The following is a 106,986-nucleotide window of genomic DNA, read 5'->3' on the forward strand; positions in this document are numbered from 1 at the left end:
CTTCAAAAAAGCATCCACCCAAGAGCTCTTGGTTCTTGAGGATGTTAATTTAAAGCTTTATGAGGGAGAAATCGTGGCCTTACTTGGCAAGTCAGGTTCAGGTAAGTCAACGCTATTACGTATCATTGCAGGATTAGTTCCTCCTTCATCAGGTAAGGTTACCTATCGTGGCCAACCGGTCACAAAACCTGTTGCAGGAATTGCTATGGTCTTTCAATCATTTGCGTTAATGCCATGGCTAACTGTATTAGAAAATGTAGAATTAGGTTTGGAAGCACAAGGTATAGGCCGAGAAGAGCGCCGCCATCGGGCTATTGAAGCGATCGATATTATTGGCCTAGACGGTTTTGAATCGGCCTTTCCTAAAGAGTTATCAGGCGGTATGCGGCAACGAGTAGGTTTTGCTCGCGCATTGGTTATTAACCCAGATGTTTTATTGATGGATGAACCATTTTCAGCATTAGATGTTTTAACAGCTGAGAATTTAAAATCGGATTTATTAAATCTTTGGCAAGAAAAAAAGACCAATACCAATGGTATTTTATTGGTAACGCATAACATTGAAGAAGCAGCCATGCTTGCTGACAGAATTATTATTTTTGGTAGCGATCCTGGGTATATTCGTACGGAATTGCAAGTGGCTATGCCGCAACCTCGTAATCCTGATACTGCTGAGTTTCAAGCCTTAGTTGATGAAATTTATACAGTCATGACCACGAGACTACAGGAAAAAGCAAAACGCTCTCATCGCGAACGACAAATAAGTCTCGGGTATCGGTTACCGGATGTTGATCCTTCTGAGTTATCAGGCTTGATTGAAACAATGACTTCATTTAGTGAGCGTATTGATTTACCTGAGCTTGCTGACGAATTAATGATGAATATTGATGACTTATTCCCCTTACTTGAAACATTGGAAATTCTAGGTTTTGCTCGTGTTTCAGATGGCGATATTCAATTAACGGAATTAGGTAGGCAATTTGCTAGTGCTGATTTACAAACTCGAAAACAGATCTTTACCAAACGTTTATTAGATAAGGTGCCTTTAGCGCGTTATATTCGTCATGTATTGGATGAGAAAGTTGGGCACCGTGTGTCGGAAGAGCGTTTTCTGACTAAGTTAGAAGATTATTTTAGTGAAAAAGAAGCTGAACGTGTACTGCGCACCATGATTGATTGGGGACGTTATGCTGAAATTTTTGCTTATGATTTTAATACAGGTGTTCTAAGTTTAGAAAACCCAGGCATATCTGATCATGTGAAGGATGAATCACCCTATTAACAAGGGTAGCTTTTAACAAGGTATTGCGTTGAAGATTATCTTTACTGGCAAACATTATTTGGATTTAAGATTAGTATGAGAGATACCTACCTTGGGTTAGCAAAATTTGCGCTTGATACGCCGTGTTTAGTACTTGATAAAGCTAAACTACTGCATAATTTACAAGTCATGCAGAACCATGCAAGACTTAATCACGTTAAGATTAGGCCACATGTTAAAACACATAAGTGCTCAACGTTAGCAGCCCTACAGCTTACGTATGGTGCAATTGGTATTAGTGCTGCTAAAGTTGCTGAAGCAGAAGTATTAATTGCAGCCGGTATTCGCAATATTTTAATTACTTCCCCTCTAGTCACTACTCATAAAATAGCAAGGCTTCTCGCTTGTATTAAACAGGCGCCTGAAACCATGGTGGTTGTTGATAATGAAACTAATGCGGTCGCTTTAAATGAGGCAGCTGCGGCGGAGAAGCTAAGTATTAATGTGTTAATTGATATCGATCCTGGAATAGGACGTACTGGCATAAGGCCTGAACAAGCCATTGATTTTGGCAAACAAATACAGTCGTTGCAATCGCTACAGCTAAAAGGTCTGCAGTGTTATGCTGGTAATTTACAGCATATAAGCTGTTATGAAGAACGAAAAAAAGCATCTTTAGCAATCATGCAAATGGCTAGTGACTTGGTTAAGCAGTTTAAGCAAGTTGGTTTACCCTGTTCAATATTAACCGGTACGGGGACTGGAACCTATGACATAGATATTCTTGCATCTGAAGTGACAGAACTTCAGCCTGGTTCTTACACCGTCATGGATGTTGAGTATAAAAGAATAGGCTCAAAAGATGATTTAAATTACTTTCAAACATTTAAACCTGCGATGACATTATTAACAACCGTGATTAGTGCTAATAGGAATGAACACGTTACAGTAGATGCGGGCACAAAATCTATTTATTTTGATGTTAAACACCGTCCTGAAATTATTAAACCTCATGGGTTAGAGTACCAGTGGGGTGGGTTTGGTGATGAGCATGGCAAAGTAACAGCCGCAGCTAATGGCATATTACCTAAACTTGGCGAAGTAATCGAATTAATCGTGCCGCATTGTGACCCGACTATCAACTTATTCGATAAATTTTTTGTTTGTGAAAATGATCAAGTGGTTGATGTTTGGGGTATTGATTTAAGAGGTAAGTCACAGTAGGTTTAGTAAGAGGAACATGGCATTTGCAACAAGTAATTAAAAGAAAATGCCTTATACAAATACTACTGTTGTATCCTTTATGGATACCGTGGTCAAGCCACGGTATTTCGAAGTAGGGTAAAATCGATAAAAAAACAATGAATTACCGCGGCTTGACCGCGGTATCCATGAATGGTACTGCTAACACATTGTACATCACTTAAGACGCTTGTTTCTGTGTCGATTTATTAACTAAATAATCAAGAATTTTTACCAATCGCTCTTCACTTTGTGCCATTTGTAAATCAGTTTTATATTGACCATTAATTATAAAGGATGGAACAACATTAATATGAAAACGTGCCATTTGCGCATTACCTTCATTGATTTTCATATCAACAGTTGTTGAATGGGTAAAAGCGCTCTCAGCCGTGTCTTTATCAATGCCTTGGTTGGTGAAGAAACTAACCATGGCTTGATCGGTATTAAGAGGTGTTTTATCGACTTGAATCGCTTTAAATAATAGAGGATTTAATTTATCACTCATATTTAATAGGTCAGCCGTATAATATGCCTTAGCATAATAAGCCCAATCTTTATTGAAAATAACAGGCACGCGCGAAAACTGAACTTTTTTATCTTGCTGTTTAGCCCATTGGTTTAACGTGGCTTCAATGCGATAACACCACGGGCAACCAAAGCTAAAAAATTCAGTCACCAACACCTTATTTGCTGGGGTATGGGAAGAATTAATGACTTCATAGTCTTTCCCAGCAACAAAATCTTCTGCTCTAGCAAGCATTGGAAATAATAAAAAAAGCACTAACAAACGTTTTAACATAATTTAGTTCTCACTTGAAAGTTTAATAGACCTCTTGCATAACCGCTATCTTTTGCTTTATTGCGGCGTTATAACTGTTTCTGCGGTGCTCCTAATTACTCCATGTAAACTCCGCTCCTCGAAACATTTATGCCTTGCACTAAACCAAAATCTACCGGTTAGGCAAGAGGTCTAATGTAGTCCCTGCATATAATACGCAACTGCTTCCATGTCTTCTGGGTTCATGCGGTTGCTAATGTCACGCATAATTTCATTTAGATCATTGCTCCGTTTACCCTCTTTAAAGGTTTGTAGTTGTTGAATAGTATATTGAGCATGCTGGCCTGATAATACGGGAAAATTAGCTTGCGCATTTCCTGTACCACGCGGGCCATGACAAGCAATACAAGCCGTAATGTGTTTGTTTAAGTCGCCACCACGATAGATGGCTTCGCCACGTTTGACATATTTTTGTGGCGTAGCGCCTTGTGCCAATGGCAATTTAGCATAATAAGCGGCTAATTCTTTAATATCCTGATCACTAAGGGTCGCTGCTATAGTAGTCATCACCGGTACATCGCGCGTCTTGACCTTTTTAAAATCGTATAATTGCTTTTCTAAATAAGAAGCATGCTGACCAGCAATGTTTGGCCAGAGAGGATTAGTACTATTTCCCTGGGGGCCATGGCAAGCAACGCAAGTAGCGGCTTTTGCTGGTGCTACGGTTGTGTTATCAGCGGCTTGCACGGTAAATGTGCTTGCAAGAGCAATAGCAAAGACTATTTTTTTCATGCTGACCTCAGAATTATCCTTCATTTAATGGTACACTGCTTACGTATAAATCCCAAAATGAAAATGTATAATAATGTTAATTAATCCGTATTCAAAGGCCTATTTTTTACAAAGTGCAGCACTTGTTTCGCAATTACCTAAAGATATGGGCTATGAGGTTGCATTTGCAGGGCGTTCTAATGCGGGAAAATCAAGCGCCTTGAATTGCTTAACAAATGTTAAACAATTAGCTCGCACGAGTAAAACCCCAGGCCGTACGCAGTTAATCAATTTATTTGCACTTGATGATGAGCGTCGGTTAGTTGATTTACCTGGCTATGGCTATGCTAAAGTTGCTTTAAATGTTAAGCAGGCTTGGCAACAAAATTTAGCGCACTATTTGGAAGTTAGACAATGTTTACGTGGTTTAATTTTACTAATGGATTGCCGACACCCATTAAAAGATTTAGATCAAATGATGATAGAGTGGGCAATTAGTAGGCAAATTCCAGTACATATTTTGCTCACTAAAGTTGATAAAATTAGCCGCAGTGAAGCTAAAAATACAGCGCTAAAGGTGCGTAAGCATTATGATTTGCTCCCAGAGCTAATCACGGTTCAGCTGTTTTCATCCCTAAAAAAAGAAGGCGTTGATGAATTAATTCAGGTATTGAATAATTGGTATCAGTGGCCTTAAGACTTAAGCTAAAAACAAAAGAATGTCATCATACTCATACTTAAGGCATGCTTGCACCTGAGCTTTTTGTATGATGAGATTTTTCTTTAAATAACTCTTCTATAGCCTGTGGATTAGCAAGGGTTGATAAATCACCCAGCTCCTCTAAGGCGTTAACACTATCACTTGCTATTAAACGAAGTACGCGACGCATAATTTTACCTGATCTTGTTTTAGGCAAATCATGAACCCATTGAATAGTATCAGGCTTAGCTATTGCGCCAATAGCTGCTTTGGTATTTTCAATCAGTGTGTCTTGTAATTTAGCACTGGGCTTACAACCTTCTTGTAAAGACACAAAGGCATAAATTCCTTGACCTTTGATTGCATGCGGAACGCCTACAACTGCAACTTCAGCGACATCAGGATGAGCAATAAGCGCACTTTCAATTTCTGCGGTGCCTAAACGGTGCCCAGAAACATTCAACACATCATCAATTCGACCACTAATCCAATAATCACTTTCTGCATCACGATGTGCGCCATCACCTGTTATATAATAGCCATTGTGAAAATAATTAGCGCGATAACGGGGATGATCACCAGCAATGGTTCGTGCCAACGAGGGCCATGGGTATTTAATAGCTAATATGCCCTCAGCAGCGCCAGCGATTTCATGATAATTTTCATCAAGCAATACCGGGTATATGCCTGGTAAAGGTTGACAAGCGCAACCTGGTTTAACTGTTTGCAATGTTTTATCTTGAGGGCTAAGCATGATACTACCTGTCTCAGTTTGCCACCAAGTATCTACAATAAGACAGCGCTTGGCGCCAACTTTTTCATAATACCAGAGCCACACTTCTGGGCTAATTGGTTCACCGACACTGCCTAGAAGTCGTAATGACTGTCGGCTGGTGTTATCTAACCATTGATCACCTGCGCGTTTTAAAGCACGAATAGCAGTAGGAGCCGTATAAAAGATATTGACCTGATATTTATCAATCATCTTCCAACAGCGTGCAGGATCAGGCCAGGTAGGAACACCACCAAATACTAACGTGGTAATCCCATTACAAAGTGGGCCATAAATTAAGTAGCTATGGCCAGTTATCCAACCTATATCAGCAGTACACCAAAAGACATCATCGGCTTTAGGAGCAAAAATTTGCTGGAAACTATAAGCGACTTGCACTAAATAGCCGCCGGTCGTATGGACTAAACCCTTTGGTTTACCTGTGCTGCCTGATGTGTAAAGAATAAAAAGGGGATCTTCTGCATCCATCATTTCTGGCGTGCAGTTTGCATCGACGGTAGCCTTAATATCGTGCCACCAGTAATTGGTTACCGGATCAAATGATACAGGCGCTTGGCTGTGTTTGATGACAAGCGTCTTTAAATTTAACGATTCGCTGGCCTCATCAGCATGTAATTTTAACGGAAATAGTTTACCACCACGTTGATAGCTATCACTGGTAATTAACAATTTACACTGTGATGCCTCTAATCGCTGTCTTAGTGCCGTGGCCGAGAAGCCTGCGAAAACTACGGTATGGATGGCGCCAATTCGCGTACAGGCAAGCATGGCCATAATTGCTTCAGGAATCATGGGAAGATAAATAGCAACAGTATCGCCTTTTTTTATACCTAATGACTTAAGTCCATTTGCCATTAAACAGACTTCTTGGTGGAGCTCAGCAAAGGTTAGTGATTTTTGTTCATGTTCATTATCACCTTCCCAAAGGATAGCAGTATGGTTCCCTTTAGTTGGTAGATGTTTATCTAAGCAATTAGCGCTAACGTTTAATTTGCCATTAATAAACCACTGTATGTTGCCTGAGGTAAAATCACCGCTACTCACTTTATCCCAAGGTGCCATCCAATCAACATATTGCTTAGCAAGCCCATTCCAAAAGCTATCTCGCTGTTCTTGCGTATCCATCATTTACCTTTTTATTGTTTTAATGATTGCTGAGAAGTCAAGTTGCCCAAAACCATCTTGATTAAACTGTTGATAAATATTTGTTGCTTGTTGGCCTAGCATTGTTTCTACATTAACTTTTTCAGCCGCTTGTTGGCTTAGCAATAAATCTTTCAGCATCATGGCAGCTGTGAAACCTGCTTGATAATCCTGATTGGCAGGTACCTGCGGGAGAATACCTGGCACAGGTACATAATGACTCAGTGCCCAACATTGACCGGACGAGCTATTGACTACTTCAAATAATTTTTCTGCTCTCAAGCCTAGTTTTTCAGCGAGTATAAACGCTTCAGAAATGGCAATCATTGAGATGCCTAAAATCATATTATTGCATATTTTAGCTGCTTGGCCGCTACCGGCCGGGCCGGTATGAAAAATGCGTTTGCCCATGGCTTCTAATAGCGGTTTTGCTTGCTCAAACGCTGTGTCTTGACCGCCTACCATAAATGTTAAGGTAGCGGCTTTAGCGCCAGTGACCCCGCCTGACACGGGCGCATCAATCATCATTAGGTGATATTGTTCTGCTTGTTGATTAAGATAATGACAAGTAGCAACATCAATGGTGGAACAATCAATATGTAAAGTAGACACTCCTGCTGCAGCATAAAGACCTTCTTCGCTAAGACAAACCTCTTTGACCTGCGCGCCTGTTTGCAACATGGTAATTATAATATCTTGTTGCTGGGCTGCTTGCCTTAAATGCGTTGCCGCAATACCACCTGCTGCTGTCAACTGATCTAATGCCGCTTGCTGTAGATCATAGCCTGTTACCTCATGACCTACTTTAATTAAATTCATTGCCATTGGCAGTCCCATATGCCCTAATCCCACGAATCCAATGCGAGCCATTTTTTCTCCAGCTAAATGTTGACAATCATGTGCATGCTAAGCCTTTAATTTAATGCGTGGGCATGATAAAGGCATTATGAGTACTTTTATTAACCGGCCACTTGCTAGTCACTGTTTTAAGCCGAGTATAAAAGTGAATACTCTCCACACCATGCATGTTTGTATCACCAAAAGAAGAATGTTTCCAACCGCCAAACGGGTGGCTTGCAACAGGCACAGGGATTGGAATATTGATACCAACCATCCCTACTTGAATACGTTGGCTATAGGTGCGCGCAGAATAGCCATCGCGAGTAAAAATTGCTGTACCATTACCATACTGGTGGCGATTAACTAATGAAATCGCTTCTTCAAAATCATTAGCTCGTACGATCACTAAAACAGGGCCAAAGATTTCCTGTTGATAAATTGACATTGATTCATCAACCTCATCAAAGAGAGTTGGGCCTAAGAAAAATCCCTGGGGGCAAGTTGGGTGTTTAAAAGAGCGACCATCTACAATTAATTTAGCGCCTTCTTCGACTCCTTTATCAATTGCTTGCAATACACGTTGTCGGTGCTCTTTGCTCACCAACGGGCCCATATCACAGCCTTGTGTGTCACCGGCATCAACTCGAATGGCTTGTATTAAAGGAACTAATTGATCTAATAAGCGATTAGCTGTGTCTTCCCCAACGGTGACAACAACAGAAATTGCCATACAGCGTTCACCCGCTGAGCCATAAGCAGCACCTACTATGGCATGCGCCGCTTGATTAATATCCGCATCAGGCATGACCACACAGTGATTCTTGGCCCCGCCAAACGTATGCGCACGCTTGCCATTAGCCGTCGCCGTTTTGTAAATAAATTCTGCTACGGGTGTCGAGGCAACAGCTGTAAAGGCGCTGATATCGGGGTGCTCTAAAAGGTAGTTCACGGTATTTTTATCACCTTGAACACAGTTAGCTACACCAGCCGGTAAGCCTGCGTCAGTAAGTAGTTCAAGTAAGCGCACGGGCGCAGAAGGGTCTTGTTCTGAGGGTTTAAGGATAAATGTATTGCCACAGGCAATTGCTGGAATCATCATCCAGATAGGCACCATCACTGGAAAATTAAACGGTGAAACGCCTGCACAGACGCCTAGAGGTTGTCTTAACGTATAACAATCAATATCGGTAGAAACATCTGGAGTAAAATAACCTTGTAGTTGAGTAATTAATCCACAATGTAATTCAACAACCTCAATAGCGCGCGCGACTGAACCTAAGGCATCATCAATTGTTTTACCATGTTCTTGTGTTACTAATTTGGCCAAATCTCGTTGATTTTTTTCTAGTAGATCGCGAAACTTAAACAAAATACGTGCGCGTTTTACAGGTGCTGTATTTGCCCAGTCAAGCCAAGCTTTCAGAGCAGTTTCAACGGCAAGGTCACAGATCTTTTTATCGGCTAAATTTACCTCGCCAATTGCTTCACCATTCGCTGGATTATAAAGAGTACGTGGATTTGCCGCATCATTGATTATTGTTTGGCCACCAATATAATGAGGAACTGTGTAAACCATTGTTAAACTCCTTTTAAGATAAGGTAAACTTCTTTCAAAACTGGTTATTGGGTAATTAAAACTTCATCACGTGTTCGCTTAATGTAATTAGGATTTAATAAGTAGTTTTGAAAGAAACCACCATTTATCACTCACAAAACGTTGCTAATGTTACATAATAATGGCGTTTATTATCAGCAAATTGTGAGCTACGTGCCTCAATAACTTCAAAGTGACTATGTTCTTCAGCTTTTTCAAGTGCCTTTGAAATTGCCTCATTAAGACTTTCTTCCGAAAAGCCTGTGTAATCACGTGTTTTGGAAATTATCATCCGTTAACCATCCTTTCGTTAATTGGAGAAATTTAGTTTAGCACGATAAACTTTGAATATCTTGTTATAAATTATTGACAAGAAATTGTGAAGTACCAGTATTTATTCAATAATAAAGAACCAATGCAGGCAAGGAAACGTAGCTATGGAAAAAACAATATTACGTGTTGCAGAGGAGATTGAGCTTACCAATACGCTATTAGATAGCCTAAAAGGTATCTTAGGATCAGATTTTGTAATTAAAAGGTATTCTACTAATGCATCTAGTGCGTCTAATTTAGAAAGTAGTTATTCAGAACGCATTAAAAGCTTATCTCAATCGTTTCAATTCATTGCCAAAGCAGTCCCATCACAAGCTAAAAAAGAGGAATTAAACGCTTACCTTTCATGGTGCTTAAATGCTTGTAATATAGAGTCAGGTAAGACCCTTCATGACTATGAGGATGTACTTGCTCGTTTTACTGCATTTCTTATAGATGGACTACTTGATTATTGGAAAGAATTTGCTTCTTTAGACGAAGCTGAAGCAAAGAAGCTCGCTATAGAAATGCTAAATAGGGCGGAGCAATACATTATTATGCAAGAGGGGCGCCCTAATCTTGCTACATTAAGTATGGAAACAACCTTTGGTGAGTCAAAATGCATATTACAGTGGGATAAGTCATTACCTCCTTATACAGAAGAGACTTTAAATGAGCTGCAGGCAATTAAAGAAAATAGCTTAGGGGTTACGCCTGAGTGGTTTAGAGAGCTTTCGCCTATCTCACAAATTTATATACACGCCAGTGAAGTGCAGCCATCAACAATAAATGCTTTAAAAAGTAACTTAACCATCTTAGAAGCGGCTTGGAAATATGTTAAAGCTAATATGGAACCTGCCCCTTTGCTTAAAGATTTAGAATCAATTGCTGAAGATAAAATTCCTGTCCCTAGTTGGTTTTCCCAACTATCAAATGGCCAGCAGCGAGTTTTTAGAGAATTAGCATCGAGGGCTGTCAAAGAGGGAATAGACTGCATTGATAGCCAATTTACTGAGATTAGAGATTCATTGGTACGGGTTGATTTAATTAATTACAAAGATGTTTGTAACCTACCTTATTGGTTTTTAAGATTACCAGCTTACGAGCAATTATTTTTAAAAAAGATTTTGTCAGAGTCAGAAAAGGTAGAAGATGTTGTCTCTTACTTGCCTAGCCGTTTACGTTCCTTACCTTTATTAGCTAATTTCGGCGAACATGAATTATTATTTTTATACCCTAATGGTAAGGTAAAAAAACTCGGTAAACCTCGGTTGCGATCAAGTCACTTAAGTTCACGAGATTTAGAGCGTGAGCCTGCTAATCTTGGTCAAGAGCATAGCAATCGAAATGTTAAGCAAATTTGTAAGTACCTTGGTGAAAGCCAAGCATTATTTATTCAAACGTTAATAAGCCCTATTGCTTTACCTAGCCAACTATTACCTGACCCTTTGTTAGATAAACACCGAAGGCATGCAACAGAGCGCCTACGTCGAGAGCTAAATGATATAGAGATTTATACAAGTAATCACCCTCTTAATGTTGCGAAATATGTGCTCCAAACAGGTTCTTATAATAAAGAATGCTTAGCGATATTAAATAGGGCACGCGAAGAACTATTAATTCATAATATCAATAAGCAAGTTGATCAATTAGGGATTGATAGTCAATTCACAAATCATATCTTGAGTCTTCTGGCTTTAGCCTATGCATACCCTAAAGCGTTTAACTCAATTAGGCAATTTATAAATAAGCCTAAGATGGCAGAAGAAGTCGGCTCTTTTGCTTATGATGATTTTATCAAGCAGGTTTTTAGCGAAAATGCTATTCCTGAGATTTTTAATTCAGATTTATGGGTTGAGCAGGAGCTTGATAGCAACAAAGTTAAACAGAGTCTTGATTATATAACAACCTTAAAATCTACTAAGCCTTTAGCTTTTAACTTAGCGACCCGGTTAACAGATTTAGCTCAACTTTACGCAGAATATTACAATGTTCTTAACTCAGGATATGGTACTGCAACCATATTTGATTATCGAGGAAGAGAATTATGGTTAAGTTCCCTTGAGAACTTAATCATGATGTATACCAACGGCCTAAGTTATGGCTCATGTGTAAGTGGTAAAGATAGGAAAGCGTTAGAGCTAATTCATACCGATGCCATGTTAATTTATCATGAAATTTATGGCGCCTGGCCAAGTTTTTTCGATGGCAAGGAAGCAAGAGAAAATTTTGAGCGTATTGTCTCCGATTTGTATGTTACTCGCCATGCGCATGTGCATGCAGCGCGTGGTGCTGACGGTGCTGCAGGTATTAAAACCCCATCTAATTATTTGCCCAAAGACATAACAGAGGGTATTAAGAAAAAAGCTGGTAAGCAGGCATTAGAAATTGATGATAGATTAGCAACGAATAATGAGGTAAGACGTATTGTAGGGCTTACCACTCACCTTAAACCTGGTTATGCACGCTGTGTTGTTGCTGCCATGCGTCTATCTGAACAAAACCAAGAGCAAATTTTAGAAAAAATTAAACTACTCATAGGCGAGAAGAGTTATTGGCAGAAACAGCTTAGTTATCGAATATTTGTTAATGCATCGCCTAAAGGAATTGCTAAAATACAACAAGTATTTGATGAAGTGGCAGTGCTAGAAGAATTACCTGCAGGAATTAAAACACGCATGCTTGCTGATATCTATCATACCGTTTTAAACAGACCAAAAGACTCAGAGCTAAGAAATGGCGGGACGAAAGCCTTATATAGCATTATATTAAATTTATACAATTCAACAGGCTCTAACACAGAAGCTAAGGATGCATTACAAAAATTACAGGAGATTAAAGCGAAATCATTTGAAGATAATATAAAAGATATAACGCATACTTTAACCTATTAAAAGGTTATTTTAGACCCAATAATTTTAGGAGGATGGTATGTTAAACCTTAATTATGGCATCATTTGTGACATTTTAATTAAAGCAAGGCAATTTCAAGCAAAAGAAGAAGTAAGTTTTCCTGAAATGACTGATGATATGGATGCCTCTTATGTCTTGGCTGATTATGCGGATGATTTAGTTTATCAAGAAGTAGTTGGTGCTATTAATAATCTAAGGCCTGATCAGCAGGCAACGCTCGTCGCACTCATGTATGTAGGTCGAGGGGATTACACTGTTGAAGAGTGGGGTGAGGCATTTGCTTTTGCCGAAGAAAGATGGACAGAGCAGACTGGAGAGTATTTATTATCAAGACCAACTATGCCAGACGACATAGAAAGAGGATTGGATGCTTTAAGTATAGCATGTGAGTAATAATGGCTTTGCTAAGCGCAACCACTACGTTAATAGGTGCTCAAGACCATAATAAAGTGTTTGCAATTCGCTTACTCGTTGACAGCAAAGAATAATACCGGGCATAAAAGACGCTCTATCAATACTATCGTGCATAAGAGTTAGGGTTTCTCCTGGGGCGCCAAATATAACCTGCTGCCTTGCCATAATACCTGGTAGACGTAGTGAATGAATAGTGATCCCTTGATGAGTTCCTCCACGTGCACCAGTTATTAATTCATGACTTAAGTATTCTGTTTGGGTCATTTTACGTGTGGCTGCAATCATTTCTGCTGTCTTCATTGCTGTACCTGATGGCGCATCAAATTTTTGTGGGTGGTGTGCTTCAATAATTTCTACGTCAGAAAGATAGCGCGCAGCGTAAGCTGCAAATTTCATCATTAATACCGCGCTAATTGAAAAATTAGGTGCAATAATACCGCCTAGTTTTTTTTCACTGCATAAGGATTCTAACTGTTTAATTTGCTTAAGGTTTAAACCTGATGTACCAATCACTGGATGGGCACCACTGTTAATAATAGTTAAAGTATTATCATAGGCACAATCCGCTCGGGTTAAATCAATGACTATCTGTGCTTTCGTGTTGACAATGGCGGTACTTAAATCATCATGACGTGATAAGGCGCCAACTAATTCAAAATCCGGGTGATTTTTGATTGTTTCACAAGCAAGTGAACCCATTTTACCACGCGCGCCATTAACGATAACACGAGTTGCCATAGATAACTCCTAAATCTAATAATTTTGTTAAGCGTGTAGTTTTAAGAAAATTAACGCGGTTTTTTCTTCTGCGCTAGCTGTTGGTTTTCTCGTATAATACGCATAGCCCACATGGTTGCAGGAGGCCAGCCAAATAAGGTAGCTTGCATAAATAATGCGACAATTGCACCACCTGGATTATCATAAATTAATAATACCAACCAAGGAAAAGCGAAAGCAAGAAAGCCCCAAAACAGTTTTCTTAACATTTTTAGGCACCTACCTGTTTAAATTAATGACTACTTTATAGATTACTAGGTAAACTATTTTAAAGTATATTATGTATTTCATAGAAATGAAAAGCTACGATCTTGTTATCGCTAAATTTTAAATGGCTATTATCGAGATTTTGTTTAAATAATTGCAATAACCCGCTAAGTATTGTACTTTAGGCAGGCATTTTTGCTGGTAAATTTAACTTGTCTTTTTACTATAGAACATAATAATTTTGCATTATGTGTTAGTTTAGCTTAACATCGCACAATATTTTCAAACATTGTACTTAAGTTCTTCAATCAAGGTATCAAGCATGAGAAGGCACGAACTTCATCCGCGCACGGCTGCAATTAATAAGGCACAGAAAAATCAATCTAAAAAAGCTAAAAGTGAAGCGTTATCATGGTTAGCCACTACGTTTCCACAGGCCTTTGACAATACAGTGCGTATTCGGCCTTTAAAGGCAGGGATTATGGATGATATTTTACAGCATGCAGATAAAGCAAGTAAATTAGGTATTTCCCGTAGTAAGATTAGAGAAGCTGTTGTTTTATTTACTCGAAGATTAGATTATTTAATTTGTTTAAAAACGAAAGAAATGCGTGTTGACTTAGAAGGAAACCCGGTTGAGCCTGTAACGGATGAGGAAGCTTTGCGTGCTGCAATTAAAATTAAAAAACGTATTGAAAAAAGTGTGCGCAACACGCGTAAACCCACCGATATTAAACCGTCTACTCAAGGTATAAGGCAAGTTAATAAATTACATCATCAGTTTACCCACGCCCCTACATCAAATGATAATCAACCTGATCTACACTATATTGAGCGTCCCCCGCTTTTTAATACCGCCAATAGCTTAAATACCTCGGTTAAGCCTACGGTAATCGTGAAACAAAAAACAACTCGCCAATATGACCCAAGTGCCATAGCTCGTTTAAAAGAAAAATTAGGTCTAGCCCGTAAAACTGAAAAAGAAACGTAAATTAGCAAATTTACTGTCTCCGCAGTTGGTAACAGATAGATGTAATTAACTCTTAGGTTTGCAGTTAAAAAAATGAATATTTGGATTGATGGGGATGCCTGCCCTAAGGCAATTAAACAAATTTTATTTCGAGCAGCTATAAAGCGTTGTGTTTATGTGACCATGGTTGCCAACCATTTTTCGCCTATGCCATCCTCGCCGTTTATTAAACGAATTATCGTTGAAGCAGGTTTTGATAGAGCAGATGACTATATTTTGGCGCATGTAAACGGTCGTGATCTTATAATTACCGCCGACATCATTTTAGCGCATCGCGCTGTTACCAAGCAGGCATTTGCACTTAACCCACGGGGCACGCTTTATTCAGCAAATAATATAAATCAGATTTTAAGTACACGTAATTTAAATGAATCGCTGAGAGAGAATGGCTTAATTCAAGGCGGATTAGATAAGCTTAGTACCAAAGAAATTCAAAATTTTTCTAACCATTTAGACCGACTCATCAGTCAATATGCAAAGCCTAGATAAATTGCCTGTTGCCAGTTGCAGAGATACTGTTTTTCGTGATTTAACTTTTATTTATTAACTTTAAAAAAATTAAAATTCTCATTGATATTACTTGCTTTTTTAAGTTAAATACGCGCAAAAAGCAGTCGCTAAAATCCCGCGCTTCAAGTCGCATGGGATGTGATAGTAATTTTAAATAGTCTAAAGTTGAGCGGTAAATATGATAGAAAATGATCCACAGTTAGATGCGCAAACCACAGTAATTATTTCGACACCTGGTAATGACGATGTACAGCAAGAAAACAGTCATTATGGTTTTGGTTGTTTTGAAACCGCAAATATTCCTCACCGCTCAAGTCAAGAAGATGCGATGGTTTGGCAAGTTATTAAACAAGATATGAGTTATCTTACGCCTGAGGATATAGGTAAGCGTTTGTGGACATCATACAAGTTAGTTGATGAGTCTTATAAAGAATTTGAAAAAAGCAATAAAATCCATAAATGTGGCTCAACAGCTACAACCACCGTTTTTGATGGCAAAGATAATCTGATTACAGCAACATTAGCAGACTCAGCTGCTTTTGTCGTTGTGTATAATGAACAGGGGAATGTTAAAGCCGTTAAGCGTTTAAACTCAGTGGTACACCATCCTACCGATAAGAAAGAAATTGAGCGCATCATTAAATTAGGGGGGGTAGTTATAAAAGGAAGAGTAGATAGCCAAGTTAGTTCCTTAGCAGTATCGCGCGCACTTGGAGATTACGGTTATCTAGGAAGAAATAAGCAAAAATTAATTTGCTCTGATGCGACGATTGATATTTTGCATCTACCTACTTTTTTAGAAAGCCAGGGGATAAATGCAACCTCTGCAATAAAAATTCAAGTGATTACCGCATGTGATGGTTTTACGGATGCAGCTGGCAAAAATCAATCTCGACAAAAGCATGAAGCGTATTTACATGATGTTTTATCAAGTTTAAACGATGGTAAACCTGGCCAAAAATCAGAAGCTGAGATCGCTAAGTACTTAGTGACTCGGGCAAAAGAAAAGTCGACTGATAATATTTCTGTTAGTGTCCAAAGCCTTAAGGAAGGCACCGCTGTTTTACTAGGGGTTTATGATGGCCACGGTGGCTCTGCAGCTGCACATTATGTCGCTAAGCATATCGGTACTGAATTTCTTAAGCAGTGTGCATTTGGTCAAGAAGCTTATGGTTGGCAAGAGCTAAGTACCACGGCTAAGAACGATATTTTTATACGTGATAATCCTTGGGCTATTCCGGTAAAACCAAATAATGAAGCTCAGGCTAAAAGCATATTAAATTTTAATCAATTAAAAGCTCAAAATTATTTCTTTATTTTTAGCTATAAAACATATGAGAAGAAATTAATCCGAGTGCCTACTAAACTTTATGATATTAATTTACTTCCAGCCATTACTGAAAGTGAAAAAGAGCAGCACCTTTTTACTGACAATGATTTTATTATTCCAGCGACAGATAAGAGAATGATTAAAGCAAAACTCGGTAAGCTATATGTAGAATATTCAAAGCACGCCAATAATTTTATTGTAAAAATTCAATTAATCGATAAAGAAAACCATAATCTCTACGTGCTTTTAAATTTGAAAAAAGTAAATGAGGGATATTTAACGTTAGAAAATATACTGCCTATTGAATACACTAATTATAGTGATGGTTTCTCCTTGAATTGGGCTTTGAGTAGCAGGCAGCAAGAAGAATTTAATCATGCCTATGAAATAAAACAATTCTTAACGAAATTAATGAAAGGTCAAGATATTTCTGCTCAGGAGCGATTTAATTTTGAATGTCACTGCCAAAAACTTTTTTTTAATCAACCAGATCTTCAAGACTGTTATAAGCAGCTACAAAAATCACTTAGTAAACTTAAGCCAGCTCAATTTAAGCCTGAGCTTTTTGATCAACAATTAAGTGAACTCACTAGCAGCAGTAGTTCACTCGAGGTGCGAAAAGTTCGCTATGTTGAAGAGCTAGGAAAAGCACTACAGGAAAAAAAATTATCAATGGATGATTTAAAAAAATTAGCGCTTTATATTTCGAATAATCCTTCCCACCTGTTGCAGGAAAGAAAAGGTGTTGGTACGTTCTTTAATGCTAGCTCAGCCCAAGTTGATTTAGTGAATAAGCTAATGGCAATGGCATTCTCAGAGAAGCAATTGTTAGCCAATGCGCCCGAAGCAGGCTTAGAAAACCAAGCAGTCAGTCAAGCGGGCCGTTTTTGGTAATGGGTATAGAAGTGAAACCTGGGTGCAGGCCTTTGGGCCTACACCCAGGCTACATTTAATTTGCCTTAAAGCAGCCATTTGCTTTAATCCAATTGTTCGCCTTTGCGAGCTTCAGAAGAAAATTAAGGAATAATAACAGCGTATTTTACAAGCTCAGACAACTCATCGCCACAACGTGCATTAAGATAATAAGTATACCTTCCTGACTTGCCTGGTAGGGTAGTTTCTGTCCAAGTTAATTCTTTCCCCTCCCAAAGCGGTTGTTCTTGCCAATTTCTAACTTGGTAGTTGGTAATAGGGAGGCTTCCCTCAGGTTTTTGCCACTTAAGCGTGATACTTTTTTTATCTTTGCTGTAACTAGAGGAAATATTAACCGGTGGTTTGCAAACTGTCGGAGCAACTACTTTATAGCTCTTAATACTCTGCACAAACATACTTGCCGTTTTCATGTGCGGATTTGGTGGGCCTGCGTAAGGGCCGCCAATGGCTAGGTTAACAATTAAGTAATACCCGCCTTCTTGGGCATTAAATCCACGGCTTAATGCATTAGCACCATCTGCAGGTAATGAATCAGTTTTTAAAGGACCCCAAATTTTTTTATTATCGAAGTAACCGGTAATAATATAGCCATTTTTAGTGCTTTGCGAGTCTTTAGCCCATTCAAAACCCCATTTATGAAAACGACTATATAATTTTGCAGTATCTTTATAACTCACTAATCGATACCCCGGCCCCCGACAATCACCGCCATTGCAACTTGGATCTTTGCCATTAAAATGCAGTGCTGCCGTACTGACATCAAAGCTTGTGTTTTTAGGGTAGGCCTCCATAATATCGATTTCACCATTCGTGGGCCATTGTGTATCATTGGCAGGCAAAAGCCAAATAGCAGGCCATAAGCCACTATGATAACTAACAGGATTTGTTCGTGTTTCGCACAATCCATCATCACTTGTTTCACAGCGGGGTAACTTAGCTACGACTTCCAAATAGCCATGGGTTAACGTACTTGTGTCCCAAACTGCAGAATCAACAGGTGCGTTATAAGGTGGGGAAGTAAGATTCCTGCGGGTCATTATTTCACCCGCTTTCCAATAATTGTTATTCACTTTAGTTGCCATTAATTGCAACTGGCCTGGCGCATTGACTTCATCACAATAACGAGACACAAACGTTGCATCATAGACGTTAATTTCGCCTGATTTTCTATGGTCGTAATTAGTAGGTGCGTAATAATTTAAGCCCTCTTCATTTTGATCAGTTAAAATATTTCTCACTAAGCTGCATTGCTTAGTTTCATCAAAAGAGCAGGGCATGGTATAGGCAGGCTGTACTGCTAATAAAAAAGCTACGTGAGCGAATAGTTTTTTCATAACTTCCTATTATAAGTGGTTTCCATAAGATACCACTATATAGGATTTAATGGCTTAAGGGCAAATGCTACCTACTATCACTTTCTGTCACTTGAATGATTTCCATGCAGTTAGTACCGCCTGCTTCACCTATCACTTGGCCACGGGTTAATAACACAAAAGAATTAACTTTTAACAACTTTAATTTAATTAAGTGATTTACGACGGTTTTTTTAATAATGTCCAATGATAAAGGATGAAAATCATATAATATTGGGAAAATATTATTTACCAAACTTAGTTTATTAACTGTTCTAGGATTAGCACTGATAGCATAAATTGGTACTTTACTTTGATGGCGCGACATCCATACGGCACTAGCACCTGATTCAGTTAAAGCAACAATGGCTTCAATAGGAAAATGATTAGCAGTATACATGGTCGCCATAGCAATTGCTTGGTCAGCCCGGTCATAGTGGCCGGTGTCTTTTTCTGGCTTAGTATAAAGAAACGCCGCATGCTTTTCGGCACTTAAGCAAATCTTATTAACCATTTCAACCACCTTCACCGGATATTGCCCAGTGGCCGTTTCTGCGGAAAGCATCACAGCATCTGTGCCATCGAGAATAGCGTTAGCAACATCTGATACTTCGGCCCGCGTAGGCTGTGGTTGATAAATCATCGATTCCATCATCTGCGTGGCTGTAATGACAACTTTATCAAGTCGCCTTGCTTGCTCAATAATTTTCTTCTGAATAGCAGGCACTTCTGCTTCACCGATTTCAACACCTAAGTCACCACGCGCGACCATAACAGCGTCAGATGCATTAATAATTTCTGCTAAATTGTGCAGCGCTTCAGTGCGTTCTATTTTAGCAATAATAGGTATATTCGGTGCATTGAGCTTATCTAGTATTTGACGTGCCTCGGCAATGTCCGACTCATCTTGCACAAATGAAAGGGTAAGATAATCAACAGCCATTTCAACAGCCGTGTGAATATCCTCTCTATCTTTATCTGTAAGCGCCCGAGCAGCTAGCCCGCCACCTTTGCGGTTTAAACCTTTATTATTTTTTAGAATGCCACCTTCGATGACTTTACAAAAAATACGCGGTGCTTCTACACTTGTTACCTTTAATTCAATTAGCCCGTCATTAAGTAATAGCGTGTCTCCAGGGGCGACTTCATGACAGAGAGCTGAGTAACTTACTCCTACAAATGTGTCATCTCCTAGCTCTTTGGTTGCGCAATCAAGAATAAATTGCTGGTTAGGAACAAGGTTGATTTGGTTTGAGTGAAATTTACCAACTCGCAACTTAGGCCCTTGTAAATCCGCCATGACTGCTAATGGTCGATTTAATTCATATGCAATGGCGCGTGCTGTTGTGATAGTCGTTAAGACTGATTGATCAGCGTGCGAAAAGTTAACCCTTAATACATCAACACCCGCCGCTAAAATAGCACGTAATGTATCAGCTTGGCTGCATGCAGGACCCAGGGTAGCAACAATTTTAGTTCGTCGATGTAGCATAAGCTCGTTCTTCCAAGATAGCCACAGATGGCAAGGTTTTTCCTTCAAGGCACTCAAGAAATGCGCCACCACCCGTGGAGATATATGATAGTTGTTCCGTTAAATTATATTGATCAATAGCAGCTAATGTATCCCCACCGCCAGCAATTGAAAAAGCGTCACTATCTGCAATCGCGATAGCTATGGCTCGGGTGCCATATGAAAATTGAGCAAATTCAAAGACACCTACGGGGCCATTCCAAATAATTGTTTTAGCCTCATCAATAATATCTAAGTAACGCCCAACTGTATCAGGACCAATATCCATAATCATGTCATCGCTGGCAACATTTGTAAGCGATTTATTAAAAGCAGGGCAGTTTTCATTAAACGATTTACCAACAACCACATCAGTTGGTAAAACAATCTGACAGCCATGGTGAGCCGCTAATTCTAAAATTGCTCGTGCCTCATCAAGTAAATCATCTTCACAAAGTGATAAACCTATTTCATAGCCTTGCGCTCTTAAAAAAGTATTAGCAATACCACCGCCAGGAATGAGGTAATCAACCATCTCTGCCAAATGCCTAAGCAGTGTCAATTTAGTGGATACTTTTGCACCGCCCACAATTGCCACAATTGGCTTTGCAGGGTCTTTCATGACTGTTTCTACCGCTTCTAGTTCACGCACCAGTAAAGGACCTGCTGCAGCGATGGGCGCAAATTTTGCAATACCATAGGTAGATGCTTGCGCGCGATGCGCAGTGCCAAAAGCATCCATAATAAAAATATCGCATAACGAAGCTAATTGCTTTGCAAGTTGCTCATCGTTATTTTTTTCGCCACTATTAAAACGTACATTTTCACAAACGACTAATTCACCAGAATTGATAGAGAGACCCTGTAAATAATCTTGTTCAAATCGCACCGGCGCATTTAAATGCTTAGCCAGATAGTCAGCAACTGGCTCAAGAGAGAAGCGTTTTTCAAATTTTCCCTCTTCAGGGCGCCCTAAATGAGATAGAACAATAACAGCAGCGCCTGCATCAAGTGCGTTTTGTAATGTGGGCAGCGCTGCTTGTAATCGCTGATCACTGGTAATGATCCCATCTTTAATAGGCACATTTAAATCTTCGCGAATTAAGACGCGTTTATTACGCAAATCTAAATCGCTCATTTTGATCAAATTCATGATTACATCCTTTAACAACTCATCATACAGCTAGCAGTATCAAGCATGCGATTTGAAAAACCCCATTCATTATCATACCAAGCAACCACTTTCACTAAATTACCCAGTACTTTTGTCTCATTGGTATCAAAAATAGCAGAGGCTCGGCAGTGATTAAAATCACAAGAAACTAAAGGCTCATCGTTAATATGTAAAATATCACTTTTAGCACGACGCATAATATCATTCACTTCATCTGCATTCGTATTTCGCTTTGTAGTGAACGTTAAGTCAATGACTGACACATTGAGTGTCGGAACCCGCATTGCGAAGCCATCTAACTTACCATTTAATTCAGGTAAAACTAAGCCAACAGCTGAAGCTGCGCCTGTTTTTGTAGGAATAATTGAATGAGCAGCTGCACGTGCTCGTCTTAGATCACTGTGGCTACCATCAAGTAACATCTGATCATTGGTATAAGCATGAATTGTGTTTACTAAACCATGCTCAATCCCTAGCGCTTCATGCAAAGGTTTAATAACAGGTGCTAAGCAGTTAGTGGTACACGAGGCATTAGAAACAATAGTATCGCTTGTGCGTAAGGTTTGGTGATTTACCCCATAAACAATCGTTGCATCAACGTCTTTTCCTGGTGCAGAAATTAATACTTTGCGGGCACCGGCATCAATGTGTTGAATTGCTTTTTCACGGGTGGTAAATAAGCCTGTGCATTCTAAAACGATATCAACATTTAACTCTTTCCAAGGTAATGCTTTAGGATCGCGTTCAGCAAGAACACGAATAGCTTGTCCGTCTATTAAAAATTGATCATCCTCAACGTTGACTTCATGATTAAAACGACCATGGGTGGTGTCATAACGAGTCAGGTGCGCTATTGCTTGAATACTAGATAAGTCATTAATAGCAACAATATTAAATTCATTTTGGCGACCAGATTCATAAATCGCACGTAAAATACAGCGGCCAATACGTCCGTAGCCATTAATTGCAACTCGCAGAGCCATATTACTTCTCCAGAATGAAAGATTCCATAGACCTCTTACCTAACTGCCATCTTTTGCTTTATTGCGACGTTATAAATGGTTCTGCGGCTTAACATTTACTCAATGTAAACGCCGCTTCTCGAACCTTTATGCCTTGCACTAAAGCAAAAGCGACCGGTTATGGACGAGGGCTAATGTAATTTGATTAAAGTTTGTTAATAACACTAATTAAATGTTCTATTGTAATGCCTAAGTAAGCATAAGCTTCTTCAGCTGGTGCAGATACCCCAAAGCGATCTAACCCAATTACCGCGCCATCTAAGCCAACAAAGCGATACCAATAGTTAGTTGCTGCTGCTTCAATAGCAACCCGTTTACGAACAGCATTGGGTAAAACATGTTCTTGGTAGCCTCTATCTTCTGCAAGAAAACGCTCACAACAAGGCATAGAAACAACTCGAATTTTTTTCCCTTGTTGGCTTAATTGATTTGCTGCCGCTATTGCTATTTGTACTTCAGAGCCTGTTGCTAACAGAATAATCTCTGGCCTACCTTCGCAATCAGCAATGATATAACCGCCACGACTAATGCTTTCAAAAGCGTCCGCCTGATGTTTTAAAGCCGGTAGATTTTGCCGAGACAGCAATAAAGCCGATGGGCCTGTATGATGACTGAGAGCACAATACCAAGCGACAGCAGTTTCAGTTAAGTCCGCAGGTCGCCAAACTTGCAAATTAGGCGTCATGCGCAGCATTGCTGCATGCTCAACCGGTTGATGCGTTGGGCCATCTTCACCTAACCCAATGGAATCATGGGTAAAAACATAGATAACGCGCTGCTTCATTAAGGCGCTTAAGCGAATAGCATTACGCGCATAATCAGCAAAGACTAAAAAGGTGCCGCCATAGGGAATGAATCCACCATGCAGTGCTAAGCCATTCATAATGGCTGCCATGCCAAATTCCCGCACACCATAAAAAAGATAATTCCCTGAGCTGTCTTGAGCGGTGATAGGCTTAGTGCCTGACCAATTGGTATTGTTTGAACTGGTTAAATCAGCAGAGCCACCTAACATTTCAGGAAGAAATTTAGCAAAATGTTCAATACAGGCTTGCGAACTCTTACGAGTTGCCATGGCTTTATCTTGTAAACGGCATTCATTAATAAAATCTTGGCCTAAGGTATCCCAAGTATCTGGTAAATCGCCATTAATACGTCGTAAAAATTCTTGATATAGCTCACTATGTTGCTGCTCATAACGTTGACATAGCACTAGCCAATTATTTTCTTCGTGTTTACCTTGTTCGATATGACTCCATTGGGCATAAATGGTATCAGGAATGGTAAAAGGCTCATGTGACCAGCCTAATTTCACACGTACTTGTTCAATATTAGTATTGCCTAAGGGTGAGCCATGACATTTTTCACTACCGGCAACTGGAGAGCCATACCCAATAATTGTTCTACAAATAATTAAACTAGGTTTGCCTGTTTCCGTACGTGCTTTTTTAATGGCCTCTTCAATCGCATCGGGATCATGCCCATCTATTTGCTCAATAACATGCCAATTATAAGCCCTAAAGCGACTCGCTGTATCATCTGTAAACCAAGCGTCAACTTTACCATCAATGGAAATGCCATTGTCATCATAAAAAACGATTAATTTCCCTAGCTCTAAGGTTCCGGCGAGCGAGCAAACTTCATGCGATAAGCCTTCCATTAAACAGCCATCACCAATGAAGGCATAGGTAAAATGATTAACTAATTCTAAGCCTGGTTGGTTGAATTGCTTAGCTAAAACTTTTTCCGCAATAGCCATACCTACGGCATTTGCTAAGCCTTGAGCAAGTGGGCCTGTTGTTGTTTCAACGCCAGGGGTATCAGCATGCTCAGGATGACCTGGTGTTTTAGAGTGAAGTTTACGAAAATGCTTTAAGTCATTAATTGTTAAATTATAACCTGTTAAGTGTAATAAAGAATAAAGAAGCATCGAGCCATGACCATTTGATAGCACAAACCTGTCACGGTCAAACCAGTAAGGATTACTTGGGCTGTGTTTTAAAAATTTTTGCCATAGAACGGTTGCAATATCTGCCATACCTAAAGGCATCCCAGGATGACCTGACTGGGCTTGCTCAACAGCATCAATACTTAAAACGCGAATTGCGTTTGCTAATTCGTCTGTAAAACTCATTTATTCTCTTAGGTTATCAGCAAAGTGGTTATTGTCGCTCAGAAGTTATCATTCAGCAAGTTACTACATTAGTAAATATTATAATCTAATTGTCTATAAAAAGTATTTTTTATCCTTAAATTAAGCAAATTTTAGCTGGCTCAACTTTGAAATCGCTTGCCTATATTACCCGCTTAGCGATTAAAGTGATTTTAAAAATAAAATATGTTTAAATAAAGCCCATTTATTGAAATTAATGTCAAAATTGGTGACAATTTTGCGTTGCCAATACTTTCAGGAGTAGTATGACAGCTGTAATGCGCCACCTGCAAGAAACAATAAAAATCACGCCATTGGATAAAGAGAAATTAATATGGAACCTGCGTGATAAAATAAAGGCTAAGAAAAAAGAGTTTTTTATTCCTTTAGTTAAAAACAATAAATACGCCTTGCTGGATTTACAGTACAGCGTGCTCTGTACTCAATTAGTGCATAATTATACACGTGCAAATTATAACCAGGAGCAATTAAAGGAAGAATTAATTACAGCGCTGATGCTCTCTGAGTTATTAGCTCATTTATATCAATATTACTTAAACGTGCCACGCGAAGTAACGCGTTTACAAAATGAGCAAAAAATTTATCGCCAACTACTTCAACAAGCAGGTATTAAATTTCCCGATATCTCGCCACTTGATATTGAGTCTTCTAATAATCTGACGCAAAAAGTTCGCGGCAACGTCAAAAAAGTAAATTGGCCACGCCTTATTATCATTCGCAGCAAGCGTGTATTAGATACGATTGTTCCTGTAGCGAAAGAATTTGAATTGTTTTGTGAGTCAATGAAGACTTTCAATAAATATGCTAATCCCTTTTTTGCTTACCTAGGTTGGGTATTTTTTATTCCACGCTTGTCTACGAACCTTTTTTTATTATTTAAACATTTACTGCCTGGTTTTTGGATGAGTGAGGAGGAAAAAAACTTAGGCTGGACTGCGCGATTAAATGCGCAATTAAATCGTCGGTGGTTTGAACTCTTTAATGATATCGCTTGGATGACAGGCGGGTTTTTAAATTGCTTTGTTTTGGTAGGCGCCTTAGCACCGTTTGGTATCTATCTTAATGTTGCACTTTTTGCCTATGACATCCTTTTAGCAACTATCAAAGCTGCTGTCGAAATTAAGCGCTTACAACAATTAAGAAATGACTATGAAAAGCTTGCTGAGCAGATTAGAAAAGAAGGCTCACCAGAAGACTTGGTAGAAATTTATGAATATCAAAAGCAGTTAGATGAAAGAATCAATTATGAATATAAAAAGGTAATATTTGGGATATGCAGTACGACGGCCCTCTTTGTAGCAGCCTCGCTTGCTCTGCCTTTATTTGCAACGATGGGTATTGTTCCTGTTATTAGCGCTTTGCTTGTTCTGGCCATTACCGTGACAGGCTATCTCGTGTGGCAAGCCATTGAGGCGCAAGAACCAGCAAAAGAAATTAATAAATTAGCAGAAAAATCGTCTGTGTTAGTTACGCATAGTTTCTTTTCTCAAGGCACAAAAGAGCGTAGTAAATTAATAGATTCAGAAAACTTAGATAAAGAAGCAGAGCCAGAATTAGACCCTGTCACTTTTTCGTTTCCGCAGTTTTGATAAGCATGGAGTGAGATAGAAGATAATGCTACAATTTTTTTCTTTTTACCGAGAAAAATTATGCCACAGGCTCACCTACCCACTTTTAGCGATCTTAAGCTTGAGACATTTGTTGAACGATTAGATGCGTTATTGCAGCAAAATTTGCAAAAAATTACTAAATTGCTAGCGCAGCCAGGGCCCTTTACCTGGGAGAATTTAATGCAACCGCTTGAGGATTTAGACGACGCTTTGGAAAAGTTTTGGTCGCCTATGTCGCATTTGCATGCTGTGGTAAATTCTAAAACCCTACGCGACTGTTATCAAGCCTGCTTGCCGAAACTTTCTGCTTATGAAGCTGCAATTGGCCACAACAAAGCATTATATGACGCGATTCGCTCAATTGATGAAGAAGATTTAAATATTATTCAACAAAAAATCGTGACTGATGCGCTGCGTGATTTTGAATTGTCAGGTGTTGCTTTATCGAAAGAAAATAAAGAACGATTTGAAGCTATTCAAACTCGTCTTTCTGAGATTTCTAACCAATTTGAAAATAATGTATTAGATGCAACACAAGCGTTTAGCGTGCATGTGACCGATGTTCGCAGATTAAAAGGATTGCCAGAACATGCTCTGCATACTGCAAGAGAGTTGGCTATTGAAGAAGGATTAGACGGCTGGGTTTTAAATTTGGAATTTCCAAGCTATTTAGCTGTCATTACTTATGCCGATGATCGGTCGTTACGCGAAGAGTTTTATTATGCCTATGTGACCAGAGCATCCGATCAAGGCCCTTATGCTGGTCATTTTGACAATAGTGCTATTATTGATGAAATGTTAGCTCTGCGCCATGAAAAAGCGCAATTATTGGGTTTTGCTAATTATGCGGAATTATCCTTAGCCACTAAAATGGCTTCATCAACTACAGATGTAGTGCAGTTTTTATTGGATTTAGCAAGCCGTGCCCATGCCCAAGCGCAACAAGATATAACAAGTTTAAAACAATTTGCCAAAGAACAATATCGATTAGAGCATATTGAACCCTGGGACATTGCCTATTTATCTGAAAAAATGCGCCATAAGCATTACGATCTATCGCAAGAAGATTTACGCCCTTATTTTCCATTAAATAAAGTCATGTCCGGCTTATTTACAATTATTGAGCGTTTATATGGTATTCGCCTTGATGTCGTACCTAATGTCGATACCTGGCACCCTGATGTTATTTGTTATCGGTTAACCGATGAAGCCAATGAGGTGCGTGGTTTTATCTATATGGATTTATTTGCCAGGCAAAATAAACGTGGTGGGGCATGGATGGATTCTATGCAAAGCCGTCGCCGTTTAAATGGCAATAATATTCAGCCACCTATAGCTACGTTAACGTGTAATTTTGCTAAACCCAGTGCCAATAAAGTAGCTACCTTATCGCATGATGAATTATCAACTTTATTTCATGAGCTTGGCCACTGCCTCCATCATGTTCTGACCCGTGTTGAGTATTTAGATGTCTCAGGTATTCATGGCGTAGAATGGGATGCAGTAGAATTACCGAGTCAATTTTTTGAAAATTGGTGTTGGGAAAAAAGTGCGCTGGAATTATTGACTGAACATGTTGAAACGAAAGAAACACTACCTGCTAGCTTGTATGAAAAGCTCATGGCTGCTAAAAATTTCCAATCCGCCATGGCGATGATGCGCCAGCTTGAATTTTCACTGTTTGATTTTCGTATTCATCAAGAGTTTGCCCCTAACCAAACACATTTTATCCAAACCGTGCTAGATCAAGTACGTAAACAGACTACTGTGGTACCTATTGCCGATTATAATCGTTTTCAGCATAGTTTTTCCCATATTTTTGCTGGTGGCTATGCAGCAGGCTATTACAGTTATAAATGGGCTGAAGTCCTTTCAAGCGATGCTTTTGCCCGCTTCGAAGAAGAAGGCATTTTCAACCCCAAAACTGGCCGTGATTTTCTGCACGCAATTTTAGAAGTAGGCGGGGCAAAAAAAGCCAGCGAAGCATTTATAAGCTTTAGAGGAAGACCGGCTACCATTGATGCCTTACTACGTCATAATGGTATAGGTTAAAGGTTTGCATAACCTATCAAGATTACAAATCGCATGGATGCCGTGGTCAAGCCACGGCAATTCGTTTCTCTGACTTACTCTTTCATATCAACCGAACTGTAGTTTGACCACGGCATCTATTAGAAAGGTAGGTTGGGCTAAACGCAGTGCAGCCCAACAACTAATCGTTAGTCGGCGTTTCGCTTAGCCAGCCTAATTTAACAAGCAATCCTTTCGAGTGTGCCCATAACATTAACTTACATAGCGAATTACTGGCCTATGCATAAATAGAAATCAATAAATTATAGAAAATACAAAAATCAAAACCTTATTAATCATGCCACAGCCTCCGAATTACCGCGGCTCGACCGTGCTGTCCATTGGTATGGCTCAACAACTCAGGAACGCTTAAAGCTAAAATAAACAAATTTACTGCCTATTCATTACGTTTTTAAAATGCAATCTTTAAAAAATATGATATAATTAGATCAGTCATTTTTGGGGGCGACTTGGCTTCGACGCGGGTTGCAAAACCGGAGGTGCATGCCGAGAACTGAGAGATCTCTCGTAAATCATTCTCAATTAAATATAAATGCAAACGATGAAAACTTTGCAGGTGAAGCTATCGCTGCGTAAGCTTTGATAGCGTAACCGCACCGTGCGCTGCCATAAAACCAGCGCCCCGTTGACCGAGCTTGCTTATCGGTATCGAATCAACGGTCATAGAAGATAAGCTAGCTTCTTTGGTTGTCTTGCCCTTAGAAGCGAAACTAAAAGACTAGCTGTGTTCGATCCTGCTTGTCGGAGAGGCCACAGTGAAATTCAAACGGCAAAGCTAAGCATGTAGATCTAAAGGCAGAGGATTTGCGGACGCGGGTTCAATTCCCGCCGCCTCCACCATTTAAACTTCTAAATTCTTCCAATAACATCCAATAGGCCTTGATTATAAGGCTTTTTTATTTAATCTCTCTTCCAATAAATTCTAAAGAAAGCCCCCATATTCTAACTCTAAAATAGGGCCTTTGAGGTGGCTTTTTGATCTGTAATAAATGTGAGGCCCCCATGGCACTAAAAGTGAAAGATGTTAAGGATGCAGAACCAAGAGAGAAGCCTTGTAAATTAAAAGATGAGCGCGGCCTATATCTTTTAGTTAATCCAAACGGTTCGAAACTTTGGAGGCTTAAATATCGCTTTAATGGTATTGAAAAGAAATTATCTTTCGGAGCATTTCCTGAGGTAAGCGTGGCGAAAGCAAGAGATATGAGAGAAGATGCTCGAAAACATCTAGCTAATGGGGTTGATCCCGGAGCCTTAAAGCAATCAATCAAACGAGCAAATAAAGAAGCGGCGCAAAATAGACTGGAAGCAATTGCACGAGAATGGCATGTAAAATTTACTCCAAAATGGACTTTGGATCATGGGAAAAGAATTTTAATTCGACTAGAGCAAAATATTTTTCCTTGGCTTGGTAAACGGCCAATAAAAGAAATCACTGCACCAGATTTACTTTCAGTATTACGACGTGTTGAATCAAGAGGTGCTGTAGAAACAGCACATCGTATTTTACAGACCTGTGGGCAAGTATTTAGGTATTTTAAAGCCCACATGGTTTTCCTTCCAATGCAACATTCAATTTGCTCTGCTTAATAAGGTAGACTAGTTTTGAAAGCAAAAACCATTATGGGTCTTAGTAACATCTCATGTGATCATATTGCCGCAAAATTAAATAACTAATTGATTATATAATGTTTCTCATGTGCTAAAGGTATGATTTATGGCAATAGAGAGGCAATGGCTAGATTTAGCCTTACAACTTTTAGAAAAGAGTTTGAATCCACTGCCTCATGAACTCAATGAGTTGGACTGGAAGACTGATGTTTCAAGTAAGGGTGCTCCAAATTTAGCTAAACATATTTCAGCTTTTGCAAATTATACTCATGGTGGTTACTTAGTCTTTGGTATAGACGATCAGGGGCAAATAAATGGCCTTGATCAGAAAAAAATCAAAGATATTATTAGTAAACTTAGTAGTATCGCTAGAGAAGGAGTTGAACCTAAAATATCTATTGATCATGCTGTAACGGTTTATAGAGAAAAAACCTTGTTGTTTATCTATATTAAAGAATCTAAGGGAAAGCCAGTCCATATACGTGGTAAGGGCATGGAAGAATCCTATATAAGCAGTGGAGCATCCACTCATAAAATGTCGAAACAAGAAATAGGCTGGTGTTTATTAAGATCGAAGGTACCTAGTTTTGAAGAGCAAGACGCTGATGCACCTATATCAACAACGGAAATTCTAAATAAAATCGATGTGGTTGAGTTTTTTAAACTCTTAAAAATACCAATGCCTGGGAACGACGATACAGTAATACAAAAAATGGAAGAATACTGTCTTGTTAAGCTAGAGAATCATCAATATGTGATTAATAATTTGGGTGTATTACTTGCAGCAAAAAATATGTCCCATTTTTCTGGTCATGCAAGACGAGGTATTCGTGTAATTTGTTACAAAGGTTCATCAAAAGTTGAAGCAATCAAAGATAAAACCTTTAATCGAGGCTATGCAATTGGTTTTAATGAAATACTTGATTATATACAAGAGCAGCTACCTGGGAGTGAGGTAATTAAAAATGTCTTCCGAGAAAATGTGACTGTTTATCCTACTGTTGCAATACGTGAACTCTTAGCAAATGCAATGATCCATCAAGATTTTAGTATTGATAGTACTCATCCTAAAGTTGAAATTTTTTCCGATCGTATGGAGATCACTAATCCGGGTACTTTAATTGCGAAAACATCTGTTGATAGATTATTTGGTTCTACTAATCTTAGAAACGAATTACTTGCCAGAATAATGTATAAAACTCATATTTGTGAGGATCGAGGCAGTGGTTTAATAAGGACTTTAACAGCTATTGAATTATATGGATTACCACCACTTAGATTTGAAATTAGTACTACAGCTTTTAAAGTAATACTTTACGCCCCTAAAAACTATCAAGACATGAGTAAACAAGAGCGTGTGGAAGCTTGCTTCCAACATTGTATTTTAAAATATTTATCAAACGAAAAAATGACAAACGCATCTTTACGCCAAAGATTGGGGATTAATGAAAAAAATTATGCTCTTGCTTCGCGAATTATTAAAGATGCATTGGATCAAAATAAAATTAAAGTTGGTAACCCTGAGATTAAAAATGCAAAATACATTCACTATGTACCTTTCTATGCTTGATGAATTACAGAATACCAGACTTTTATGAGAAAATATTACGTTTGCTGTTCGCGAATAGAAGAACATTAGATAGGTGGAGTTCGGTTCAATTCCAAAGGTGATACTATATAAATGGTGGCCTTTTGCAAAACCACATTTAAATAATCATTTATTATCAAATAATTAAATGGCCAATGTGATTGTCGCCGCCCCACCAAAACCACAATCGTAGGTTGGGCCACACGGCCCAACAACTGATTACCAACTCCCACGCTATTCTATAAACTCAAAATCCAGCGACTTGCATTGCAGCTCAATAAAGCAAGTTTATGTTATAACGGCAATAGATTGGAAACATGATAAGTGCATCATATCAATTTATTATCTGTGGTAAGCTGTTAAGCGATAGGCATGGGAGAATTGGGACAATTAAGGTATGAGTTGGGGTAGGTGTTGGGCCGGGTGGCCCAACCTACTCGTAATGAGTAGAATATCTCCTAATGATTAATAAAATAGCTGCTTATTAATCATTTTTTTATGTTAAAATGATTAATAAAATCTAAGATTATTAATCATGACTTGGAATTGGCAGTTAAAAGATTGGCCAAATTTTACTTGGGATAAAGATAAATTATTACAATTTGAGCACTCTTTTATTCTAGAGGCTGGTATTATTATTGGTTCGTCTACTCATATTTCAAATGAGGACAAACAGGAATTATTTGTGCAATTGCTATCTACGGAGGCGCTGGATACTTCTTTGCTAGAAGGTGAGTATTTAAATCGTGAAAGTGTTCAGTCTTCTATTAAGCGGGAGCTGGGATTATCTGTTAATACCATAAACGCGACTCCTGCTGAAAAAAGCATCGCTTCTATGATGGTTGATTTATATCAAACAATTGATGAGCCTTTGACACATGAAATTTTATGTCATTGGCACAAGCTTTTAATGGGACATAATCATCGTATAGAGGTGAGCGGGGCATATCGAACTCATGAAGAACCCATGGAAATCGTATCTGGGCCTGATTATGCAAGAAAGATTCATTTTGTAGCTCCTCCATCAAAAACTGTGATGCCTGAAATGAGTCGTTTTATAAGATGGTTTGAAGAGACAGCGCCTAATGGGAATAATCCTTTACCTGCAGTGACAAGGGCTGGAATTGCTCACTTATGGTTTGAAAGCATTCATCCTTTTGAAGATGGGAACGGTCGAATTGGTAGAGGCATCTCAGAGAAGATTTTGTCGCAGGGATATGCAAGGCCAATGATAGTTGTATTGGCAAAAACATTGTTAAAAAAGAAGAAAGAATATTATGAGCAGTTAGGGAAAGCGAGTACTACATTAGATTTAAACGATTGGTTGCTATGGTTTGCTGGCATAGTTCTTGAAGCACAACAGAACACTAATTTGTGGGCTCATTGGATTGTTGAGAAAGCAGCATTTATGCGCAAAGCACAAAATCAGATTAACGAGCGGCAAGAAAAAATATTACTTCGTTTATTTCGTGCGGGCCCTGAAGGATTTATTGGTGGTTTGAGCGCAAAAAATTATATGAATATTACTGGCGCAACGATTGCTACAACCACAAGAGATCTACGTGATTTAGTTGAGAAAAACTTGCTTATAAAAACAGGCGAGCGTAAATCAACTCGCTACTATTTGAATATTACTATCTCTAATCGAAATCCATAATCTATTGCAATGAACAACTTAAATGTAGAGAATCATTCCTGATTAAGTTTTAGCTATGGAATATTGGCTGCTTACTTTAGCTTTAAAAATAAATATTTTTCAAAGCTAGGCAGGTAAATACAACCACGCCTCGCCAAAGCCACACTTGCTTTTTGATTAAGCAAAGCTTCTATCCTACTATTAATAGGTATCTCATAACTTAAGGATAAGAGTGATGAAGAAACTTAGTTTAATTATGGCAACTACTTTCTTATTTTCGCCTGCCGTTTTTTCAGGTGAAGCTAAAAATGCTTGCAAGGAGATTGCTAAAGCATGTGAAGCGGCTGGTTTTAAGGATAATGATAAAAAATTTTGGCGAGATTGCATGAGGCCTGTGATTTTGGGAAAAAAAGTTGACGGCGTAACTGTTGAGTCTACTCAAGTCACAACGTGTCGTGAGAGAAAAATTGTTCAACTTCAGCGAGAACTAAAAGAATTTCAGAGTGTTAAATAATTAATTTTTAGGTTTTTTACGTGTTAAGCGCACTTAAGTAATGCACAAAGGGCATAGATTAAGTTAAATAAAAATACTTAAAATATGCCCAGAAATAGTTAATCTAGCTTTAAAGAATTAATTAGCCATTTTTAAAGAAAAAGTGCTAAATTTTGCTGAGTTGTTAGCTATTTTAATAACAACCAGCACTCCGTTACTAATTCTGTTTCAGCAACTTCGTGATCAAAATTGTAATAACAAAAAATGCAGGGTAAATCGCCTAATTCTTCTCCAGATTTAGGTAGCCAATCACGATATAACCCATACACGGTATCGCCAATATTACCACGCGAACCTTTATGTATGGCTACTGCATAACGGCCAGCAGGTAATCGTTTTTCAACCAACTCGCCTTGAATTTTTAATTGTTCTGGTATAGTGATGCCAAGATCAAAGCGAAATTCTGCTGCCAGCGTTGTTTTGGGATCATCATAGGCAAAGCCAAAGGCATCTCCAGCTTTAGGTTTTAAGTTAATCGGTTGAGCTTTAGCCCAATTAATTAATTTATTAACGCTATCACCTAGTTTTGCAGGATCACCCTGGTGTTCTAGTACTGCTAGACGGCGTGCTTTAATATTTTTAATCGTTACAGTCATTATCATTTCACCTTGTTTAGACAAACAATATGGCGGTTGCTCCCACACTTGCCAGCTCGACTTCGCTCTAAATTCACTTGGATTAAGATGACAAGCTTGTTTAAATGCTCTCGTAAATGACTCATGTGATTCAAATCCGGCATTGATTGCAATTTCAATAATTGATTTATCTTTATCGACAATCAATTGGTGTGCCGCTCTTTTTAGGCGCAGCCAACGGATATATTGTTGCAAAGATAAACCAGTGTAAGCGGTAAATAAGCGATGAAAGTGATATTTTGAGAAGCAGGCTATGTTGCTCAATTGATTTAATGTGAGTTTTTCATCAAGGTGTTTACCAATAAAGTCAATTACTTTTTTTAATTGGCGCTCATAATTCATGCGTTTCTCAATTTCAGATCATTGCTTGATTTATAGGTTACTTTGTTTATGAACTTGTTATTTGACCATTATTGCTGAAATTAGTATAAATTGGTTATTCCCGGGTTAAAGCTTTGCTTTCACCCGGATTTTAATGTAATTAAAATAATTATAGGCTTAACCGGCCATCTGAGGCGCCTGGTGGGAGTGAATTAATACCGCCAGGGCAGAAAGTAACTTGATAGTTGGTAAAACCTGTTGGGCTTATGTTACAAGCAAATGAGCTTGATGGATCATCAAACTGGTATGCATAGGCCGTAGGGCAAGCATTTTTCAGCCATAAGATAGCATTAAGGGGTGTAGCAGTTGTTCCTGTTGTGGTAGTCCAATCGTTGTTAACATTAAGACAAGGTGAGGAAGAGGCAGTTCGCACAGGGCTAGATGGCGCATCCCAATTCACACAGCCACAGCAGGTTGGTAAATTAGAGGCAGGGTTATAGCAAGTATCGGCAGATAGATTTGATGTTGGAATGCATGCAAGTAAATTACCAAAAATGGCTGGATTAGCACCATTAAAGCCATAGTCTTTAGAAGATATAGCACTCATTGGTATTCCAATATTGTATTTGGCATATAAATTAGTGCTTCCCCATTGCCCAGCGCTAGGATAACCAAAATAATTGGCTAAGGTAGAGTAGCCAAGAAATTGCCCACAACGGCGATTAATTGGAGCATTTGAAGGTACGCTGCTAAATGCCATGCCACAAACATTTCCATTCGTACAATCCGCATTAGAATTACACGCTGTGTCAGGGCCAGCACTAACCCAGACAAAATCATAAGGACTTAAGTTTGAGAATGCAGGATTAAATTGCCAACTACAAGAGCCTAGCGGAGAACCTGTAGGCTGTAATACAGCACCTGCGCCTGTGCATTGAAATGGATTAGCAGGCGTTGTGGGACCTAGGCCTTTAATTTGAACGGGTACATTAAAACCATTAATTAGGGAAACATCATAAACGCCATCTGAGCCAGGTGCTGCAGATAAAGTAAATTCATATTTAGTAAATGGAGGGACAGGCTGGTCACGTGAGCCTCCTTGCTGTACACAGGTGCCAGATGTTGAGGTAAGTGTATTACACATACCCGTCTCGCAGGCAAAATTAGTACCATCAGAAGCACATCCTGTCCTTGCCCATATTGCACCGTTAACATAAGACGCAGCAGTGAGATCAATCGTACTTGGGGCCTGACCGGGTACTTGGGCAGCTAGGAAATAGGCTGAAGCAGGTGCAGGCAGATTAGGATTAGGATCTGGTGAGTTCGCTCCGGTACCATTTGCTATGCCATACCAAACATTAAACGGGCACTGATTTACAAAGTGAATATAGTGCGTCGTGAGAACATTACCTTTGACTTGAGCAGAAGTGCTGGCTGTGGCTGTTGAACCACCTGAAGGAACTCGTGCGGTAACTTTCATTGTAGTAGCTGGGTTTTGCGGGATAACCGATGCAAGCACATAGCAATCATTTTGAGGTGCTAACGTTTTGCCAGAGCACGTGTCGTATAAAGGTGAGGTTGTAATAGTAGCAGTTTGTCCCGAATTGGGGGTAAAGGTAGCTGCAATAGCCACTTGTCCTAACGTGGTTGATAAAGTAGCACAGTCATTCTCAAACACAAATTTAACTACATTATCAGCATAACGATAAGTCACGGATGGTAAAGGTAACTCAACATGGCCATTTGCAACACATGCACTGCTGCCACCTTGCAGTATTAACGTGTGCGCTGTAGGTAGGCTCGTTTTAGCACCGTAAACAAAAAGGCCTGTTACACGTGCTGTACCTAAATCAAGCGGCGTAAGTTTACCCTCAACCAGACAAGATTGATTTGGTGCTAAGGTAGTTGGTGCAGCAGCCGTGCCGCACGTATTATTAAGAATACTAACGATCGCTCTTGTATTAGGGGATACACTAAAAAGATTATTACCGGTTTGATCACCCGCATAGCCTACAACCGGTATAGCACTGGTATTAGTATAGGTTGCTGTAAAGTCAGGTGTTTGCAAGGGGCTTAGCGTTGTTTCACTCGGTAAACCAAAAATAGTACCTTTAACATGCGTTTTGGGAGGAACAGGGTTTTTAGTTGCTCGAGCTCGCAACGCTGGTAAGGGAATACGATTATTATGATACCCATAAATTAATTGGATTGTTGAGGTACCAGGATTTAATGGTGTAAAGGTAATTATAATCTGGCAGGTGCCACCAGGCATTAATACCTGATTAAGGCAATTATCAGCTATACTAAAGCCTTGCCCGGTTGTTTTATATGTTGTAGTAATAGGGACTTGAAATGGTAAGTGATTAGTTAAAGTATAAATGATACTCGATTGATTACCAATTTGGGTCGTACCAAATCCTGAAACGGGTAATAATGTTGATGAAACAGGATTAGACGTAGCATACACTGCTTTTACTAAGCAAAGAATGGCGAAAGTCAAACCGCAAATTATTTTTTTCATGTGAATTCTCAGAAAATTATTTAGTTAGCTCGATAGGCCTAGTTAGTTCAAATACATAACTCAGGGTGAGAAATAGAGCATTAACTTGATAGTCCTTAAGCTTTAATTTCTCTTGCGACCAGGTAGATTGCCCATAGTTTGAATAAACATCATTTAACTTTTGAAACTCATAGCTTAGTGATGTTACTAGCTGTTTACTCAGAGGAAAATCAAGGCCTGCGCCTAGACTATAGGCAAAGCGAGTTGTAGTTTGAGAACCAAAGGCAGGACTTATGCGTGGGGTAATATGAGCAAACGCTATCTCGCGGTAATTCATACCATGATTCCATGCAGCGCCTATGGCCCCATCGACGTAAGGAGAAAAACGAGAATATTGAAAAAGGTTAATCTTGGCAAATAAAGATATGATTTCATTACTTACTTCCCAATTATAGTGGTAGTTCTCAAATTCAGGAATATTGTATTGGGTGATGCGCTTACCAATATCTTCTTTAAAAAAATGTTGATAACGTAAGCCTAGAGACCAACTAGGAAACCAATGTTGCTCTTTAAACCAGCTATACCCTGTCGCCACGATGATAGCAGTTTTGCTTTTTTCTTCTATAGTAAATTTATCTATATTATAAGGGCTAGGGGCGCTTAAACCATTGGCCACATAAATCGCTGAGTTAATATCAGGTTTAATATAACCTGCTCCTGCAGTAATAAACCAACCAGAGTAACTGTTATTCGTAAGCTTCGCATCGTTTAATTTAGACTCAAGGTGTCCGTTAGCGAGCTTTGGGCTTCCTAACTCGTGAGATGATGCTGCTTGTCCATAAAGGCTTAAAAATAAACCCAAGTAAGCTATTGTTCGCTTTGTCTCATGCTTCCTAGCGTATTTCATTAATCACCCTAATCAAATCGATAAAATAATAAAAGCTATGTCTAAGTAATTTATAAAAAACCTGTTGCACAACGTAAGTTATTAATATCTTTAGAAAGTTTAGTCGCTAGAAAGTACGTTTAAATTTTAAAAAAATCAATCTTTATTTCATTTTTAAACTATTATGCAGCTGATGGTAAAATGCCATTGGGCACTACGTAATAATTTCTTAATAATTAACTGATATTATCCTAGAGGCTTTTTTTGAATCAATGCAATTTTTAAGGCCATTATTATTTATAATTTGATCAATTATAAGGTGTTTTAATTTTGAAAAAAATTGTGCTCGTAGCGATTAACTTAACTCATAATAAGGAGTTTGAGCAAAAAAGTTTTGATGAGCAATTAGCGACATTAGCTTTTTCGACGATGCGCAGTTATAAGGAAGCTAGAAAACGACATACGGATGCATTTGTTATTGTTGCTTGGCGTGAATATGGCCTTAGTAATCAACAAATTGTGGCACAAGACAATATCCATAAATTTAAAAATTTACTCGCTGATCTTACCAGTAAAAGGGAGCTGCTAATTATTGCTGGCAGTCTTGTCTCGCAAAAAAAAATTGTTGTTAAAGATAAGCAGGAAAAACTAGATCATATAACAGCAGCTTATGATCAGTATCAGTTTGTTAATACGCTAGAAAAGTTAACTCATAACAGCTTATTGTTTTTTAACTATAGAGAGCAATTTGCACTTGCAAAAGCACAAGATTATTTTAATAATTTTAAAAATACTTGTTACTTTTTTAAGCAAGGAGAGCAGGTATATCGTCGCCATAAAATCGCACCTTGTAAAGAAATCCCACAAAATGCTGATCAACAACCGAGTGCTTATACATTTAAAGAACAAGACTTTCTCTTTACTTTAGATAATTTGCCTGATTTCACAATAGGCATTGAAATTTGCTTAGAGCATTCATTAGGCGTTTTACATCATTTAGTGAAGGATAATACTCTAGAAGCACCTACACTACACCTTATTATCGCTGACTCTAACGTCATGGTGCCAGAGTATGCCTGTGGTGATTATACTGTGCGTATTGATTCAGATTCGAATGATTCAATTAATTTTGGTAGGAAGCCAAACGCTAGAGATGATTTTTTCTACGTTTATCAATACGATCCTTATCAAGACAGAAATCCCATTTTAAAGGAAGTCAACCCCGATATTTATGATTATCCTGAGGAAGTGACACAATTTATACTGTAACTTTTTTCTAAAAGTAAACTGGAAAAAAAGAATTGGAAATATTGCCAGTCAATCTATGCGTTAAAAATAATCTAACTATCAAACAGTTAATTGTGCTAAATTCGCTACTGCTATAATCAACTTACAACTCTTTTGAATAGCAGGAGAAAAAATGGGTAATAATGGTTCTCGCTCTGCCGAGATTAAAAGGCAAGAAGCACATGTTCACAATCAACTAAAAACAGACCCAAGAGCTAGTTATCTTAAAAAGCAAGGATATAGTGATGCTAAGTTGCTTTGTAAGTTTCGCCAAGAATATAACAACCCGTCTTGGAGAAATGGCAAACAGAAAGATAGTTATATTTTACAAAGTAAAATAGAAGAAGCTGAAAGAAAAACACATTATAAGCCCCGTTAAGTACATAGAGTTAGTACAGTAGCTCCTATTAAACTAGTGTAATAGGAGCTTATATTTAAGCATAAGTAAAAAATTATAATTTACTCTGCTTCTACCATGTGCGAGGTCTTATTAATAGCCAATAGAGGCGCAGCTTGGAATTAATAAGCTAGTCTAATGTCAAGTTTGGCTAAAGCGTGTAGCGTTTCAGGGAAATGTTCTGGATGCCATTGGTAAAAATCCTCTTCTTCTTCACCTTTAGGTGTGTCAATGAGGTTAGAGTAGCCAGGTTGATACTCACCGACATGGCCAAGTTCTTTAGAATAAACAAAAGGCCACGTGGCTAAGATGCTTGCTGTTGGATTGTTGCTTAAGCTCTCTTTATTGCTGTGAAAATGTTTAAAATTTGATAATGCTTGTTGTCTAATTTGCTGAGCGTATCGTTCAGGGTGAATAACACTTTCAGGATAGGTTTTGACAAATTCTTCCCCAAGGGTTACGCGATAATTATGAGTCCGTTGAGCAATGATTTGCTCCTGGCAGGCTTCTTCATACCCTGGTTCCGGGCGGCTAATAATGGCCAACTCACTATCGCCGCCATCCCCACGCATGCTTCGTTCATTAGCATTTGCACTACCACAAATCATTAAGTGATTATCTACTCTAAGGAATTTAGAGTGGACGTAAATGGGGCTTCGTTGAGCTGCTTCTATGAGTTTATTTCTATCAATTCCTTCTTGTGAAGCTAATTGCTTATATTCGGGTGTCTGTCCATGCCATTGTGCTAAGAAATTGAAAGAAATAAAATGCCACCATGGTTGTTGCGTGCGTTGTTCAATCTCATTCATTATCCATTTTATAGTCAACCATTGCAGCGCCCTAATCGAATCCATTTCTAATTTACCAGGTGCGCTATTAGCGTTAGGAAGCATAGGTAGCGTAACAAACACATGAAACGGTTCATTTGCATTAAAACGTTCTACAATTTTATCAACGAGCGCTTGGGGGATAGGATTAAATGCAGCGTGTTCTGGTTTGGCATGAATACCAGGCCCGCCAATTAAGTATTGTGATTCAAGTTCAATAACGTGTTGGGCTTCAGCAATAGCGTCTTTATAACCTATAGCGATGCTTTTTTCATAAGGTTTTGCAGCAGCCCAAAAACTGCTATGCGAAACGGACATCGTAGAACGTAAAAGCTGTGATTGCCATAAGGAGTTAGGCGAAGAAAGCTTTGTATAATTTAGCAGTTGCGTATTGCCTATATTGCGGCAGAATCGGGCAAAACTACAATAATTATATTTATCCTTAGTCCATTTATTCCAAAATTTTAATACGCCATTGTTTGCATTGTGCCACGCTGAAGCAAAATCATTAAGCATGTCAGCGACCACAGGGCCAATGACTTGCTGATGGGTATCTCGCCAGCCATAGGCGTTAGCAGCCCTTTGATTAGAATGACGGAAGTCATCCATACGATCGCGTGATAGATCGAGTCCGCCATAAAAAGCTGTTAACTTCCTTTTTTTAGTACCGTCATTAAGGGTAAATTCGGCATCGGTAATCACTGCTTTGGTGTGGTGCGTGTTAAAATTACGGGTATGATTTACCGCGCGAAATTGTAAATTAGGTAAATCAGCTAAGCCATTTTTAAGCCCTTTTTCTTTTGCAATAGCATCCAAGTAAGCGATAGAGTCATGATGATAAGTTAATTTATTATCCCAAAATTGTGCCCATACTTTAATAGCAATCACCAAGTTAGGATTATCTATCGCTTTTTGTACCAGTACTTTTCCTAATGTATAGGGAGATTTTTCATGTTCTTCTGCGGTTTTTAGGGTAGGTTGCAGGTAATCTAGGTGCAGGTTAATTTCCCAGCCAGCGACACAAATAAGATACTTTGCATTCTGAATGCTGCGCATAATAGAAGGAAAAGCGCCTTTAAGTTGTGCTTGTGGGGCAGATATGTCTTCGTATGCATTTAGAAAATGAATGATCTCATTTCCTTGCCTTGGTGGCGCATGAGCAGGTTTAATTTCTAGCGCTTCTATTTCAAAGCGCGTATTTTCTAATTCATCAAAATGTTTATCATCAAGGTAATAAATATTGTTTCTTTGTACTTTTTTAAATAGCTTAATTAAAACATTATATTGTGACACATAAATTTGTCGCGACTTTGCTGTCGTGGCTTTATCAATGTGATCTTTTAAATCTTCTAAAAACGCCTTAATAAATAAATAAAGTTGGTGACTTTTTGCGGGATTCCCAGGAGAGATAGCTAATAATTGTTTATGATTTTTGGCAAAATGAATAAAGAGCTTATTTTTACGATTTGTATTAATACTATTTTTAATTTCTGTTAGCAATTGCATGCAATCTGTTTGTAATTTTTCTTCTAAAATAAACATCAACTTATTAACCGATACATTAATTGATTGCTTATTATGTTTAGGCAGCACAGGTGCTATTTTTTCTCTAATAAAAGAAATGAAGTGCTCTATTGTTGATTTTACTTTATTTAAATAAATTCTAAGATGAGCATGGTGTGGGTTAAACAGCTTTTGTATTTTATGTACTTGCTTATGAAAATGCTTGATTTCTTCTTCTGAAAAGTAATCTTTGTTAGCTGCTAATATCACTTCTAAATTAGCTAAGGTTTGAAATAATTGCTTTTTTTTAAGCGTAATCAATGAATTTAAAGATAATAGAATACGGTGCAGAACTTTACGTTTATCAGCATGCATTTGACTGTCTTTATTGCGTATGTAGTGCAGATGCTTGCTGAGCTGTTGTTGATAGCTTACTATTTCATAAATCGTTAATTCATTTTCTGCTTTTTCAAGTTTAGTTAAAATAGCTCTGGTTCTACTAAACCAACCCTTATAAGCATTCTTCGCTAATGACGTATCATCATTGTCTTTAAGATACGAGCTAGCATTGAGTCGAATTTTAGCAATATCAGCTTGAATAGGGCGTATTTTTACTGAAAAAAAATTATGCGTATACATTATGAATTTCTCTGCAAATAAAAGAATTTTGCTTTATAGCCATTATTACCTTCTTAATTTGTACTACTGTTTCATAATTTCATCTGCAAAATCATTAAGCTTAAACACAGCTATGATTAATATGGTTTGGTGATTTGCCTTTAAAAAAAACACAAGTATAACAAAAAAAATCAACTTGTTAATAAAACGTTAAGTTTTCTCCGTTATTTTAGAGCTCAGCAAAGCAATAGCCTCTATAAATTGACTATAAATCTGGTCTCAATTAATAATAAAAATTGGAGAAATTATGAGAAAAAACTCAATTTTATTAACAAGTTTGTTAATAGCAGTGGCATCCCCTTTACCTACGTTGGCTCATGATCGGGTAGCGTATCAAAATAATGGCTTATCTTTAAATGCGACCTTAGGAAGTCTATCAGGCGAAGCACATGAATATGTGTATGAGGAAAATACAGGTAAAAAAATTAGCCAGCTAGATTGGAAAATAAAAAATGCTTTAATAGCTAAAGCAGAATTAAATTACGATGTACGGTCTTGGCTTAGCATTAATGGCAAAGGGTGGACCACGCTTGCTAAAAGTAATGGGCGTATGGATGATTATGATTGGTTAAATGCCGCACAATCACAATGGTCAGATTGGTCGCATCATAACAATACCAATCTTAATTATGCAAATGGCCTTGATCTTAATTTACGAACTTGGTTCCTTCAGGATCAAAATTACAAGCTTGGGCTATTAGGTGGTTATGAAGAAAGCAAATTTAGTTTTCGAGCAAAGGGTGGATGTTATCAGTATGACAATGGCCGTCATTCTGGTTGCTTCCCAGCTGATGAGCCTGGAATAGGCTATCGCCAAACCTTTAATACGCCTTATGTTGGCCTTGCTGGGCAATATGCAATAAACAATTTTGAATTGGGGTTGTTAGTTAAACTGAGTAATTGGGTCAAAGCTAAGGACAATGATAAACACTACTCTCGCAACCTAACCTTTAAAGAATGGGGCGATAATGCCAAGTATCATTCAGTCACATTGAATGCAGGATACCACTTTACTAAAAATACAAAGCTCTTTGCTGAAGCCTCCTACTCACATTATGGTAATGTCAAAGCGGACACCGAAATTACTAACGGTTATACCGGAAGACGGTCATATTTTTCTAAGGCAGCTGGCTTAGACAATAACAATTATGCTGTCGCATTGGGCCTGCAATATACGTTTAATTAATTTTTTTCTAGTCGCCGCACTATCGACATGGAAGTATAAGATTGAGGCTTCTTAAGTTATTTTGCCATGAATAATAAGAAGTGCGGCATTTTTAAAACCATTAGAAATAAAGAGATTACTTCTTATTTAATTGATCAGACAACAAATTCTCCATTTGGTCTTTTTCCAGTGGAACACTTAAATAATAGCCCTGGACTTTTTCACAATGTTTTTTTTGTAAAAAATGCATTTGTTTTTCTGTTTCTACACCTTCCGCAACCACATCAAAGCCTAGTGTTTCTCCCATTGAAATAATGGCTTCAATAATCAATTCATCTCGCTCGTCTTTACTAATATTATCAATAAATGATTTATCAATTTTAAGCTGATCAATTTCAATTTGTCTTAAATAATTGATACTTGAATAGCCGGCACCAAAGTCATCTAGCGTAATTTTAACCCCTAATTTTTTTAAATCCAAAAGCACACTTTTTGATTGAACTATATTAATAAATACATTTTCAGTAATTTCAATTTCAAGATAGCGGGCTTCGAGTTGAGTTTCTGCTAAAATTTGTTTGATTATCTGAACTAATTCAGGTTGTTTAAGCTGTTTTGTACCCATATTTACAGCAATCACTACCTTAGGATAACCCTGGTCTTGCCAAGCTTTATTTTGCCTACAAGCAGTTCTTAATATCCATTCACCTAGAGGAATAATAAATCCTAACTCTTCTGCTAAAGGAATAAAATCTATGGGCAGAAGTATCCCTTTAGTTGGATGATTCCAGCGTACCAATGCTTCAATAGAATTTAGTGTCCCCGTATGCACATCATAAAGAGGTTGATAACTTAAATAAAATTCTTCATTTTTTAATGCGGCGTAAAAGTCATGTTGTAACTGAATATTAACCTGATAATTAGTTAATTCTTTGTTATAAAAGATAAAACGATTTCCACCAATTTCTTTAGCATTATACATCGCAGTGTCAGCATTACTTAATAGCTTCTCAGGTGTGTCTCCGTCCATAGGATAAACGGCAATACCTATACTGGTATTAATAAAAAGCTCATGGCCATTAATAGTAAATGGCGTATGAAAACTTTCTATTATTTTTTGCACAAATAGCTTGATATTATCAATTTGATCAAAAGCTGAGGTAACAATTACAAATTCATCCCCGCCCATACGTGCTAGCGTGTCTGTTTTTCGCATAATAAGTTGTAAACGATCTGCGACATTTCTTAATACTTCATCACCTATTGCATGCCCTAAGCTGTCGTTAATTAACTTAAAACGGTTAAGATCTAAAAACAGTAAACCAAAAAGCATGTTGGCACGTTTCGCTTGCTCAATAGCATGCCCAATGCGATCAAACAAGAGAACACGATTAGCTAGATTAGTTAAGGGGTCATGGGTAGCCTGGTATTGTATTTTTTCCTCCATCAGTGCTCGCTGCGTAATGTCGCGAAAGCTCCAAATATGGCCGATGGTATCTTGATCTAATTTATAGGATTGCCTATGCGCTTCAACAACTTTATTATCAATGGTTGCTAGTTTTTCAGTTCTTATCACATTGGTTTGGGGATCTTTAAAAAACTCAGAGAATAATTCAGGTTTTCTTAATTTTTTAGAAATAAAGCTTAAAACCGTAGCTGCGTTATCTTCTACAAAAAGATTGACTGGAATATCCCAAAAATGAATTAATTTTTTATTATAATCAATAATTCTATTTGAATTATCAATGACTAAGATTGCATCTGGCGATGATTCAAGTGTACCCCGAGTAACTAACAGCGAGTTTTGCAGTGACTTCGTTCGTTCGGTAATGCGCTCTTCTAAAAACTCCATTTGTTCGCGAGTTTGTTTAGCAAGCTGCCATTTTTTGGTAAAAGCATAGGCTACCTGACGTATAGTAACAGCATCAAAGGGCTTCTTTAAGATAAGTAAATTGTCTTTTCCCCCAAGCTGAGCCACCGTTTCTTCCCAAGTATAATCAGAGTAAGCTGTACAAATAACAATTTGAATATTGGGATCAACTTTCCAAATTTGCTTAATCGTCTCTGTCCCATCCCAGCCAGGAGGCATTCTAATGTCTACGAAGGCTAAGGCATAAGGCTCTCCCTTATTTAGCCCTTTTTTAATTTCTTCAAGGCCTTCTTGGCCTTGCGAGGCAGTAGCAATATGAAAATTTGGTAATAATAGCCTCTTCTCTTCTTGACTAGGTCCAAAAATTTCTAACTCTAGCTTACTAAGCTCATCCTCTTGATCAAGGTTTTTTGCCTTTAAAATTTTAATAAAGGCCTGATGAATTTCTGGATTATCATCAATGATTAATATACGTAAGTCTAAGTTTTCACTCATTTTTATTCCTTTGCTATCGAATAATAACTTCTCTAGCGAGTATTAGAGCTATTGGCCATCTTAACTTACCTTAAGTTTAGTTAATTTTTTTATTAATGTTAAAAAGTGAACAATTAGGAATAAGCCTTAGGTTAAGACTATACCTATACGGTACTAGTTAATTTTTAAATTTAGTTATTTCTAAAATCGCTGTTATAGTTAATTAAAGGGACAATATTAATGTATAAGGATGAAGAAATTTCCTTTAAACATCTATAATTTAAGGCCTAAAATTGGCCTAATATTAGGATTAATTTTGCTGTTTTTAGGAACGGCATGTTATTTCATTTCCCGGCAAGTGCTATTACAGAGCGTTCTACAAATAGAAAGAGCGTCAATTGATAAAAATATTGATCGAGTAAGAAGTATTTTTCAAAATGAAATTTTACGCCTTAAGGTCACTGCCTTAGATTGGGGCAATTGGGATGATACTTATAATTTTGCATTAACTAAAAATTCAAGATACATTCAATCGAATCTGCTGGACGATACCTTTGAGAATAATAAATGGGCTGCTTTTATTATAGTAAATAACCAAATAAGGGTTGTTTATAGTAAAGCTGTTGATGAGCAATATAAAGCGGCAAAGCCCTTCTCTACAACCGAGTTACAGCGTTATTTTTACCCTGGAAGCATTTTATTTAACCAAAAAAAATACACAGATACGAAAGGTGGTTATGCTTTGTTTAATAATCAGCTGCAATTTGTCGCTGTATCAACCATTAAGCCCAGCGATCATAGTGGGTTAGGTATTGGTTATTTAATATTAATGCGCTCGTTAACAGGAAGTTATCTGAAAGATTTTTCAGATAGTTTAAAGCTACCTTTGACAATAAATTATCTAAATTATAACTCATCCTTACCTGCTGATTTATTAGAAAGAAATGAAAGTGTTATTATCAATAAGGAAATTCGTGTCTCACTCTTATTAAGAGATATAGAGCAAAAACCTATCGCTGTTATTAAATTTATTATGCAGCGTGATATTTATCAATATAGCTTAGAATCCATTAACTTTTTTCTGCTCCTTTTATTCATTATAAGTATCATTGTATTAAGTACCTTAGGATTAATCATTTATACAATTATTATTAAGCGTATTGAAGAATTTAATAAACAAATTACGACCATTTCAGAGCTTAAAAATTACTCCCAGCGAATCAATATTTCTGGGCATGATGAATTAAATTCAATGAGCAATCAAGTAAATGCCTTATTAAAAGTCATTGAAGCGTCTCATCATGCGTTAGAAGAAAGGATCTTAACGATTGGTAAAATTAATAAAGAATTGCAAAAATTAGAAGCAGAAAATAGGCATATCATTGCGAATGCACCAGAACCTATTATTATCACAGATAGTCAATCAACTATTAAGCTAATTAATAATGCTGCAGAACTTACCTTTCATTGTTCTTTAGATGATATGCGTAATCAAAAAATTGATGATGTTTTACAGTTAAAAATCATTGATAAACATGGTAAAGAAAAATTAGGAAAAATGTCTGAATCATTTTTTGAAGAAGCTAAGGAATTGATCGTTAGTTATAAAGATAAGTCCATGCCAATTGAATTAAAAGCTAGCCGTCATGATAAGAATACAATCTACATATTACGAGATATCACCGAGCGAAAAAAGCATGAGCAAGAGTTAATGAATTTAAATCAAAAATTAGTCATGCTGTCGCGCGAAGCAGGGAGAGCAGAAGTCTCTACCATGCTTTTGCATAATATTGGCAATATGCTTAATACTATTTTAGTGACCTTGACCCTATTACAAGATGAATTAAGTAAATCTAAGCTTAATAATTTAGAAAAAATAGGCGCACTTTTACAAGAACATGAGCATGATTTACCCTCATTTCTGACCGAAGATCAAAAGGGTAAAAAACTTCCTATTTATATTGTAGGATTGGCTAATCTTTGGCCTACCGAACGTGTTAAAATAATTGAGCAATTACGGACTATGAATATTAGTATTGATGAAATTATTTTAGTCATTAAGCACTCTCAACATAACGCAGTTTCTATTGTTGAAGTTATTAATATTGCAGAACTGATTGACGAAGTAATAAAAAACCATACCAATGAACTACAAAAATTTAATATAACCATTAAGAGAAATTTTTCCAAAGTTCCCTTAGCCTATCAAGATCGGTTTAAAATCTTGAGCATCTTGCATAATTTAGTAGCTAATGCCATTGAAGCGCTAACCCAAAGAGAGCAGGCGTTACGCTTCATTGAATTTAAAATTGAAAGCAAAGACAATCAAGTGCTTATTAAAGTCATTGATAATGGCATTGGCATTGATCCTAAAAACCTTATTTCTATTTTTCTATTTCGATTTACTACTAAACCTGATGGAAAGGGAATGGGTCTACATAGTAGCTCCATTTTAGCGCAAGAAATTGGTGCTACTTTGACTGCTTACAGCGCTGGCATAGGCCAGGGTACTACGTTGACTTTAACGTTGCCAATTAAGATACCAGAAAGGGCGCATAGGAGTAAAATATAAATAATATCGCTAACTTAAATTACTTAAAAAGAGCTTGACAAAGTTAGCCTAACGTTTTTATGCTCCTGTCGCCTAAGGAATTTTTACTGGATTGTAAGCAGTGATATGGAAATTAGTTGGTTTTTGTTGGATAACTTTTGTTCTTTGTAGTGGTTCTTCTCTATGCTTAGGCGCTTCAAACGATGACGCTGAGAAAATGGTGCATCCTTCGACTAAAGCACCCATTGTAAATCCTAAAAATGACAAAAAAGAAGAACAAGGCCCAGTTGAATTTATCGTTAGTAAAGCTAGTGGAAGTGCAGCTTTATTATCTAATTATGTGTTTCGAGGCATTACCCAAACTGAAAGTTTACCTGCTATCCAGGTTGAGTTTACCTACACTTTTCCTATTGGCCTTTATTTAACTGTCTGGGGTTCAAATGCAAAATTTGCTGAGACTGATATTAATATGGAAATTGATCCATTTATCGGTTTTTATCAAGAAGTGAATGACGATTTTAATTATGACATTAGTTACTATAAAAGCTTCTATCCCTCAGCAAGCGAATTTAATTATACGGAATGGATTGCAGTCATTAATTATAAGTTTTTACAGACCAATTTAGGTTTTTCAAATAATGTCTATAATGTTCATAAGATAGGTTATTATTACAACGGCGGCATTAATTATACTATTCCTTCACGGTTTTTATTTGATTTTGAGGGTATCACGTTACTCGCTTTAATAGGCCATTATCATTTACCAAAAATCGCTGATTTAAGTTATAACGATTATACGCTTGGGCTTAGTAAAAATTTTAAAAATTATAATATTTCTTTTCAGTGGACCACTACCAATCACACCGAATATTATGGTCATTATGGCGGAAGCCATTTTGCTGCAAGTCTTATTGGTACATTTTAGTAACTAGTTACCTCTGCCAAGCGCTTTTTTAGCTTGACTATTGTGAAATAAATATGAGTTAGGTAAGATAAATTTCATTTTATAAAACTAGAATGAAAATGAATTTAGATTATTCATACAATAAAGTGGATGACTTAAATCTAGACGTTGTTAAAACAAAATTAGCAATGACTAACCAAGATGGCGGTTATGAGTGGCCAGAAGATGCAATAAACATGGCCATTGATGCCTACCGAGCTTTCTTAAAACAGGCATTAAAAAATCGTTTCAATAATATTGATTGTATTCTGCAGCCAGAGCCTCTAGCGGATATTGTCTGGCATACTCATATTTTATTTACGCAAAAGTATCATCAAGATTGTAATGTTATATTTGGAGAATACCTGCATCACCAACCTAAGATAATATAATTAACCAAGGAACACAATGGAAAATTTATTAAAAAAATATTATTTTTTAAATAGCTATGCGGCTGTTCAGGCGTTACAAAATAAGAACGTCAAAAATTGTTTTGTTCCAGAAAATAAAAAGTAATAGTTCAGGGAAAATGAATTAAAACGTGTCTGCAATTGTAGCCAAAGTATAATGGGCAGACACGCCCTAATGCCTAAGGGTTGATCAGGCCTTAGATTAAATTTATTCTTTGCAGTAGCCTAAGGTAGCAGGTGTCGTCTTAGCTAGAAATATATCTTTATAAGCTATTAGCTAAACTTTCCATTTTAGACTTAAATCCACAATATTAGCGTCAATATTAATGCGTCCACGAACAGGCCCATTACTGCCCCTTGTATTAATAGGCGGGTTAGTAAAGCCATAGCCATATAATAATTGAGCGCTCCAGTTTTTCTTAAATGCATATTCTATCCCAGTAAGGATAAGCCGATTGGAATAGGTAGGTAAGCCTACAGGTCTAAAGGCAATTGACTGCGGGCTGCTTTCGTACTGAAAGCCACCTCTAAATTGCCACTTATCATTTAATGTATAGTTAGCAAAGGCCGCGGCAGACCAAGAATTATTATAATTAGCTGGAAAAATAAGCGTTCTTGATGTCGCTAGATTTTTCATGAAAATTTCTTTGTAAGGCTTCCATTCAAGAAATCTGACTATCCCACTTAAGGCCCACTTAGGCGGGAAAATTTGAATTAAGTTTAACGTATAGGTCGCAGGTAAGATTAAATTACTGGAAAAATCAGCACTAAAAAAAGGCCCCCAGGCGCTAGTGCCCGGCGTAATATGATTTATTTTTGAGTAATAACTGGCATTTAAAATGGTAACTTTACTGAGTGCATAGGATATGCCTGCATTCCAACCATAGGCCCAGTTACTTGCCTTATTGGCTACTTGGCCATAAGGCGGAGCAGAAAATGATAATTCCGCGTCATAAAGATAATTTGCATTAAAACCAACTCCTACCGCCAGTCCCTTTTTTATTTCATAACTAATTTTAGGGCTAAAATCGGTATCAAGTATTACCGTATTCGTGACTAAGTTATTGACCACGGAATTCAAAGGGTAACGAATATCAGCATACATGGGGCGTGTAATATCAAAACTTGCAACCCACTGCTCATTTAAGCGCAAAGCGCCACGGCCATAGGGCAGATAATCGGTCTCTTTGCTGTTAGCGGTGCCTGCGCGGTCCCCATTCGTTCCTGAGAAATGGAATTTAACAGTAGGAATGAGTACGCCGCCTATGATCTCTGCTTTTTGTACTAAGTTTAAGGTTGCAGGATTTTCATAAGCTAAATAAGGAAATATTTGATAGGCCGCTGCATTTAAAGCGAGAGGGAAAGCGATTAAACCTATTCCATTTAAGGTTAGTAAAGCTTTTCGATTCATAAATTTAAGTCCCTTTTAAAAGTTAAAAGTAACATAAATTTTTTATTAAGAAAATATAAGAAAAGGTTTCAGTAAATTTTAGCAACGTTTATTAAAATCACCTTTTGCTATTATCCTACCGTATTGTATTATTTGCGTGCTAATGCCTGAGTACGTTATGAACTAATTATTAATTCATATTAAGCGCTAATTGCTCTTCTTCTGGTTCTTCTTGGGTAGGCCAGACGCGTTTAAAAAAATTAATTGTATATTGGCGGCCATCTAGGGAATTAGCATCTGCGCAAGATTGATAAGTTGGTACTAGCAGGCGCGGATGAACAGTATGCCCGTTGGCGTTAGAGGCATTATCATGAAGATTTTCTGACACGTAAAACTTGTGATGTTTAAGGTTTTCAAGCCATTCCTCTTCTTCGGGCGATATTTCCTCCCCACATTTTTGTTTAGCCATGATGGCTTGTCTTTTTTCTTTAACTAATGAATAAAGTGAGGCTTGTTCATAAGGTACCATTTTATCATCAGCAAAATGATTACCTTCATTGTCTTTCTTAGAGCGTACTACAATAAAGTCTCTATCGTGAGGAGGAACCGCTAAAAACTGTTTATCAACATTCAATGACCAGCCGCTAGAAATAATAATAGGATTAAGAATGCATTGTACCATTGCGAATCTTACCCACTTTAACCACGTCAGTGGGTTTAATGGGTGATCAGTCTTAGTAGGGCGGCTGCGACCACTAATGATAGATGTTAGCGAGCGGAATGAGCGTGCCGGGTATAATTTAACCGGGTCGCCTTCTTGATGTAATTTTCCAGCAGTATGTGCTGCTACATTCCCACCTAAACATTCGCCCATAACTGCTATATTTTTAGGCTGTGCGCCTAGTTGCAGTAAACGTTGTACTTGCGCATACGCATCATCATAAAGATCGTTTTCGCTTTTTACTATGCCTTTACTTAAGCCAATGCCGCGATAATTAAAGGCAATAATGGTAACATCCAATTGTTTAGCATAGATTTGATAGTGTTTAATCCAATCAACAAAATTATTACTTCGTGGCATGGCTGCAACAATGAAGTGGCGATTGGTTATATCCTGATGAATTGCGTGTTGGCTGCGGACTTCTACTGAATCAAGCACCGCATTATCAGGTGTTTGTAACTTATAAAAATAAATATGATTTCTGTTTTGGCGAAAATCATAGCCTATACGGTCTTCTAATTTTTGATAAAGATGCTCTTGCTGTGCCTCACTAAGTTGCTCAAGCCCACGAAAGTGTATTTGCTCAGGTTTAAATGTTTTACCCTCTCCCTGAACTTTCAATTCAACATAATTTACCAACTTATCAAGGTAGTGATCGATATACTGTTCGGCTTTAAATTTAGGAAAGAAATGAGTAATCCAGCTTAATAGCCAAAAGATAATTTTTATTGTTGTTGTATGATTGACTAAATAATTTTTCCAATTTAACAATTCTCTAAGAAGAATATTTTTCTTTGGTAAAACATTAATAACATTCATCTCATCTAAAGGCGTGAACAAGGGGTCAGGGCGTTTAGGGTTTTGCAGGAGCAGTGAATCATTTTTTTCTTCTTTGCGAAAAAGCGGATTAATCACTAAATTACTAAGCAGGCGGCCCATAATGAGCTGATACAACGTATAAGGCAGTTTAAGCACGTCCAAAGCAAATTGGCCAAGCTGTTTTATGAATGTTTTTTTAGGTTTAACTAAACGATAAAAACCACCATACTTGCTTTCTGATTGCTGCAGCGTTAATTTTGGACTTTTCATAAGAAAAATATGTTATAAAAATGTGCAGGTTATATCATTCGTTGACCGGACGCAAGGATTAGATTATTAATTAAGAAAACGCATGGCCAAAAATGAAATAAATTAAAGAAAAACAAATAATCGCGGTTTGACCGCAGCATGCAATGATGCGCAAATGAGTATGGATACCGTGGTCAAGCCACGGTATTTCGACTAATGTAAGTAATGTAGCCTGGGTGCAGGTCCGTAGGACCGAAACCCGGGTTTCACTTTGTTCACCCAAGCTACTTATTACTTGCTAAGCCTCGCAATATGAATAACGCCGAATATTGTCATTCTCGTGTAGGCGGGAATCTAGCTTGGTAATGGCATGATGCTAATATCAGGCATGGATCTCCGCCTACGCGGAGATGACAATAAACGTAGATACTACCCGTAGAAATAACTAGCCTTTTAATGAAATATTGCTTGATTTAAAGACAGTATCTACTTAGGGCAAAAGAGTATGAATACTAAATCAAGCCTTCGTATGTCGCAGTGCAGGCAGTAATAAAAAAATAACAAACGCTGCCAAATAAACAAATGCTGCTGAGTAAAGGGTAAAGGAATAGCCAAATTGCATGGAACTGGCCATCGCAATAATGGAACCTAACACTGAAGCCCCACCATTTAATGCCCAATACCAAGGAATTGCTGTCACCATGTCACTTGTCTGTTGTTTTATTATTTTAAGCCCAGTTGGTAGCGCCAACCCCATGCACGTGGCAAGAGGCAGTAATATACCAGTAAATAATAATAATTTAACGCCCCAAGCTAAACTAAAGGTAACTTGCATTAACTGATGAAAATAAACTGGAAGAAATAAAGTGATACTAAAAATAACCAATAAAACGATTTGTAGCATCTTACGCAGTTGACTCGGTTTTAGTTGGTTAGCAAGAATGCATCCAATACCACCAAAAAACAACAGGCAAAATAAAGCCACCGATAACCCATACGTGGTGCCCTCTAAATACAGTGCCCCTAATTGAATTACGGGTATTTCAATCAACATAAAACCAAGGCCGAGTAGGGTGAAGTAAAGTCCCCAACATAAGGATAATTTGCCAATTTTTTTGCTAAAAATTAAAGGAAAAATAAAGAAAAATAAGACAAGAAAAGCAGAAATAATAAATAGAAAATAAAAGATAGGAAGGCTATAAAAATTAAATACCTGACCAGATAACTTGGTTTTAAATAAATCAAACATATGGTTGGTATAAAGCATTTGAAAGAAAAACGGTCGATCATCGGTTGTTGGGCGAACATCATAATAGTAACTATTTAAAAAAGCGCTAAGATCGTTTGTTGTCAATGCATTTTGAAACAATGTCTCATTACCAATATGAGAGGGCATATAGACAATATCAAACGCTAATTTTTGCGCAAGACTCGTAATTTGTGCTAACTCATTTGGTAAAAAAGGCGTGCGTTTTATCAGTGTTGTAGCAATCGCTGCATTTTCAATAGGCTTACTTTTTAAAATAACGATGTGTTTATCTGGCTCATGAATGCCTAGCGCTTCAAGCGCCACACGCGCAAGAATCGCTATTTTTAAGGTTTCATTCTCAGGCTTAAAGTAAAAACGGGTGATACTAAGTAAGCCAGACGGATTTAAATGGTTTAAATAGACTGCAAAAGCTTCTTTGGTGTATAGGCTGTTTTCACTCATAGCAAAGGCGCCTGACACAGTGGCAGCCCAACTATCGATTAACGGAATTTGAATAATGTCATACTGTTTATTACTCTTTTCAAGAAAGCTTCGACCCTCAGCTACAGCGATAGTTACTTTAGGATGACTGTAAATATGTCCAGCAAAATCCGCAAAGATATTTTTAACCAGGTTAATAATGACCGGATGAATATCAACACCGGTTATTGCTTTGCTATTAAACAAGAGCGCAGTCAATACGTCGCGGCCACCGCCAACGCCTAAAATAAATACCCTCGCATTCTTGCGTAAATAATAAGGAAAGGCGGTAATATCATATTTTAAATAATCAACTTTATTATAATCGCCATCAAACGGTACAATAGGCGAACCCGCATGCGCATCTTGTTCTATCCAGAGCTGTTTATAATACCCTTGTGTTTTATAAGTGCTACTTATTCCCCAAGTGAAAGGTTCACCGACTTTCGTATTGCGGGCTAATATTTTGGGCAAAACGGTAATACGCGATAAAGGTGACCATTTTTCATAAATGGGCTTCCATATTAATTCGGAATAGATTTTTGCCTTAGTCACTTTAAAAACAGAATTAGCAAAAGGAATAAATAATATTAAGCCTATTAGGAGTAACCAGGCATACAAATGAATTTTAGGAAAATCAAATAAAATAGCGGCTAACATACAAAGTAAGCTCGCAATTAATATCACTTGTGGCGCTGACAGATAAGTAATTAATACAATACAGGCAATGCAACCGACCGCGGCCCCTAACAGATCAGCCCCATAAATTGCATAAGAGTGTTCAGGTTTATTTAAAAAAAGAATCGAAACAATCATACCGCATAAAACAAAGGGCGCAGTACAGGTAGTGTATAACATCAAAAAATACAGGAGCTGCTGGGCATTGAATAGGGAGGGGAGCTCATAAGAAATCACATTAAACAGATTAACAATGATGCTTATAGCAAGCAGCAAACTTAAGAGGTGTAATTTTTTTCTTACCTGTAATTGAAATTGGTCTGTTAGAAGATAAACAACTAATCCTCCAAAACCAAGCCCAAACATAGCCAATGAAACAACAAAAAAAGAAAAATGATACCAAAGGATGACTGAGAAGATTTTAGTTAAAGTAATTTCAATTAATAAAATAGCAAGGCTGATTAGAAATAATCCACCGTAAATTGCAGTGTCTTTTTTAACTAAAATATGTTGTAGGTATTTTTGTTGCAAGCTTATCTCTTTCTATAACCATTAATTTTGAATTTGATTGTTTAATTAAACTGATAAATACTTACAGATTTAATATAAATCAGAGGGTTAATATTTTTGCATAATTACCTTAGCCTTTTCCAGTAAAGCTTTGTCTTTAGCGAGTAAAGTTTTTTGGCGCTTGATTTACATAGTCGATTGATAACGAGAGGTAGGCTCCTCACTGCCATATTTAGGTAATGGATTAAATTCTACAGCTGCTTTATTTAAAAAACAGACATCAGCCTTCACTTTGTCTTTAAAACTAGAAGAAATAGAATTCGTTTTACCGTTTAAATAATTAAGCGTTTCAATGTCATCCCAGCCTTTGACGCGTTGCAGAAAATCTTTAGGTTGAGTCAATTTAACGAAAATTTGCCTGTCTGGATCAACAAGATGAGCGCCGTCATCGTCTTTATAAATAAGATAGGCATGGTCTATGTCATCGCATTCTAAACTAACAAGCAGCAGTTCACCTTCTTTTAATTCCTTTATTTTTTCAAATAATTCGCCAGAATCTTTAGATGTTATATAATCACTGTTATGGTTATCATGGACTTGGTTGGTAGGATCTGTCGCGTTTGGCTCAACATTAGGAATTTCGGTAGGCTCAACCCCTTCTAACAAAACGCGAGCCCCTTCTATAGCGCTCCATTGACAATTTCCTTTATTCTTAGGTACACCATTTTCATCAACGGGATTAATCTTTTTAAGCTTGTTAATTAACTCCTGTTTCATAACAACCTCACTTTTAAACGCTATTTATATTTAAAAGTATAGACTGCTTTGTTTTTTGTCTTGATGGGCTGTATTAACTCAATATGGTTTTATGTTTTTGTGGGATATTTTGATTAAAGCAATTAACAAAATCTTTGTTAAAGAAAAAGGCTCGTATCTTTAATACGAACCTTTAATTTAATATTGCTTTATGCTGTTAAGGCTTTAGCTCTTAACTATTGCTACTGCTACCATAACTTCTAGAATAGTCTGGATTACTTTCTTCATCCGAACGGTCATCACTATAGCTTGTAGATTCACCATAATCATACTGCGTATTAGGCCTGCTAGGAATAGAACGTGGAGCCGATTTATCATAGGGTTCCAGCCTTCGAGTAGGAGCAGAGCCTACTACTCCTTTAACTTCTGTAGCCGCTTGGTTTAGGGTAGGAGCTGGATAACTGCTGGCATGTGTAACTCCAAGTTTTCCAACTAATAGGGCTGGAGATTCAGGTTTAGACTGAATAAGAATTGGATTAGTACCGACTCCAGCCTCTGCACCTACTTTGTTTGTAGAATCAGGTCTGGGGCCCTTATGTCCATCAGCTGGATCTTCGTATATTTCATTATTTACGGGCCTAATTACAGCCGGTGCGTCTGCTTTTCTATTAGCTCGCCAAGTTTTAAACAACTGTACTCCAACCGCAATACTGGCGGCAGCAAGCGGAATAGCCGCACCAATTGCAGCACCAATAGCAGTACCAGGCCCTGGAAAGAAAGCCGTACCTATGGCTGCACCTATTCCTGCACCTATGCCGGCTGTACCTATTCCAATGAGCCCTGTTCCGATAAGAGGGCGTTTGGTTACTGCATTATAAATACCTGTACCCGTGCAGCCAATTGAAGCACCAATGCCTGCACCAATGGCAGCACCAATGCCTGTGCCGATGCCAGGAAATGCAACTGTACCTAAGAGGGCACCAACACCTGCGCCTAAGCCTGCACTACCTGCTGTGGTTAAGGCGGTGCCTGTAATACGATGCTTTTGCCATAAATGATATAGACCCAGGCCAGTAAAACTCACTGCTGCGCCAACGCCTGCACCAATAGCAGCGCCAATGCCTGTACCGATACCAGGAAACACAAGTGTACCTAAGAGGGCGCCTACAGCAGCACCTACTCCTATGCCACCTGCAGTAGTTAAAGTTGTACCTCTGGCAGGATTTTTCTTAAACAGTTCGACTAGACCTACGACCGATAAGCCTAATGCCGCACCTCCGCCACCAACAATAGCTCCCCCAAGTACAGCGCCAATAGCGGTACCAACAACAGGAAATATCAGGCTACCAACACCTGCGCCAATAGCTGCGCCTCCTACACCCAAGAGGATCGGAGTAGCTATTTCTACTATCTTAGTTCTAGTTTGCGCTGCTCTTTCGGCTCTTTTATTTATTGCAAAATCTATAAGCTCAGAAAAAGATACCCTTTTTTCTATATTGGCTTTTTCTAAATCTTCATTTTCTGCTTGTTCTAATTTTTTCAAATCCCCTACAACACTGTTAAAAGTAATTTCATCCAAATCCATTAAATGGGCAGGAAGTGTTCTAATTAATACTTCACTTTTATAGTCACCTACATCCACTTGTGGAGGAGGTACTAGGTCATACATTTCTTTTGTAAAGAGATTAAAGGATAAATAAGGATTTTTAGGCACATCATCATTGTCAATATGACTAATCTCTCCACTAATAGCATCAACATCATCAATATGAGTAATCTCTTTACTAATAGCAGCTAACTCATCATTTCGTCCTGCGCTTTTTGCTGCTTCTTTAAGGTGTACAGCGGCCGATGCTGACGCACTAAATATAGCCGTACCAAGTGCTCTTTCTCCCATCAGTCCATAATAAACAAAACATTTATCCATAAAATCAAGTGCTGCTATGTCATCTCGATTAAGATCAGTTTGACATAATTCATAGATAAGCGCCTGCTGCATTATATCGCTACTAAGCTCTCTACCTTTTATAATCTTAGCAGGTAGAGCTATATATTTAGCGAGCGTAAAACTATAGAAGTTAATAGCTTGATAATATTCTCCCTTCCTAAGATAATCTACGAATGTTTGAGCATTAATTTGAGGAGCTTCTATTTCAAATGGCTGTTTCATATCATTACCTTTAACATCTTAAGTTAATCTACATTCATTCCATTATTAACAATCTAGAAGTCATCGAATTAAACTAGAAAGAAATCTCCTGTCTCTATATCTATTATAATGGGTATACATTAAGTCAACATTATGCGATTTATTTGAGCTAATTACTGTTAGATAGATGGCTATAAATGAGTTAAAAATTAGAAAGTTATTAAATTTTTATTTCTTAAAAAACTCACTTATGAAGTAAGTAATTATTTAAAATTTGGAAAATAGATAACGATTTGCCTTAGTCAATGCGGTTATAGGCTATTTTACTGGTAATTTACCCATTTAAATTAATCAATAAATCTTCATGTTCTCTTAATTTTAATTTGTTAAAGTGGACCAAATTAAGTGGGTTAGGTTGGCCATGAAAATTTTTATAAAGAATAATAAAGTCTCTCGTTATCAAGATACGCGGTCTTTGTGGCAGAAGCTTGAATTATTAATTGCTCATGATCTTTATCAATATTTAGGCGGTAATAAGCCTGAAGCGATGCATATCGCTACGGTACTTTTGTCGGATTTTAAGAAAAAGAGCATTGCTATTGCTGATAAAGTCATCGATGAAATAACCTTACCCAAATACCGTAATTTAATTTTACAGCACTTATTAAATAAGCTCTATAGCGAGTCTAGTTATCATGTGTTTTTAGAAAAATTTGCTTTAAGGCTAAGTGGTGGTAAGGAAACTCAATTAACGCTATCTGTCTTACAACATGCTGGCATTAATGATACTAAGAGATTACATGATGTGTTTGTAGCGTTTGTATCAGAGCAGAAAAAGCTTGCTAAAAACTTCCCTAATTTTTCAAAAATTAAAAATGAAGATGATTACGAGCAATTTATCAGTGTGCTTGCATCAAATCCCTTGTATGAAAAATTTTTAAGTGCTTTTACAACGTATTTAGCTGATGCGTTTAATGATAAGCGAGAGAGCAATACGCAAGTTGCCGCGCCAACGGTGTTAACTCCTGAGTCGTTGTTGGATTTTTTTCAAGCGATTAGTACTGATATTGTATTAGGTAATTTTAATCATACACCTTTAAAAAAAGGCACCCTGTATGTAGAAATCATCCAAGGCGATTTATACTACACGACCTTAAATCCTTCTGGTCTGCGGGTAAGTGGTTTTATCAGTTCGAATGAGGAGGAGCTAAATTGTCGCCTGACTAGCCAGACAACGAAAGCGGAGCTAAAGCCATATTTACCTCATATTCTTACTATTACCGCAGCTAGAGGTCATACTAGCCAATTAGTATTTCGTCATACCGCGTCTTTAAGAGACAAAGCGCAAGCATTTCTTACGGAGCAGGCTAATAGTGGTTTGCTTTGGGCTAACTTACCCGCTAGCGATTTTATTGTTAGCGAGGAAAATAAATTTATTCTTAATCATTGGTTAGCTGATAATTTGCCTTGTTTTATTAATCACCTTATTGAGGATAGTTGTGATCGCTATGAACAACAATTAAAAGCGATGGCAGAGCACGCGAAGAATCAGCGAGGGATGACTGCTTATATTGCTAATGAAATTAATGAAGTAAGCGTTTTAATGAAAGATATTATGCATAGCATAATATTCTTTAATCTAGAAAAAAGTGTCTATGAAAGAAATAGTGAAATTGATAGTAAACTTGAGAAGTTAATCAATCATATAAAGCAGTTGCAAGAATTCTATAATACCACTCCGCTGCAAGCACCTAATGAGGTATTTCCAAAAATAAGGGGTAATTTTGAGGCGTTTATTAACAATCTAATTTTTAATAGGGGCGCAGGTGTTATTCATTATACTAGCGCAACAACTACGTGGCGCTTAGACCTTATTTCACTCATAGAGGCATTAGTTAAAGATAAAGCTGTTCAAGTTTGTAGTATTCAAAGTAATAACATGGAATATAGTTATTTAACCGATGAAATAGGTCAAATTATACCTTCTCATGCTCTTCTTAGAGAAGAATTGAAATTACAATTAACCCATTATTTAAGCCATGATATTCAAGCTTATCACCGGCAAGCACTATGTCGTTACCACGCAGAAAATTTACCTATGACGGTTGTTAAAGCTGAGCCTTTATTGGCTACACGAGTAAAGCTTTCTGTTCCTAGTAAGCCGTTTAATTTACCAAGTATTAAATTTAAAGAAGCAAGAGAGCAAGCTTATCGCCATTATAATATGCGGCATATTCTTACTCTTAAAAGTTATACAGATTGGACGCTAGAAGAGAGGCGTTTACAAGAAACACATAACCGTATTTTACAACCTAATTTTATGGAAGGGCTAATTGATGAGCAGTTAAATCATGCACAGGTAGCTCAAGAAAAATGGCTAACTGATGTGTTAGTTCCTAGGTGGCAAACAGCACTTTTTTTAAATATTGCGGCAAGGTTAATTACGGATTATCGCATAGACACGGAACAAGTGAACGAGACTGCTAAACAGCTGTGGTTTGATATTTTATTTTCTCGGTTTACCAAGAAATTGATGAATCATTGGCAAACTATGTCACTAAGCGTAGCTCCCCTTGCAGGCACTGGTATTCACGAAAATTGTGTGGCGAAAGCTAAGCAGCGCATGAGTTCACTTTATTCAGCTCTCACAGAAGATACATTTGATTATGATGTTAAATTTCAATCTTGTCTTATCATAGAAAAAAATAAAGTTCGTAAACAGTTAATTAATACAATTATAAAAGAGTTTCTTGATAACTATTTAGATTTATTTACTAAAGGCAAATTAGAGAACAAAAGCCAATATCCTATTGGTAGTAATAAAGACTATGTTTTTTTAGGCCCGGCAGCAAGTGGTAAAAGTACAATTTCTAATCAATACATTCAGCAGCAAGAGCGTAGCGATTATATTTCTTTAGCTACTGATGATTACCGCGGTATTTATCTACCAGCAACAGATATTTTTGAGCAACAAGACACCGAGCAAGTTTTTATTCGCACCCAAGATAGTGCTTATTTAATCAGCGAGTTAGTTGAAGACAGATTATGCTCACTTAAGGATAAGCGACCTAATATTATTGTTGATGGTGTTACCTATAAGCCTGCGCATCGTGCGTTAATAGAAACGAATAATAATTCCATTATTGTTTGTGCTTGCTTAGATGATATGGCTGAAGTGGTTAAACGCTCCTATGATAGAGCTATGCGCGAAGACAGCAGCTCAGCTGATAGGGGGCGCTATGTAAACACAACCAGTTTAATTCAGATGCATAAAGCAGCAAGCGTGGATTTAATTGCTTCTTGCCCACCTAATACTAAGATTGCATTTTACAATACTAATATTCCACGCGGCGAGGTGCCGCCCTTAATAGCGACCATTGATACCCACCATGAAAAAACCTTAACCATTCATCATGAAAAGGGCGCTTTATTACGTTTAACCTCATTTTTTAACAAAAAACGTCTAAATGTTAGTGCAAAAAATGATAACAGTCTTTTTATGTCTAACTTACAAAAACCAGGCTTTCAAATTGAGTCATTATTTAGCGTACTAAAGCATGGATTTAAAATTGTGCTCCATGATGATCAGAATAATCCTTGTTTAATAGTTAGTAATGACGGGATGGTTATTCATAACGCAGAATATATTAAAGAAAAACTTACTGAAAAAAGTAACGAAAAAGAGTTACTAAAGATGATGCTATTGTATGGCAAATACGGCAGCTTGAAAGAAGTTAAAAAGCAATGCCTTATTTATGAAAATTCAGATGTGCTTATAGCAAAAATACTTACTAACGCGATGGATAAGTTACAAGAAGGCAATATATCATTAGCAGTTTACAAGTACTAAATCAATCGGGCTAGTAACCAAGCAATTAGGAGGCACTCGTGAAACAACTTGATGAAATGATAAAGCATTATGTGCGACAGAAAGAAGACTTTATTCACGAAACTGGAGAGGTATTAAATGATACCCCAGACATGCAAGAACGCTCTAATCAATTAGAAGTATTTAATACGCTATTAGTTTATGCTACTTATGCTACAGCCAATCAACTAGAATGCGAACTTAGCAAGTGTTTTTCAGGTGAGTATGAAAATGAGACGATTAATTATATGTGTCAACAATTGCGCGAACTAAATGCTGTTTGTATGGCCTCTAATAAGGGAGATGAAGCTTGCCAGGGTCTTTATAAAAATATTACTCATTTAACACCGGAAATAAAAAGTTATATTCGAGAAAAATTAAGTAAAGCAGCCATTGAAATGGTGCTTGCTAAAACACCCATTCCAGTAGAAGAAGAAACGTTAGTACCTAGGTTTAATTAGTACTTGAAATGTAAAGGCCTTAAGTATCGGGTTACCTATAACCATTTGTAACACGCCCTCTCCCCAACCCTCTGCCCGCGAATAGACCTGATCCAAGCTATCAAGTGTCTTGCGCGGGAGAGGGGGTTAATCGAGGCAAGCTGAAAATTAGGAGTATAGTTTAAGGTTATCTAACGTGATTTTGACACAGGCCCTCTTATAGCGTTTATATCGAATTCACATGGATAATTTCTTTAGAGTTTTTGCCACCAACTTTTAATTGATGCTCCTAATTTTAAACTCACCCCAATCAACCCCCTCTCTCGCGCAAGGAATTTGATGAATAGAATAATACTTTTTCGCGGGCAGAGGGTTGGGGAGAGGGCGTGTTGTGAATGGTTATGGATACTTTGCAAATTTCTATAAACATTTCTCTTTCAGGCAGTGACAAAAATACTCTTATAGCGTTTATATCGAATTCACATGGGTAATATCTTTAGAGTTTTTGCAGCCGCCTACCTTTAATCGATACACCTAATTTTAAATTCACCCCAATCAACCCCCTCTCCCGCGCAAGGAATTTGATTAATAGAATAATGTTTTTTCGCGGGCAGAGGGTTGGGGAGAGGGCGTGCTATGAATGGTTATAGATACTTTACGAGTGCCTAAAAAAACCTAGACGGTCGCTATATTGAATTGACATAAATTATGGCAATATTTTTAAATTATTTTTAGTAAAAAAGTCAAGAAATACTCTTATTTTAGGCAGCTCATAGTCATAAGCTCGATAAAATATAAAAATGTCATATTGTCTGAATTTATATTGGGGCAGCACTTGAATTAAATCGCCTCGGTTAAGCCATTGCTTAACTAATATATCACCTGTTAAAAAGAGTCCAATACCTGCTAAACATGCTTGGTTAAGTGCATCAAAGTTATTCATATATAAAATAGGTTTAGCGCAAGGCAATTGATTGCCATCGGCTAGAGGTAGAAAGTAAGCAGGCCTTCGTAGGGTGTGAGAAATAATTTTATACTGGGGTAACTGTTCTGCAGTTTCTGGCTTACCATATTGTGCAACAAACTCTTTTGACGCGCAAAGAATATTATGAGTAGTAAGCATTTTGCGGTATTTAAGATGTTCAGTTGCTGGTGGAATGGTTGGGAAGCCCACCATAATATCTATATCTTCGCGTGCTAAATCGGCATCTTCTTCTGAAAAAATAATTTCTAAGTAGAGTTTAGGGTAGGTAGCCATAAACGCTTGTAAGTGTTTAAGTACCCAAGCTTTGGAGGTGATGGTAGAAACCAAAATTTTTAATTCGCCTTGCGGTACGTCTCGGCTAGATTCAATAAAATGATTAAGAGAGGCGATTTCCTCTTCGATAGGCTTGCAGTGCTGATAAAATAAGAGGCCAAACTCTGTAAGCCTAACTTGCCTGGTTGTACGTTGGAATAGTTGCTCACCTATATTTTGCTCAAGGTTTTTTATTTGCTTGCTAATGGCTGTTGGCGTTAAATGAAGCGCTTGTGCGGCCAGTGAAAAACTTCCTAATTCAACTGCTTTTAAAAAACATTTGATTTGTGAGTGATTATAAAAATGCATATTGTTCTTTTTATTATGAACTATTAGTTCATAATAGGCAGAAAAATAGTCAATTTACAACTTTTATGACTAGATATTATAATAATTACTAAGCAACAAGAGGAATTATAAATGACTACTATACGTACTATAACCTATGCTTTTCATCACATAGGTATTCCAACAACTGAAATTAAACCTAATGAAAAATACAGTTCAACTTTTAAAATGTATACAAGTGGTGGGCAAAATAGCGAATACCGTATTCAATATCATCGCTTTGAAGAGGATTCACCACTACATCCTTTAGTAAAATCAAAGCCACATGTTGCTTTCAAGGTTGATAATCTTGAAGAGGCTATTAAAAACAAGGAAGTGATACTTAGCCCTTATGAGCCTTTTTTAGGATTTAAAGTAGCAATGATTGTTGAGTGCGGAATGCCCATTGAGCTTATTGAAACCACGTTAACTGAAGAAGAGATATGGCAGGGTAGCCATAAAAATTCCGTTATTTACCCTGAAGCAGATTAGTATCTTTAAGATACTAATCTATTAAAATTTAAAGGAGGCAGATGCGCTTGCGCTAAACTCTTCTGTAATTTCTTGTTTAGGATACAAATTTTTATTTTCAAGGAATTGTTTTGCAATATCGGCTATTTCGTCAGGGTGCAAATTGGAAGCATCAATACTTAATTTATTGTCTTTTTTCGTTTCTGATAAAATTTTTCTAGCCATGGGTCGAGTGTTATTAAAGTAATCTGCAATTCTATATTGAATAACACTTGCTTGGTCATCTTTGCGTCCCCGGCCTAACAAGCGAGTTTGCATCACTTCTTTGGAAACATCTAAATCAATTACTGCTGCCGGCGAGCCATAACGATTTCTAAAAAGATTCCACTGTGATAGCGTCCTTGGAAAGCCATCAAGCAAGACAGGCTTGGATTGTTTTAAGGCATCAGATTGATTCATTACGCCCATGACCTCGTGATCACTGAGTAATTTCCCTTGTGCAATACGTTGCTTAAATGATTCAGCTTGGGGATGTTTAGGGTTATTAATGATTTCGCGCAGTGCTTCCCCAATAGAGAAATGTTTTACCTTCGATAAATTTGCAGCCAACACACCTTTACCACTGCCAGGGCCACCCATAAGTAGAATAATTTTAGGAGAAGTTAATCCCGTTCTTTCCATTAAAGTTCTTAAAAACACGTTACATCTACCCCCGTTATTTTTATATTTAATTTAGAGTGATACCTTTGATTAAGTCATTGAAATAAATCAGTTTAGTCATTTCTAGAGCATCTTTTATAGTAAACATAGAATAATTCTATAGTCAAATAAATTTTACAATAAAGAATTATTTAGAAGCAGTAAGCTGTTATAAGCTTAAGATGCTTCAGGCGCAGGCTGCATAAGGCTTTCTAACAGAGCACGCTTCTTAGTAAAATCGATAGTATGAATTGAGCGGGTCAGAAATTGCTTGTCACAAAATACACGCCAATGAATACGGCAAGCTAGCCCATCATTTTCAATAATATAATAGCTATTTAAGCCATCTTTACTGCGCATACACATTAGGGAACCTGCGTGCAGAACAAGGCAAGAATCCTGGTTGTCTTTTTCAATTAGCCCTAAGTGCGCGTAATGCAGATGTCCTGTGCAAACGATGTGCACGGTACTTTGCTTAAGATACTTTAAGAATTCCTGATCATTTTGTAAGGGCTTATGCAAACCTTCCAAATAATCAAAATTATGATGGAAAAATAAGATATTTAATTTGTTATCTTGTGTATCAAAATATCGCGTAATCACTTCTAATGTCTTATGCGATAATTCGCCATCTTTTATTTGGTAAGGATTAACACTATTTATACCTAAGACCCGTATTTCTGAATTGGTAAACGTAACAGGCATATCACTGGTAACATAATGCTTGTAGTTTCTAAATGGATAAAGTAAGCGGGCAAGGGGATTATGAAGTGGGATATCATGATTGCCTGGTACGATGAACGTTGTACCTGGTAATTGCTCGAGAAATTTTTTTAATTCTTCATACTGATGCGTTTTAGCGCGCTGAGTTAAATCACCTGAGATAATAAAGGCATCAGGTTTAAGCGTGCTTATTTCTTCCAAAAAAGCAGTTAAAATATGGGGATAATGCATACCAAAATGTAAATCAGAGATGTGAATTATTTTCATGGTTATTTGTCAGTAAAAGAAGAGATTTAGGTAAGCTTTTATAATGTAAGGGCGTTTGTACAGTCATCGTATCACCGTCTAAGGAAATGATTATTTTTTCTTTATGATGAATAGTCAATTCAATAGGACAGGAGGCTTGTTTAATATCAAAATTATGTTTTTTAGTAAACAATGCACGTAAAATTTCAAAAAAGCGCAGTCTGCCATGTTTAAAATAGTAAATTCCTAACAATCCCTCTTTAAAACTTTCTCGCGTAAACTTCAATGGAAATTCATAAGAATAAGGATTATTACTAATCATAAAAAAAGACGTTTTAAGCAAGAGATTAAATTCCTTAGATTTAACTAAGAGAGAGTATGAGCGATGATAAAACAAGGCTTGAATAAAGCTTGGAATGTAGCTTAGCCATTTATTATAAAATTTTGTATAGTAATCGCGTTTCTGAGCAAGTTTTGGATAAAATCCGATAGAGGAATTATTAATAAAAACATTACCATTGACTTCTGCTAAATCAATAAGGGTAGTTGTTCTTTTTTTTATTGCTTCTATTAAGTCATCAACTGTAAGAGGCAGGCCCACTTCTTTAGCAAAATGATTCATCGTCCCTAACGGTAAGACACCAAGCAGCGTTGATGTGTGAGCACACCATTGTGCAGCGCTGCGAATGGTACCGTCACCACCGCCAACTAATAAGATAGGATGGTTTGCGCGGCATTGTTTTATGGTCTGCTCTAAATTTTTAGGGGTTGTTTTATAAAGTTGATAATCAAGCTTATGCTGGGTGAAGCCTTGTAAGTATTTTTCAAGTTGATGTGCGTTTTTAGCTTTATTATTTATAATAACCGCAATATCAACCATAATTTCCCCAGGTTTAAAGAAACATATAGACCTTTTGCACTAAAGCAAAATCTACTAGTTATGTAAGAAGTCTAGTGTAGTTAGATTGCTAATAAGTCGCAACCATTCGTTTTATTTTAAGCTTAAGATTTTATTTAGTTGAGTTACTAAGCATAAAGATAATTTTCAATTTATTTATATCCTGTTACCATAATTAAAAAAATTCCCTAGGAAGATTATGCCCTCCTTTGATATTGTTTCGGAAGTTAATACCGTTGAGTTACGCCATGCTGTTGAAAATACAAATCGCGAAATGGGAACTCGATTTGATTTTCGTGGTGTACAATCGAGTATTGAATTAAATGAATTGGTGGTCACTTTAAAATCAGAGTCAGATTTTCAAGTGCGACAATTAGAAGACATGTTTCGTAGTCATTGCACTAAGCGTAATGTAAGTACAGCAGGTGTAGATATGGAAGATGAACCGGTGCACAGCGGTAAGACTTATTCGCTAACAATGACCTTTAAGCAGGGTATTGATCAGCCTACTGCTAAGGACATTATAAAATTGATTAAAGACAGTAAGCTTAAGGTACAGACATCTATTCAAGGCGATAAAATAAGAGTAACCGGTAAAAAGCGAGATGATTTGCAAGATACCATTGCGTTACTTAAAAAGTCAGAGATTAAGCTTCCCTTGCAATTTGAGAATTTTAGAGACTAAATCCCTGCATTCGAAATACCGTAGTCTGGCCACAGTATCCATGCCTGTTTGCTATAACGCTGGATACCGCGGTCAAGCCGCGGTAATTCGGTTTTTCTTTATTTTCTTATTTATATTCGTGCATTCGAAATACCGTAGTCTGGCCACAGTATCCATGCCTGTTTGCTATAACGCTGGATACCGCGGTCAAGCCGCGGTAATTCGGTTTTTCTTTATTTTCTTATTTATATTCATGCATCCGAAATACCGTGGCTTGACCACGGTATCCATACTCATCTCATATATTTGAAATATAGCAGTCAAGTTATGATAGTTTGTTTCATCGCTAGCGATATAAAGGTAGATTATCGATGTACCACTGTACGGTTTTGCGAATTCCACTTTCAAATGTTTCTTTAGGTACCCAGCCAAGCTCTTGCTTTATTTTACTTGCATTAATTGCATAACGTTGATCATGGCCAGGTCTGTCTTGTACATAATTAATTAAATTTGTATAGTAGGTTACGCCTGGTTTTTGCGGTACTAATTCTTCTAATAAAGAGCAAATAGTATAGATGACATCGATATTTTTTTTCTCATTATGGCCGCCTATATTATAAGCTTCCCCTACTTTTCCACGCGTAATCACTTCATAAAGCGCACTTGCATGGTCCTCAACGTAAAGCCAATCACGAATTTGTGTACCTAATCCATAAACGGGAATAGGCTTACCAGCTAGCGCGTTTAAGATAACTAGCGGGATTAATTTTTCTGGAAATTGAAAAGGGCCATAGTTATTAGAACAATTAGTAATTAGAATAGGTAGGCCATAGGTTCGATGCCATGCTTTTACTAGATGATCAGAGCTTGCTTTACTTGCTGAATAAGGCGAGCTTGGCGCATAAGGTGTTGTTTCGGTAAACGCATCGTCTTTTTCTTCTAAATCGCCATATACTTCATCCGTAGAAATATGATGGAAACGAAAAGCCTGTTTTTGCGGCTCATCTAATGATTGCCAATATTGCCGTACTGCTTCAAGTAGTGTATAGGTGCCAATAATATTGGTATGAATAAAGGCTGCAGGCCCATTGATTGAACGGTCAACATGGCTTTCAGCCGCTAAATGCATAACAGCGTCAGGCTTATAAGTCATAAAGATGCGTGTCATTTCATCGGCATCAGCAATATCTGCTCGCTCAAAAGTATAGCGACTACTTTTATCTATAGACGCGAGAGCTTGTAAATTTGCAGCATAGGTTAACTTATCAACATTAATGACGGAGTCATCTGTATTAGTAATAATATACCTTATTAAAGCAGAGCCGATAAAGCCTGCCCCGCCTGTTACGAGTATTTTCATGCTATTCACCTAAATAAGTTAGACACGCTAATATTTATTAGCGATAAAATTCTCAAAACTTAATTAACTATATTTCATTACGGTTTTCTTCGGCCGGCCAATTAGCTAGAGTAGACTCGGCTGTGTTTGGCGTTGTTTTTCGTAATGACTTAATATAATTAGGAAGTTTTTTCATCTTTTTTTGACATGGTTTTTCAATAAAATACCACATAAAATAAGAGCAAATAAGAATAATTAGCCAGTAAGCTGTGTATTGAACAGTAAGTGGTATAGGCATTAACTGATTATGATAATATTCAACACAGCGGATGATTGGTTGATGGACAAGATATAGGGAGAAGCTAATTTCCCCTAAAAGGATAAGTGGCTTTACTGAAAGTAAGGTTGATAGATAACCCCTCCCAAAAGCGAAGACAAATAATAACAAGGCATAAAAAGGTGCTGAACCACTATAATATACCCAAGCATGAACAGCCATAGAAATTATGCCGGTATAAAAGAGTTGCATTGTATACAGTGGAACTTGAACAGAAGCCCAAAGTATTAAAATAACTACAAGGAATTCTATAACAGTAGCCTTAAAAATAGAGAGCTTAAGTTTTGAGTCGATAATTAACTGGTATTTCATCCATAAACAAGCAGCAACCATGCCGCAAACAAACTCAAATAAACGAGCTGGTGGCCAGAAATTAACCCAAGATGAAATAGTCGGCTGATAAGCTTCTAACCCGGTAAAAGGCACTGCTCTAGTTGAGATAGCCATCCAAATGGCTAATAAACCAAGCATGGCACTTAATTTTAAGCGCGACAGCCAATTTGCTTGAAATTTCCAAATAAGCAGAGGAAACATACAATAAAAAAATAATTCAACAGAAAGGCTCCAAGAAACAGCATTAAATGCAAAGAAAATGACGGCTTTATGATGCCAAGCTTGAGTAAGTGTCATATTTGCAAAGGCTTGCTCTAGCGAAAATGGCTGGTGGGTATAAAGCATAATTAGTAAGAGCACTAAAAAAATAAAAAAATGAACAGGCCAAATACGGCTTATTCTAGCCCATATAAATTCAAGCGAATCATCAAGTCGCTCAAGTTTGGGATAATTGTAAGTTAAAATAAAACCTGACAGCACAAAGAAAAATGTCACAGCTTGGCCTAAATTATAGGACGAAGAAAAACTTTCACCTACCTTGAAATAACCATTCGCATGCTGTAGCACAATCAGGGCCGCAGCAAAGAAGCGTAAGGAAGTTAGGGCTGGTAAGGATTTTTTCATAGTTGAAGCTTTATGAAACATTAAAGCAGGCCAGTATAGTCAATTATGTTGTTAATTTAAACTTACAGCAAAGCAAAAATATAACTTAAATTCACTGAAGGCATGTCTTCACTTTATTCTTGACCTGCAAATGTGCCTGATTATCATTATTTCAAGATTTTAAGCTTAAGTTTGCTAAAAAAATAGGTCGGGCTAAACGAAGTGTAGCCCAACAAACAAACAGCCCGCATGTTGCTTAGCCCAATTTAACTCCCGAAATACCGTGACTTGACCACGGTATCCAAAGCCCTTGCACTCATCGTTGATACTCAATTTATGATTACTGAAATCTATTGCTCTATCTTTCCTTAGCAGGCATATTAATTAAGGGCGTAATCGTTTGCTTGCCTCCCATGATGGCAAATAAGAGGCAGGTCATAAAAAAGACTACTTGTGATACATGATCTCGCCTGCATTGATACGCATTAAGTGCAAGTCTAAGAAAATCTTTTCTTTTAAAACTAGACCAGCCTCTAATAAAATCATGATGTCCTAGCCCAATAAGTTCTGCAATTAAGTAAGCCTGACTTAACCACCAGCCATTTTTAATTTGCTTAAAGCGGTGCACATAAGCTTTTAAACCGCGGTTTACACCGACTTGATTGTTACTATGCTGGCGATAGAGCATCGTGGGTTTTGAGTCAATAAACCATTGAAAACCATTGGCGCGCGCAAACGCATAACAATACCAATCATGTAGACTTATTTTTTGTAATTCGGCCCAATTTTTAAGGATGTTATCTTTAATACATGTTGCAAGTTTTTTGCTTAAGACATAAGTACAGCCAGGGCCTGCTGCTTCAAAAATAAAATCCCACGATTTTTGGGGCTGCGCTTTATTTATGACTGCTTGCCTGCCATCAGGCCAAAATGCAATAACATTACTCGAATAAGCATCATAAGCCCTGTGTTGTAATACATGAACTGCCCGCGCAAGCTTATCAGCGTGCCAAATATCATCCTGATCAGCAAAAGCAATGTAATCATAATCTGCAAAATCAACATCACGAATTAAACGAAAAAAATTTCTCGCAGCGCCCCCAAAACGCTCGCCATAAGGCAGGATGATAATTCTAGAATCACGTTTAGCCAGGGCATTTAGCCAATTTTCACTATCATCTGTGGATAAATCAATACTAACAAAGACAGTGACATTAATTTTTTCCTGGCCAAGAATACTAGTGATTTGCTGTTCTATAAATTGCATCCCATTATAAACAGCCATTAATACAGCGCACTTAGGCGAGATCTGATCATTAACGTGCAATGTGTGCTCCTCATAAATCGATTCGTGACGTTTTATAAAAACTAACAAGATGAAGATAGGCTAGTTTATTGTGATTATACTTAACTTTCGCTATAGTAGCTCCATTATTTTTAGCCGGTTAAGTTATACCTAACTTTCTTATGAAACTACTCCTTATATCAACTCGAATGGGAACAGCTGGTGTTGAAACGCTTCTATTAAGAATGGCTAAATTCTTATCAGAAAAAGGATTTCATGTTGATGTTCTTTTAATGCGCGAAGTTGATGTTGATAGTGCAAATCAATTACGGCAGTATGCCAATCTTTATATTGGTTGGAAATTTAGAAAATTAAACGACATTTTTTCAAAACTAGGCAAGGATTATTATCATTGTATTTATACGTTTAGTTTTTTCCCCTTAATTTATACGCTGTATATTAAACAAAAATTTTTTCCGAGCGCTAAAATATGCTTTGGTGTTTACCATCCCTATGAATATTGTTGGTCTTTTAAATCAAAGACAAAGCTAGCTAAATTTGCAGCAGAAATTATTCAAAATTTTCCTGCAGAAAATGTTTTTTTTATGAATCAAGGCATGAAAGATAGGCACACTGAAAAATTACAGCATGATTTTTCTTTATCGCCTATTATTCCAGTCCCAGTTGACGTTAATTCTTTCCAGAATGCAAAACGAAACTTTGCCTTTCAAACGCCTTATAAGATTGTTTCTATCGGTAGAATAACTGATTTCAAAACGTATAATTTTACTATGATTGAAGTCATGGCCGCCTTAATTCAAGAAGGCTTAGCCGTTGAATACCATATTTATGGCGATGGAGAGTTATTACCAAGACTACAGCAACTTATTCAGCATTATAAGTTGCAAGACTACGTATTTCTGCATGGCCCTGTGCCCTATACTCTGTTTTCTTCAGTTTTAGAAGATGCTTTTTTATTTGTAGGAGTAGGGACTGCTTTAGTGGAAGCGGCAGCGTGTAAATTGCCTTGTTTGCAAGGTATTGAAATGGATAAGAAAGCTGAATCTTATGGTTTTTTTCATGAGTTAACAGGCTATAATCTAGGCGAAAAAAACACAGATCAACCGCGATATAAAATGGTTGATTTAATCAAGCAACTTATGAACTATAGCGAAGATGCTTACCGTGAAGCGAGCTATCTTTCTTATAAACGATCTTTGGATTTTGCGATAGATTCTGTCATTAAAACCTTTCTTGACAGTTTACAAGGTGCGAAAATAGTCGACTACAAAGTAAACCATATTAAGTTAATTTACATGTTGCTTAATGCTATTTTTCTCTTTGTGTGTCGCAGAGCGAATATCGCGACTTCGCTCGATAACCGTTATGTAGAATAAATCATTTAGGAAAACTAATGGCAAGACTAAAGGATATTTATAATAGTAAAAATAATAATTTACTATTGTTGCGATTATTATGCGCTACGTTTGTCGTTTTTTGTCATTCTTGGGATCTCCTTAAAGTAGATAATCCGCTAGCAACTATTCTGCATTTTCTACCGTTCACCAGTAATTTAGGCGTACTCTGTTTTTTTGTAATTAGTGGCTTTTTAATCACCGAGAGCTATGTTAAAAATAATCAAGTTATTTACTTTATAAAAGCCCGAATTTTAAGAATTCTGCCAGGCTTTATTGCGTCTTTAATAGTAACCGCGTTAATTATTGGTAGCCTAGCGACCACCTTGCCATTGAAAGATTATTTAAGCTTACCGCAAGTGTATTCATACATTTATCACAATATGATGCTAAGCCGATTACAATTAGAGTTACCAGGCGTGTTTGCTAGCAATCCTTTACCTGGTGCGGTCAATGGTTCACTTTGGACATTAGTGATTGAGATTCGCTTATATGTGATCACGTTACTCATAGGGATCGTTGGTGGGTTTAAAAAAAGATATACAGCCCTCTTAGTGTCAGCGCTTTTATTTGTGCCTTTTACCTATTATTTCTATCATAGGCATGGTCCAATTTTTGCTGAACCAATTTTTTTCTATATTGCGGGTTCTTTATTTTACATTTTTAAAGATAAAATTATTATTAATTTCTTTTATGCCTTGCTTGGCGTAGGTATGTTTATTTTATGCCCTTATCCTGTGCAATTTGCAATAGCTGTGGTTGTGTTTACTTATTGCGTGATGATAATTGCATTTAAAAGAAAATTATCATTACCATTTTTAGATAAATGTGGTGACTTTTCATATGGTATTTATATCTATGCTTTTCCAATACAGCAACTAATCATTAATTTAAATCCAAAGATTATGCCAGTGCAGTTGTTTTTAATATCGTTTCTTCTTAGTTTACTAGCAGCGATTGGTTCTTGGTTTTTAATAGAAAAGCCGGCATTGGCTTTAAAAAATCTTAAATTTAACTACTTTAAGCCTGCAAAAATTTAGCTGAGTTTAGTCTTAAAATAGAAGTTAGTTTGTAAATTTACTAGGCAAGTGTTCCGTTCATTAAGGAATACTAGACTTTTGTACAATATTGATCCTTGTTCTACAAATTTTCATGAAGTAGAATGTCTAACTTTCTATTTAAACCAGCTTAATGGGTACGCTAAAGGAGTTAGTATAAAAATGATTGCTGCTATGGTTAATGCTGTTACTAGGATTAATAATAATTATAATCCCTTCCTCTTTAAGAATTTTCATCTCTATTTTTTGATGATTCTTACGGTTTTCTTTATTCCGCAAGAAATATATGGCTTTTTTACTCATGGTAGTTCAACCAATTTTTTATTATTTTCATTAACCTGTTTGGCGATGGGGAGTTTTTTAACATCATATTACCTCTTAAAGAGAATAAGATGGGATAATCTCCATACTAAAAAATGGATTAATTTAGATCATTTTAGCTGCGTAATGACTGGTTTATATGCATTCATTATTTTATATACAGCACTTACGGCAAAGGATATTGCCCTTTTTGCAGCGTTACGAGGCGTAGAAGTAGGAAAATTAGCTTATATTAGAGAGGAATTTTTAAGAACAAGAGTTGGGCATGAAATTTGGCTGCGCTATGGTTATAACATCATGGTGTTTGCGGTTATCCCTTTAATTACCACCAGACTTTTTGTACTTAAGCATAAGCTGCGTTACCCTTATCTGCTGTTTTTTATTTTTACCCTTTCCTTAACCTTACAAAAAAGTTTAAGCCAAAATGCATTTATCCCTTTAATTATCTTAGCATTCAATATAAAAAATTATCGCATGTTAATTGGCATGGTTTGCGGTTTAATTTCTACAATTTTACTTATTTCTTTTTTAGCATTTGGTGGCGTGCATGAGATAAAATCAGCACATACTAAGTCTCAGCCTATCGAGCAAACAACAGAAATTATTATAAAAAGCGAAAAAGCCAAGATAAATTTTCTTAAGTACTATGTGATGTGGATTCCTTATGAAACAGGGCTAGTATGGTTAGATTTTAAGGAAAAAGTTCTCAATGGTAAAAATGTCAATTTTGAATCTTTTCATTTCTTAGGGCCCTTAATTACAGGGAAACCTTATTTCCCACTAGAAAATTTAGTTTTTAGATATCAGTTTCACTCACCTAAAGATTTTACTGGCAGCGCTAATGTTACCTATTTTATTGATGCCTATGCAAAATTTGGTGCCCCAGGTGTAATTGTAGCCAGCATTCTTATTGCCTTTTTAACAGTATTAGTTTCTATACATGGCAGTTTAGTGGTTAAGTCCATGTTCTATCTTTCGTTATTTTATATGGCGTTGAATCAATTATCAGGTGTTTTGTTTAGTGGTGGCGTGGGGTTATTAATTTTTGTTATGTTATTTTCATATGATAAAAAAATGCCTTATTCAGCAGCAAATTCTATAACAGATTTAGATAGAAAGATGCAGCTTGCACCTTGCTAGTATTGGTTGCTCATGGTTAAAATTCTTTCTTACGAGTTTTGAATTTTAGCCATGAGCTTAAACTTATATGAGATTTACCTCGACTTTCATAATAAAAATAAAGCGCGCAGAATAGAAAGTAAAAAATGTAGTTGATGAAATAAGCATAAGATAACCCCAACAATCCATACTTATCGAAAAAAACTCGCGACAAGCAATAAAACGATGTTCCAAAAAGTAATTCGCTTAATAAAAATAAGTTTGTTTTGCGTTTAACTAACATATGGTAGGAAAAAACCCATGCGGCAATTTTAACCACGCTACCTAACAATTGAAATAAAAGAAAATCAGAGACAATAGAAAAGTGGCTGGAAAAAAGTAGACTAATAACAAAATTGCGGCATACATACATGATACTGGCTAATATGGCTGCTGCCAACACTCCCCAAAATAGGACTTCACGTACGACAGCAATCTCATTGGGCATTGTTTCAGCCCGGCTTAGTTTGGGCACGTAATAAGTGGTTAAGGCCGTAGTGATAACTAACAGGTAGAGTTCAGATAATTTCCAGGATGCCTCCCATAAGCCGGCTGTAGTCCAATTATCGACTGAGGCAATATGAGTTCTTATCAGAATTAATATTAATGGCGTAGAAATTAACGTCACAAAGCTCATGAGCCAATAAGGAAAAAATTCTCTAAATACGGCCACATTAAAATGTGGCTTAAGCCACCCCCATTCAAAATCCTTTACTCTAGTCATTAAACCAATAGCAATAAATGCAGTGACTGACTGCATGACTATTAAGGAAATTAATCCACCACTTAACCCATAAAGATTAACTAATAGAAAAGAGCTAAGCAACAGTAAAATACTGGCTAAGGATTTACAAACAATTAACTTAACAAATTCTCCCCAGCCATTAAACGCCGCAATTAAAGCTTGGTAAGTCATCATTAAAAAGGAGCAAAGTGCCAAAATATAAAAGGCATGGCTATAATTAGACGTTTTAAATATCTTTATAGAAATAACCGGAGCAAATAAAAAGATAACACTACCTATTAGAATTGAAGAAATAAGGCCAAGGCCTAATGCATTGCCTAAGTAGTTTTTTGTAGGGATTAAGGCAGATTTCTCTTGGGCACAATACCGAACTAAGCCTGTGGTGAATCCGCCGGAAATTAAAATAATAAATGCCGCAATAAAATTTTGAAATTGGCCAAAAAAGGCAACACCCTTAGGCCCAATTTCTACCGCAACAAATTTCATGACAACAAAGCCAGATAAAAGCTTGATTGCTGTTTCAACGCCTGATAACAGGGATGTTTTAAATAGATTCATTGGAATTTATTAATCATCTCAATAACATAGGCAAGCTCATTATCAGCAAGATTTGGACTCATGGGTAAGCTTAAAACTTGTTTATGAATTTGTTCGGTAATAGGAAGTTGTTCATCTTGGTATTGTTGGTAAGCTTGCTGTTTATGAGGCGCAATAGGGTAATGAATCAATGTATCTATTTCTGCGTCTTTAAGATACTGTTGTAATTCATCCCGCTTCTCACACATCACAACAAAGACATGCCAAACATGCTGATTAGATTGGCCAGGATTCGGTAATTTAATGTGCGGATTTTTTATTTCATTTAAATAAATATTAGCAATGTCTTGTCGGCGTTTAGTCGCTTGGTCTAGGTATTTTAATTTTACTTGCAACATTGCTGCTTGTATTTCATCGAGTCGACTATTAACACCTTGGTAATTATGAATGTATTTTTTATGCGAGCCGTAATTACGTAATGCTGTTAGGACGCTGTGTAATTCTGCATCATTGGTAGTAATCGCGCCAGCATCGCCTAAAGCACCTAAATTTTTGCCAGGGTAAAAACTAAAGCCTGCGGCATGTCCCCAATTACCAGCTTTACAGCCTGCTAATGAGGCGCCATGTGCTTGGGCAGCATCTTCTAAAATTAAGAGATTATGCTCGTTAGCAAGGGTTAGGATTTCCTGCATCTCTGTTAACCTGCCATATAAATGAACTGGTAAAATGACACGAGTTTTATCTGACAATGCGTTTTTAATATTGGCAGCTGTGATAGTATAAAAATCTGGATGGGGTTCAACAAGGACAGGCTTTAAGCGATTTTCAGTAATTGCAAGTATGCTGGCTATATAGGTATTGCCAGGTACAATCACTTCATCGCCTTCTTTAAGTTTTCCTAATGCTTTCCAAGCACGTAGAGTTAGGGTTAAAGCATCAAGGCCGTTAGCAACCCCAAGACAATATTCTGTGCCGCAATAATGCGCGAATTGCTTTTCAAATTGAGCAAGTTCATTACCCATAATATACCAGCCTGAATCAATAACTCGCGCGCAAGCTTGTTTTAATTCGTCAGCATATTCGCCATTTAGCTTTTTTAAATCAAGAAAACTTACCATTTAAATTTATCTCATAAAAGTCTAGAACAACACCGCGCGCGCCAAAATTTTCTTTTTGGGACAAAAGACCAAAATTCAAAATTTTTCCTTGTTCTTCAGTAGAAATACCGAAACTAAAATATTTAAACCCTTCCGTTTTACTTTCGGTAATACATGTTTCTATCAAAAAATCTAACGCACCTAATTCTTTCCCTTCATCATTAGTAGCCATGTATTGTGTATGGACAGTTGTTTTAAATTTAAAAAGAAGGGCTGCTGCCAGTATAGCATTTTCTTTTTCAATTACCTTTAATTGAATGTTGTTAGGAAATAGAGAAAATAACAACTCAAGTTCGGCTATTGAATGAACAGGGGAAGCATGATGGCGTGCTAAGACACTAGACAATAACTGGTGGAACTCTGCCCATGATGTTGACTCGGTAACAGTTAATCCTGATTTTTTAGCTCTAGCAATCAGCCATTTTCTACCTTTAGATAAGGGCATGCGTTCATCTAAATAAATAATACTTGATAGATCGCGACGGAAGAGGGTCGCACCTAAATTATTTGTAATGGCATAGATATCTTCTTGTGCCGCTTGGGTATATAAAAAATAGGGTATGGCTTTATAAATAATTTTTTCAAACCCTAACTCAGAAGCTTTTTGCGCAAGGCTCATGACAATGGCAAGAACGGCTTCTGCCCGTATTTTAGAAGATAGAAGTAGGCCGCCAAACGTTAGCCCCCCATGAGAATTTAAGACCTTATCTTTACAGGTCGCAGGCAAGACTGCCATTAACACATCATCTATATAAAACATGAATGATGCATCGGTAAAACGATCAGCATGATACTCCAGAAAATCACGTTTAAAAAAGAATAACGGGGTTTTACAGGTATCGATAAACCGATCCCATTCGTTTTTATTACTTGGATTATAAGATTGACAAACTACCATTGTAGAAGCTCCGCAACACCAAAGCCATTTACGCCCATATTATTGCCGTTATAAACGCAATAGGTTTTATCATGAACATGGATTAACCTTGGATAACATAAATGGATAGAGTCAAAATCATCTTCAGATAAGGCTAGACCAAATTCACTATCCTTTCTTTGCCAATCAATGCCATTGTTAGATAAAGCCAGTCCGGGGAAATAGTCTTTGCCGCTGGTGCTGCCTTTAGTGTAAAACATGTAGTATTGGCTATCTTTTTTATAAACAGAGGGACGACCAATTCGATATTCACTGTTCATGACATCAACGCAAAGCTTGCTTGGTTTTGTAAAAGTAATGCCATCTTCTGATTCGGTATACCAAATATTATACTTAGGATAAGGATTGCCTTGAATAAGTTGCCAATCATCACCTGCTGCAAACCATGCCTTCCAGACATTATTTTCATAAATAACACTATGAATGGCACGTATGGTGGTTGCGCCTTCTGCTCTATCTAAAATTGGTGCTTGCGTAACGCGTTTAAAGGTCTCGCCCTGATCGTTACTGATTGCTAAGCCGGAAAAAGCTAAAAACTTGGCGCGCTTAACTAATTGAAAGCCTACATAATACATACGTAAGGCATTACCATCGGGAACAATATCGCCTAAAATAACACCATTATCGTCAAAGCAACCCGCCTTACCTATATCCAAAACAGGTTCCTTAGAAACGGCCTTGATAATAGTCGGATTACTTGCATCAAGATCAACATACCCTATACGGCTAATTCCCTCTTGATCACGAAAGCCAGCATAGACTCGAATAGTTTCATCATTTAGCAGAAAAGGAGTAGGGGTTAAGGCAGAATTTACTTTCCAGCCTGCCTGCTCAGTATGAGAAAATACATGTCCAAGTTTTTTCCACTTCATGCGCTACCTCTCAAAGATTCACACTAAGTGCGCTTTTCTTTGGCATTTCTTTGGCGGGTGCACCGTAGTAGACCTTTTCTGGTTCTTCTAGGCTTTTAGAAACTAAGGCGCCAGAGGCAATGATGCAATCTCTAGGAATTTTTACATGATCATTAAAGGTTGAATTAACACCTAAGAAGCAAGATTCGCCTATATGGCAATAACCAGAAACAACCACATGCGACGATAAGAAACAGTTGTCTTCGATAACCGTTTGGTGACCAATATGATTGCCACTCCACAAAATAACATTGTTACCAATTTTTACAAAAGGTTGAATAGTGTTATCTTCAAAGATAAAGCAATTTTCCCCGATTTGCGCATTACGCCAAACAAATGCATGTGAGCTAATATATGTTGCACAACGGTAGCCTTTTTCCTTGACTGCTTTGTATAAACGGGTACGTAGACGGTTTAATTGCGAAGCTGGGATAGCTACAAAGGCTTCGTGAGTTTCTGAAGGGAAATGCGTTTGAATATCTTCAAAAGCAACAATAGGTTTATCATAAAGGCTAGTTTCTTTTAAATAGTCTTTTTCAACTGCAAAACCGACTACTTCATAGTCTGAATCATAAGTAAAATATTCATAAGCAATGCTTGCTAACTCACCAGCGCCAATTAAAACGAGTTGTTTACTTTTCTGCATAACTTGCTTCCTTAACAAATTGATCATAGTCGCGAATATAATCCGCTTCATCATAACGTTCGCTAGCAAAAACCAATAACACACAATCCTCACTAAAATCGTGCATTTCTCGCCAGGTCATGTTGTTAATTAATAAACCTTTTGTTGGAGAGTCTAACCACACATCATCTCTCGTGTTACCATTATCGAGAACAATACGGCACTTTCCAGCGACGCAAACTGCAAGCTGCTGTAATCTGCGGTGAGCATGAAATCCCCGACTAACACCAGGTTTGGTATCAAAAATGTAATAAACGCGTTTAATAGTAAACGGTAAATTACAATTCTTTTCAAGCGCAATTAAGCTGCCACGCACATCGCCAATGACCCTTAAATCAATTAATTCTTTAGATGACGTTTTATACCAAAAAGGCATTTTCAGTGCTTCATGAAACAAGTTAGCTGTTTCATCTTTTTTATTTACTATCGGCTCACCCTGGGCTAAGGGCCAAGCAATAGCTAATGCAGGATCATTCCAACGAATTGCTGCCTCACACGCTTGGCTGTAAACATCTGTGGTTTTGTATAGAAAATGAGTGTCATCTTCTAAGGTAAGAAAGCCGTGGGCAAACCCCTCAGGAATCCAGAGCATACGTTTATTTTCTGCACTTAACTCAACACCTACATGTTTACCAAACGTTGGCGAACCCTCACGAATATCGAGAGCGACATCAAATGCAGAGCCTTTTACCACACGCACTAATTTTCCTTGTGGGTGTGGTGGTAATTGGTAATGAAGTCCACGTAAGACATTTTTTTTTGAACAAGAATGATTGTCTTGTACAAAGCTAGGGGGCGCAGGTAAGCCTAATTTTTTTACTTCCTGATGAAAGCGCTCTTCATTAAAACTTTCCATAAACCAGCCCCGGTCATCGGCAAAGACGGTTGGCTCAATGATTAGAACGTCAGGAATAGCTGTTTGGATGAGTTTCATGCAATGACCTCTTCTTTGAGTTGACGAAGTAAATATTGGCCATAAGCTGTTTTTTTAAAGCGAAAAGCCTGCTCAAGAAGTTCTTCGGACGTAATCCATCCAGCGGCATAAGCAATTTCTTCTAAACAGGCAATTTTTAATCCTTGGCGTTGCTCTATCGTATGTACAAAATGGCTTGCTTCTAATAAAGAATCATGAGTGCCTGTATCTAGCCAAGCAAAACCACGTCCCAATATTTCCACATAAAGCGTTTCATCTTCTAAATAGAAACGATTGACATCCGTTATCTCAAGTTCACCTCTTGCAGAGGGACGGATGCTTTTCGCAATATCAACCACACGATTATCATAAAAATATAAACCAGTCACTGCATAGTTGGATTTAGGTGTAACTGGCTTTTCTTCAATACTAATCGCACGTCCCTGCTCATTAAAGGAAACAACACCAAATCGTTCAGGATCTGAAACATGGTAGCCGAAAATAGTAGCACCTGTATTGCGCACGGCTGCAGTACGTAAATTAGCCGAAAAACTCTGACCATAAAAAATGTTATCACCTAAAATTAAGCAACAATCATCGCCATTAATAAATTCTTCGCCAATTAGAAACGCTTGCGCTAATCCATCAGGCGAGGGCTGCTCTTTATAACTTAATTCAATACCAAACTGTTGACCATTACCAAGAAGGGCACGAAATTTAGGTAAATCATCTGGTGTAGAAATGATAAGTATTTCCCTTATTCCAGCCAACATTAATACGGATAAAGGATAGTAAATCATGGGTTTATCATAAATAGGTAACATTTGCTTAGACACACCCAAAGTAATAGGGTGTAAGCGCGTGCCTGTGCCGCCAGCTAAAATAATGCCTTTACGTTTAGTCATCATGTTGATCCTAAAATTTCTCTAATCACTCTAGCCGCACCTAACTGCCAGTTTGGTAGATGAATAGAAAATGCATGTTGTAATTTTTTAGTATTTAGCCTTGAATTAAGTGGCCTTTGTGCCGGTGTTATATAGTCTTCACTTGGAATAGGAATTAGATTTTTAATGGTAGATTGTTGTGCCAATTTTTTGGCTTCTTCTAAAATAAAATGGGCAAAATCATACCAAGATGTTTCACCGCTTGCTGCTAAATGGTATAAGCCGCTAAGCGCTGGGTCTAACGTAGTCGCTTTTAAAAGATGAGCTGTTACATCTGCTAGGAGTTCAGTGCCTGTAGGTGCCCCTATTTGATCATTAACAATTTTGATTGTTTCTTTTTCCTGGCTTAAACGCAGGATAGTTTTAATAAAGTTTTTACCATACGTACCATAAACCCAGCTTGTTCTTAAAATAAGATGCTGACAACCTGAGTTTATAATTTCTTGCTCACCTTGTAACTTGCTCACGCCATAAAAATTAAGCGGACTAGGTGCATCATTTTCTTGCCAACTAATATGATTTGAGCCATCAAAAACATAATCAGTTGAATAATGAACGAGCAATGAGCCTGTTTTTGCACCTTCTTGGGCTAAAACAGCAGGCGCTTTGGCATTAATAAGTATGGCTAAATCTTGCTCGCTTTCCGCTTTATCGACAGCAGTATAGGCAGCTGCATTGACAATGATATCTGGTTTAACTGTACGAATAGTTGTGGCTATTCCTGCAAGATTTTCAAGATTGGCTGTAAGCGTGCTATGTCTATCAAGAGCAATTAATTCACCAAGCGGGGCTAATGCACGTTGTAATTCCCAGCCTAATTGACCATTTTTTCCGAAAAGAAGTATTTTCATTATTAAATATCGGCAATCAGCTAAATAATGTCTAGCAAAATAAGCTAAAGTTAGTTAATTTTGGCTAAAAATAGCATTCTTTTTCGCATGAAGGAAGTTATTTAAAGATTAAGGTCAAAATAGATTAAATTCTGCCGTAATTATCTTCAAAGCGGACAATATCGTCTTCTCCTAAGTACTCCCCGCTTTGCACTTCGATAATCACTAAACTTAAGACACCAGGGTTTTCAAGCCTATGCATGCTTCCTGCAGGAATATAAGTTGATTCATTGGTTCTAACTAGTAACTCATTATTGCCATTGATAACTTTTGCCATGCCACTCACTACTATCCAATGCTCACTACGGTGATGGTGCATTTGTAGGCTTAATTTTGCGCCTGGATTAACCTCGAGCCGCTTAATTTTAAAATTTTTTCCTTCGTCTAAAATAGTGTAAGTTCCCCAAGGGCGATGAACGGTTTGATGTAGTTTATAAGCGTTATGTTCTTTTTCTTTTAATGCAGTATAAATGTGCTTAACATCTTGAGCATGGTTTTTATCAGCTACCAAAATGGCATCAGGCGTATCAATAATAATCAGGTTTTTTAAACCAACGGTGCTGATTAGTCGAGCATCACTTTGAATGTAACAATTTTCTGTATTATATAAAAGGGCTTCACCATTGACGCGATTACCATTCGTATCTGCTGTCGATAAATCACCAAAGGCACTCCAAGAGCCAATATCACTCCAGCCAAGGTCACAAGGTATAACCGCAATAGCATCACTGTCTTTAGAAGCAGGCTCCATCACTGCATAATCAAAGGAGTTACTTAGTACATGTGTAAAATGCTCTTTTTTTAACTGAATTTGCGCACCATGTGGGCTTTCGGCAATGACTGCATCGTCAAGGCATTTTTTAGTTGTTTCATAAATATCATTACAATAGTGTTCTAGGTGCTTAAGTGCTGCGCCTGCTGTAAAACAAAACATGCCCGAATTCCAAAAATAACAACCTGCTTGCAAATATTCCTGGGCTTTTTCAACAGAAGGTTTTTCAACAAATTGCTTGATTGAATAACCGAGGATCTGTTCTGGCTGTTTAGGGCGAGTAAGAGATGAATTTTCATCAATTTGTATATACCCATAACCACTTTCAGGTAGGTTTGGTTTAATACCAAACGTGACTAGCTTGGTATTTTTAGCAAGCTTGATGGCACAATCTACAGCACTTTGAAAAGCATCGGGCTCGCTTATTAAATGATCAGCAGGCAAAATTAATAAAATAGCATCATCACCATATTTTTTTGCTACTTGTAGTGCAGCTAAAGCAATGGCGGCAGCTGTATTGCGGCCAAAAGGTTCTAAGATATAGGACAGAAATAAGTTGTGTTGATTTATAGCACGATACTCATCTTCTGTTTTAAAGAATAATTCACGATTCGTTACGGTTAAAATTTCTTTAACATTTGGAATGGAGGCTGCACGCAGAAAAGCTTTTTGTAAGAAGCTTTGCCCATCATTTAAACGAATAAATGGCTTTGGATGTAATTCGCGTGAGACTGGCCAAAGCCTAGAACCTGCACCGCCACAAAGAATGGTTGGAATAATAGACATGTAGTATTCTTATAATTAGTGAGTCAGCTTAAAATTAAACAGCACCTTGCTTAAATAAAACTTTAAGAACGGTGAGAAATAAAATTTTAATATCCATCCATAATCCATAATGCTCTACATAGTCAAGATCTAACTTTATTTTTTCGCCATGATTAATATTACTTCTGCCATTAACTTGCGCCCAACCGGTGACGCCTGGCTTAACCCTTAGACGTTTAAATTGTTCTTGATTATAGCAATTGGCAATTTCTGTTAATTCTGGGCGCGGTCCAACTAAACTCATGTTACCAAGTAATACGTTAAAAAACTGCGGTAGTTCATCAAGACTCCATTTTCTTAAAAATGCGCCTATGCCAGTAAAATTCGCTTGATGACTGTTATCTGTTGCTTGTTTAAAAACAAAATCATCAGGCACACCGCCTTCCCAGTAATAAGTCGCGGGGTTTGATTGCTGTATTTTCATCGTACGAAATTTATAAATAGAGAAAGGTTTATTTAAGTAGCCTGCTCTTTTTTGACGAAATAAAATAGGCAGTCCGTCATCCATGACAATCCAAATGGCAACAATAATATAAATAGGCGAAAGCAAAAGAATGGCTAATGAACTTAATAAAATATCTATGCCTCGTTTAATGTAGTCATAAGGCCTTTTCGATAATGTCGATGTGGTGTTTATCGTTGTCGGTGTGCTCTTCATATTTTTTTAACCCGCCTGTACCGTTGGCAATTCCGATAATGTGTTTTGGCTTGAAAACAGTGTCAAGCACTATATCACCTTTTTTGCCAATGATCCCGCCTGCGACACAACTAATACCCTGAATAGTCAGATGGCCGGCAATGGTTTTAAAGAAGGGAAAATCAGCAATATGCATATGAGCTTCTAATATTGGCGTAGCTATTCTAACATCAAGCCGAATAATACTTATAGACTTTTCTGACGCGTTGGCAATGAAGGCTGGTGTTAAATTATTAATACCTACATCCATTACAAGCGCTTTATCGTTTAAATAATTAAGATATTGTGCGCTAATTAACTGTTCTGCAGAAACAGCGGTAATTAAGGCGTCATAAGATTGGTCTTTATTAAATAAGGAAATTTTATAGTCATTATATGCAGGTAAAATAACATTAAGCGCATCAATTAATTGCCTGGTTTTAACTTCATTTCGACCAGTTATTGTAACTTGTATATCGTGCTCTGCTAAGCGTAAGGCCAATTTTACTGCAATATTGCCTGTACCATAAATTAAAATTTTCTTATTAGTTAATTGATAATCATAATATTGATTGATTAAATGATAAGCTGACTCTACAGTCAGATCATTCGGTTTATAAGGTAAAATTTTGCCTTTTTTTAGTGAGTTTTGAGCTATCTGCCATAAATTAATCGATTGCTTTCGCTCCACATCAATAAAAAAAGTTTCAAGCTGATTATCAAGATAAACCAAGACTTGCTGAGCAATCTCGGGATTTGTAAATAGCAGGTTTAAAACTTTTTCTTCCCCAAACTGACGAAAAGGCAAAAGTCTATTTTCGCCATGCTGTTTAGCAGTGGTGCTAATTAATGCTTTTTTAAAGCGAGTAAGATCTAATGCCTTAAGCTCTTCTAGTAAAGCCATGGCTTTCCTTTCTAATTTTTTAGTTAGCCTGTTAGCCAGGCATTCTAACATGCTTCTTTTTTTATTCATCTAAATTTCATTGTTATATCAATCACTTTGTAAAAATAAAATTATTAACGTATAATTTATAGACATAACATGGATGGATACAAGAATGAAAATAGCTAGAATATCACTTGCTTTATCATTATTGTTATTACTAGGATGTACACCGAATGAAACCACCTATAATGCGCGCTTCAATAGAGATTATATCTACTCAGTAGGCTTTTACGGCTATCAACCTCAATGGGCCACTCATTATTATTCAGGTGTTCCTACCCGTTCTTGTGCTCAAGGTTATTGTAATATGTATCCCCGCGGATGGTATATGCGTAAGTGGTAACTTTGAGTCAATTCCGTGGTTTTTTACTTAAATCAAAACTACGGAATTAAGTTTCAACGTATATACTAGCAAATAGGCGAAATCTTTAATTGTTCCGTAATTATTCTTGCAGTCTTAAATATTATACAAAATAATATGATAAGGGCACTGATATTAATAGATTTCTTTAGTTTGCGAGGAGCCAATGAAAGGCTGGGTACTTTACAAAAGGAATAAGCAAGAATTAACTGCCACTGATCATGGAGTAAATCGATTCTTAGCAGTTGCAAAGCAATTGAAGATTGACCTAGACGTGTTTAAGCCAGGACAATTTGAATTAATTGTCGCAAATCAATATGACAAAACCGTGCTGTTAGATGGTAAAGTTGCAGCCCTTCCCGATTTTATTATGCCACGCCTAGGCGCAGAAACACCTTATCATGCCTTAAATTTAATTCGACAGTTAGAATTATTAGGTGTTTGTTGTATCAATAATGCTGAGGCTATTGAAACTGTAAAAGATAAAATGCGGATGGGCCAATTATTAGTTGATAAAAAATTGCCTGTGCCTAAAACAATGGCGCTTAACATTCCTGTTCCTTTTGAATTGGTTGCAAAAGAAATAGGCTATCCATTGGTTATTAAAAATATAGCGAGTGCGCGCGGTATTGGTGTGCTTTTATGTGAATCAGCTAATTCTTTTCAGGATCTAATAGGCCTTCTTAGCCTACAAGCTAATCCACAACTTATTATCCAGCAATTTATTGCCAGTAGTTATGGTCGAGATTTGCGCGTCTTTGTTTTAGGGCAAGAGGTAATAGGTTGTATGCAGCGCTTATCTAAATCAGGTTTTAAGGCTAATTATTCGCTGGGTGGTGAGGTGTTGCCATTTGATTTAACGCCTGAAATTAAGCATCTAGCGCTAGAATGTACCAAAATTGCTAATTTAGATATTGCTGGCATTGATTTATTGTTTGGTGAAAATGGTTATTTAGTCTGTGAAGCAAATTCCTCACCCGGTTTTAAAGGCATGGAATTGGCTACTGGCGAAGATATTGCTACAAAAATTATGCAATATATAGTAGCTAAGGTAGAGAAATTTAAACATTAATTTTACTTACTTAAGTTTAGTCTTCCCTCTCCATAAAGAGGGAAGATGTTAACTATAAATAAGGTATTCTATTCTTTAGCTCGCGAGACGTATTCGCCTTTACGGGTATCTACTTTAATTAGCTCACCTGTTTGCACAAACAAGGGAACTCTAACAACAGCACCTGTTTCAAGCGTTGCAGGCTTACCACCGCCGCCAGAGGTATCACCTCTAACACCTGGATCTGTTTCTGTAATAGCTAGAATAACAAAATTAGGTGGAGTCACTTGTATAGGTTCATTATTCCATAACGTAACAATACAAATATCCTGCTCTTTTAACCACTGTTCAGCATCAGCTAAGACTTCTTGATTTAGCGCATATTGTTCAAATGTATCAGGAACCATAAAATGCCACTGCTCACCATCATTATATAAATATTGCATTTCCACGTCAGAGACATCAGCAGATGGTAATGTTTCGTTCGATTTGAAAGTACGCTCAACAACGCGACCGGTTTTTAAGTTACGTATTTTGACGCGAGTAAAGGCTTGTCCTTTACCTGGTTTAACAAATTCACAATCAAGAATGCTGCAAGGGGCATTATCAATCATAACTTTCAGACCATTTTTAAATTCATTAGTACTATAAGTGGCCATCAGTGCTCCACGGTTGAGATTTGGTGTTAAATTAGATAGAGTGCACCAGTTTACCAATTATGTTTAATGAATGCGAGATGACTTTGTGAGTTGGAAAAGAATATTGGCGCAGGGTTTTACGTCTCCTCAGGAATTGCTTAAATTTTTAGAGCTGCCCCTTGAACTTGCAAGCCTTGCAGCAGATAAGCAATTTAAAACACGAGTTCCTTATAATTTTGCTACGCGCATGCAAAAACGAAATCCCCATGACCCGCTACTCCTGCAAGTACTTGCAGCGCCACAGGAGCTAGAAGCTAGAGAAAATTACACGCCTGATCCCTTAAAAGAAATAAGTTGTAATCCCATACCAGGCTTGATTCATAAATACCAAGGCCGCGTTCTTTTAACCTTTACGGGTATCTGCGCTATAAATTGTCGCTATTGTTTTAGAAGGCATTTTCCTTATAAAGACAATAATCCTGGCCAAGAAGGCTGGCAGGACGTAATTGCCTATTTAAAGCAGGATAAGACGATTCATGAAGTGATTTTAAGTGGTGGCGATCCATTATTAGCTACGGATAAGGTGTTAGAAAATTTTATTCATCAATTAGAGGCGGTGAGACATATCAAAACAATACGCTTTCATACTCGCGTTCCCGTTGTGTTACCTGAACGGATTGATGATTCTTTTTTAGAGATTTTAACTAAAACGGCGTTGCATAAAGTCCTAGTTTTACATTGTAATCATCCACAAGAATTAGATGCACAAGTTAAAAATGCTTGCCAGAAACTACGTCAAATAAATTGTATAATATTAAATCAATCCGTGCTTCTTAAAGGAATTAATGATAATGTGGAGACGCTCACCAATTTAAGCCACTCTTTATTTGATTGCGGTGTGCTTCCTTATTATTTACATTTATTAGATAAGGTCGATGGCGCGGCGCACTTTGATCTTCCTTTAGAAGAAGCTTCCCGTATTTATCAGCAGTTAAAAGCGCAATTGCCTGGTTATTTATTACCAAGGCTAGCATTTGAAGAGCCTGGCGCAGTAAGCAAAACATTAGTTGGGTAGTGAAAAAAATAAAAGAAAATTTAACAAGCAGGCTAGTTTATATTTACTAGTTTAATTTAGAAATTAAAATAACATCAATTCATTTTAGAGATTAAGAACTTGCAAACTTATAAGTATCGGCCGGATATTGATGGCTTACGTGCTATTGCGGTTTTGTCAGTCGTTGGCTTTCATGCCTTTCCCCATTTTTTTAAGGGCGGCTTTATAGGTGTTGATATTTTTTTTGTTATTTCAGGGTTTTTAATTAGTAAAATTATTTTTGACCAGTTAGCGCAAGGCTCATTTAGTTTTAAAGACTTTTATATCAGGCGGATTAAACGGATATTTCCAGCTTTAATTTTTGTTCTATTGATCATGTATGCGATTGGTTGGGTGTTTTTGCTTAATGATGAATATAAGCAGCTTGGTAAACACATTGCTGCTGGTGCAACATTTAGTTCTAATTTTATTTTGCGGCAAGAAGCAGGGTATTTTAATGCGAATTCGTCTACCACGCCTTTATTGCATTTATGGTCTTTAGGAATTGAAGAGCAATTTTATATTGTTTGGCCATTCCTGATATGGTTTGCTTTTAAGAAACAATTTAATATTTTAATTATTTGCCTCACCTTAGTTATTATATCGTTCACTTTAAATGTGTTAAACGTTGGTGATCATGATATTGCCGTTTTCTATTCACCGGTAACTCGAGTTTGGGAGCTATTATTAGGTAGCCTTTGGGCTTATCAGCTCACTTATTCAAATTCTAGAATAACGATTTTTGATTCCTTAAGAGCAAAGCTCGTTGCTACAAATAAACTTGCGCGTTGGCAAGACATGCAGGCAATGGTTGGTTTGATTCTTCTATTAAGCTTGATTTTTTTACTTAATGATAAACATCCCTTTCCTGGCTGGTGGGCGTTGTTGCCTACATTAGGCGCTTTTCTTATTATTGCCGCAGGCCCCAATGCTTGGGTCAATCGTACTATTTTATCGCATAAAGTATTAGTATGGTTTGGCTTAATTAGTTTTCCTTTATATTTATGGCATTGGCCCCTAATATCGTTTACGCATCTTATGATGGAGGTTAAATTAACTAAGCTAATACGCATCAGCTTAGTTCTAATAAGTATTTTTTTAGCTTGGTTGACGTATCGTGTCATTGAAAAGCCGTTACGATTTCATAAAAATAATAACGTTGCAGCTGGTTTATGTATTACTTTGGCCTTATTAGGAACCATAGGTTACAGTACTTATAAAAACAATGGCTTTAATTTTAGATTAAAAGATCGCGCCGAGTTTCTTAATTTTTTTGAAAATAATTTACCGCAGTTACAATACCTGGTAAATCATGAAATTTTACAGAAATATCGCGTAGAGTGTGACTTTTATCCTAAAAGTAAGGCAAAAGATAAGTCTTTTGCAAAAGAGTTAATTGCTTCGAGCTGTTATACTCCCGCAACAGATAAAAGCATATTCATCTGGGGAGATTCGCATGCGCAGCAACTTTATTACGGTTTAGCTAGCGTATTACCCAAAGATATTTCTATCCTACAAGTTGCTTCTTCAGCCTGTTCACCCCGTTTAATTTCTAACGTGTCATCTAAGCGTTATTGTTATAACTCAAATCGTTTTGCCTGGAATATCATTAAAAAGACCAAACCTGATATTGTTATCTTGGCACAGGCTTATGGGCATGAGCATAATAAAGACTTACCTTTAATTTCAGCAGAATTAAAAAAGTTAGGTATTCCACGAGTTTTAATACTAGGCCCAGTGCCACAATGGAAACCTGATTTATATAAAGTGATTGCTAAAAAATTTTGGCTTCATTCACCTAAACGTATTAATGCAAACTTAAGTTTAAGCGCGTTGAAAACAGATAAAAGAATGAAAGAAAAGTATGCGCACAGCTCAGACATTGAATATATCTCATTGCTTGATTTCTTTTGTACCAAGGAAGGGTGTTTAACTTATTTAGGAAAAGATAGAAAAGAAGGATTAATAACATTTGATTATGGTCATTTAACGCCAAGGGCTTCAACTTATCTAGCGAAGCGACTATTAGCGCCTATTGTTGTTAATCAAATTTATAAAAAGCAGCACGCTGCTAACATAAGTTAATTAGGCGCAGCCAACGATAGCTAAATCCCTGGCTTTTAGGTTATCTGGGTGTATAACTGCAATAATTTTTCTTGAGCACTGTGTTGGCCATTTTTTAACATTTTGTAAGTGCCATCAGCTTGCATTTCCCAGGCCCATTTGTTGTCTTTAAAATAGTTTTTAAAAATTTCATTTTTAACGCGTTTGCGATTTTCTTCATCTAAGATAGGGAATAAAATTTCTATACGATTATAAAGATTACGTTCCATTAAATCAGCGCTGGAACAATAAACATACTCATTGTCAGAGGTAAGAAAATGATAAATTCGATGGTGCTCTAAGAAACGGCCGAGAATGGAGATGACACGGATATTCTCTGAAATGCCAGGAATACCAGGCTTTAAACAACAAAGACTGCGCACAATTAAATTAATCTTTACACCAGCCTGTGAGGCTTGATAAAGCGCTTTAATTAAGATTTTATCGGTAAGGCCATTAACTTTAATATTAATTTCACTTTCTTTTCCTGCTTTAGCAGCTGCAACGCACTCCTCAATATGATTTAATAAATCTTTTTGCAATGTAAAAGGAGAATGACAGAGCGCTTTAAGTTTAACGGTTCTACCTAAGCCTGTGAGCTGTTGAAAGATAATTTGTATATCAGCGGTAATATTCGCATCACTGGTTAAAAGTCCAAAGTCCGTATAAAGCTTAGATGTTTGTTCATGATAATTACCCGTGCCTAAGTGCGCATATTGTTTTAATTTTCCATGTGTACGCCTAACGACTAAGGTCATTTTTGCATGTGTTTTGTAACCCACGACCCCATAAAGTACAAGTACTCCTGCCTCATGTAAGCGATTTGCTAATTTTAAATTAGACTCTTCATCAAAGCGAGCACGTAGTTCGACAACCGTAGTGACCTCCTTGCCAGAGCGTGCTGCTTCAACTAAGGCTGTAACCATTTCTGAGCCAGAGTGGGTGCGGTATAATGTTTGTTTAATCGCTAAAACATTAGGATCAGCCGCTGCTTGCCTGACAAAATCAATCACTACATCATAGCTTTGGTAAGGATGATGCAGCAAAATATCTTTTTCATCTAACACATTAAATAAATGGCGTTTGCTAGTGATTACGGGTGGGTATTGCGCCCTAAACGTTGGATAAAGTAAATCGGGACGATTCATCCGATTAATAGCGGTATAATAGCGCTGTAGATTAACAGGGCCATCGCAATAATATGCATCTTCATGATGAAGGTGATGTTTTTGTAAAAGAAAATCAACAATTTTTTGCGGGCAGTGCTTGTCTATTTCTAAACGAACGACATGCCCGTAATGCCGAGAAAAAAGTTCTCGCTGGACCGCAACTGCTAAATCTTCTATTTCTTCTTCCCGTAAAAATAAATCACTATTTCTGGTTAATCGAAAGGGATAACAGCCGTTTATTTCCATGCCTGGAAATAAACGGTGTACATAAGTTTGAATGATGGATGAAAGATAAACAAAATAATTACCACCATCAGTGCATAGCTCAGAAGGTAAAGAGATGGTACGTGGTAATGAGCGGGGCGCATGAATGACTGCATAATCAATATTTCGATCAAATGCATCTTTACCACGTAAGGAGATGATGAAATTTAAACTTTTATTAAATAAGCGTGGAAAAGGGTGGGCTAAATCGAGTGCAATTGGGCTGACCACCGGTAGAATTTCATTTTTGAAATAGTGCCTTGCCCACAGATAAATGTCTTCCGACCATTCATCAACACTTAAAAAATAAATACGCTCTTGTCTTAAAGCCGGTAATAATTGCTTATTAAAGGTTGAATAAATTTCATCGGTAATAGCGTGAGCTTGTTTGCTAAGTTGACTAAATAAATCACCTGCGCGTATGCCATCAATAAATTTAGGCGAGGAAAGAGCAAGTTTTTCTTTTAAACTAGACATCCGAATTTCAAAAAATTCATCAAGATTGCCACTGCAAATGCATAAAAAACGCATGCGTTCTAATAAGGGAATGCGCTCATCTTTAGCTAATTGTAAAACCCGCGCGTTAAACGCTAGTGCCGTGAATTCTCGATTTATGAAATAGTCTGGATTTTCTATGGCATCAGTCAATTTGCTCTCCTTCGCTCACTTATAGTTCACACGCAATGTATCGCTAATCTTTTATAATATTGACACCAACTGATAGTAACAAATACTATAAATTAATGCACAAGAAAGAAACAAATTCCAATAAAAGCAATAAAGCCCCAAAAGGGAGATAATTGTAAATAGGTCAGCGCTATAAAAAAAAGAATACTCATGATGACCATAGAGACTGAATAGTAAACATTCATAATGCCTTGAGCCACAGAAAATGCTGTTGCTGCAAGCAAAACCAACGCGCCATATTGTACTGGAACCATTATTTTTTGTACCGTAGGCCCACTATGTTGGCTTAACAACTGATAACCAATACCTGCTAAAATTAAACCTGGTAAATTAATACTAATCACCGCAAACGCTAAGCCTAATAGACCAGCAGCCTTATAGCCAATGAGAGCGGCAAGTTTTACCGCAGTTAAGCCAGGGAATAAAAAGCTTGAGCCAAGCATGCCGATAAATTCTTCATTGCTTATCCAATGGCGATAATCTACCGCTTCTACTTCAATTAATTTAAGCATTGAATTGCCGCCACCAAGTGAAATAAGTCCTATTTTGCCAAAACTCACAATGAGGGTCAGTAAATTACTTATCATGGGTAAGCTTTTGTAGAAAAGTAACATAATCGCAGGAAATAGGTTGCTTCAGCAAGAGGCTATTTATTTTAGCGACTAAATCATACGAATAGCCTTCTATTGATGCACTAAAATAAATGGTTTTGTTAATTATTAAGCGTGATAATTCAAGTTTGACAGAAGGCGAGCAAGTAAATTTATAAATTAATGCCGTCTTATAAACATCTATTATCGTGCCTTGTGATTGCAATAATTTAAGCAATGTACCTGCTTCCAGTGCCGGACAACCAGGTAGCGCTTGCTCTGGCGAAATAGTCATTAAATTTATTTTTTTACCAAAGCCATAACAGGGTTCTTTTTGACCAAGTAAAGGCTTATATAGTAATTTGTCTTTTCGTTTTTTTATATTCAAATGGTATTGTGGCAATAAATAATAACTATCTTCTCTTTCTTTGATCTCAAAGTCGGCAAGGCTTAGAATAGTTTCGTTTAAGCCGTGTAAAATAATGGTAGTAGGTTCAGGCCAAAAGTAGCGGGCTTCCCAACGAATTGAGTCTTGTTCTTGGGCTGGTAATTGGTCAATAGCAGAACGTTTGCCTGCCTTGATTTCAAAATTCCACACTAGCCGTTTATTCATAGTTCAGATAGGGAGCTAAAACTAGTTACGCTAGTGCATTTGCTTAAAGAAGGCAAGTTTTCTAAGAAAAGCGCTTTTGAGAATTGCTCAGATTAATAGGAGTATGTTAAGTTGATAAGGCAAATAATTCAATGACATCCGGTAGTAGGAAGTATATATAGCAGTCAGTTTTCCTGGTAGGATCTGCCATAATGCATTAAGACAAGGAAGGAGTAGGAATGGCTACGCTTTTATTTTTCATTTATCTTATTTTTACTTTATTAGTACTTTATCATGGCTTGAGATCCCCGACCTGGGAAGTGGGAAGCATTGTTTATCTTACAGTTGCGACGTTTCTCGTTGGCATGCCTTGGTTTGTTGCGTTGATCTTGTGGTTAATCATCTTTGCCATTATTGCCATCATGTATGTACCTGCAATCCGGGCGCATATTACTAGCCATTTATATGAAAAAGCGGCTAAATCTATTCCTAAGCTTTCTAAAACAGAAGAAGAGGCATTAAATGCCGGCGATACTTGGTTTGAGCAAGATATATTTATGGGCATTCCTAACTGGGATAAGTTAGCTGCTCCTTTGCCCGAGCTTACTGCTGAAGAGCAGGCATTTATAGATAATGAAACACAAACCTTATGCAGCATGATTGATGAGTGGAATATTGGGCAGGAACGCGATTTGCCCAAAGCGGTTTGGTCTTATCTAAAAGATAATGGTTTTTTTGGTTTAGTGATTGCCAAAGAGTATGGCGGAAAAGGATTTTCTGCACGCGCCCATTCTGAAGTGGTCTTAAAAGTTGCAAGTCGGGCTAGCGCGGTGGCGGTAACAGTCATGGTTCCAAATTCCTTAGGCCCTGGTGAGCTATTACAGTACTACGGTACCGAAGAGCAAAAAGCAACGTATTTACCTAACCTGGCAAAAGGCATTGATATTCCTTGCTTTGCTCTGACTGAGCCTGGGGCTGGCAGTGATGCTACATCCATTCAGTCTGAAGCGATTGTTACTAAAAAAGTAATAAATAAAAAAGAAGTATTAGGTTTAACAATTAATAAATTAAATAAGCGCTGGATTACTTTAGCGCCAGTTGCCACCCTTATCGGTCTAGCTGTTAATTTAAAAGATCCTGATCATTTACTAAATGGCTTAGGTCAAGAAGGTATTACTTGTTTATTAATTCCCCGGGATACTGAAAACTTAGAGATAGGCAATCGGCATTTTCCAAGCGATCAAGCGTTTATGAATGGTACCATTCGTGGTGAGAATATTTTTGTGCCTATTAGCTCTATTATTGGAGGTCAAGAAAAAGCAGGCCATGGCTGGCAAATGTTAGTCGAATGCTTATCGATTGGACGCTCCATTTCACTGCCAGCCTTGGCTGCCGCGTCGTCATCAGTATCGTATATTGTAACGAGTGCTTTTGCCCGTATCCGTCGCCAATTTAATGTAGAGATAGGCCAATTTGAAGGGATAGAAGAAAAATTAGCGGAAATAGGCGGTCTTAATTATCTAATTAATGCCACAAGACTATTAACAGTTGAGGCAGTAAACCAACATAAAAAACCTTCAGTCGCTTCAGCCATTACAAAATATTTTAATACGGAATTTGCCCGCATCGTCATTAACAATGCCATGGATATACACGCGGGACGTGCAGTCGTCAGCGGGCCCCGTAATTATTTAAATAATTATTACTATACGCTGCCTGTTTCTATTACCGTAGAAGGGGCTAATATTATGTCCCGAAATCTACTTATCTTTGGCCAAGGCTCAATGGCTTGCCATCCGTTTATACGAGAAGAATTTTATGCTATTTCTCATAATAATCGTGATGCCTTTGACAAATTAATTTGGCAACACATTCACTATTTTCTACATAATTTTGCTAAAGCAGTTTGCTCAGCCTGGACAGGCGGTATTTTTATTAGCGCGCCAGCCAATCCTTTAAGGGGCGCTTATAAATCGTTAGCTCGTTTAAGCCATGCTTTTGCCTGGTTAGCAGATTTTTCTCTAATTTATTTAGGCGGTGATTTAAAACGGAAAGAACGGTTATCAGCTCGCTTAGCTGATGCAATGTCTTACTTATATATGGGGATGGCGGCGCTGCGTTTTTATCAACATCATAATCAGGATGAGGATATTAAGCTACATGCAACCTGGGCCGTTTCTTATTGTTTATATCATGCTCAGAAAGCAATGTTACTCTTTTGTGATAACTTTCCTTCACGATTTTTAGGTGGGCTCATGCGCTTTTTTGCTTTTCCTTTTGGACAAACGATGGCTTATCCTCGTGATTACCTTGATCATCAATTAGCAAAATTGATGAGTAAAAATAATACGTATCGTAATAAGATAAAAAAATGGCTTTATTTAAGTGGTGATGCCAATCAGCCAGTTGACAGAATGGAGCAGGCATTGCAATTAATTCTAGCAAATGCGGGGCTTTATTCTAAAATAAGTGACTTAAAGCGGGCCTCTGTCTTTGACTTAAAGGCAAAGTTAGCTGAAAAAGTGGCTAGTGGCCAATTAACTCAAGAAGAAATGGATGCTTTATTAGCAACAGAGCGGGCAAGATGGGACGCTATTCAAGTCGATGAGTTTAAAGCTGACTCCATGAAATCCAAAACATTTAAGTCTGTGACTGATTCATTAATGAACCCTTTAGATTAATTTTACATGTTTTTAACAGCTATATTTTAGGATGGCATTCATTTTGAATGCCATTTTGTTATAATCTTAAAATATATTTGCAAATATTGATAATTTTGCTTAAATTTAAAACTAAATTGGGTGGTTTATAAATTTTCTGAGGTAAGTTATATGGCTGTAATTCAAGCGCCTACTAAAGAAGCTTTAATGCAAGCAGTGGCGATAGCGGATACTCCCGCAGCTGTTGATTATTTAAAACAGCAGCTGACTAAGGTTTTCAGTAAAGTGAAAATTGAAGCCATGGATAAGGTTTTAGAAAAAATAGCTGAGTATCAGACCAATGTACATATGGAGCGTGGCAATCGCCCTGATCCGTGGACTGGTAATACCGACACTAGAACTGATTTTCAGAATGCACAATTAAATCACGGCATCTCAGCGCTAGAAAAAATTAGTCCTCAATTAGATGAGGGTAATCTCAAAATGGACTTTGCAATTAGTGATTTAGCGCAATTATTGCGTGCTTTTTCACTCGATAATCAGCCTCTAAGCCCTGAAGTTGCAAGTGTTATTGATAAATTATTTAATGCTTGGCTTGCTGAACAGGATATGGTTAGCAAAGGTAGCGCTATTTATGAGGCAGATGCCTCGGGTAAGATAAAAACAGATAAACAGGGTAATCCTATTAAGGCTGATGCAGAAAAAATCAGGCAGCTTATTCATGATAGAGATAAAGGCTTTGATCAATTTTTAAATGATAAGTTTAGCAAACTTATTACTGATAAAAATATCACAGCATCTATTCAAGAACATAAATACCCGGCGCAAAAAGCTCAACCTGCAGTTGCAGCGAGACCTGCTACACCTGCTACACCCGCAGCCCCAGCAACTCGGCCTATCGAACGACCTGCTGGTACTCCGCAGACACCTGCAGGAGAGCCAGAAGCTCCAGACGTTACAACGCCAACAACGCCGAATGTCTAATCAGGTACATAATATATTTAACCTGGCTGTATTTAATCAGCCAGGCGCGTTCTATGTTCCACTTGCAGCTCTTTAAGCCGCTCTATTGAACCAATATCAGCCCATTTTCCATGGTAAAGTAGCCCACTTACTTTCTGTTGGTCCGCAAGTAATCGTAATAAGGGTGTTACTGAATACCTACCAATAGCGCATTCAGTGAAAGCATTAGGATGATAGCAGGTTATTCCAGCAAGCGTGTACCGTCTTTCATTCGTTAATTGGCTGCCATTTAAGTTAAAATCCCCTTTAAGGTTATGTTTTGGATTTGGGACTAAGACAACATTTGCTAAAAAATTAGATGGGCAGCTTAACGTAGTAAAATCAAAATCGGTATAAATATCTGCATTGACAACTAAAAAAGGATCATTTCCCAAGAGCGGCAAAGCTTTAACTATACCTCCACCTGTTTCTAGGCCCCCTGGCGGTTCGGGAGAATAAATAATTTCAATATTCCAAGGCTGTCCGTCTCTTAGGTGGCGACGAATTTGCCCACCTAAGTAGGCATGATTAACAATGACACGTTTGAAACCACATCTTGCTAAATTACGTATATGATGCTCGATTAGAGGAACATCATTAATTAAACACATTGCTTTGGGCATAAATTGGGTTAAAGGTTTAAGTCGCTCGCCCCGGCCGGCAGCTAAAATCATTGCAGTATTCATGGCAACTGAATCCTTTGCTGGATAAAGTGATAAAAAGGCTTTAATTCGTCATATGTTTCCAGGCAAGAAATCACATAATGTAATGTAAGTGGTAAATGCTGTAGATAATTAGGTTTGTTATCACGCAAATATAAACGGCAAAAAATGCCTAATACTTTTAGGTGGCGCTGCAAGCCACATAAATCAAATGCCCGTAAGAAAGATGGAAAATTTTCTTGCTTGGTCAAGGGCGATTGTTCGTAAAATAGTGTTAACCAACGCATAATTTGCTCGCGAGGCCATTGAATATAACAATCCTTAAGTAAAGACACGAGGTCATAAGTAAATGGCCCTCGCATTGCATCTTGAAAATCAATGACTGCTAACTGATGATTAAATTCAGCGCCAGGGAGCATAATATTGCGTGAATGATAATCACGATGAATAACCACTTGTGGCTGTTTGTTAATTTCAGCTATAAGCCAAGCAAATGTCGTATCAAGTAATTTTTTCTCATCCCTAGTCAGGGTGAGCTTTAAATAAGCTGTTAAAAACCATTCAATAAATAAATTTAATTCACTTTGTATGAAAGCACTATCAAAAAGCGGAAATTGATAGCTACCAGTTATGGGGCATTGCTGTAATACTAGTAACGTTTTGATAGCCGAAGTATATAATTCATCAGCACTAAGGGGCGTTAATTGCTGTAAAAGTAACTGGTCGCCAAAATCATCTAAGAGAACAAAACCTTCTAATTCATTGACAGCATAAATTTTCGGTGTTAGTAATCCATGGGCACGGAAAAAGTCTGCAATTTCAATAAAGGGTTTTAATGTTTCTTTTTGTGGCGGCGCATCCATGACAATGTAGCTCTTACCTTTACAATGTAAACGGTAATAACGTCTAAAGCTTGCGTCACCCGTCAGAAGATTCAATGAAAATTCACTAAAATCAAAGGCTTGTTTTAACCAAGTGGTCAGTGTGCTCTGACGGCTGTGCATGCTATACTCCTTAACTTTCTTGTTTAGAGGGTAGTCGTAGATAATGATAAATAATAAAGCACACTGTGCTTATGGCTTATAGGGTATTGTAATAATATGACTGTTGCTTTCAAGTTTACCCTGTCAAAAATGAACAGAAAGAAGCTGAATTGTATTCTGTTTATAGGGACTTTTGTAGCTGTCTCCGGTTTACTTAGTTTTTATTTTAAAACTGCAAGTGCGGCAATGATGGTGCTAGAGCCTATACAGGCATGTGTGTTACCACGAGATATCTATTTAAGTGATTCTATTCGGACTAACTTTGCCCACTGCCTAGGATGGCAAGAAGGCCCTTCATATTCTATGTGTCGTGGTGCTTATCAACCGCTAGACATATTACCGCTAGCTAGAGAAGACGAGATTCAGGTATTTGCCAATAGAATGTCTTTGCACAATGAGGGGCGTTCTGAACTACAAGGCAATGTTGAAGTACGCCAAACAAATAGAATACTTAATGCCCAAACGGCTTATATTTATCGCGATGCAAAAACCAATCAAGTAACAGGCGTTGAGCTACTGGGCTCCGTAAGATATATGGAACCTGGCCGGATAATGATTGCTAGAAAGGTAACCATTAATCCTCAGGATAAATCAGGTAAGGCTGAAGATGTATTGTATCGCTTTAATTCCCCTGGTCGTGGTGCAGTTTTACCTGCTTGGGGGCGGGCAAGCTTAATTGAACGGCTTGCTAATAAAGATTATTTTTTAGCAAAAGCAACCTATAGCACCTGCGCCCCGCAAGATAATGCCTGGCATATAGAAGCAAAGAAAATTAACTTAGATAATGCCCGTTCGGAAGGTGTGGCTCGTGATGCGAGCTTATTTATTGGTGATATCCCTATTTTTTATACACCTTATTTAACGTTTCCAACATCAAAAGAGCGCAAATCTGGGTTTTTACTCCCTACTATTGGTAGTTCTAGTATAGGTGGATTTGATTTTTCACTACCTTATTACTGGAATATTGCGCCTAATTATGATGCAACATTTTATCCGCATCTCTATACACGTCGCGGTATCATGCTTGGTGAGCAATTTCGTTATTTAACCACGACTTCTTCAGGGCAAATTTATGCAAGTTTTTTACCGCATGATAGTGCCTACGATGATTTTATACGCAACAATGTTAATAACTTTCCGCAGTTACGTGGCTCTTCAACTAATAGATGGTCTGTGCAGGTTCAAGATGTCACTTACTTTACGCCAGATTTAAGGTTACGAGTTAATGCGCAGCAAGTATCGGATGATTATTATTTACAGGATTTTAGTAATAATTTAGCCTTATTAACTGAGCGGCAATTAGTTCGGGAAGGTGAATTATCTTATACGCTTGCTAATTGGTTTTTTCGTGGCTTAGTCCAATCTTATCAAACCTTACAACCGGTTAATTTAACGCCCATTAATGACATTTATCAACGATTACCGCAGTTATTGGCACGTGGTATTTATGATGATTTACCACTAAATGGCAATTTCATCATGTTTGGACAATATGATAATTTTCGTTGGCCAAATAGTTTAATTCCCATGCCTGAAGGGCCAAGGCTCTATGCAAATCCTGCTTTAACTTTACCCCAAACAAGGCCTTGGGGGTATCTAACACCTGGATTAGAATTGGTACAAAATTATTATGATGTAAGACATAATTATCCACTACCAAATTCTCATTATGATAATACTATTCCTCGCTATAGCCTTGATGGTGGTTTATTTTTTGACAGGCCCACGCAACTTCTAGGGCAATCATTTAATCAAACATTAGAGCCAAGACTCTTTTATCTGTATGTTCCTTACCATGATCAACGACGAATTCCAGTCTATGATTCAGCTTACCCCATTTTTAATTTTGATCAATTATTTCGCATGAATCGTTTTTCCGGCTTTGATCGCATTGGCGATACCAATCAACTCTCATATGCTTTGACTTCAAGATGGATAGCCGATGTTACGGGCACAGAAAAAATAAGATTTTCAATCGGACAAAGTTATTATTTCTCGCAACGAAGAGTGCAATTATGTCGAAGCTTATTTGATCCTCCTTGTTATGATAGCCCGCTAACTTTAGGGTATGTTTCTCCTTTTCCTCATAAGTCGCCTATTGCTGCTCGTGCTTTCTATAATTTAAATCCAGCATTAACGGTAACTGGCGATTATGTTTGGGACGTTAATACGCATGCGCCTAATAACAGCAATCTTGATTTCCATTATCAAACAGGGCCAAATGAATTAGTTAATATAGGTTATTCCTACTTAACTAATGGTGATATTACCTATATTAATAATGACTTAGATGTAAATCCTTTGCATCAAATTACCTTTTCTTATGCTTGGCCATTTACTGAAAAATGGAGCACCTTAGGTGCTTATAATTATAATATAAGTAAAGGCTATGAAATGATGTCGTTTTTTGGCGTACAATATGATAGTTGTTGTTGGGCCGTGCGTTTAATTGGAGGACGCACTTTTCGAAGCTTAAATCAGCAATCTTCACCACGTTATACGAATAATATTTATCTGCAAGTTTTATTAAAAGGGCTTGGTTCCTTAGGCAATAGTGATCCGTCTACTATTATTCGAACTTTCTTACCAAGCTATGTAGATAGTTTTCATCGTTAGCTATTTGCGGTATAACATGGTTGAATAGACTTCTTGGGAAGCTGCCATTGGCAGCCAATGACAATTTTCGAAGAAGTCTAATGTAATCTTAAGGCCAAATTGCTTGTATTTTGATTATAAATCGCCTAAATTGCCGCTCTTAAAACAAAAATGAGGAATATCGCATGCTAAAGCGTATTGCATCTTTGCTATTGTTATTGCCTGCACTTGCATTGGCTGAACCTTTAGATCGGGTTGTTGCGATAGTCAATGACAGTGTTATTACAGCCAGTGAGTTAAATGCTCAGGTTAAGACATTAAGTCAACAATTGCTTGCAAAACATATGGAGCTACCGCCTGAAAACATTTTACGCAAACAAGTTTTACAACATTTAATTGATATCGATTTACAACTGCAGCTAGCAAAGCAACATAATATTGTCGTTGATAATTCTGAATTAAACGATGCCATTTCAAAAATTGCTGCTCAAAATAAATTATCTCTCTCGCAACTAAGAGAAGCAGTACAGCAACAAGGTTTAACTTGGCAAAATTACCGTGAAAATCTTCGTAAAGAAATTATAATGGCGCGCTTACAACAAAAAGCTGTCGGAAAAGAAGTAACAGTTACCCCGCAACAAGTTGAAAACTATTTAAAGACAGGGGCTTACCAGGATAAAACAAAATTCACTTATCATTTGCAAAATATTATCATTCCTTTACCTGAAGAGCCTACACCCGCGCAACTTAAGCAAGGGCAGCAAAAAGCAAATGCACTATTAGCCAAAATAAAGAAAGGTGTAGATTTTAGCCGCGCGGCTGTAGAAGAATCAGACAAGGAATTTACTTTAGAAAGTAATGATTTAGGTGATAGACACCTAGCTGAATTGCCTGAGCTTTTTGCTAAAGAAGTTGTAAAAATGAAAACAGGCCAGGTCGCAGGACCTCTACGCACTGGTAATGGTTATCAATTAATTAAACTAGTAGCCGTTGGTGGTAATAGTGAGAAGCACGAAGTAGTTAAAACACATGTTCGCCATATTTTGGTCAAACCAGATACGAGCATGACATCGGCAGAAGCAAGGCGCCAGGCTAATAATATTTATCAACAGTTAAAATCTGGAAAAGATTTTGCTGAAATGGCTAAGCAGTATTCACTAGATATCACCAGCGCTACCAAGGGTGGTGATCTAGGTTGGGTCACTGCTGGGGAATTAGTACCACAATTTGAAAAAGCGATGAATTCATTGCCCTTAAATACAGTTAGTAAGCCAGTTAAATCTACATTTGGATGGCACCTTATTGAAGTTCTGGGGCGTAAAAAAGTGGATGATTCGGCTACATTTCAACGCCAACAAGTGATGCAATTTTTACAGCAACGTAAATTTAGTGAGGCTGTGCAAAATTGGCAGCAGCATCTAAGAGCTAATGCCTATGTAAACATTACGGATAAGGAATTAGCGTAATGAAGCCACTGTTAATAAGCAGTGGCGAGCCTGCAGGTATTGGGCCAGATATCTGCCTGGCACTTGCTAAATATAACTTACCAATTGTGATTTTGGCGGATAAAAAGTTATTACAACAACGCGCAGAACAGCTAAGTGTTGCTATTAATTTTATTGACTATGATGAAAATAGTCAGTTTATTATCCCTGAACCCAATAGCTTAATGGTGCTTTCTGTTCCTTGTCATCATCCAGTTGAAGCCGGTAAATTAAACCCTTTAAACGCAGATTATGTCATTCGTATGTTGTCTCTAGGTACGGAAGCTTGTTTAAAAGGGCACTTTGCAGCGCTCGTTACCGCGCCTGTACATAAAGCAGTTATTAACGATGCCGGTATTAATTTTACAGGCCATACTGAGTTTCTAGCCGAGTATTGTGGCGTGGATACAGTTGTTATGATGTTAGCTTGCGAAACAATGAAAGTTGCCTTAGTCACCACTCATTTACCATTACAAGAAGTTCCTAAAGCTATAACCGTGCCTTTAATTTCTACCGTTATACAGAAATTACATGACGCTTTACAAAAAGATTTTGGCATAAAAAATCCACGTATTTGGGTGGCAGGGCTAAACCCTCATGCGGGTGAAGGTGGTTATTTAGGCCGAGAAGAATTAGATACCATTACACCAGCCTTACTTGCACTAAAAGAAAAAGGAATGAATGTACAAGGTCCTTTTCCAGCCGACACTTTATTTGTTCCTCAAAACACCACGAACGTAGATGCGTTTGTCGCCATGTATCACGATCAAGGCTTACCAGTCTTAAAATACGCAGGCTTTGGGCAAGCAGTTAATATTACTTTAGGATTGCCTATTATTCGTACTTCAGTTGATCATGGCACAGCTCTTGAGCTGGCAGGAACTGGTAGAGCTCAGGTAGGTAGTTTAGTTGCTGCTGTTAAAACGGCAATGTTAATGTCAGAAGAGAGGGCTAGCAACTATGCCGCAATTTAGTTTAATCGCTGCAGTAGATGAGAACTATGGATTAGGAAATAACAATCAACTACTCTGCCACCTGCCAGCTGATTTAAAGCATTTCAAGCAAATTACTATGGGTAAACCAATCATTATGGGTAAAAAAACCTATCAATCTATCGGGAAGCCCTTGCCTGGACGAAGAAATATTGTACTTACTACACAGCCTGGCCAAATTGAAGGTGTTGAGCTTGCTTGTTCTATGCAGAATGCACTTGAATTAGTTAATGAATCGCCCGAAGTCATGGTCATCGGCGGGGC

General features: G+C 37.4%; 84 protein-coding genes and 1 other RNA gene (2 of these 85 only partly in view). 38 read left to right on the top strand and 47 right to left on the bottom strand.

The annotated features are described in order from the left end of the window. Both DYE47_RS00770 and DYE47_RS00775 read left to right on the top strand, forming a co-directional pair. Nucleotides 1-1,282 carry the 3' portion of an ABC transporter ATP-binding protein gene (locus DYE47_RS00770; protein WP_115301447.1) on the top strand. Its footprint begins 41 nt before the window's first position, so 1,282 of the gene's 1,323 nt are visible here — the last part of the coding sequence; its start codon lies beyond the left edge, outside the window; the stop codon is at nt 1,280-1,282. A gap of 75 nt (nt 1,283-1,357) precedes the next feature. Beyond that, nucleotides 1,358-2,485: a DSD1 family PLP-dependent enzyme gene (locus tag DYE47_RS00775; protein WP_115301448.1), complete on the top strand. Its 1,128-nt coding sequence runs from the start codon at nt 1,358-1,360 to the stop codon at nt 2,483-2,485. Nucleotides 2,486-2,684: 199 nt separating this feature from the next. Here the strand turns inward: DYE47_RS00775 and DYE47_RS00785 are convergent, their stop codons facing one another. Together DYE47_RS00785 and DYE47_RS00790 are read right to left on the bottom strand one after the other, a co-directional pair. Continuing rightward, the gene (locus DYE47_RS00785) at nt 2,685-3,305 is read right to left on the bottom strand and encodes a thiol:disulfide interchange protein DsbA/DsbL (protein ID WP_115301449.1); all 621 of its coding nucleotides are present in this window, start codon (nt 3,303-3,305) and stop codon (nt 2,685-2,687) included. Between the two features lie 171 nt (nt 3,306-3,476). Continuing rightward, nucleotides 3,477-4,076: a c-type cytochrome gene (locus DYE47_RS00790; protein ID WP_115303973.1), complete on the bottom strand. Its 600-nt coding sequence runs from the start codon at nt 4,074-4,076 to the stop codon at nt 3,477-3,479. A 73-nt stretch (nt 4,077-4,149) separates the two neighbouring features. Here DYE47_RS00790 and yihA point away from each other — a divergent pair, with 73 nt between their 5' ends. Next, complete coding sequence (yihA, locus tag DYE47_RS00795; protein ID WP_115301450.1) at nt 4,150-4,752, top strand: ribosome biogenesis GTP-binding protein YihA/YsxC; 603 nt, start codon at nt 4,150-4,152, stop codon at nt 4,750-4,752. A 40-nt stretch (nt 4,753-4,792) separates the two neighbouring features. On the opposite strand, the gene acs is transcribed toward yihA, so the two are convergent. The 4 genes from acs to DYE47_RS00815 all read right to left on the bottom strand — a co-directional run bounded on the left by acs (nt 4,793) and on the right by DYE47_RS00815 (nt 9,417). Beyond that, on the bottom strand, nt 4,793-6,676 hold the full coding sequence (gene acs, locus DYE47_RS00800) for an acetate--CoA ligase (RefSeq protein WP_115301451.1): 1,884 nt from the start codon (nt 6,674-6,676) through the stop codon (nt 4,793-4,795). Then, nucleotides 6,677-7,561, bottom strand: coding sequence for a 3-hydroxyisobutyrate dehydrogenase (gene mmsB / locus DYE47_RS00805; protein WP_115301452.1), 885 nt, complete (start codon nt 7,559-7,561; stop codon nt 6,677-6,679). A 49-nt stretch (nt 7,562-7,610) separates the two neighbouring features. Further along, nucleotides 7,611-9,107 (bottom strand): CoA-acylating methylmalonate-semialdehyde dehydrogenase, encoded by a 1,497-nt coding sequence (locus tag DYE47_RS00810; protein WP_115301453.1) that lies wholly within the window; start codon nt 9,105-9,107, stop codon nt 7,611-7,613. A gap of 127 nt (nt 9,108-9,234) precedes the next feature. Then, nucleotides 9,235-9,417: a hypothetical protein gene (locus DYE47_RS00815; protein ID WP_115301454.1), complete on the bottom strand. Its 183-nt coding sequence runs from the start codon at nt 9,415-9,417 to the stop codon at nt 9,235-9,237. Nucleotides 9,418-9,562: 145 nt separating this feature from the next. On the opposite strand from DYE47_RS00815, the gene sidP reads away from it, so the two are divergent. Then, entirely contained in the window at nt 9,563-12,331 is a 2,769-nt protein-coding gene (gene sidP, locus DYE47_RS00820) for a Dot/Icm T4SS effector PI-3-phosphatase SidP (protein WP_115301455.1), read from the top strand. Nucleotides 12,332-12,368: 37 nt separating this feature from the next. After that, a complete protein-coding gene (locus DYE47_RS00825; protein WP_115301456.1) occupies nt 12,369-12,743 on the top strand; it encodes a DUF3775 domain-containing protein in 375 nt (124 codons plus the stop codon). A 24-nt stretch (nt 12,744-12,767) separates the two neighbouring features. Here the strand turns inward: DYE47_RS00825 and dapB are convergent, their stop codons facing one another. Both dapB and DYE47_RS00835 read right to left on the bottom strand, forming a co-directional pair. After that, complete coding sequence (gene dapB / locus DYE47_RS00830; RefSeq protein WP_115301457.1) at nt 12,768-13,502, bottom strand: 4-hydroxy-tetrahydrodipicolinate reductase; 735 nt, start codon at nt 13,500-13,502, stop codon at nt 12,768-12,770. Nucleotides 13,503-13,552: 50 nt separating this feature from the next. Continuing rightward, entirely contained in the window at nt 13,553-13,750 is a 198-nt protein-coding gene (locus DYE47_RS00835; protein WP_115301458.1) for a hypothetical protein, read from the bottom strand. A gap of 320 nt (nt 13,751-14,070) precedes the next feature. Between DYE47_RS00835 and DYE47_RS00840 the strand changes: the two genes are divergently transcribed. The 3 genes from DYE47_RS00840 (at nt 14,071) to DYE47_RS00850 (ending at nt 17,512) form a co-directional block, all read left to right on the top strand. Then, nucleotides 14,071-14,739, top strand: coding sequence for a ProQ/FinO family protein (locus DYE47_RS00840; protein WP_115301459.1), 669 nt, complete (start codon nt 14,071-14,073; stop codon nt 14,737-14,739). A gap of 72 nt (nt 14,740-14,811) precedes the next feature. Further along, nucleotides 14,812-15,267: a YaiI/YqxD family protein gene (locus DYE47_RS00845; RefSeq protein ID WP_115301460.1), complete on the top strand. Its 456-nt coding sequence runs from the start codon at nt 14,812-14,814 to the stop codon at nt 15,265-15,267. A 199-nt stretch (nt 15,268-15,466) separates the two neighbouring features. Further along, nucleotides 15,467-17,512 (top strand): PP2C family serine/threonine-protein phosphatase, encoded by a 2,046-nt coding sequence (locus tag DYE47_RS00850; RefSeq protein ID WP_115301461.1) that lies wholly within the window; start codon nt 15,467-15,469, stop codon nt 17,510-17,512. 122 nt (nt 17,513-17,634) lie between these two features. Here DYE47_RS00850 and DYE47_RS00855 read toward each other — a convergent pair whose 3' ends face one another. The 5 genes from DYE47_RS00855 to tkt form a co-directional block, all read right to left on the bottom strand. Further along, nucleotides 17,635-18,885, bottom strand: coding sequence for a glycoside hydrolase family 16 protein (locus DYE47_RS00855; RefSeq protein ID WP_115301462.1), 1,251 nt, complete (start codon nt 18,883-18,885; stop codon nt 17,635-17,637). A gap of 67 nt (nt 18,886-18,952) precedes the next feature. After that, nucleotides 18,953-20,395 carry a pyruvate kinase gene (gene pyk, locus DYE47_RS00860; protein WP_115301463.1) on the bottom strand — a complete coding sequence of 481 codons (1,443 nt, stop codon included), beginning with the start codon at nt 20,393-20,395 and terminating at the stop codon, nt 18,953-18,955. Then, on the bottom strand, nt 20,376-21,566 hold the full coding sequence (locus DYE47_RS00865; RefSeq protein WP_115301464.1) for a phosphoglycerate kinase: 1,191 nt from the start codon (nt 21,564-21,566) through the stop codon (nt 20,376-20,378). Before DYE47_RS00865 ends, pyk begins: the two co-directional genes overlap by 20 nt. A gap of 11 nt (nt 21,567-21,577) precedes the next feature. After that, a complete protein-coding gene (gene gap / locus DYE47_RS00870; RefSeq protein ID WP_115301465.1) occupies nt 21,578-22,570 on the bottom strand; it encodes a type I glyceraldehyde-3-phosphate dehydrogenase in 993 nt (330 codons plus the stop codon). A gap of 184 nt (nt 22,571-22,754) precedes the next feature. After that, entirely contained in the window at nt 22,755-24,743 is a 1,989-nt protein-coding gene (tkt, locus tag DYE47_RS00875) for a transketolase (RefSeq protein WP_115301466.1), read from the bottom strand. A 284-nt stretch (nt 24,744-25,027) separates the two neighbouring features. Here tkt and DYE47_RS00880 point away from each other — a divergent pair, with 284 nt between their 5' ends. From DYE47_RS00880 to DYE47_RS00910, 7 genes are all read left to right on the top strand, one after another. Continuing rightward, nucleotides 25,028-26,371 carry a hypothetical protein gene (locus tag DYE47_RS00880; RefSeq protein ID WP_115301467.1) on the top strand — a complete coding sequence of 448 codons (1,344 nt, stop codon included), beginning with the start codon at nt 25,028-25,030 and terminating at the stop codon, nt 26,369-26,371. A 60-nt stretch (nt 26,372-26,431) separates the two neighbouring features. Then, nucleotides 26,432-28,444, top strand: a complete 2,013-nt coding sequence (locus DYE47_RS00885; protein ID WP_115301468.1) for a M3 family metallopeptidase — start codon at nt 26,432-26,434, stop codon at nt 28,442-28,444. A gap of 479 nt (nt 28,445-28,923) precedes the next feature. Next, nucleotides 28,924-29,323, top strand: a transfer-messenger RNA (tmRNA) gene (gene ssrA, locus DYE47_RS00890). Nucleotides 29,324-29,497: 174 nt separating this feature from the next. Then, a complete protein-coding gene (locus DYE47_RS00895; RefSeq protein ID WP_160149815.1) occupies nt 29,498-30,070 on the top strand; it encodes a tyrosine-type recombinase/integrase in 573 nt (190 codons plus the stop codon). A gap of 127 nt (nt 30,071-30,197) precedes the next feature. Beyond that, on the top strand, nt 30,198-31,661 hold the full coding sequence (locus tag DYE47_RS00900) for an ATP-binding protein (protein ID WP_115301470.1): 1,464 nt from the start codon (nt 30,198-30,200) through the stop codon (nt 31,659-31,661). Nucleotides 31,662-32,214: 553 nt separating this feature from the next. Continuing rightward, nucleotides 32,215-33,336 carry a Fic family protein gene (locus DYE47_RS00905; RefSeq protein WP_115301471.1) on the top strand — a complete coding sequence of 374 codons (1,122 nt, stop codon included), beginning with the start codon at nt 32,215-32,217 and terminating at the stop codon, nt 33,334-33,336. A 214-nt stretch (nt 33,337-33,550) separates the two neighbouring features. Further along, nucleotides 33,551-33,829, top strand: coding sequence for a hypothetical protein (locus tag DYE47_RS00910; protein WP_115301472.1), 279 nt, complete (start codon nt 33,551-33,553; stop codon nt 33,827-33,829). Nucleotides 33,830-33,996: 167 nt separating this feature from the next. Here the strand turns inward: DYE47_RS00910 and DYE47_RS00915 are convergent, their stop codons facing one another. The 3 genes from DYE47_RS00915 to DYE47_RS00925 all read right to left on the bottom strand — a co-directional run bounded on the left by DYE47_RS00915 (nt 33,997) and on the right by DYE47_RS00925 (nt 38,231). After that, nucleotides 33,997-34,845: an AraC family transcriptional regulator gene (locus DYE47_RS00915; protein WP_115301473.1), complete on the bottom strand. Its 849-nt coding sequence runs from the start codon at nt 34,843-34,845 to the stop codon at nt 33,997-33,999. A gap of 148 nt (nt 34,846-34,993) precedes the next feature. Further along, complete coding sequence (locus DYE47_RS00920; protein WP_115301474.1) at nt 34,994-37,345, bottom strand: thaumatin family protein; 2,352 nt, start codon at nt 37,343-37,345, stop codon at nt 34,994-34,996. A 16-nt stretch (nt 37,346-37,361) separates the two neighbouring features. Then, complete coding sequence (locus DYE47_RS00925; protein ID WP_115301475.1) at nt 37,362-38,231, bottom strand: outer membrane protein; 870 nt, start codon at nt 38,229-38,231, stop codon at nt 37,362-37,364. Between the two features lie 309 nt (nt 38,232-38,540). Between DYE47_RS00925 and DYE47_RS00930 the strand changes: the two genes are divergently transcribed. Together DYE47_RS00930 and DYE47_RS00935 are read left to right on the top strand one after the other, a co-directional pair. Beyond that, entirely contained in the window at nt 38,541-39,479 is a 939-nt protein-coding gene (locus tag DYE47_RS00930) for a hypothetical protein (protein ID WP_115301476.1), read from the top strand. 151 nt (nt 39,480-39,630) lie between these two features. After that, complete coding sequence (locus tag DYE47_RS00935) at nt 39,631-39,876, top strand: hypothetical protein (RefSeq protein ID WP_115301477.1); 246 nt, start codon at nt 39,631-39,633, stop codon at nt 39,874-39,876. 140 nt (nt 39,877-40,016) lie between these two features. Here DYE47_RS00935 and DYE47_RS00940 read toward each other — a convergent pair whose 3' ends face one another. Next, the gene (locus DYE47_RS00940) at nt 40,017-42,863 is read right to left on the bottom strand and encodes a hypothetical protein (protein ID WP_115301478.1); all 2,847 of its coding nucleotides are present in this window, start codon (nt 42,861-42,863) and stop codon (nt 40,017-40,019) included. A gap of 286 nt (nt 42,864-43,149) precedes the next feature. Here DYE47_RS00940 and DYE47_RS00945 point away from each other — a divergent pair, with 286 nt between their 5' ends. Beyond that, nucleotides 43,150-44,088 carry an omptin family outer membrane protease gene (locus DYE47_RS00945; protein WP_115301479.1) on the top strand — a complete coding sequence of 313 codons (939 nt, stop codon included), beginning with the start codon at nt 43,150-43,152 and terminating at the stop codon, nt 44,086-44,088. Between the two features lie 115 nt (nt 44,089-44,203). Here the strand turns inward: DYE47_RS00945 and DYE47_RS00950 are convergent, their stop codons facing one another. After that, nucleotides 44,204-46,432: an EAL domain-containing protein gene (locus DYE47_RS00950; protein ID WP_115301480.1), complete on the bottom strand. Its 2,229-nt coding sequence runs from the start codon at nt 46,430-46,432 to the stop codon at nt 44,204-44,206. 229 nt (nt 46,433-46,661) lie between these two features. On the opposite strand from DYE47_RS00950, the gene DYE47_RS00955 reads away from it, so the two are divergent. The 3 genes from DYE47_RS00955 (at nt 46,662) to DYE47_RS00965 (ending at nt 50,297) form a co-directional block, all read left to right on the top strand. Beyond that, complete coding sequence (locus tag DYE47_RS00955) at nt 46,662-48,983, top strand: CHASE4 domain-containing protein (protein ID WP_115301481.1); 2,322 nt, start codon at nt 46,662-46,664, stop codon at nt 48,981-48,983. A gap of 100 nt (nt 48,984-49,083) precedes the next feature. Then, nucleotides 49,084-49,887: a TorF family putative porin gene (locus tag DYE47_RS00960; RefSeq protein ID WP_131750082.1), complete on the top strand. Its 804-nt coding sequence runs from the start codon at nt 49,084-49,086 to the stop codon at nt 49,885-49,887. A gap of 92 nt (nt 49,888-49,979) precedes the next feature. Beyond that, on the top strand, nt 49,980-50,297 hold the full coding sequence (locus DYE47_RS00965) for a glycine-rich domain-containing protein (RefSeq protein WP_115301483.1): 318 nt from the start codon (nt 49,980-49,982) through the stop codon (nt 50,295-50,297). Nucleotides 50,298-50,592: 295 nt separating this feature from the next. Here the strand turns inward: DYE47_RS00965 and DYE47_RS00970 are convergent, their stop codons facing one another. The 5 genes from DYE47_RS00970 to DYE47_RS00995 form a co-directional block, all read right to left on the bottom strand. After that, the gene (locus DYE47_RS00970; protein ID WP_115301484.1) at nt 50,593-51,726 is read right to left on the bottom strand and encodes an OmpP1/FadL family transporter; all 1,134 of its coding nucleotides are present in this window, start codon (nt 51,724-51,726) and stop codon (nt 50,593-50,595) included. A 169-nt stretch (nt 51,727-51,895) separates the two neighbouring features. Then, a complete protein-coding gene (locus tag DYE47_RS00975; RefSeq protein WP_115301485.1) occupies nt 51,896-53,515 on the bottom strand; it encodes an alpha/beta hydrolase fold domain-containing protein in 1,620 nt (539 codons plus the stop codon). 496 nt (nt 53,516-54,011) lie between these two features. Next, nucleotides 54,012-56,432 (bottom strand): spermine/spermidine synthase domain-containing protein, encoded by a 2,421-nt coding sequence (locus tag DYE47_RS00985; protein ID WP_115301486.1) that lies wholly within the window; start codon nt 56,430-56,432, stop codon nt 54,012-54,014. Between the two features lie 165 nt (nt 56,433-56,597). After that, entirely contained in the window at nt 56,598-57,188 is a 591-nt protein-coding gene (locus DYE47_RS00990; protein ID WP_115301487.1) for a hypothetical protein, read from the bottom strand. Nucleotides 57,189-57,399: 211 nt separating this feature from the next. Beyond that, the gene (locus DYE47_RS00995) at nt 57,400-59,337 is read right to left on the bottom strand and encodes a hypothetical protein (RefSeq protein WP_115301488.1); all 1,938 of its coding nucleotides are present in this window, start codon (nt 59,335-59,337) and stop codon (nt 57,400-57,402) included. A 400-nt stretch (nt 59,338-59,737) separates the two neighbouring features. Between DYE47_RS00995 and DYE47_RS01000 the strand changes: the two genes are divergently transcribed. Both DYE47_RS01000 and DYE47_RS01005 read left to right on the top strand, forming a co-directional pair. Then, nucleotides 59,738-63,166, top strand: a complete 3,429-nt coding sequence (locus tag DYE47_RS01000; RefSeq protein ID WP_115301489.1) for a zeta toxin family protein — start codon at nt 59,738-59,740, stop codon at nt 63,164-63,166. A 38-nt stretch (nt 63,167-63,204) separates the two neighbouring features. Beyond that, the gene (locus DYE47_RS01005) at nt 63,205-63,645 is read left to right on the top strand and encodes a hypothetical protein (RefSeq protein ID WP_115301490.1); all 441 of its coding nucleotides are present in this window, start codon (nt 63,205-63,207) and stop codon (nt 63,643-63,645) included. A gap of 685 nt (nt 63,646-64,330) precedes the next feature. On the opposite strand, the gene DYE47_RS01010 is transcribed toward DYE47_RS01005, so the two are convergent. Next, complete coding sequence (locus DYE47_RS01010) at nt 64,331-65,230, bottom strand: LysR family transcriptional regulator (RefSeq protein WP_115301491.1); 900 nt, start codon at nt 65,228-65,230, stop codon at nt 64,331-64,333. Between the two features lie 111 nt (nt 65,231-65,341). Here DYE47_RS01010 and DYE47_RS01015 point away from each other — a divergent pair, with 111 nt between their 5' ends. Beyond that, entirely contained in the window at nt 65,342-65,740 is a 399-nt protein-coding gene (locus tag DYE47_RS01015; protein WP_115301492.1) for a VOC family protein, read from the top strand. Between the two features lie 21 nt (nt 65,741-65,761). On the opposite strand, the gene DYE47_RS01020 is transcribed toward DYE47_RS01015, so the two are convergent. The 3 genes from DYE47_RS01020 to DYE47_RS01030 form a co-directional block, all read right to left on the bottom strand. Then, complete coding sequence (locus tag DYE47_RS01020) at nt 65,762-66,400, bottom strand: nucleoside monophosphate kinase (protein ID WP_115301493.1); 639 nt, start codon at nt 66,398-66,400, stop codon at nt 65,762-65,764. A gap of 195 nt (nt 66,401-66,595) precedes the next feature. Beyond that, nucleotides 66,596-67,408 carry a metallophosphoesterase family protein gene (locus DYE47_RS01025; RefSeq protein WP_115301494.1) on the bottom strand — a complete coding sequence of 271 codons (813 nt, stop codon included), beginning with the start codon at nt 67,406-67,408 and terminating at the stop codon, nt 66,596-66,598. Then, nucleotides 67,386-68,267, bottom strand: coding sequence for a diacylglycerol/lipid kinase family protein (locus DYE47_RS01030; RefSeq protein ID WP_115301495.1), 882 nt, complete (start codon nt 68,265-68,267; stop codon nt 67,386-67,388). Before DYE47_RS01030 ends, DYE47_RS01025 begins: the two co-directional genes overlap by 23 nt. Nucleotides 68,268-68,484: 217 nt before the next feature. On the opposite strand from DYE47_RS01030, the gene DYE47_RS01035 reads away from it, so the two are divergent. Beyond that, nucleotides 68,485-68,970 carry a YajQ family cyclic di-GMP-binding protein gene (locus DYE47_RS01035; protein WP_115301496.1) on the top strand — a complete coding sequence of 162 codons (486 nt, stop codon included), beginning with the start codon at nt 68,485-68,487 and terminating at the stop codon, nt 68,968-68,970. Nucleotides 68,971-69,295: 325 nt separating this feature from the next. Here the strand turns inward: DYE47_RS01035 and rfbB are convergent, their stop codons facing one another. The 3 genes from rfbB to DYE47_RS01050 form a co-directional block, all read right to left on the bottom strand. Next, nucleotides 69,296-70,309 (bottom strand): dTDP-glucose 4,6-dehydratase, encoded by a 1,014-nt coding sequence (gene rfbB, locus DYE47_RS01040; RefSeq protein ID WP_115301497.1) that lies wholly within the window; start codon nt 70,307-70,309, stop codon nt 69,296-69,298. Between the two features lie 67 nt (nt 70,310-70,376). Further along, nucleotides 70,377-71,582, bottom strand: a complete 1,206-nt coding sequence (locus DYE47_RS01045; RefSeq protein WP_160149816.1) for an acyltransferase family protein — start codon at nt 71,580-71,582, stop codon at nt 70,377-70,379. Nucleotides 71,583-71,919: 337 nt separating this feature from the next. Continuing rightward, nucleotides 71,920-72,888, bottom strand: a complete 969-nt coding sequence (locus tag DYE47_RS01050) for a glycosyltransferase (protein ID WP_207385188.1) — start codon at nt 72,886-72,888, stop codon at nt 71,920-71,922. 140 nt (nt 72,889-73,028) lie between these two features. Between DYE47_RS01050 and DYE47_RS01055 the strand changes: the two genes are divergently transcribed. The 3 genes from DYE47_RS01055 to DYE47_RS01065 all read left to right on the top strand — a co-directional run bounded on the left by DYE47_RS01055 (nt 73,029) and on the right by DYE47_RS01065 (nt 76,780). After that, a complete protein-coding gene (locus tag DYE47_RS01055) occupies nt 73,029-74,243 on the top strand; it encodes a glycosyltransferase (protein ID WP_115301499.1) in 1,215 nt (404 codons plus the stop codon). A gap of 17 nt (nt 74,244-74,260) precedes the next feature. Then, nucleotides 74,261-75,301 (top strand): acyltransferase family protein, encoded by a 1,041-nt coding sequence (locus tag DYE47_RS01060; RefSeq protein WP_115301500.1) that lies wholly within the window; start codon nt 74,261-74,263, stop codon nt 75,299-75,301. A gap of 180 nt (nt 75,302-75,481) precedes the next feature. Then, nucleotides 75,482-76,780 carry a hypothetical protein gene (locus DYE47_RS01065; protein WP_115301501.1) on the top strand — a complete coding sequence of 433 codons (1,299 nt, stop codon included), beginning with the start codon at nt 75,482-75,484 and terminating at the stop codon, nt 76,778-76,780. A 16-nt stretch (nt 76,781-76,796) separates the two neighbouring features. Here DYE47_RS01065 and DYE47_RS01070 read toward each other — a convergent pair whose 3' ends face one another. From DYE47_RS01070 to DYE47_RS01120, 11 genes are all read right to left on the bottom strand, one after another. Further along, the gene (locus tag DYE47_RS01070; protein WP_115301502.1) at nt 76,797-78,101 is read right to left on the bottom strand and encodes an O-antigen translocase; all 1,305 of its coding nucleotides are present in this window, start codon (nt 78,099-78,101) and stop codon (nt 76,797-76,799) included. Further along, nucleotides 78,098-79,198 carry a DegT/DnrJ/EryC1/StrS family aminotransferase gene (locus DYE47_RS01075; RefSeq protein ID WP_115301503.1) on the bottom strand — a complete coding sequence of 367 codons (1,101 nt, stop codon included), beginning with the start codon at nt 79,196-79,198 and terminating at the stop codon, nt 78,098-78,100. Before DYE47_RS01075 ends, DYE47_RS01070 begins: the two co-directional genes overlap by 4 nt. Further along, nucleotides 79,182-80,135: a GNAT family N-acetyltransferase gene (locus tag DYE47_RS01080; protein WP_115301504.1), complete on the bottom strand. Its 954-nt coding sequence runs from the start codon at nt 80,133-80,135 to the stop codon at nt 79,182-79,184. The genes DYE47_RS01075 and DYE47_RS01080 overlap by 17 nt, the downstream gene beginning before the upstream one ends. Further along, nucleotides 80,129-81,046: a glycoside hydrolase family protein gene (locus DYE47_RS01085; protein WP_115301505.1), complete on the bottom strand. Its 918-nt coding sequence runs from the start codon at nt 81,044-81,046 to the stop codon at nt 80,129-80,131. The genes DYE47_RS01080 and DYE47_RS01085 overlap by 7 nt, the downstream gene beginning before the upstream one ends. 10 nt (nt 81,047-81,056) lie before the next feature. Next, nucleotides 81,057-81,731, bottom strand: a complete 675-nt coding sequence (locus DYE47_RS01090) for an acetyltransferase (RefSeq protein ID WP_115301506.1) — start codon at nt 81,729-81,731, stop codon at nt 81,057-81,059. Then, nucleotides 81,718-82,704 (bottom strand): dTDP-4-dehydrorhamnose 3,5-epimerase, encoded by a 987-nt coding sequence (gene rfbC / locus DYE47_RS16565; protein ID WP_115301507.1) that lies wholly within the window; start codon nt 82,702-82,704, stop codon nt 81,718-81,720. Before rfbC ends, DYE47_RS01090 begins: the two co-directional genes overlap by 14 nt. Then, nucleotides 82,701-83,591, bottom strand: a complete 891-nt coding sequence (rfbA, locus tag DYE47_RS01100) for a glucose-1-phosphate thymidylyltransferase RfbA (protein WP_425324452.1) — start codon at nt 83,589-83,591, stop codon at nt 82,701-82,703. Before rfbA ends, rfbC begins: the two co-directional genes overlap by 4 nt. Continuing rightward, nucleotides 83,588-84,478, bottom strand: coding sequence for a dTDP-4-dehydrorhamnose reductase (gene rfbD, locus DYE47_RS01105; protein WP_115301509.1), 891 nt, complete (start codon nt 84,476-84,478; stop codon nt 83,588-83,590). Before rfbD ends, rfbA begins: the two co-directional genes overlap by 4 nt. Nucleotides 84,479-84,602: 124 nt before the next feature. Further along, nucleotides 84,603-86,075 (bottom strand): mannose-1-phosphate guanylyltransferase/mannose-6-phosphate isomerase, encoded by a 1,473-nt coding sequence (locus DYE47_RS01110; RefSeq protein ID WP_115301510.1) that lies wholly within the window; start codon nt 86,073-86,075, stop codon nt 84,603-84,605. Between the two features lie 34 nt (nt 86,076-86,109). Continuing rightward, nucleotides 86,110-86,772, bottom strand: coding sequence for a sugar transferase (locus DYE47_RS01115; protein WP_115301511.1), 663 nt, complete (start codon nt 86,770-86,772; stop codon nt 86,110-86,112). After that, nucleotides 86,714-87,763: a Rossmann-fold NAD(P)-binding domain-containing protein gene (locus DYE47_RS01120; protein ID WP_115301512.1), complete on the bottom strand. Its 1,050-nt coding sequence runs from the start codon at nt 87,761-87,763 to the stop codon at nt 86,714-86,716. The genes DYE47_RS01115 and DYE47_RS01120 overlap by 59 nt, the downstream gene beginning before the upstream one ends. 85 nt (nt 87,764-87,848) lie before the next feature. On the opposite strand from DYE47_RS01120, the gene DYE47_RS01125 reads away from it, so the two are divergent. Then, on the top strand, nt 87,849-88,079 hold the full coding sequence (locus DYE47_RS01125; protein ID WP_115301513.1) for a hypothetical protein: 231 nt from the start codon (nt 87,849-87,851) through the stop codon (nt 88,077-88,079). A gap of 184 nt (nt 88,080-88,263) precedes the next feature. Beyond that, nucleotides 88,264-89,169, top strand: a complete 906-nt coding sequence (locus tag DYE47_RS01130) for an ATP-grasp domain-containing protein (RefSeq protein ID WP_115301514.1) — start codon at nt 88,264-88,266, stop codon at nt 89,167-89,169. A gap of 68 nt (nt 89,170-89,237) precedes the next feature. On the opposite strand, the gene efp is transcribed toward DYE47_RS01130, so the two are convergent. Beyond that, nucleotides 89,238-89,807 carry an elongation factor P gene (efp, locus tag DYE47_RS01135; RefSeq protein WP_115301515.1) on the bottom strand — a complete coding sequence of 190 codons (570 nt, stop codon included), beginning with the start codon at nt 89,805-89,807 and terminating at the stop codon, nt 89,238-89,240. A 70-nt stretch (nt 89,808-89,877) separates the two neighbouring features. Here efp and epmB point away from each other — a divergent pair, with 70 nt between their 5' ends. Both epmB and DYE47_RS01145 read left to right on the top strand, forming a co-directional pair. Further along, nucleotides 89,878-90,861, top strand: a complete 984-nt coding sequence (epmB, locus tag DYE47_RS01140) for an EF-P beta-lysylation protein EpmB (RefSeq protein ID WP_115301516.1) — start codon at nt 89,878-89,880, stop codon at nt 90,859-90,861. Between the two features lie 99 nt (nt 90,862-90,960). Beyond that, the gene (locus DYE47_RS01145) at nt 90,961-92,964 is read left to right on the top strand and encodes an acyltransferase family protein (RefSeq protein WP_160149817.1); all 2,004 of its coding nucleotides are present in this window, start codon (nt 90,961-90,963) and stop codon (nt 92,962-92,964) included. Nucleotides 92,965-92,999: 35 nt separating this feature from the next. On the opposite strand, the gene ppk1 is transcribed toward DYE47_RS01145, so the two are convergent. The 3 genes from ppk1 to DYE47_RS01160 all read right to left on the bottom strand — a co-directional run bounded on the left by ppk1 (nt 93,000) and on the right by DYE47_RS01160 (nt 96,305). Beyond that, nucleotides 93,000-95,063 carry a polyphosphate kinase 1 gene (gene ppk1 / locus DYE47_RS01150; RefSeq protein ID WP_115301518.1) on the bottom strand — a complete coding sequence of 688 codons (2,064 nt, stop codon included), beginning with the start codon at nt 95,061-95,063 and terminating at the stop codon, nt 93,000-93,002. A gap of 92 nt (nt 95,064-95,155) precedes the next feature. Further along, nucleotides 95,156-95,689: a chromate transporter gene (locus tag DYE47_RS01155; RefSeq protein WP_115301519.1), complete on the bottom strand. Its 534-nt coding sequence runs from the start codon at nt 95,687-95,689 to the stop codon at nt 95,156-95,158. Next, nucleotides 95,679-96,305 (bottom strand): hypothetical protein, encoded by a 627-nt coding sequence (locus DYE47_RS01160; protein ID WP_115301520.1) that lies wholly within the window; start codon nt 96,303-96,305, stop codon nt 95,679-95,681. The genes DYE47_RS01155 and DYE47_RS01160 overlap by 11 nt, the downstream gene beginning before the upstream one ends. 218 nt (nt 96,306-96,523) lie before the next feature. On the opposite strand from DYE47_RS01160, the gene DYE47_RS01165 reads away from it, so the two are divergent. Continuing rightward, entirely contained in the window at nt 96,524-98,965 is a 2,442-nt protein-coding gene (locus tag DYE47_RS01165; RefSeq protein WP_115301521.1) for an acyl-CoA dehydrogenase, read from the top strand. A 150-nt stretch (nt 98,966-99,115) separates the two neighbouring features. Then, a complete protein-coding gene (locus DYE47_RS01170; protein WP_115301522.1) occupies nt 99,116-99,928 on the top strand; it encodes a hypothetical protein in 813 nt (270 codons plus the stop codon). Nucleotides 99,929-99,960: 32 nt separating this feature from the next. Here the strand turns inward: DYE47_RS01170 and murU are convergent, their stop codons facing one another. Further along, nucleotides 99,961-100,632 (bottom strand): N-acetylmuramate alpha-1-phosphate uridylyltransferase MurU, encoded by a 672-nt coding sequence (gene murU / locus DYE47_RS01175; RefSeq protein ID WP_115301523.1) that lies wholly within the window; start codon nt 100,630-100,632, stop codon nt 99,961-99,963. Then, nucleotides 100,629-101,612 carry an aminoglycoside phosphotransferase family protein gene (locus tag DYE47_RS01180; protein ID WP_115301524.1) on the bottom strand — a complete coding sequence of 328 codons (984 nt, stop codon included), beginning with the start codon at nt 101,610-101,612 and terminating at the stop codon, nt 100,629-100,631. Before DYE47_RS01180 ends, murU begins: the two co-directional genes overlap by 4 nt. A 129-nt stretch (nt 101,613-101,741) precedes the next feature. Between DYE47_RS01180 and DYE47_RS01185 the strand changes: the two genes are divergently transcribed. The 4 genes from DYE47_RS01185 to DYE47_RS01200 all read left to right on the top strand — a co-directional run. Next, nucleotides 101,742-104,267, top strand: a complete 2,526-nt coding sequence (locus DYE47_RS01185; RefSeq protein WP_115303976.1) for an LPS-assembly protein LptD — start codon at nt 101,742-101,744, stop codon at nt 104,265-104,267. A gap of 164 nt (nt 104,268-104,431) precedes the next feature. Further along, nucleotides 104,432-105,712, top strand: coding sequence for a peptidylprolyl isomerase (locus tag DYE47_RS01190; protein WP_115301525.1), 1,281 nt, complete (start codon nt 104,432-104,434; stop codon nt 105,710-105,712). After that, on the top strand, nt 105,712-106,704 hold the full coding sequence (gene pdxA, locus DYE47_RS01195; protein WP_115301526.1) for a 4-hydroxythreonine-4-phosphate dehydrogenase PdxA: 993 nt from the start codon (nt 105,712-105,714) through the stop codon (nt 106,702-106,704). Before DYE47_RS01190 ends, pdxA begins: the two co-directional genes overlap by 1 nt. Beyond that, a protein-coding gene (locus tag DYE47_RS01200; protein ID WP_115301527.1) for a dihydrofolate reductase crosses the window boundary here: on the top strand, nt 106,691-106,986 show its 5' portion. The gene runs 190 nt beyond the window's last position; only the first 296 of its 486 coding nucleotides appear in the window; the start codon lies at nt 106,691-106,693; its stop codon lies beyond the right edge, outside the window. The genes pdxA and DYE47_RS01200 overlap by 14 nt, the downstream gene beginning before the upstream one ends.

The sequence above is a fragment of the Legionella beliardensis genome (assembly GCF_900452395.1).
Classification (GTDB): Bacteria; Pseudomonadota; Gammaproteobacteria; order Legionellales; family Legionellaceae; genus Legionella_C; species Legionella_C beliardensis.

Excerpts from the sequence above, each read along its gene's own strand:
- DYE47_RS00775 (WP_115301448.1), top strand. The coding sequence starts at position 1,358 with ATGAGAGATACCTACCTTGGGTTAGCAAAATTTGCGCTTGATACGCCG.
- DYE47_RS00785 (WP_115301449.1), bottom strand. The coding sequence starts at position 3,305 with ATGTTAAAACGTTTGTTAGTGCTTTTTTTATTATTTCCAATGCTTGCT.
- DYE47_RS00790 (WP_115303973.1), bottom strand. The coding sequence starts at position 4,076 with ATGAAAAAAATAGTCTTTGCTATTGCTCTTGCAAGCACATTTACCGTG.
- yihA (WP_115301450.1), top strand. The coding sequence starts at position 4,150 with ATGTTAATTAATCCGTATTCAAAGGCCTATTTTTTACAAAGTGCAGCA.
- acs (WP_115301451.1), bottom strand. The coding sequence starts at position 6,676 with ATGATGGATACGCAAGAACAGCGAGATAGCTTTTGGAATGGGCTTGCT.
- mmsB (WP_115301452.1), bottom strand. The coding sequence starts at position 7,561 with ATGGCTCGCATTGGATTCGTGGGATTAGGGCATATGGGACTGCCAATG.
- DYE47_RS00810 (WP_115301453.1), bottom strand. The coding sequence starts at position 9,107 with ATGGTTTACACAGTTCCTCATTATATTGGTGGCCAAACAATAATCAAT.
- DYE47_RS00815 (WP_115301454.1), bottom strand. The coding sequence starts at position 9,417 with ATGATAATTTCCAAAACACGTGATTACACAGGCTTTTCGGAAGAAAGT.
- sidP (WP_115301455.1), top strand. The coding sequence starts at position 9,563 with ATGGAAAAAACAATATTACGTGTTGCAGAGGAGATTGAGCTTACCAAT.
- DYE47_RS00825 (WP_115301456.1), top strand. The coding sequence starts at position 12,369 with ATGTTAAACCTTAATTATGGCATCATTTGTGACATTTTAATTAAAGCA.
- dapB (WP_115301457.1), bottom strand. The coding sequence starts at position 13,502 with ATGGCAACTCGTGTTATCGTTAATGGCGCGCGTGGTAAAATGGGTTCA.
- DYE47_RS00835 (WP_115301458.1), bottom strand. The coding sequence starts at position 13,750 with ATGTTAAGAAAACTGTTTTGGGGCTTTCTTGCTTTCGCTTTTCCTTGG.
- DYE47_RS00840 (WP_115301459.1), top strand. The coding sequence starts at position 14,071 with ATGAGAAGGCACGAACTTCATCCGCGCACGGCTGCAATTAATAAGGCA.
- DYE47_RS00845 (WP_115301460.1), top strand. The coding sequence starts at position 14,812 with ATGAATATTTGGATTGATGGGGATGCCTGCCCTAAGGCAATTAAACAA.
- DYE47_RS00850 (WP_115301461.1), top strand. The coding sequence starts at position 15,467 with ATGATAGAAAATGATCCACAGTTAGATGCGCAAACCACAGTAATTATT.
- DYE47_RS00855 (WP_115301462.1), bottom strand. The coding sequence starts at position 18,885 with ATGAAAAAACTATTCGCTCACGTAGCTTTTTTATTAGCAGTACAGCCT.
- pyk (WP_115301463.1), bottom strand. The coding sequence starts at position 20,395 with ATGCTACATCGACGAACTAAAATTGTTGCTACCCTGGGTCCTGCATGC.
- DYE47_RS00865 (WP_115301464.1), bottom strand. The coding sequence starts at position 21,566 with ATGAATTTGATCAAAATGAGCGATTTAGATTTGCGTAATAAACGCGTC.
- gap (WP_115301465.1), bottom strand. The coding sequence starts at position 22,570 with ATGGCTCTGCGAGTTGCAATTAATGGCTACGGACGTATTGGCCGCTGT.
- tkt (WP_115301466.1), bottom strand. The coding sequence starts at position 24,743 with ATGAGTTTTACAGACGAATTAGCAAACGCAATTCGCGTTTTAAGTATT.
- DYE47_RS00880 (WP_115301467.1), top strand. The coding sequence starts at position 25,028 with ATGACAGCTGTAATGCGCCACCTGCAAGAAACAATAAAAATCACGCCA.
- DYE47_RS00885 (WP_115301468.1), top strand. The coding sequence starts at position 26,432 with ATGCCACAGGCTCACCTACCCACTTTTAGCGATCTTAAGCTTGAGACA.
- DYE47_RS00900 (WP_115301470.1), top strand. The coding sequence starts at position 30,198 with ATGGCAATAGAGAGGCAATGGCTAGATTTAGCCTTACAACTTTTAGAA.
- DYE47_RS00905 (WP_115301471.1), top strand. The coding sequence starts at position 32,215 with ATGACTTGGAATTGGCAGTTAAAAGATTGGCCAAATTTTACTTGGGAT.
- DYE47_RS00910 (WP_115301472.1), top strand. The coding sequence starts at position 33,551 with ATGAAGAAACTTAGTTTAATTATGGCAACTACTTTCTTATTTTCGCCT.
- DYE47_RS00915 (WP_115301473.1), bottom strand. The coding sequence starts at position 34,845 with ATGAATTATGAGCGCCAATTAAAAAAAGTAATTGACTTTATTGGTAAA.
- DYE47_RS00920 (WP_115301474.1), bottom strand. The coding sequence starts at position 37,345 with ATGAAAAAAATAATTTGCGGTTTGACTTTCGCCATTCTTTGCTTAGTA.
- DYE47_RS00925 (WP_115301475.1), bottom strand. The coding sequence starts at position 38,231 with ATGAAATACGCTAGGAAGCATGAGACAAAGCGAACAATAGCTTACTTG.
- DYE47_RS00935 (WP_115301477.1), top strand. The coding sequence starts at position 39,631 with ATGGGTAATAATGGTTCTCGCTCTGCCGAGATTAAAAGGCAAGAAGCA.
- DYE47_RS00940 (WP_115301478.1), bottom strand. The coding sequence starts at position 42,863 with ATGTATACGCATAATTTTTTTTCAGTAAAAATACGCCCTATTCAAGCT.
- DYE47_RS00945 (WP_115301479.1), top strand. The coding sequence starts at position 43,150 with ATGAGAAAAAACTCAATTTTATTAACAAGTTTGTTAATAGCAGTGGCA.
- DYE47_RS00950 (WP_115301480.1), bottom strand. The coding sequence starts at position 46,432 with ATGAGTGAAAACTTAGACTTACGTATATTAATCATTGATGATAATCCA.
- DYE47_RS00955 (WP_115301481.1), top strand. The coding sequence starts at position 46,662 with ATGAAGAAATTTCCTTTAAACATCTATAATTTAAGGCCTAAAATTGGC.
- DYE47_RS00965 (WP_115301483.1), top strand. The coding sequence starts at position 49,980 with ATGAAAATGAATTTAGATTATTCATACAATAAAGTGGATGACTTAAAT.
- DYE47_RS00970 (WP_115301484.1), bottom strand. The coding sequence starts at position 51,726 with ATGAATCGAAAAGCTTTACTAACCTTAAATGGAATAGGTTTAATCGCT.
- DYE47_RS00975 (WP_115301485.1), bottom strand. The coding sequence starts at position 53,515 with ATGAAAAGTCCAAAATTAACGCTGCAGCAATCAGAAAGCAAGTATGGT.
- DYE47_RS00990 (WP_115301487.1), bottom strand. The coding sequence starts at position 57,188 with ATGAAACAGGAGTTAATTAACAAGCTTAAAAAGATTAATCCCGTTGAT.
- DYE47_RS00995 (WP_115301488.1), bottom strand. The coding sequence starts at position 59,337 with ATGAAACAGCCATTTGAAATAGAAGCTCCTCAAATTAATGCTCAAACA.
- DYE47_RS01000 (WP_115301489.1), top strand. The coding sequence starts at position 59,738 with ATGAAAATTTTTATAAAGAATAATAAAGTCTCTCGTTATCAAGATACG.
- DYE47_RS01010 (WP_115301491.1), bottom strand. The coding sequence starts at position 65,230 with ATGCATTTTTATAATCACTCACAAATCAAATGTTTTTTAAAAGCAGTT.
- DYE47_RS01015 (WP_115301492.1), top strand. The coding sequence starts at position 65,342 with ATGACTACTATACGTACTATAACCTATGCTTTTCATCACATAGGTATT.
- DYE47_RS01020 (WP_115301493.1), bottom strand. The coding sequence starts at position 66,400 with ATGGAAAGAACGGGATTAACTTCTCCTAAAATTATTCTACTTATGGGT.
- DYE47_RS01025 (WP_115301494.1), bottom strand. The coding sequence starts at position 67,408 with ATGAAAATAATTCACATCTCTGATTTACATTTTGGTATGCATTATCCC.
- DYE47_RS01030 (WP_115301495.1), bottom strand. The coding sequence starts at position 68,267 with ATGGTTGATATTGCGGTTATTATAAATAATAAAGCTAAAAACGCACAT.
- DYE47_RS01035 (WP_115301496.1), top strand. The coding sequence starts at position 68,485 with ATGCCCTCCTTTGATATTGTTTCGGAAGTTAATACCGTTGAGTTACGC.
- rfbB (WP_115301497.1), bottom strand. The coding sequence starts at position 70,309 with ATGAAAATACTCGTAACAGGCGGGGCAGGCTTTATCGGCTCTGCTTTA.
- DYE47_RS01045 (WP_160149816.1), bottom strand. The coding sequence starts at position 71,582 with ATGAAAAAATCCTTACCAGCCCTAACTTCCTTACGCTTCTTTGCTGCG.
- DYE47_RS01055 (WP_115301499.1), top strand. The coding sequence starts at position 73,029 with ATGAAACTACTCCTTATATCAACTCGAATGGGAACAGCTGGTGTTGAA.
- DYE47_RS01060 (WP_115301500.1), top strand. The coding sequence starts at position 74,261 with ATGGCAAGACTAAAGGATATTTATAATAGTAAAAATAATAATTTACTA.
- DYE47_RS01065 (WP_115301501.1), top strand. The coding sequence starts at position 75,482 with ATGATTGCTGCTATGGTTAATGCTGTTACTAGGATTAATAATAATTAT.
- DYE47_RS01070 (WP_115301502.1), bottom strand. The coding sequence starts at position 78,101 with ATGAATCTATTTAAAACATCCCTGTTATCAGGCGTTGAAACAGCAATC.
- DYE47_RS01075 (WP_115301503.1), bottom strand. The coding sequence starts at position 79,198 with ATGGTAAGTTTTCTTGATTTAAAAAAGCTAAATGGCGAATATGCTGAC.
- DYE47_RS01080 (WP_115301504.1), bottom strand. The coding sequence starts at position 80,135 with ATGGTAGTTTGTCAATCTTATAATCCAAGTAATAAAAACGAATGGGAT.
- DYE47_RS01085 (WP_115301505.1), bottom strand. The coding sequence starts at position 81,046 with ATGAAGTGGAAAAAACTTGGACATGTATTTTCTCATACTGAGCAGGCA.
- DYE47_RS01090 (WP_115301506.1), bottom strand. The coding sequence starts at position 81,731 with ATGCAGAAAAGTAAACAACTCGTTTTAATTGGCGCTGGTGAGTTAGCA.
- rfbC (WP_115301507.1), bottom strand. The coding sequence starts at position 82,704 with ATGAAACTCATCCAAACAGCTATTCCTGACGTTCTAATCATTGAGCCA.
- rfbA (WP_425324452.1), bottom strand. The coding sequence starts at position 83,591 with ATGATGACTAAACGTAAAGGCATTATTTTAGCTGGCGGCACAGGCACG.
- rfbD (WP_115301509.1), bottom strand. The coding sequence starts at position 84,478 with ATGAAAATACTTCTTTTCGGAAAAAATGGTCAATTAGGCTGGGAATTA.
- DYE47_RS01110 (WP_115301510.1), bottom strand. The coding sequence starts at position 86,075 with ATGTCTATTATTCCAACCATTCTTTGTGGCGGTGCAGGTTCTAGGCTT.
- DYE47_RS01115 (WP_115301511.1), bottom strand. The coding sequence starts at position 86,772 with ATGAAGAGCACACCGACAACGATAAACACCACATCGACATTATCGAAA.
- DYE47_RS01120 (WP_115301512.1), bottom strand. The coding sequence starts at position 87,763 with ATGAATAAAAAAAGAAGCATGTTAGAATGCCTGGCTAACAGGCTAACT.
- DYE47_RS01125 (WP_115301513.1), top strand. The coding sequence starts at position 87,849 with ATGAAAATAGCTAGAATATCACTTGCTTTATCATTATTGTTATTACTA.
- DYE47_RS01130 (WP_115301514.1), top strand. The coding sequence starts at position 88,264 with ATGAAAGGCTGGGTACTTTACAAAAGGAATAAGCAAGAATTAACTGCC.
- efp (WP_115301515.1), bottom strand. The coding sequence starts at position 89,807 with ATGGCCACTTATAGTACTAATGAATTTAAAAATGGTCTGAAAGTTATG.
- epmB (WP_115301516.1), top strand. The coding sequence starts at position 89,878 with ATGCGAGATGACTTTGTGAGTTGGAAAAGAATATTGGCGCAGGGTTTT.
- DYE47_RS01155 (WP_115301519.1), bottom strand. The coding sequence starts at position 95,689 with ATGATAAGTAATTTACTGACCCTCATTGTGAGTTTTGGCAAAATAGGA.
- DYE47_RS01160 (WP_115301520.1), bottom strand. The coding sequence starts at position 96,305 with ATGAATAAACGGCTAGTGTGGAATTTTGAAATCAAGGCAGGCAAACGT.
- DYE47_RS01165 (WP_115301521.1), top strand. The coding sequence starts at position 96,524 with ATGGCTACGCTTTTATTTTTCATTTATCTTATTTTTACTTTATTAGTA.
- DYE47_RS01170 (WP_115301522.1), top strand. The coding sequence starts at position 99,116 with ATGGCTGTAATTCAAGCGCCTACTAAAGAAGCTTTAATGCAAGCAGTG.
- murU (WP_115301523.1), bottom strand. The coding sequence starts at position 100,632 with ATGAATACTGCAATGATTTTAGCTGCCGGCCGGGGCGAGCGACTTAAA.
- DYE47_RS01180 (WP_115301524.1), bottom strand. The coding sequence starts at position 101,612 with ATGCACAGCCGTCAGAGCACACTGACCACTTGGTTAAAACAAGCCTTT.
- DYE47_RS01185 (WP_115303976.1), top strand. The coding sequence starts at position 101,742 with ATGAACAGAAAGAAGCTGAATTGTATTCTGTTTATAGGGACTTTTGTA.
- DYE47_RS01190 (WP_115301525.1), top strand. The coding sequence starts at position 104,432 with ATGCTAAAGCGTATTGCATCTTTGCTATTGTTATTGCCTGCACTTGCA.
- pdxA (WP_115301526.1), top strand. The coding sequence starts at position 105,712 with ATGAAGCCACTGTTAATAAGCAGTGGCGAGCCTGCAGGTATTGGGCCA.